The organism is Desulfurobacterium sp., assembly GCF_027028515.1.
Lineage (GTDB): Bacteria > Aquificota > Aquificia > Desulfurobacteriales > Desulfurobacteriaceae > Desulfurobacterium_A.
Map to the genome: position 1 here is coordinate 1 of NZ_JALVIW010000008.1, position 115343 is coordinate 115343.

At 38.7% G+C, this 115343-nt stretch carries 119 protein-coding genes and 2 pseudogenes (1 of these 121 running past the window's edge); 64 read left to right on the plus strand and 57 right to left on the minus strand.

All coding sequences use genetic code 11. The features are described 5' to 3' along the window. The 5 genes from MV676_RS00480 to MV676_RS00500 form a co-directional block, all read left to right on the plus strand. Positions 1-1271 (plus strand): M23 family metallopeptidase (locus MV676_RS00480; RefSeq protein WP_297444283.1); only part of this gene is annotated, 1271 nt, incomplete at its 5' end. Further along, positions 1210-2112 (plus strand): hypothetical protein, encoded by a 903-nt coding sequence (locus MV676_RS00485; RefSeq protein WP_297444285.1) that lies wholly within the window; start codon positions 1210-1212, stop codon positions 2110-2112. The genes MV676_RS00480 and MV676_RS00485, both read left to right, overlap by 62 nt. A 13-nt stretch (positions 2113-2125) precedes the next feature. After that, positions 2126-3052 carry a radical SAM protein gene (locus MV676_RS00490; protein WP_297444287.1) on the plus strand — a complete coding sequence of 309 codons (927 nt, stop codon included), beginning with the start codon at positions 2126-2128 and terminating at the stop codon, positions 3050-3052. Between the two features lie 9 nt (positions 3053-3061). Next, positions 3062-5638: a BamA/TamA family outer membrane protein gene (locus tag MV676_RS00495; protein WP_297444288.1), complete on the plus strand. Its 2577-nt coding sequence runs from the start codon at positions 3062-3064 to the stop codon at positions 5636-5638. A gap of 11 nt (positions 5639-5649) precedes the next feature. Then, positions 5650-6819: an MFS transporter gene (locus tag MV676_RS00500; protein WP_297444291.1), complete on the plus strand. Its 1170-nt coding sequence runs from the start codon at positions 5650-5652 to the stop codon at positions 6817-6819. Here MV676_RS00500 and MV676_RS00505 read toward each other — a convergent pair. The 13 genes from MV676_RS00505 to mazG form a co-directional block, all read right to left on the minus strand. Next, positions 6797-10072: a tetratricopeptide repeat protein gene (locus tag MV676_RS00505; protein WP_297444293.1), complete on the minus strand. Its 3276-nt coding sequence runs from the start codon at positions 10070-10072 to the stop codon at positions 6797-6799. The two genes, MV676_RS00500 and MV676_RS00505, sit on opposite strands and share 23 nt — an antisense overlap. Beyond that, entirely contained in the window at positions 10069-11202 is a 1134-nt protein-coding gene (locus tag MV676_RS00510; protein WP_022846534.1) for a tetratricopeptide repeat protein, read from the minus strand. The genes MV676_RS00505 and MV676_RS00510 overlap by 4 nt, the downstream gene beginning before the upstream one ends. After that, on the minus strand, positions 11099-13810 hold the full coding sequence (locus tag MV676_RS00515) for an endo alpha-1,4 polygalactosaminidase (protein WP_297444297.1): 2712 nt from the start codon (positions 13808-13810) through the stop codon (positions 11099-11101). The genes MV676_RS00510 and MV676_RS00515 overlap by 104 nt, the downstream gene beginning before the upstream one ends. Further along, on the minus strand, positions 13776-15158 hold the full coding sequence (gene pelG / locus MV676_RS00520) for an exopolysaccharide Pel transporter PelG (protein WP_297444299.1): 1383 nt from the start codon (positions 15156-15158) through the stop codon (positions 13776-13778). The genes MV676_RS00515 and pelG overlap by 35 nt, the downstream gene beginning before the upstream one ends. Further along, positions 15139-16659 (minus strand): GT4 family glycosyltransferase PelF, encoded by a 1521-nt coding sequence (pelF, locus tag MV676_RS00525; protein ID WP_297444300.1) that lies wholly within the window; start codon positions 16657-16659, stop codon positions 15139-15141. Before pelF ends, pelG begins: the two co-directional genes overlap by 20 nt. Continuing rightward, on the minus strand, positions 16656-17567 hold the full coding sequence (locus MV676_RS00530) for a hypothetical protein (RefSeq protein WP_297444302.1): 912 nt from the start codon (positions 17565-17567) through the stop codon (positions 16656-16658). Before MV676_RS00530 ends, pelF begins: the two co-directional genes overlap by 4 nt. Beyond that, positions 17561-18823 carry a PelD GGDEF domain-containing protein gene (locus MV676_RS00535; protein WP_297444304.1) on the minus strand — a complete coding sequence of 421 codons (1263 nt, stop codon included), beginning with the start codon at positions 18821-18823 and terminating at the stop codon, positions 17561-17563. Before MV676_RS00535 ends, MV676_RS00530 begins: the two co-directional genes overlap by 7 nt. 3 nt (positions 18824-18826) lie before the next feature. Next, a complete protein-coding gene (locus MV676_RS00540) occupies positions 18827-19312 on the minus strand; it encodes a hypothetical protein (protein ID WP_297444307.1) in 486 nt (161 codons plus the stop codon). A gap of 159 nt (positions 19313-19471) precedes the next feature. Further along, a complete protein-coding gene (ruvB, locus tag MV676_RS00545; protein WP_297444309.1) occupies positions 19472-20437 on the minus strand; it encodes a Holliday junction branch migration DNA helicase RuvB in 966 nt (321 codons plus the stop codon). Beyond that, on the minus strand, positions 20427-20996 hold the full coding sequence (gene ruvA, locus MV676_RS00550) for a Holliday junction branch migration protein RuvA (protein ID WP_022846542.1): 570 nt from the start codon (positions 20994-20996) through the stop codon (positions 20427-20429). The genes ruvB and ruvA overlap by 11 nt, the downstream gene beginning before the upstream one ends. Further along, the gene (mtnA, locus tag MV676_RS00555; RefSeq protein ID WP_297444312.1) at positions 20990-22060 is read right to left on the minus strand and encodes an S-methyl-5-thioribose-1-phosphate isomerase; all 1071 of its coding nucleotides are present in this window, start codon (positions 22058-22060) and stop codon (positions 20990-20992) included. The genes ruvA and mtnA overlap by 7 nt, the downstream gene beginning before the upstream one ends. Then, a complete protein-coding gene (locus MV676_RS00560) occupies positions 22057-22539 on the minus strand; it encodes a universal stress protein (RefSeq protein ID WP_022846544.1) in 483 nt (160 codons plus the stop codon). The genes mtnA and MV676_RS00560 overlap by 4 nt, the downstream gene beginning before the upstream one ends. Then, entirely contained in the window at positions 22526-23311 is a 786-nt protein-coding gene (gene mazG / locus MV676_RS00565) for a nucleoside triphosphate pyrophosphohydrolase (protein ID WP_022846545.1), read from the minus strand. The genes MV676_RS00560 and mazG overlap by 14 nt, the downstream gene beginning before the upstream one ends. 92 nt (positions 23312-23403) lie before the next feature. Between mazG and MV676_RS00570 the strand changes: the two genes are divergently transcribed. Genes MV676_RS00570 through MV676_RS00585 form a run of 4 tightly spaced genes read left to right on the plus strand, consistent with a single transcriptional unit; the run spans position 23404 to position 26744 of the window. After that, positions 23404-24123: a pyridoxine 5'-phosphate synthase gene (locus MV676_RS00570; protein WP_027719965.1), complete on the plus strand. Its 720-nt coding sequence runs from the start codon at positions 23404-23406 to the stop codon at positions 24121-24123. Continuing rightward, on the plus strand, positions 24120-24482 hold the full coding sequence (locus MV676_RS00575) for a 4'-phosphopantetheinyl transferase superfamily protein (protein ID WP_022846547.1): 363 nt from the start codon (positions 24120-24122) through the stop codon (positions 24480-24482). The genes MV676_RS00570 and MV676_RS00575 overlap by 4 nt, the downstream gene beginning before the upstream one ends. After that, positions 24475-25149 carry a 4Fe-4S dicluster domain-containing protein gene (locus MV676_RS00580; RefSeq protein ID WP_297444318.1) on the plus strand — a complete coding sequence of 225 codons (675 nt, stop codon included), beginning with the start codon at positions 24475-24477 and terminating at the stop codon, positions 25147-25149. The genes MV676_RS00575 and MV676_RS00580 overlap by 8 nt, the downstream gene beginning before the upstream one ends. Continuing rightward, entirely contained in the window at positions 25149-26744 is a 1596-nt protein-coding gene (locus tag MV676_RS00585) for an FAD-binding protein (protein ID WP_297444320.1), read from the plus strand. The genes MV676_RS00580 and MV676_RS00585 overlap by 1 nt, the downstream gene beginning before the upstream one ends. Before the next feature lie 11 nt (positions 26745-26755). Here the strand turns inward: MV676_RS00585 and gatA are convergent, their stop codons facing one another. The 4 genes from gatA to MV676_RS00605 form a co-directional block, all read right to left on the minus strand. Further along, complete coding sequence (gene gatA / locus MV676_RS00590) at positions 26756-28216, minus strand: Asp-tRNA(Asn)/Glu-tRNA(Gln) amidotransferase subunit GatA (protein WP_297444322.1); 1461 nt, start codon at positions 28214-28216, stop codon at positions 26756-26758. Positions 28217-28228: 12 nt separating this feature from the next. Then, complete coding sequence (gene gatC, locus MV676_RS00595; RefSeq protein ID WP_297444324.1) at positions 28229-28519, minus strand: Asp-tRNA(Asn)/Glu-tRNA(Gln) amidotransferase subunit GatC; 291 nt, start codon at positions 28517-28519, stop codon at positions 28229-28231. A 70-nt stretch (positions 28520-28589) separates the two neighbouring features. Further along, positions 28590-29114, minus strand: a complete 525-nt coding sequence (locus tag MV676_RS00600) for an archaemetzincin family Zn-dependent metalloprotease (protein WP_297444326.1) — start codon at positions 29112-29114, stop codon at positions 28590-28592. Beyond that, positions 29111-29431 carry a cyclic-phosphate processing receiver domain-containing protein gene (locus MV676_RS00605; RefSeq protein ID WP_027719967.1) on the minus strand — a complete coding sequence of 107 codons (321 nt, stop codon included), beginning with the start codon at positions 29429-29431 and terminating at the stop codon, positions 29111-29113. Before MV676_RS00605 ends, MV676_RS00600 begins: the two co-directional genes overlap by 4 nt. A gap of 111 nt (positions 29432-29542) precedes the next feature. Between MV676_RS00605 and MV676_RS00610 the strand changes: the two genes are divergently transcribed. Continuing rightward, the gene (locus MV676_RS00610) at positions 29543-30511 is read left to right on the plus strand and encodes a putative sulfate exporter family transporter (protein ID WP_022846554.1); all 969 of its coding nucleotides are present in this window, start codon (positions 29543-29545) and stop codon (positions 30509-30511) included. A gap of 176 nt (positions 30512-30687) precedes the next feature. Here the strand turns inward: MV676_RS00610 and selA are convergent, their stop codons facing one another. Then, on the minus strand, positions 30688-32064 hold the full coding sequence (gene selA, locus MV676_RS00615) for an L-seryl-tRNA(Sec) selenium transferase (RefSeq protein WP_297444330.1): 1377 nt from the start codon (positions 32062-32064) through the stop codon (positions 30688-30690). An 88-nt stretch (positions 32065-32152) separates the two neighbouring features. Between selA and MV676_RS00620 the strand changes: the two genes are divergently transcribed. The 4 genes and pseudogenes from MV676_RS00620 to MV676_RS00635 all read left to right on the plus strand — a co-directional run. Then, positions 32153-34033, plus strand: a complete 1881-nt coding sequence (locus MV676_RS00620) for a DUF3857 domain-containing protein (RefSeq protein ID WP_297444332.1) — start codon at positions 32153-32155, stop codon at positions 34031-34033. Continuing rightward, positions 34030-35022 (plus strand): tRNA (adenosine(37)-N6)-threonylcarbamoyltransferase complex transferase subunit TsaD, encoded by a 993-nt coding sequence (tsaD, locus tag MV676_RS00625; protein WP_022846557.1) that lies wholly within the window; start codon positions 34030-34032, stop codon positions 35020-35022. Before MV676_RS00620 ends, tsaD begins: the two co-directional genes overlap by 4 nt. Positions 35023-35026: 4 nt before the next feature. Further along, positions 35027-35203: a hypothetical protein gene (locus MV676_RS00630; protein ID WP_297444334.1), complete on the plus strand. Its 177-nt coding sequence runs from the start codon at positions 35027-35029 to the stop codon at positions 35201-35203. After that, positions 35191-35829, plus strand: a pseudogene (locus tag MV676_RS00635) (PPK2 family polyphosphate kinase); the annotation flags it as partial. The gene MV676_RS00630 and the pseudogene MV676_RS00635, both read left to right, overlap by 13 nt. Positions 35830-35831: 2 nt before the next feature. Here the strand turns inward: MV676_RS00635 and MV676_RS00640 are convergent. The 5 genes from MV676_RS00640 to MV676_RS00660 form a co-directional block, all read right to left on the minus strand. Further along, complete coding sequence (locus tag MV676_RS00640; protein ID WP_297444336.1) at positions 35832-36353, minus strand: DUF1439 domain-containing protein; 522 nt, start codon at positions 36351-36353, stop codon at positions 35832-35834. 58 nt (positions 36354-36411) lie between these two features. Next, positions 36412-36846: a PD-(D/E)XK nuclease family protein gene (locus tag MV676_RS00645; protein WP_297444338.1), complete on the minus strand. Its 435-nt coding sequence runs from the start codon at positions 36844-36846 to the stop codon at positions 36412-36414. Between the two features lie 196 nt (positions 36847-37042). Beyond that, positions 37043-39193, minus strand: a complete 2151-nt coding sequence (locus MV676_RS00650; protein WP_297444341.1) for a UvrD-helicase domain-containing protein — start codon at positions 39191-39193, stop codon at positions 37043-37045. Beyond that, positions 39159-39863: a DNA repair protein RecO gene (recO, locus tag MV676_RS00655; RefSeq protein WP_297444343.1), complete on the minus strand. Its 705-nt coding sequence runs from the start codon at positions 39861-39863 to the stop codon at positions 39159-39161. Before recO ends, MV676_RS00650 begins: the two co-directional genes overlap by 35 nt. Continuing rightward, a complete protein-coding gene (locus MV676_RS00660; protein ID WP_297444345.1) occupies positions 39845-41485 on the minus strand; it encodes an EAL domain-containing protein in 1641 nt (546 codons plus the stop codon). The genes recO and MV676_RS00660 overlap by 19 nt, the downstream gene beginning before the upstream one ends. A 192-nt stretch (positions 41486-41677) precedes the next feature. Between MV676_RS00660 and MV676_RS00665 the strand changes: the two genes are divergently transcribed. Beyond that, entirely contained in the window at positions 41678-42277 is a 600-nt protein-coding gene (locus tag MV676_RS00665; protein WP_297444348.1) for an alpha/beta hydrolase, read from the plus strand. A 40-nt stretch (positions 42278-42317) separates the two neighbouring features. Further along, positions 42318-43595, plus strand: a complete 1278-nt coding sequence (gene mtaB, locus MV676_RS00670) for a tRNA (N(6)-L-threonylcarbamoyladenosine(37)-C(2))-methylthiotransferase MtaB (RefSeq protein ID WP_297444350.1) — start codon at positions 42318-42320, stop codon at positions 43593-43595. On the opposite strand, the gene rlmN is transcribed toward mtaB, so the two are convergent. Then, complete coding sequence (rlmN, locus tag MV676_RS00675) at positions 43585-44622, minus strand: 23S rRNA (adenine(2503)-C(2))-methyltransferase RlmN (protein ID WP_297444352.1); 1038 nt, start codon at positions 44620-44622, stop codon at positions 43585-43587. The genes mtaB and rlmN overlap by 11 nt on opposite strands. Further along, positions 44609-44737: a hypothetical protein gene (locus MV676_RS00680; protein ID WP_022846566.1), complete on the minus strand. Its 129-nt coding sequence runs from the start codon at positions 44735-44737 to the stop codon at positions 44609-44611. Before MV676_RS00680 ends, rlmN begins: the two co-directional genes overlap by 14 nt. A gap of 136 nt (positions 44738-44873) precedes the next feature. On the opposite strand from MV676_RS00680, the gene MV676_RS00685 reads away from it, so the two are divergent. From MV676_RS00685 to MV676_RS00725, 9 genes are all read left to right on the plus strand, one after another. Continuing rightward, positions 44874-46055 carry an HlyD family secretion protein gene (locus MV676_RS00685; RefSeq protein WP_297444355.1) on the plus strand — a complete coding sequence of 394 codons (1182 nt, stop codon included), beginning with the start codon at positions 44874-44876 and terminating at the stop codon, positions 46053-46055. Then, positions 46052-47905 (plus strand): ATP-binding cassette domain-containing protein, encoded by a 1854-nt coding sequence (locus MV676_RS00690; RefSeq protein WP_297444357.1) that lies wholly within the window; start codon positions 46052-46054, stop codon positions 47903-47905. Before MV676_RS00685 ends, MV676_RS00690 begins: the two co-directional genes overlap by 4 nt. Continuing rightward, positions 47886-49004 (plus strand): ABC transporter permease, encoded by a 1119-nt coding sequence (locus MV676_RS00695; RefSeq protein WP_297444359.1) that lies wholly within the window; start codon positions 47886-47888, stop codon positions 49002-49004. The genes MV676_RS00690 and MV676_RS00695 overlap by 20 nt, the downstream gene beginning before the upstream one ends. Beyond that, positions 49001-50110 carry an ABC transporter permease gene (locus MV676_RS00700; protein WP_297444360.1) on the plus strand — a complete coding sequence of 370 codons (1110 nt, stop codon included), beginning with the start codon at positions 49001-49003 and terminating at the stop codon, positions 50108-50110. The genes MV676_RS00695 and MV676_RS00700 overlap by 4 nt, the downstream gene beginning before the upstream one ends. 54 nt (positions 50111-50164) lie before the next feature. Continuing rightward, on the plus strand, positions 50165-50689 hold the full coding sequence (gene ppa / locus MV676_RS00705; protein ID WP_297444362.1) for an inorganic diphosphatase: 525 nt from the start codon (positions 50165-50167) through the stop codon (positions 50687-50689). A 134-nt stretch (positions 50690-50823) separates the two neighbouring features. After that, on the plus strand, positions 50824-51537 hold the full coding sequence (gene phoU / locus MV676_RS00710; protein ID WP_297444364.1) for a phosphate signaling complex protein PhoU: 714 nt from the start codon (positions 50824-50826) through the stop codon (positions 51535-51537). After that, positions 51512-51694, plus strand: coding sequence for a hypothetical protein (locus MV676_RS00715; RefSeq protein ID WP_297444366.1), 183 nt, complete (start codon positions 51512-51514; stop codon positions 51692-51694). The genes phoU and MV676_RS00715 overlap by 26 nt, the downstream gene beginning before the upstream one ends. Before the next feature lie 5 nt (positions 51695-51699). After that, positions 51700-52509: a metal ABC transporter permease gene (locus tag MV676_RS00720; RefSeq protein WP_297444368.1), complete on the plus strand. Its 810-nt coding sequence runs from the start codon at positions 51700-51702 to the stop codon at positions 52507-52509. A gap of 5 nt (positions 52510-52514) precedes the next feature. Next, positions 52515-53048, plus strand: coding sequence for a hypothetical protein (locus MV676_RS00725; protein WP_297444370.1), 534 nt, complete (start codon positions 52515-52517; stop codon positions 53046-53048). A gap of 18 nt (positions 53049-53066) precedes the next feature. On the opposite strand, the gene hemB is transcribed toward MV676_RS00725, so the two are convergent. From hemB to MV676_RS00770, 9 genes are read right to left on the minus strand one after another with little or no spacing between them, the layout of a single operon-like run. Then, a complete protein-coding gene (gene hemB, locus MV676_RS00730) occupies positions 53067-54056 on the minus strand; it encodes a porphobilinogen synthase (RefSeq protein ID WP_022846577.1) in 990 nt (329 codons plus the stop codon). Further along, the gene (locus MV676_RS00735; protein WP_297444374.1) at positions 54053-54772 is read right to left on the minus strand and encodes a uroporphyrinogen-III synthase; all 720 of its coding nucleotides are present in this window, start codon (positions 54770-54772) and stop codon (positions 54053-54055) included. The genes hemB and MV676_RS00735 overlap by 4 nt, the downstream gene beginning before the upstream one ends. Continuing rightward, complete coding sequence (hemC, locus tag MV676_RS00740; RefSeq protein WP_343214946.1) at positions 54769-55713, minus strand: hydroxymethylbilane synthase; 945 nt, start codon at positions 55711-55713, stop codon at positions 54769-54771. The genes MV676_RS00735 and hemC overlap by 4 nt, the downstream gene beginning before the upstream one ends. 2 nt (positions 55714-55715) lie before the next feature. After that, complete coding sequence (gene hemA / locus MV676_RS00745; RefSeq protein ID WP_297444378.1) at positions 55716-56981, minus strand: glutamyl-tRNA reductase; 1266 nt, start codon at positions 56979-56981, stop codon at positions 55716-55718. Between the two features lie 15 nt (positions 56982-56996). Then, on the minus strand, positions 56997-57806 hold the full coding sequence (ccsA, locus tag MV676_RS00750) for a cytochrome c biogenesis protein CcsA (RefSeq protein ID WP_022846581.1): 810 nt from the start codon (positions 57804-57806) through the stop codon (positions 56997-56999). Next, a complete protein-coding gene (aroD, locus tag MV676_RS00755; RefSeq protein ID WP_297444381.1) occupies positions 57803-58549 on the minus strand; it encodes a type I 3-dehydroquinate dehydratase in 747 nt (248 codons plus the stop codon). The genes ccsA and aroD overlap by 4 nt, the downstream gene beginning before the upstream one ends. 4 nt (positions 58550-58553) lie before the next feature. Further along, the gene (locus MV676_RS00760) at positions 58554-58877 is read right to left on the minus strand and encodes a DUF190 domain-containing protein (protein ID WP_297444383.1); all 324 of its coding nucleotides are present in this window, start codon (positions 58875-58877) and stop codon (positions 58554-58556) included. 11 nt (positions 58878-58888) lie between these two features. Next, positions 58889-60607 carry a type IV-A pilus assembly ATPase PilB gene (gene pilB / locus MV676_RS00765; protein ID WP_297444385.1) on the minus strand — a complete coding sequence of 573 codons (1719 nt, stop codon included), beginning with the start codon at positions 60605-60607 and terminating at the stop codon, positions 58889-58891. 13 nt (positions 60608-60620) lie between these two features. Further along, positions 60621-61238, minus strand: coding sequence for a bacterio-opsin activator HTH domain-containing protein (locus MV676_RS00770; RefSeq protein WP_022846585.1), 618 nt, complete (start codon positions 61236-61238; stop codon positions 60621-60623). A gap of 149 nt (positions 61239-61387) precedes the next feature. Between MV676_RS00770 and fabF the strand changes: the two genes are divergently transcribed. Genes fabF through gatB form a run of 9 tightly spaced genes read left to right on the plus strand, consistent with a single transcriptional unit; the run spans position 61388 to position 68826 of the window. Continuing rightward, on the plus strand, positions 61388-62632 hold the full coding sequence (fabF, locus tag MV676_RS00775) for a beta-ketoacyl-ACP synthase II (protein WP_297444388.1): 1245 nt from the start codon (positions 61388-61390) through the stop codon (positions 62630-62632). Positions 62633-62636: 4 nt separating this feature from the next. Further along, complete coding sequence (gene rnc, locus MV676_RS00780; protein ID WP_297444390.1) at positions 62637-63338, plus strand: ribonuclease III; 702 nt, start codon at positions 62637-62639, stop codon at positions 63336-63338. Continuing rightward, positions 63335-63931: a Maf family protein gene (locus MV676_RS00785; RefSeq protein WP_297444392.1), complete on the plus strand. Its 597-nt coding sequence runs from the start codon at positions 63335-63337 to the stop codon at positions 63929-63931. Before rnc ends, MV676_RS00785 begins: the two co-directional genes overlap by 4 nt. Further along, positions 63928-64641 carry a hypothetical protein gene (locus MV676_RS00790; protein ID WP_297444394.1) on the plus strand — a complete coding sequence of 238 codons (714 nt, stop codon included), beginning with the start codon at positions 63928-63930 and terminating at the stop codon, positions 64639-64641. The genes MV676_RS00785 and MV676_RS00790 overlap by 4 nt, the downstream gene beginning before the upstream one ends. Next, positions 64638-65645, plus strand: a complete 1008-nt coding sequence (locus tag MV676_RS00795) for a response regulator (RefSeq protein ID WP_297444396.1) — start codon at positions 64638-64640, stop codon at positions 65643-65645. The genes MV676_RS00790 and MV676_RS00795 overlap by 4 nt, the downstream gene beginning before the upstream one ends. A gap of 4 nt (positions 65646-65649) precedes the next feature. After that, positions 65650-66132, plus strand: a complete 483-nt coding sequence (gene ispF / locus MV676_RS00800) for a 2-C-methyl-D-erythritol 2,4-cyclodiphosphate synthase (protein ID WP_022846591.1) — start codon at positions 65650-65652, stop codon at positions 66130-66132. Continuing rightward, positions 66129-66572, plus strand: a complete 444-nt coding sequence (fabZ, locus tag MV676_RS00805) for a 3-hydroxyacyl-ACP dehydratase FabZ (RefSeq protein ID WP_022846592.1) — start codon at positions 66129-66131, stop codon at positions 66570-66572. The genes ispF and fabZ overlap by 4 nt, the downstream gene beginning before the upstream one ends. Continuing rightward, a complete protein-coding gene (gene lpxA / locus MV676_RS00810; RefSeq protein ID WP_297444400.1) occupies positions 66569-67348 on the plus strand; it encodes an acyl-ACP--UDP-N-acetylglucosamine O-acyltransferase in 780 nt (259 codons plus the stop codon). Before fabZ ends, lpxA begins: the two co-directional genes overlap by 4 nt. A 17-nt stretch (positions 67349-67365) precedes the next feature. Continuing rightward, positions 67366-68826: an Asp-tRNA(Asn)/Glu-tRNA(Gln) amidotransferase subunit GatB gene (gatB, locus tag MV676_RS00815; protein WP_022846594.1), complete on the plus strand. Its 1461-nt coding sequence runs from the start codon at positions 67366-67368 to the stop codon at positions 68824-68826. Position 68827: 1 nt separating this feature from the next. On the opposite strand, the gene MV676_RS00820 is transcribed toward gatB, so the two are convergent. Beyond that, positions 68828-69322, minus strand: a complete 495-nt coding sequence (locus tag MV676_RS00820) for a tetratricopeptide repeat protein (RefSeq protein WP_022846595.1) — start codon at positions 69320-69322, stop codon at positions 68828-68830. A 58-nt stretch (positions 69323-69380) separates the two neighbouring features. On the opposite strand from MV676_RS00820, the gene mnmH reads away from it, so the two are divergent. Then, on the plus strand, positions 69381-70424 hold the full coding sequence (gene mnmH / locus MV676_RS00825; RefSeq protein ID WP_297444405.1) for a tRNA 2-selenouridine(34) synthase MnmH: 1044 nt from the start codon (positions 69381-69383) through the stop codon (positions 70422-70424). On the opposite strand, the gene ruvX is transcribed toward mnmH, so the two are convergent. Genes ruvX through MV676_RS00855 form a run of 6 tightly spaced genes read right to left on the minus strand, consistent with a single transcriptional unit; the run spans position 70387 to position 75083 of the window. Continuing rightward, complete coding sequence (gene ruvX / locus MV676_RS00830; RefSeq protein ID WP_022846597.1) at positions 70387-70827, minus strand: Holliday junction resolvase RuvX; 441 nt, start codon at positions 70825-70827, stop codon at positions 70387-70389. The two genes, mnmH and ruvX, sit on opposite strands and share 38 nt — an antisense overlap. Continuing rightward, complete coding sequence (locus MV676_RS00835; protein WP_022846598.1) at positions 70775-71566, minus strand: flagellar motor protein MotB; 792 nt, start codon at positions 71564-71566, stop codon at positions 70775-70777. Before MV676_RS00835 ends, ruvX begins: the two co-directional genes overlap by 53 nt. A 9-nt stretch (positions 71567-71575) precedes the next feature. Beyond that, positions 71576-72274, minus strand: coding sequence for a flagellar motor protein MotB (locus MV676_RS00840; RefSeq protein WP_022846599.1), 699 nt, complete (start codon positions 72272-72274; stop codon positions 71576-71578). A gap of 3 nt (positions 72275-72277) precedes the next feature. Next, positions 72278-73039 carry a motility protein A gene (locus MV676_RS00845; protein WP_297444409.1) on the minus strand — a complete coding sequence of 254 codons (762 nt, stop codon included), beginning with the start codon at positions 73037-73039 and terminating at the stop codon, positions 72278-72280. Between the two features lie 44 nt (positions 73040-73083). Continuing rightward, positions 73084-74460: an FAD-linked oxidase C-terminal domain-containing protein gene (locus MV676_RS00850; protein WP_297444412.1), complete on the minus strand. Its 1377-nt coding sequence runs from the start codon at positions 74458-74460 to the stop codon at positions 73084-73086. Beyond that, positions 74457-75083: an outer membrane lipoprotein carrier protein LolA gene (locus MV676_RS00855; protein WP_022846602.1), complete on the minus strand. Its 627-nt coding sequence runs from the start codon at positions 75081-75083 to the stop codon at positions 74457-74459. The genes MV676_RS00850 and MV676_RS00855 overlap by 4 nt, the downstream gene beginning before the upstream one ends. Positions 75084-75146: 63 nt before the next feature. On the opposite strand from MV676_RS00855, the gene rsmD reads away from it, so the two are divergent. The 5 genes from rsmD to MV676_RS00880 all read left to right on the plus strand — a co-directional run bounded on the left by rsmD (position 75147) and on the right by MV676_RS00880 (position 79972). Beyond that, positions 75147-75737 (plus strand): 16S rRNA (guanine(966)-N(2))-methyltransferase RsmD, encoded by a 591-nt coding sequence (gene rsmD / locus MV676_RS00860; RefSeq protein WP_297444414.1) that lies wholly within the window; start codon positions 75147-75149, stop codon positions 75735-75737. Continuing rightward, the gene (locus MV676_RS00865) at positions 75730-76398 is read left to right on the plus strand and encodes a 6-carboxytetrahydropterin synthase (RefSeq protein WP_022846604.1); all 669 of its coding nucleotides are present in this window, start codon (positions 75730-75732) and stop codon (positions 76396-76398) included. The genes rsmD and MV676_RS00865 overlap by 8 nt, the downstream gene beginning before the upstream one ends. A gap of 3 nt (positions 76399-76401) precedes the next feature. After that, entirely contained in the window at positions 76402-78264 is a 1863-nt protein-coding gene (locus MV676_RS00870) for a peptidase U32 family protein (protein ID WP_297444417.1), read from the plus strand. Next, positions 78242-78697, plus strand: coding sequence for a hypothetical protein (locus MV676_RS00875; protein ID WP_297444418.1), 456 nt, complete (start codon positions 78242-78244; stop codon positions 78695-78697). The genes MV676_RS00870 and MV676_RS00875 overlap by 23 nt, the downstream gene beginning before the upstream one ends. Positions 78698-78772: 75 nt before the next feature. Continuing rightward, positions 78773-79972 (plus strand): phosphoglycerate kinase, encoded by a 1200-nt coding sequence (locus tag MV676_RS00880; RefSeq protein ID WP_343214947.1) that lies wholly within the window; start codon positions 78773-78775, stop codon positions 79970-79972. A gap of 48 nt (positions 79973-80020) precedes the next feature. Here the strand turns inward: MV676_RS00880 and MV676_RS00885 are convergent, their stop codons facing one another. The 5 genes from MV676_RS00885 to murD are packed head-to-tail and all read right to left on the minus strand — an operon-like array spanning position 80021 to position 84847. After that, a complete protein-coding gene (locus tag MV676_RS00885) occupies positions 80021-80893 on the minus strand; it encodes a cytidylate kinase-like family protein (protein WP_297444422.1) in 873 nt (290 codons plus the stop codon). After that, positions 80862-81395 (minus strand): SMC-Scp complex subunit ScpB, encoded by a 534-nt coding sequence (gene scpB, locus MV676_RS00890; protein WP_022846608.1) that lies wholly within the window; start codon positions 81393-81395, stop codon positions 80862-80864. Before scpB ends, MV676_RS00885 begins: the two co-directional genes overlap by 32 nt. Continuing rightward, a complete protein-coding gene (murG, locus tag MV676_RS00895) occupies positions 81382-82467 on the minus strand; it encodes an undecaprenyldiphospho-muramoylpentapeptide beta-N-acetylglucosaminyltransferase (RefSeq protein WP_297444425.1) in 1086 nt (361 codons plus the stop codon). The genes scpB and murG overlap by 14 nt, the downstream gene beginning before the upstream one ends. Continuing rightward, a complete protein-coding gene (locus tag MV676_RS00900; RefSeq protein ID WP_297444427.1) occupies positions 82464-83618 on the minus strand; it encodes a putative peptidoglycan glycosyltransferase FtsW in 1155 nt (384 codons plus the stop codon). The genes murG and MV676_RS00900 overlap by 4 nt, the downstream gene beginning before the upstream one ends. Continuing rightward, entirely contained in the window at positions 83615-84847 is a 1233-nt protein-coding gene (gene murD / locus MV676_RS00905; protein ID WP_297444429.1) for a UDP-N-acetylmuramoyl-L-alanine--D-glutamate ligase, read from the minus strand. Before murD ends, MV676_RS00900 begins: the two co-directional genes overlap by 4 nt. 62 nt (positions 84848-84909) lie before the next feature. Between murD and MV676_RS00910 the strand changes: the two genes are divergently transcribed. The 6 genes and pseudogenes from MV676_RS00910 to sfsA all read left to right on the plus strand — a co-directional run. Then, entirely contained in the window at positions 84910-86130 is a 1221-nt protein-coding gene (locus MV676_RS00910) for a pitrilysin family protein (protein WP_297444431.1), read from the plus strand. Then, positions 86127-86579, plus strand: a complete 453-nt coding sequence (locus tag MV676_RS00915) for a phosphatidylglycerophosphatase A (protein ID WP_297444433.1) — start codon at positions 86127-86129, stop codon at positions 86577-86579. Before MV676_RS00910 ends, MV676_RS00915 begins: the two co-directional genes overlap by 4 nt. Beyond that, the gene (gene accC, locus MV676_RS00920) at positions 86572-87990 is read left to right on the plus strand and encodes an acetyl-CoA carboxylase biotin carboxylase subunit (protein ID WP_297444434.1); all 1419 of its coding nucleotides are present in this window, start codon (positions 86572-86574) and stop codon (positions 87988-87990) included. The genes MV676_RS00915 and accC overlap by 8 nt, the downstream gene beginning before the upstream one ends. Before the next feature lie 14 nt (positions 87991-88004). Then, the gene (oadA, locus tag MV676_RS00925; protein WP_022846615.1) at positions 88005-89855 is read left to right on the plus strand and encodes a sodium-extruding oxaloacetate decarboxylase subunit alpha; all 1851 of its coding nucleotides are present in this window, start codon (positions 88005-88007) and stop codon (positions 89853-89855) included. 13 nt (positions 89856-89868) lie between these two features. Continuing rightward, a complete protein-coding gene (locus tag MV676_RS00930) occupies positions 89869-90522 on the plus strand; it encodes a histidine phosphatase family protein (protein WP_297444437.1) in 654 nt (217 codons plus the stop codon). A gap of 96 nt (positions 90523-90618) precedes the next feature. Further along, a pseudogene (gene sfsA / locus MV676_RS00935) lies at positions 90619-91254 on the plus strand (DNA/RNA nuclease SfsA); the annotation flags it as partial. On the opposite strand, the gene MV676_RS00940 reads toward sfsA, so the two are convergent. Beyond that, entirely contained in the window at positions 91242-91565 is a 324-nt protein-coding gene (locus tag MV676_RS00940) for a hypothetical protein (RefSeq protein ID WP_297444439.1), read from the minus strand. The pseudogene sfsA and the gene MV676_RS00940 overlap by 13 nt on opposite strands. A 417-nt stretch (positions 91566-91982) precedes the next feature. Between MV676_RS00940 and MV676_RS00945 the strand changes: the two genes are divergently transcribed. Continuing rightward, entirely contained in the window at positions 91983-92807 is an 825-nt protein-coding gene (locus MV676_RS00945; RefSeq protein WP_297444441.1) for a tyrosine-type recombinase/integrase, read from the plus strand. Between the two features lie 117 nt (positions 92808-92924). Here MV676_RS00945 and MV676_RS00950 read toward each other — a convergent pair whose 3' ends face one another. The 5 genes from MV676_RS00950 to MV676_RS00970 all read right to left on the minus strand — a co-directional run bounded on the left by MV676_RS00950 (position 92925) and on the right by MV676_RS00970 (position 98812). Beyond that, positions 92925-95042 (minus strand): UvrD-helicase domain-containing protein, encoded by a 2118-nt coding sequence (locus tag MV676_RS00950; protein WP_297444443.1) that lies wholly within the window; start codon positions 95040-95042, stop codon positions 92925-92927. Beyond that, positions 95039-95935, minus strand: a complete 897-nt coding sequence (thrB, locus tag MV676_RS00955; protein ID WP_022846621.1) for a homoserine kinase — start codon at positions 95933-95935, stop codon at positions 95039-95041. Before thrB ends, MV676_RS00950 begins: the two co-directional genes overlap by 4 nt. A gap of 78 nt (positions 95936-96013) precedes the next feature. Further along, the gene (locus tag MV676_RS00960; protein ID WP_297444445.1) at positions 96014-96895 is read right to left on the minus strand and encodes a hypothetical protein; all 882 of its coding nucleotides are present in this window, start codon (positions 96893-96895) and stop codon (positions 96014-96016) included. Positions 96896-96937: 42 nt separating this feature from the next. Then, positions 96938-97936, minus strand: coding sequence for a response regulator (locus MV676_RS00965; protein WP_297444447.1), 999 nt, complete (start codon positions 97934-97936; stop codon positions 96938-96940). Between the two features lie 129 nt (positions 97937-98065). Continuing rightward, the gene (locus MV676_RS00970) at positions 98066-98812 is read right to left on the minus strand and encodes a GGDEF domain-containing protein (RefSeq protein ID WP_297444510.1); all 747 of its coding nucleotides are present in this window, start codon (positions 98810-98812) and stop codon (positions 98066-98068) included. A gap of 549 nt (positions 98813-99361) precedes the next feature. Here MV676_RS00970 and MV676_RS00975 point away from each other — a divergent pair. After that, positions 99362-99616 carry a DUF4911 domain-containing protein gene (locus MV676_RS00975; protein ID WP_027719978.1) on the plus strand — a complete coding sequence of 85 codons (255 nt, stop codon included), beginning with the start codon at positions 99362-99364 and terminating at the stop codon, positions 99614-99616. Positions 99617-99664: 48 nt separating this feature from the next. Here the strand turns inward: MV676_RS00975 and pstS are convergent, their stop codons facing one another. The 3 genes from pstS to MV676_RS00990 all read right to left on the minus strand — a co-directional run bounded on the left by pstS (position 99665) and on the right by MV676_RS00990 (position 102332). Further along, positions 99665-100702 (minus strand): phosphate ABC transporter substrate-binding protein PstS, encoded by a 1038-nt coding sequence (pstS, locus tag MV676_RS00980; protein WP_297444449.1) that lies wholly within the window; start codon positions 100700-100702, stop codon positions 99665-99667. Positions 100703-100768: 66 nt separating this feature from the next. Further along, positions 100769-101716 carry a HAMP domain-containing sensor histidine kinase gene (locus tag MV676_RS00985; protein ID WP_297444512.1) on the minus strand — a complete coding sequence of 316 codons (948 nt, stop codon included), beginning with the start codon at positions 101714-101716 and terminating at the stop codon, positions 100769-100771. Next, a complete protein-coding gene (locus MV676_RS00990) occupies positions 101661-102332 on the minus strand; it encodes a response regulator transcription factor (RefSeq protein ID WP_022846628.1) in 672 nt (223 codons plus the stop codon). Before MV676_RS00990 ends, MV676_RS00985 begins: the two co-directional genes overlap by 56 nt. Positions 102333-102425: 93 nt before the next feature. Here MV676_RS00990 and MV676_RS00995 point away from each other — a divergent pair, with 93 nt between their 5' ends. Genes MV676_RS00995 through MV676_RS01015 form a run of 5 tightly spaced genes read left to right on the plus strand, consistent with a single transcriptional unit; the run spans position 102426 to position 105323 of the window. Next, positions 102426-102674: a hypothetical protein gene (locus MV676_RS00995; protein WP_022846629.1), complete on the plus strand. Its 249-nt coding sequence runs from the start codon at positions 102426-102428 to the stop codon at positions 102672-102674. Between the two features lies 1 nt (position 102675). Beyond that, entirely contained in the window at positions 102676-103458 is a 783-nt protein-coding gene (locus MV676_RS01000) for an inositol monophosphatase family protein (RefSeq protein ID WP_297444452.1), read from the plus strand. Between the two features lies 1 nt (position 103459). Further along, a complete protein-coding gene (locus MV676_RS01005; protein WP_022846631.1) occupies positions 103460-104320 on the plus strand; it encodes an Mrp/NBP35 family ATP-binding protein in 861 nt (286 codons plus the stop codon). A gap of 2 nt (positions 104321-104322) precedes the next feature. Then, positions 104323-104475 (plus strand): hypothetical protein, encoded by a 153-nt coding sequence (locus tag MV676_RS01010; protein ID WP_022846632.1) that lies wholly within the window; start codon positions 104323-104325, stop codon positions 104473-104475. Beyond that, entirely contained in the window at positions 104475-105323 is an 849-nt protein-coding gene (locus MV676_RS01015; RefSeq protein ID WP_297444455.1) for a 4Fe-4S binding protein, read from the plus strand. Before MV676_RS01010 ends, MV676_RS01015 begins: the two co-directional genes overlap by 1 nt. Here the strand turns inward: MV676_RS01015 and MV676_RS01020 are convergent. Together MV676_RS01020 and MV676_RS01025 are read right to left on the minus strand one after the other, a co-directional pair. Next, positions 105277-105609, minus strand: a complete 333-nt coding sequence (locus MV676_RS01020) for a septation protein SpoVG family protein (RefSeq protein ID WP_297444457.1) — start codon at positions 105607-105609, stop codon at positions 105277-105279. The two genes, MV676_RS01015 and MV676_RS01020, sit on opposite strands and share 47 nt — an antisense overlap. An 8-nt stretch (positions 105610-105617) precedes the next feature. Further along, positions 105618-106067, minus strand: coding sequence for an antitoxin AF2212-like protein (locus tag MV676_RS01025; RefSeq protein WP_022846635.1), 450 nt, complete (start codon positions 106065-106067; stop codon positions 105618-105620). Positions 106068-106210: 143 nt separating this feature from the next. Here MV676_RS01025 and MV676_RS01030 point away from each other — a divergent pair, with 143 nt between their 5' ends. The 11 genes from MV676_RS01030 to csm5 form a co-directional block, all read left to right on the plus strand. Beyond that, entirely contained in the window at positions 106211-106789 is a 579-nt protein-coding gene (locus tag MV676_RS01030; RefSeq protein WP_297444460.1) for a flavodoxin family protein, read from the plus strand. A 39-nt stretch (positions 106790-106828) separates the two neighbouring features. After that, the gene (locus MV676_RS01035; RefSeq protein ID WP_297444462.1) at positions 106829-107269 is read left to right on the plus strand and encodes a hypothetical protein; all 441 of its coding nucleotides are present in this window, start codon (positions 106829-106831) and stop codon (positions 107267-107269) included. Continuing rightward, on the plus strand, positions 107262-107864 hold the full coding sequence (locus tag MV676_RS01040; protein ID WP_297444464.1) for a hypothetical protein: 603 nt from the start codon (positions 107262-107264) through the stop codon (positions 107862-107864). The genes MV676_RS01035 and MV676_RS01040 overlap by 8 nt, the downstream gene beginning before the upstream one ends. A 5-nt stretch (positions 107865-107869) precedes the next feature. Next, positions 107870-108664: a hypothetical protein gene (locus MV676_RS01045; protein WP_155883393.1), complete on the plus strand. Its 795-nt coding sequence runs from the start codon at positions 107870-107872 to the stop codon at positions 108662-108664. Then, complete coding sequence (locus MV676_RS01050; protein WP_297444467.1) at positions 108664-110133, plus strand: SAVED domain-containing protein; 1470 nt, start codon at positions 108664-108666, stop codon at positions 110131-110133. Before MV676_RS01045 ends, MV676_RS01050 begins: the two co-directional genes overlap by 1 nt. A 78-nt stretch (positions 110134-110211) precedes the next feature. After that, the gene (locus MV676_RS01055) at positions 110212-110598 is read left to right on the plus strand and encodes an HD domain-containing protein (protein WP_297444469.1); all 387 of its coding nucleotides are present in this window, start codon (positions 110212-110214) and stop codon (positions 110596-110598) included. A gap of 5 nt (positions 110599-110603) precedes the next feature. Next, on the plus strand, positions 110604-112676 hold the full coding sequence (gene cas10 / locus MV676_RS01060; RefSeq protein WP_297444514.1) for a type III-A CRISPR-associated protein Cas10/Csm1: 2073 nt from the start codon (positions 110604-110606) through the stop codon (positions 112674-112676). Next, complete coding sequence (gene csm2, locus MV676_RS01065) at positions 112666-113091, plus strand: type III-A CRISPR-associated protein Csm2 (RefSeq protein WP_022846643.1); 426 nt, start codon at positions 112666-112668, stop codon at positions 113089-113091. The genes cas10 and csm2 overlap by 11 nt, the downstream gene beginning before the upstream one ends. Positions 113092-113105: 14 nt before the next feature. After that, positions 113106-113798, plus strand: a complete 693-nt coding sequence (csm3, locus tag MV676_RS01070) for a type III-A CRISPR-associated RAMP protein Csm3 (protein WP_022846644.1) — start codon at positions 113106-113108, stop codon at positions 113796-113798. Position 113799: 1 nt separating this feature from the next. Continuing rightward, the gene (csm4, locus tag MV676_RS01075; RefSeq protein ID WP_297444472.1) at positions 113800-114765 is read left to right on the plus strand and encodes a type III-A CRISPR-associated RAMP protein Csm4; all 966 of its coding nucleotides are present in this window, start codon (positions 113800-113802) and stop codon (positions 114763-114765) included. Then, positions 114762-115343, plus strand: partial view of a type III-A CRISPR-associated RAMP protein Csm5 gene (gene csm5 / locus MV676_RS01080; RefSeq protein ID WP_297444485.1) — the 5' portion only. The gene runs 246 nt beyond the window's last position; 582 of the gene's 828 nt are visible here — the first part of the coding sequence; the start codon lies at positions 114762-114764; its stop codon lies off the right edge, out of view. The genes csm4 and csm5 overlap by 4 nt, the downstream gene beginning before the upstream one ends.

The window sequence follows — 115343 nt, forward strand, 5'->3', positions numbered from 1 at the left end:
TGGTTTATTCTCTTGGTCTCGTAGGATACGAGAGTCTAACAAGATTTTATCGAGGAACTCCTGAGAAAACACTTGATTACTTTCTCACCGTTGTTAAACGCTTTCCATTCTGGGGAAGGGAAATTTCCCTTCCTTTTACCGGTGAGTGGACTGTCTGGCAGTCCTTTCACGGTAAGTGGACCCACAAGGGTGCGTGGCAGTATGCGGTTGATTTTGTAATTACAGATGAAGAAGGAAAAACTTTTTCAGGTGATGGAATTTTACTTTCCGATTATTATGCTTTTCAGAAGCCTGTTCTTTCTCCCGTGAGGGGAAGAGTCGTGAAAACAGTTACCAACCTTCCTGATAATCCGCCGGGAAAAGCTGATAGAGAGAATAATCTGGGTAATTTTGTTCAGATATTAGATGAAAGGGGATTTTATGTTGTTATAGGTCATATGAAAAAAGACTCTATAAAGGTTAAACCCGGTGATTGGGTTGAAAAGGGGACTGTTTTAGGACAGTGCGGAAATTCCGGTTATTCTCCTCAACCTCACATTCATATTCACGTTCAGCTTTTACCGGATATAGGTGCTCCTACTGTTCCATTTAGTTTTGCTCCTTTTATTAAGGATGGAAAAATATTTATTGACAACGGAGTTCCGAAAGAGAATGATAGGGTTAAACCTGTTTACCCGGATAAAGGATTACATGAGAAATTAAATATGCTTATAGATATGGTTTTCATGTTTGAGATTTTAGAAAATGGTGAGAAAAAGGGCAATTTTCAGGCAGTTGTTAAAATGGCACCTGATGGTACCTTTTATTTAACAGATGGGACAGCCAGGCTCTACTTCGGAATTAATAACGGTACTTTCTATTGTTACAGTTTCGAAGGCAGCAATAAATCCTATTTAAAGTATATTTTTCTATCTTCGCCCAAAATTCCTCTCTACCTTGAAAAAGAGTTAGTGTGGAAGGATTATCTGCCTATAGAGTTGGTTGAAAAAAGGTTTATTAAAGCTGTTTTTAGATTTTTGGCGTCTTTCAATCATAACCTTTATGAAGTTAAGGGGATATATAAAGCTGTTTCGCCTTTTTCTTTCAAGGGAAAGATTGAATTTCTCAATTTTCAAGTTGATACGGAAGCAACTATACACGATGTAGTAGGTTTTGATAGGATTTACGTTGGAATGAAAAAGAGGGAAGTTGTTTTAAGGAGAGTGGATGATGAAAAGATTTTTATTAATGCTTTTAACGGCAGTGACGGGGATACTGTTAGTATTGGCTGATGCCCGGGCGGACTATTCGGCCATCTATGGAACTTATATTGATTATAATGGTGGGAGTAAAATAGGGGGACCTTCCATAACAGGTTATTACAGTACGGGTAACTTAACAAAATCGTACTCTTTTGGTTTATCTTTCACATCCATAGAATATTCGGATAACTATACATCAACTTTAGCGTTTAAAAGATATGGTATTTCGAATGTGGGGATACGTTTTCTAAATCAGATAGATGTAACAGCACTCTATTCGGTTACAAATGAGCTGCTGAAAAACCATACTTTTTCTTTTGGTGTTCATTACATAGCTACTGATGATAATTTGACAAATAACGGTTTGATTTTTTATTTCGATGGAACATATTTTAAACCTTATAACTGGAATGCAGGCATTGAAACGGCTTTTTCTTATTATCCTGAAAGTCTAAATTTGCATGTTTTGCAGGTTGTACCCCACTTGGGTAAGTATTTTTATGCTTCAGAAGCCACTTTCTATGCTGGGACAAAACTTTACTATATTACTTTGAATAAATCTGATGAACTTGGTCTTAGTGGTAGCAATTTTCTCTCTGCAGAAGTTTTCCTTCACTACTATAAAGGGAAGTTTGATGCTGGAATTTCAGCCTGGAAGGGTGAGCAAGTTTTTGCAGTCAAAAACGGGGGATTTGTTGTTTATAACCTTGCAGAGAAATATAAACAGGGGATATCTGTTGAAGCCGGCTATTACTTTGCCAAGAATTACAGGTTAGGCGCGACGATTTCTTTGAATAAGTTTGATGATCTTGAAACGGGTAATGATGTAACTCAGACTGCGGTTACGATTTCACTTGGGTATAAATGGTAAAGGAGTAATGATTATGAAATATATATTTGGTCCTGTTTTCTCAAGAAGGTTGGGCATTTCCCTTGGTGTTGATCTTGTTCCTTTTAAGGTTTGCAGTATGGATTGTGTCTATTGTGAAGTGGGAAAGACAACCCTTAAAACTTTAGAAAGGAAAGAGTACATTCCTGTTGATAAAGTGATAGAAGAACTTAAACGTTTTCTTTCTAAGAATCCGCCTGTCGATTTTGTAACATTTAGCGGGTATGGAGAACCAACACTTAATTCTGGACTTGGAAAGGTTGTGGAATTTCTAAGAGCTGAATTTCCAGAAATTCCAATTGCTGTTCTTACAAACAGTTCTCTACTTTTTAGAGATGATGTTATTGAAGAGATAAAAGGTGTTAATGTTGTTCTTCCTTCCTTTGATGCAGCTTCTAATGATGTTTTCAAGAAGATTAACCGTCCCTTTACCGACTTAACGGTTGAGATTATAAAGAAGGGCATAAGGCGGTTAAGGAAAGAAACCGATGTTGATATCTGGTTAGAGACTCTTTTTGTTAGAGGGATAAATGATTCGCCGGAAGAGATAAGTGCCGTAGGTGAATTTGTTTTTGAGATAAGTCCAGAAAGGTGGCAGATAAATACTGTGGTCAGGCCTCCTGCCTATAACATAGAAGGGCTTTCACCAGAAGAGCTGGAAAGAATAAAAGAAATAGTGGGTTATCCTGCCACGGATGTAATAGGTAGGTCTTCTGCTAAAAGGAAAAAAATGCCTGTGGAGGATATTAAAGCAGAAATTCTGGAACTGATAAAGAGAAGGCCCTGTCCTGTCGAAGAAATTGCTGATGCTCTGGGACTTCTTGAGGAAGAAGTCAGGATTGCTGTGGATTCTTTAGTAAAGGAAGGAAAGGTTAAATATGTAATGTATGGAGAGAAGAAATATTTAAAAGCGGGAAGCTGAGGAGAATTTATGAGATATTTTTTTCTCTTGATGGGTTTTGTTCTTCTCCCCTTTACAGTGCATGCGGAGATTGAAGTTATTTCAAAAGTCCCGTTTCCGGAATATTTAAAGAAAGAATTCCAGCGGCAGGCAGCAGTGGTTTGTAGAGTGGATAACTGTTCTGAAACGGTGCCTAAAGTGCTGGATATTCTTGGATTTAAGGCTAAATGGCAGAATGGAAAAATAGTGGTGGAGAAAAATTTAAGAATAAAGAATGTAATTTTTGAAAACCTTCCTCCTGAACTTTTAAAAACTTCTAAAACCATAAAAAATTTCCTTATAGGTCAGAGGTTTTCCTCCTCTTTTGTCGAAAATGCCAGGTTGCTGCTGAGATTTAAACTTGAAGATATAGGATTCAAAGACGCCAGAGTAAATGTTGCTGTAAAGACATCTCCCGCTGGCTACATTGTTGTTTTCCACATTAAAAGTGGTCTTCCTCACCAGATAGAGAAACTGGATGTAATTTGTGATAATTTTCGCATAAAAAAGTTTGTGGAATCCCGTTTAAAATCAATTATTGGGAAAAGATTACAGAGAAGTTATCTTTTTAACGAATTGAAGCGGATTGAGAATCACTTTGTATCTCTGGGATACTATAATTTTGAAATTAATACCCGTATAAAAATCTACGGTGAAGGTGGAAAAAGAAAAAGTGTTGAACTGATTATAAGAGTTAAACCGGGAAAGCAGTATAAAATTAAAATTTCAGGCAATTATCACATAGACTCAGAAAAAATATTAAAGGTTTTAACTTTTGCAAGGGACAGAGCTTTTGATGAATTTGAGCTGGAGCAGAGCAGAGAAAAAATAGTCAGTGTTTATAAAAACAGCGGCTTTCCTTACGTTAAAATTTCGGTTTTTACAAAAAATATTTCAAAAGATAAAGTTCTGGTTGTATTTCATATAACTGAAGGTCCTTATGTAAAAATAGAAAATGTAAAAATTAAAATTCTGGGAACTGTAAATAAAAAGGTTTCCAGTGGTATAGATGACATTATCTGTAAAATAAAAGGCAAACCATATTCTGAAAGTAAAATAGCAGAAATAAAAAATTCTATTTCGTATCTTTTAAAAGAAAACGGCTATTTAAACGCTGAAGTTTCGGAAAGTTTCGGTGACTCAACGCTTAAGTTAGTTATAAATCCCGGCAGAGAGTTTCTTGTTGTAAGGTTGTTGAACCTTCCTATCAAATTGAATAGAAGGCTGCCCTTTCCATATTCTCCGGAGTTTGAAGAAAAGTTGAAATCAGGCATTTCCGATTACTATAGAGATATTGGTTATCTTGACGTAAGGGTTAGAATAGATAAGAAAGAAACGGTTAAAGGAAATCGGGTTCTTCTCTCTTTGCGTGTAAACACTGACAAAGGTCGGCGCTATTACGTAGGTTTTTCCCTGTTTGCAGGTTTAAGCAGAACGAATCTTTCGTCACTTGCTACTCTCAGAGTGGTAAGGCCTGCGAGTTTTTACAGCAGAAAAAGAATAATAGAGCAGTATTCTATTCTTTCTGACACCAGAATATTTTCCATGATTGAACTGAAAGAAGTTAAGTCAGTAAGGACGGTTAATCCCGTTTTTGTTTTAAAGGAAGCACCGGTTTTGACGGTTAAAGGTTTTCTTGGTTACAGTTCGGATGCTGGCACCACTGTCAAGGGGACGGTAAGGAGCAGTTCACCTTTTGGTAAAGCATTTTCCATGTTTCTTTCTGGTGAATATAGGTCCACGGAAGGTTCTAATGTTTTTCTCAGAATTGGAAAGTCTGGTTTCTTTTCACCGAGGAACAGGGCGTATCTAAGCCTAATTCGTAAAACAGAGATTTTTGAGAGTTTTGATGTTGAACGTTATATAACGAGGTTTGAGATCAACAGAAAGCAGGGAAGGTCGCTGAAGCAAAATTATGGTGTGGAAGTTTCTAAGGAAATTGTAAACGATGTTACATCGGGAAAGACAAAGTTCTATAAAAGAACACTTTTTATTACCACCGATTATGATAGGAGAGACAGCTTTACGAATCCTGAGAGGGGATACAGATTTTATTTGAAACTTTCATATACTGGTGGCTTTTTAGGTGGTGATGCGGATTATTTTCTCTCAGAGTTAAAAATTCTGAAGCTGAAGCGTTTAAGAAGAAATCTCATTTTTGCTTTCAGGAGCGGTGCAGGTTATATAAGACCATTTTCAAAGGGTGTGCCTTTGCAGGACAGGTTTTATCTTGGTGGTGCAGAGAGCATTAGAGGTTATAAGTACGGAACAATTTCACCGGTGGATTCGCTGGGTAACTATGTTGGCGGTGATTTCTATTCTCTGGCAAGCTTTGAGTTAAGATATACTTTTTTTAAAGAGTTTCAGGTGGCACTCTTCTGTGATACCGGTGATGTTTTTCCCAGTGTTTCGGATTTTACTTTTAAGGACTGGTATTCTTCCATAGGGGCTGGTTTTAGGTACCTTACGCCTGTAGGACCTCTCAGGGTAGATTATGGATACAAATTAAAGCCTATTGAGGGACAGGGAAGAGGAAGATTCCATATCTCTTTTGGTTTTCCTTTTTAGGAGAGGGAAATATGAAACGGAAAGTTTCGAGAAACGTTATTCTTTTAGGCTTGGTTAGTCTGCTTAACGATATGAGTAGTGAAATGATAGCACCTATAATTCCCGGTTATCTTATAGATGTCTTAAAGCTGAGAGAAATAACAAGTGGAGTTGTTGTCGGCCTTATAGAGAGTCTTAGTTCGATATTGAAGGTTCTTTTTGGCTATTTGAGTGATAAGTTTCAGAATAGAAAACTTTTTGTTGGAATCGGATACAGTATTTCTACATTTTCAAAAGCCATGCTCGGATTTACTAAAAGTTGGTTTGATTTTCTGGTTTTTAAAATTTTAGACAGGGTTGGGAAGGGAATAAGAACGGCACCTCGTGATACGTTGATTGCAGAATCTACCGGTAGTAACGGTAGTGGTAAAGCTTTTGGTTTTCATCGTATGATGGATACCTTTGGTGCGGTACTTGGCCCTCTGATTGCCCTCGGTATTCTTGCGTTTCTGAAGACTGGAGGTGCCTCTTCTTACAGAACAGTTTTCTTCCTCTCTGCCGTTCCGGGTACTTTTGCAGTTATGATTATTGTTCTTTTCGTAAAAGATACGGGAAGAAAAGTAAAGAAAAAAATTGAGAGACTTGTTTCTGTTGAAAAACGGGAAATAAAATACTTTCTCGCAGTTGTGGCCGTGGGTGCTTTAGGAAGATACAGTTACGCTTTCGTTCTGTGGAAAGCCAGGAGTCTCGGGTATTCTACAATAGATAACCTGCTTTTTTACGCCCTTTTTAACCTTGTGTATGCTATTTTTTCTTATCCAGCAGGTGTTCTTGCTGACATTTTCGGGAAGAAAAAGTTAATTCTGACAGGTTTTCTCATTGGAGCGGGAGCTTCTGTTACTTTTTATGCGGCTAAAAGTATTGTTGGACTTGTTGTTGCTTTTATACTCTATGGGATTTATGTTGCAATAGACGACACGGTTCCCGTTTCTTTCATGGCAGATGTTGCCGGTGAAAAGAAAAAGGGAACGGTTATAGGTACCTATCATACTGTTTTTGGTGTTTTTGTCCTTCCCGCTTCTGTAATTGCCGGCTTTCTGTGGCAGAATTATACTATAGATGTAGCTTTCCTGTTTGCAGCATGCATGAGTTTCCTTGCTTTTTTGATGTTACTTGGTTTTAGAACCACTTCTTGTAGTTAATTTCAAATTTAAAGATTCTGTCACCGGTTGCCTGTGGATTTATAGAGTAGCTGAATCCCAGATTCAGGTTATCTTTCCCGACGAGCATGCCTCCTATACCGCCTCCTGTTGAGACTCCCCATCCGTAAACGGTATTGTAGCCCGTACTTATATTAAAGAACGGCCGCCACACTCTTACATAATTGTATTTGTTTTCGTAGCCGAACTCAAAACCAATTCCCACTTCCATGGAGCTTTCGGGGAGGGCATCTGCTGGCGGATAGTAAGTCATTTCATCAACAGCAGTGTTTGTATGGTTTTTTTCGTTGTAGAATGTTTTTAGTACATATGTTTTAAAAGTAAAATCTGGATAGCCTGCCCTTAATTTGTAAAGTATTTCTTCGTAGAGATTTGTGCCGCTTCCCAGATTTTTTCTGTCAGAAGAAAAATACTTGTTCCACTCTATGTTTGATGTTAAAGTTAAAGAGTTCATGACGGGATAAGATATGTAAATGCCGGCAGTGCTTTTATATCCTGCAGACATTAGATATACAGATTCATCAGCGGTTGTCGCTGATGAACCTTCTACTTTTACCTCAGTTCTGTGATTTAAAAGTGTTCTGTAAGTTAAAGTCAATCCGACATTTGTGCTTTTGTTTTTAATTATGTTAAAGCTTAATTTTGCACTCCCTGTTGAAAACAATTTTTCAACGTAAAGGTCTGTAGCATATCTGTTAAATAACTTTCTGTATTCGCTTTTGTTTAGAAACTTTGTGTTTGACTGATGAATGCCTGCATATACTCCGTTTCCTTTTTTTCCATATTTGAAGAAAAAGTCTGTTCTGATATCGTAAAGGTCTGAGCGGTCTTCCAGTGTTTCCGATATTACCCCGTAATTTCTGTATTGTGTATTTAAATCTCTAAGTTGTTTATATAGTTCTTCATCGTACGGATTATGTGTTAGTTTAATAAAAGCGGTGTTGAGAGCTTTTCCCGGTTTTCCTTCAAGAGTTAAAGCGGTTACTCTATCCCTTATGGGCAGTACGGGGCCGTAGTTTGAAGTTAACTTCATCATCTTGTACCGGTCGTCTTCGTAAAGTGCCAGGTTTAACTGAAGCCACTTTGAGACATCCTCTCTGTGTCTTGTTACGAGATAATCCACTTTTTCCGTTTGTCCTGATTTTAATAAGAATGAATAGTAAAGTTCTTTATACACTTTTGGCGGGAGGAACTTTTGTGATGCTTGAAGTTCTCTTTCAAACTTCCAGAGTGGTTCGTAGTACATGGCAACGCGCAGATAAGAAACCAGTTCATCCGGATTCTTAAACATTCCTTGTTTTTCTATAATCTTTTTCATTTTTTTGAAAAGGTTGAATCTTATAGCTCTGGCTTCTTCGGGCTTGCCGTATAGTTCAAGAATATCAGCTTTTGTTAAAAGCATGGAAAAGTCTGAGGGTGGAATCTTTACCGACTTTATAAGTTTAAGTGCTTCTTTACCGTTCTGAAGGTACAGGTAAGCTGCTATGAACGGATAGGGATTTAGAACGGCATACTTTTTATAATTAAAAAGGGCTTTTTCCAGATCTTTTATATCCTGGTTATCCATTAAAAAGTAAATGTACTGTTCTATGAGCTCTGTGTTTTTTCGGTTTTTAAGCTCTATCTTCATTAATGATTTTGCTTTTTTTACTTTTCCAATATTTGATAAGGCGAGAACATAAACAGATAAAGGATAATTTTCTGATAACAATCTTCTTTTTTCCGCTTCCGGAAGGGAATCGATCGTGCTTATAATAAGTTTCCATCTTTTCAGTTTACTTGCCAGGCTCAGAAAATCTATCATAAAGTCCTCTATTCCTGTTGCTTTGTAGCCTTCAAGTGCATATTTCATGGCTTTTTCAGGATTTACTGAAGCGTAAAAGAGAATTATCCGTGAATAATCAAAGTCTTTCCCCTTCCCTGTATTAACCAGAGTTTCTGACGCTCTTGCGGCGGTTTCATAGTCTCCCAGTGCCCATGCAAGGTTTCCCATTAACTGCCAGTAGTCTGTAAGGCTTTCAGGGACGGAGTCGGCATTGTTTTTTAAAACTTGCAGGGCTTTGTCAAACTTCCTGTCCGAAATAAAAATTTTTGCTTCTATCAATGCATCGTTATACGTATATTTCTTCAGAATTTTAAGTTTTTCAAGTTCTTTTAAAGCTTTTTGTTTCTCTCCATAAAACCAGTAGATAAAAGCCGCTTCTCTTATTAGTTGAGGATTGTTGCCGTAAACTTTCTCTGCAAGTTCTATTCCTTTATCAATGTTCCCCATTTTTCTGAAAAAGGCAATTAAATCTTTATAGAACAAAACTTTGTGTCCTTTTTTGATTTCTTCCTCTATTAACTTTTGTGCGGTTTCTTCATCTCCCAGCACCAGAGCTAAAGAATATGTTCTGTGGAATACTTTTTCTTCATTGAAACTGAAATATAATTTCTTGTAGGCCTGCAGCGCTACCGGCTGGTTATCAAGCCAGAGGGAAATTTTGGCAAGCCACTCCCACCAGAATTTGTGTTCTGGAAAAAGAACAGTTCCTCTTCTGGCAACCTCAAAAGCCTTTTTCAGGTTGTTGTTGCCTAAAAATATACGGAGAGAAGTTTTCAGGATTTCTTCTCTGTTATTGAGATTTGCAGTAACTGTTTTATACAACTTCTTCTCTATTTTTCTCGGTGATGTTGGAGCGAAAAAGAAATTTTTAATGCCCAGTAGGGAAAGTTTTTTGGAAAACTTTTTCAGGTCTTTAATGGATTTAGATAGCCCTATTCTTACAGTATAAAGTCCTCTGTCAGTTCTATATATAAACGCGTCTCTTTTTATACTTTCAGGAAGGTTGTTGAGATATCTGGCAGCCTTTTTATACGACTGGAAGGTTCCCAGCTGGACAGAATAGTACAGTGTATTTTTCTTTTTTTCTCCGGTAAAACCTTTCACTTTATTGGCATCTGTTGGAACTATAAAAGCACCGGAAATTCCAAATTTTTCAAGAAGGTTCTTTTCCTGCTTTAGTTTTCTTACCGTTTCAGCCACATCAAATCTAACGGTTACCTTTCCTGAATCTGTTATATAAATAAATGACTTTTTTTTAAGGCTTGTCGGGAGATTTTCAAGAAATTTTTCCGCCTGAGAGCGGCTTCTGAAAGTTCCGAGTTGCCATGAATAGGCTATGCTTCCGGCAAAAGCTACTGAAGGAAGCAAGAGACAACATGTGTACAGCCAGATTTCCTTTATTCTTCTCACCTTTTTCCCCCGTAAATTCTTACAGCTTTGTCGGCAAGTTGAAGAGATAGGTTTCGGTCGTTGAGTGCCATAGAAGTTTTTAGTAGAAAGAGTGCCATTTCAGGGTCATTTAGATAGTGCATCCCGTACTTTATTATGAGATGTTTTACCAGTTCTTTTTTCCCTGCCCATAATGCTATTTCCACCGTTTTTTTAAAGTAATATTTTTCTTTTGTTGCCTTAAATGCTTCGTAAGCATACTTGAATGCGCTGTTGTAGTCTTTTACTGCAAGAGCCATGTTGATCAAATTGTTTACATCTTTTCTGGAGAAATTGCCACTTTTAAGAAGTTGTTCTCCGTAGAAATATCCTCTATCAAAGTCGCCTGCTGCTACAGAAAGACGGAATGCTCTTCTTAGAAATTCCAATTTTTTTCTTCCGGTAGAATGGTTTATTAAAAAGTTTAGATGTTTAAATGCTTCGTCGTAATTTTTAAGTATAACGGCAAGTTTAAGTGCCTTTTTATGCCAGTTTACAGAATCTTTACCCATATTTGTCAGCTTATCTGCTGCAAGATACGCTATATCTGCGAAGCCAAATTTTAAGGATTCGGTATAGATATTCTTTACTGTTTCAGGGTCAAAGTTTGTTAAAGCTAAATATTTAAGGGTTTTCTTGATTTGCTTTTTAATTGCGTTTTTTTCGTTCGGCGCTGCCTGAGAGTACTTTTCCTCGAGAATTGCAAGTTTTATTTTCAGTAGTTCTCTTCTGGAAACCGGAATGCTTCCCATTTTCTCCAGTTCTTTTAAAAACTTCTCTGCCTCTTTAATATTTCCACTTTTTATGTCATTTTTTATGAGCACCATAATAAGCTTGGGATCTTTTTTAATTCTAAGGAGGCTTTCTATGTATACCCTTGAAAGTCCAAAGTTTAAATTTTCTTTTCCACTTAGTATGGTTTCCGTGATCTCTCCTCCTGGAAATAGGAAAGCCGCCAGCACTATAAATAAAAGAACAAAAACAAGTATTTCCGCATTTGAAAATACCCTAATTTTTGCAAGTTGCTTCAATGCTTGCAGTTTTTTCTTTGAATCGAAATCTGATAAAACTTCCTTTTTTGAAAATTTCGGGATTCCCGGAAGATTTAACATGACATCCTTCCTCTCTTATGGTAATTTCAAGTGGGACGTATCCTTTAAGAGAAATTTTATACCTTCTATTTTCTTTCTCAAAATTTGTTATTATTCCATTTGATTCTACAAGAATAAAAGGATTATTGTCAGTTCTGGAAAGCTTCAGCTCATAATTTCCAGAATTATCAAGGCTTATGTAGAGACTGTTGTTAATTTTTCTGTAGCCAACGACGCCTTTGGATTTATCGATATCAGGATAACCTTCTGATAGCGGGATTCTAATTGTTCTTAAACTCCCCGCATTTTTAAAAATCCATTTATTTTTTTGCCTAGCTATGGCACTTCCCCTGAATTCCATCACTTTTTGAGCGTAATCTGACAAATATTCTGGAATAGGTTTCTGGGAAAGAGCCCATTTATATACCTTTTCAAGTGCTTTAAGCGAAGCTATTTTCTGTCCTGAATACCAGTGATAGTAGAGGCTTATGGGCTTCAGCCTCCGCGGTTTTTCTGTTAGTTTAAATGTTTGAATTACTCTTACGTAGCCACCAAAGTTTTTCCATAGATTTGTGTAGATGTTCTCATTTTGGATAGGTGCATAGATTTGAAAATACTTTCCTTTGTTTATGCCCATAGGGGAAATAAGATAAAGAAATGGCGAATTGAAAGTAGCACTTGTATCTCCTCCATTTACATTGTAAACTCTGGCTTTGTAAGTTAATTCAATGGCTTTTTTGGGAGGCACGCAATCTCCGGTCCACAGGAAAACTTTTACCTTTTTGTTCTCAGGTGTTAAATATTTATTTATGTAATTTATTGACCAGATGATTTCTTTTTTGAGTGAAGGTTTATATCCTGGGATTGGAAGGTTGTGGCCGTATTCAGGATTTTTCTCTTCGGGGGGTAGTCCCTCAGACATCCTCAATGTGTCGTACCAGTTGAAAGGATGAGAGTAGGAGTGACTTGCTGGCTCAACATTTTCAAGAGAAAAAATGCTTCTGGCAATGTTTTTAAGTCTATCTGATAGTTCTGGATAAAGGTCGGTTATTACTCCTACTATAACGGAAGCCGTTGTGGGAACCCTGTATTTTTTAATAATTTTGTCTCTTAAAACTTCTCCTGAAAATCTAAACGGAGGAAAGTCTGCCTTTCCCTCAAAGCCGTCTCCATCTATGTGAACCGTCATTATTCTTCTTCCATTTTCGGTAGTCACATCGTAAGCCGGCAGATACCCGAAAACTTTCCGGAACAGTGAAAATGGATTTAAGACCCATAAAGTCATGTCCTGCATTGTTTTTATCAGGATGTCCTGATTTGCGTATCCTCCCCAGTTCATTAGAGCAACAGGAACGAAAATCTGCCCAATGCTGTTTCTGTATTCCACAACGGATGTTCCGTTAAACGGTTTTATCAGTATATCTGCAGGTTCGGGTTTACCTTTTATTTCAAATCCAAAATCTCCAGGGAATTTAAGCAATTTTAATCCTGCAGTTACCGGGGCCTTGTTTTCAAAAGCTTCAATGCCCAGTCTTTTTAAAAATCGGTAGTCAAAGAGGTTGTAAGGGTCCACGAGAAAAACTTTTTTCCCTGCATGAATTTCTTTTAATAGCCAGTTTTCAAATTTTTTCCTATTTTTTGGTTTAATCCCGTTCATCAACCATACAAGAATACCTCTGTAAGAGTCATCAAGTTCCGGAAGCTTCTCAGGATGGTATTTAAAAAGAACCGGTGTATATCCAAGCCATTCAAGAGGGAGCTGTGCCATTTGATGGGCAGGATTGTTGTCCACCGTTTCATCGTAAATGATGGCGATCTTTCTCGGTATGAACTGATAAACACCCGTACCTATATGCTTGAGATTTTTGTCCGTAACCCAGGGGATAAATCCCATGTTTTCTATTTGTTCAGCATCCTGTGCTGCGATTGTTTTGTTGTCGGTGTAGTCAATTACTATTACCGGAATCCCCGAGTTTTTAATTTCTGTCAGTTTTTTGAGCAGCCACCGTGTATCACTTTCCGGCATTTTGATGTAGTTGTGATTTTTGTCAAGGCCAAAGAACAGAGACTCTGCTACAACGCCATTTATGTAGTTTTTAACTTTTGGGAATATTTCAAATGGCCTGTTTAAGAGAATGATCTTTTCAGGATATAGTTTTCTTATTTTTCGGATAAATTCCGCTTCGGCTTCCTCGTAGCTTTTCCATTCTTTTTCAAGAAGCGCCAGCTGATAAGAGTCGAGCGTATCGAACATAAAACCACTGTAATTTCCTGAAAGTGCTTGTATCTTCTTAAGAATGATTTTCTGACACATTTGTTTTCTTATATCAACCACGTTGCTTTTCCATGTTCTGTTCTTTCCTATGATACATGTTCGGGGCATTGAGCTTATGCTATCTTCTCCGAGGCTAAAGTAAGCTATAAGCTTTCCGTGTTTTTTCATGTAGTATCTCTCTTTTTGAAACTGCATGTTAAAAGTTGAAGGATCAACGACTATCCAATCGTAAAGGTAGAGAATCTCCTCGGGAGGATTCGAATAAATAACAGCCACGGAAGGTTTTTCTCTTCCGTAAGCAACGTTCCATATTAAAAGACTAAATAAGCATAAAAGTCCTGTAATGAATCTCATTCAGGAACCTCCTGAGCAAAAAGATACCTACAAGAAAACTTATAATCAGTGACAGAAAAAATCCGTAACCGTAGAAAAAAGGTCCTATTGCTATACTCAGTTCTGATAGTAAAAAGTTGAAGACGGCGAAGGTAAGCGTTGTGTAAAGTGCATATATCTTGAGGTCAAAGTAAAAAAGTACAGATAGAATGGCCATTACGACAAGTTGTAAGTATGTTCCGAGGAGAAGAACGTTAAACAGGGGTAAATACAGTAGAGAAAGGTGGAAGAACCTGAAAATAACTATTTCCATCAAAAAAATGAGAATTACAGCGATTGCCTGGATTCTAAAAACTTCCTGAATAAGTGTTCTGACAGCAACGACAAGTTCGTGACCAAGTTCATATATTCTGTCTAAAGTTTCTCCTTCTCTTACAGCAGAATAATATCTGTCGTAGTGTTCAGCAAATTCACTCTCCAGCTTAAGAAAAAATATACCCATTCCTGGAGCTATTGCCAGGTAGGCAAGGAATATAGGGACGTCGTAAACTATGGATGCTCTGAACGGTCCGATTACGGATTCTCCTGTTATGTTTGAAAGCCAGAATACGAACTTATCTGCCCAGATTGCCGTATTGTAGAAAAGTCCCACAAATGCCAGAGATATGTGAATTCTGTGTCTGTTAAGAAAGTCAAATTCTATGAGTTTTTTTGAGGAATAGTGTTTGAAGATATAGCTCAGTAACATGAGGAAAGTGAGAGCTATACCGCAGAAGTAAGAAAGCATTAAACCGCTGAGTCCAAATTTTCCGAAAAGAGGAGCAGTTATTATCATCAGTCCGAAGCCTAAAACGAAAGAGAGAAGTATATATTTGTAGCTTTTAAACGATGTGAGTAAAGTGTTTATTATCCAGAAACCTGTCATAAGTGTTAGGGATAGGACAAACAGGACAACAAACCATGGCATTCGGTAGTAAATTTCTTTTAAAGATGTAAGAAGAGTGAAGGAAACGGCAAACAGAAAGCCGATTAGCATGTTTAGTAGAAGAGCTCCCATGAAATTAGGGAGAATCCTTTCTTCTTCCTTTTCAAAAAGTCGGTCTGCGACGTACCTTGTAAACAACAGTTGAAAGGCGCCAGAAAGTATAAGGCTGAAAGCAGTAATGTATGTTATAACTATCTGATACTGCCTTACTATTTCGTGTTCGGCCGTTGTTCTTTCTGCTACAATTCCTGCCACTATTATACTAATAATTGATATTATCCATGGGCCGGCACTCAGAGAAGTTGAATACGTAAATGCGAGAAAAAGTGATGTCAGCCTATTTTCTTTCAGAATTTTTTTCAGTTCAAACGCTATGCCTGCCATGAATGAAGCTCCTGTAAAGTTTGCGATAGTTATTTAAAAACATCTGATAATCGTAAAATCTCTCTACCCTCTCTATGCCGGATTTCTGGTACTTTTTCCACAGGATTTTATTGTTTAAAAGCTCCACATACGCGTCTGCCAGTTCCCCGGGGTTAGCAACATGGCAGACCTCTCCCGCTTTTCCTATCTTTAAATCTTCACTGTTTAGTCCGCCGTATATTAACTGTTTGCAGGAGCCAACATTGGTCGTTACGCAGGGCACGCCTGCAGCAAACGATTCAAGAACCACAAGAGGCATTCCTTCACTTATCGATGTGAGTGTTGTAAGCCCTATTCTGGGAAAGATGTTTTTAAGGTCTTGAAATCCAAGAAATTTAATGCTGTTTTCAAGGTTAAGGGCGTTAACAAGTTTTAAACATTCCTCATAGTAATCAGGGTCTTCGTCAGTGGGACCCACAACCCATCCCTGTGCTTCGGGCATTTTGTTAACAACTATTCTCATTGCTTTTATGAAGGTTTTTATGTCCTTTATAGGGACCACTCTTCCAATCAGACCGATTACCGGAGGCGGGTTTTGGGGTCGGGTTTTGCGTGCTTTCAGAAAGTTTTTTACCTTGACACCGTTAGGGATAACTTCTGTTTTTTCTTCCGGAGCTCCAAGGGCAATCTGAAGCTTTCTGGCATCCTCGAAAAGTGAAATAATAACATCAGCCGAATCGTAGCAGAAAGCCCCTATTCCCCGGAAAAAGCTTATCCACATTTTCTTCAGATGGTCTATTTCTCCAACTTCTTTCTGAAAGAAAAATCCTCTGTCGGAAATCCAATCGGCATTAACTATGTCTATTTTTCTTTCTCTGGTATATATTCCGTGTTCTGTCAATATAAAAGGAAGTTCTTTTTCGCTTTTTGCCATTGCAGAAAGGAAACCTGCATATCCGGTAGATGGACTGTGGATAATTTTAGCTTCAGGTATATTTTCCATAATTGAAGCCACGCGCCATACTGGGTCATGGATGTTCCTTACTGTCCAGAAATAATCAATAAAGGGTACATCTCCTGCAAGTTCAAAGTAACTGTCTGCTATAAAATTCCATGCCTCTCTGCTGTAAAGAAACTCTTCTTCTGTTACCTCTTTTATGTAAAATTTCTGGCTTTTCCAGGTTTCAGGAAGCTCTTTCTCTCCGCTTCTTCTCAACCATTTGTGGAGTTCTTTAACCTTTTCCATTTTTTCGGAATCAGAATTAAGTATTCTCGGAGGAGGTTTTTCTTTATCACTGAATATAAAGTTTGCCGAGAGGTAGGTAAGGTTTTCCGGAAGTTTGTACTTTATATCACCGTAGTCTTCTTTTCTGCTTCCCAGGAAGATTACTCCAAAGTTAAATTCAGTTAGGCCTGTTATCAAACTGTGAATCCAGGAACTCACTCCGCCTTTTACATAGGGATAGGTTCCTTCCGCAACTATAAGTATGTCAGTTTCTCTATTTTTGTCTACTATTATCATTTCTTACCTGTCCAGAAAAGCTTCATAAAGTAAATTTCGGGGTGTAGAGGTGATTCAAGTATAGAAAAAAGCTCTTCAACCTTTTTGTAGTCCTTTTCGTAAAAAGCTATCTCTGCAAGGTAAGGAACAACTTTCATTTTCATTAGTTTGTCTCCCTGACTGAAAGCTGATGAGAGGAACTTTTTTGCCTTCTCTCTTTCCTTTAGTTTTAAATAAATTTTCCCTGCAAGGAGTTCTATTTCCGGTGTCGTATAAAGTTTAAGGGAATGCTGAATATGGTTGAGAGCTTCTTTTATAATAAACGGCATTAATTCTTTATCCGCAACACGCAGGTACACCATATCCCAGTATAAAGATGCAAGTTCAAAGTGAATCATTGCCTTTTCTCTGTCGTTCTCTGTCTTTTGCAGTTTTCCTTTCAGAAAAGATATTTTGTCGTCAATCTCTTTTTCAAGTTTTGAAAGGATAGCAAAAGCGTAAAGCCGGATTTCATCGTTATCTGAAAATAAAGCTGTTTTAGCAGCTTCTACTGTTTGGGGGTTTATAAAATTTCCCATAATTAATAATGCGTGTTCATTGTTTACTCTTTTGCTTTTTATAAGCTGAGTAAGGGCTGCTTCTCCAAGTTTTCTGCTTTTTACTTTTATTTTTTCCAGTGTAATGTCTCTTATCGGTAACTTTTTTGCTTTAATGGTGGTTTCCTTCTTAAAGCGTGCTACTATCACAAAAATTACTATTGAAAACAGACATCCGGCAACGGGAATAAGCAGATTAAACATGAGTACAGTTAAAATGTTGCGGAGGTTTCTCTTGAAGTTTCGGGGCATTAAAATTACGGTTATGATGGTTGCAATTACCGATATTATGATGTGCATAAAAAGCAGGTGTCGGGGAGAAAAAGTCAGCATTCCTTTTCCTCCCGGGTTCGGTCTGTCTCTTCCTTCAGGCTTTTGTATATTTCTCTATCAACTTTAATGAATTTTTCAGTAATTTTATTTTTAATTTCACTTCCAAAACGTCTCTTAAGCTCGTTTGAAATTCTGTTTGAAAAACCTTCAGCTGAGGAAAGGGAAGAAAGAGGTAGTAAGATGTAAACCATATAGCAGTTATTTACTTTATGATAAACCAAAAAATCAACTCCCCTGATTTTGTTCTGAATAAATTGAATTATGTCTTTAAGGTTTTCTGGAATTTTATACACAACCATGTAACTGTCTATTCCGAACTTTTCATAAAGAATTTTTACGGTCTGTACTTCAACTATAAAATCAACGGGGAGATATCTGAACTCATTTACAAGATCTTTTACCATTTCTGTTTTTTCCAGTTCTGCCATAAACCAGATTAGAGCCACGTTTATTGAAAGTATGTTGTCTGCATTAAGGTATCTGAATGGCAGGTCCTTAATTAGGAAGAATGCAATAATTTCGTCATCGTTAGAGATGTCAAATACCGGAACTACCGCGAGGTAATTTGATTGTGATGATGACGATGATAAAAATACCGTTCTTTCTTCTTCTATGGCTTCCCGTATTAGAGGATCATTCATGTCAAGTTTAACAGGTTCACCTATAGAAGCAGCTAATTTGAAATTCCCTTCGGGGGTTTTACAGTATAAGGTTCCCCTTCTTACAAAAAAAGCTTCACTTATAAGGTTCATTAAGTTTCCAAAGGCCTTTTCTCTGTTGTTTATTAGTTCCTTTTTAATTTTTTCAAGGACGGTTCTTATGCTTATTGGTTTTACAAGGTAGTGTTTTTCTAATTGATCGTGAGAAAGTTTGAGCAGTATAAAGTCATTTGTCTGCTTTCTCAGTTTTGATTTGAAGTAGGTGCTTTCTTCTTCAGACAATTCAATGCGTCTTTTCCAGTAAGAGAAAAATTCACCGGCTATAAGTACAAGCAACAGTGTCCAGAGAAGAAAGGAAAGAGGAAATTGAGGATATATGAACCTGAAAACGGGGACGGCTGCAACAAGGAAAACAAGACCGCCTGTAAGGCCGTAAAAAAGCGTTATTGTAAGCTCTAAAAGTACAAAGGGGTTTACTGTTGAGTGAATGAAAAGAGGGTCTTTGGGATTAAAATAGAAGCCAACGGCCGTAAGAATTATAAATAAAAGGACTGCTTCACCGACAACAAATTTAATAGCAATATCTTTCTTTGCCATTAATTAAAACTCTCCATTTAAAAGTTCCTGGTAAAGAACACCTATTGATTTGTGTCCCCATGAGGTTCCAGAAACAGTCAGTGTTGAAGTTACATTTTCCGTTTTAAGGTTTTCAACATAAATTGTTACGCTGACGGCAGGTTCCCCATCTATTCCCGTTTTGTAGCGCCACTCGTTAACGTATCCTCCTATGGCGCAGGTGTATCCGCTTGTTTTAAGCTGTTGTTCCAGTTTTTTTATTTCTGTCGAGTTAAGATCTTCTTCTTTTAAGTCAAATGCTTTTGAAACTTTGTAACCCTTTGCTTTTAAAACACCAAAAGTAATTGAGGCGGCACTTTCACCGGCTAAAGGTGTTTCTGAGTAGTTTACAAAGGGCATGACTGCACAGGTGGTGTTTTTAGAGATAATAACGGGTGTTTTGTTTATCTCTGTCATGCATCCGGAAAGCATAAAAACAGCAAGCAGCCCCGCTAATGCAAGTTTTTTCATCTTTCCTCCTTAATATATTTAGTTGCCAATTTTTATTTATGGGTAGAATTATACTGAAAATTTTCAAATTTGCAATTAAATATCGCTAACGAATGGTTTTATTTGTTAAATAGGATTTAATCTCTTATAAGTCTTGTTTTTGATGGTAAAGCATGCTTTTTAAAAGAGAAGATTACCTGTATTTTTACCGATTATTTTAAGACCTTTTTCGGTTATTTTTCTTCCTCTGCTTGTTCTAACTATCAGTCCTAATTTAATGAGATAGGGTTCATGTATGTTTTCAAGCGTTTCTTTATCTTCATTTAGAGCAAGAGCAAGACTGTTAAGCCCTACAGGACCACCTTTGAATGTTTCAGCTATGGTTTTTAAAATCCTTCTATCCATTCTGTCAAGTCCATTTTTATCTATTCCAAGTTCTCTCAATATTATACGTATCTTTTCAATATCTATTACAGGCCATTCGTTAACAACAGAGAAATCTCTTACCCTTTTTAACATTTGATTTAATATCCTTGGCGTTCCTCTTGCACATTTTGAAAGCTCGTGAAGAGCCTCATCTGTTAGATAAATGCCTAATTTTTCAGCGTTTTTTCTTCCTATCACTGCAAGTTCCTTCTCGGTATAAAGTTCAAGTCTGCATATTAATCCAAACCGGGAACGCAGCGGTGCTGTTAGAAGGTTAAGCCGTGTCGTGGCACCGATTAGTGTAAATTTTGGTAGCATTATACTAAAACTTCTTGCTTTTAAACCTCCTCCTGATACAATATCAATTCTAAAATCTTCCATCGCTGAGTATAGTGTCTCTTCGATTTGTCTTGTGAGTCTGTGTATTTCATCTATAAAAAGTATGTCACCCTCCTGGAGAGAATTTATCAATGCTACGAGATCCCCTTTTTTTTCTATCATTGGTGCCGAAACCACTTTTATCTCTTTTGTCATTTCTCTTGCAATTATTGTTGCGAGGGTTGTTTTTCCTGTTCCGGGAGGACCGTAAAATAGTATGTGATCAAGTGTGGAGTTCCTCTTTTTTGCCGACTCAAGAGCTATACGTAGTAGCTTTTTAACCTTTTCCTGACCGGTAAACTCTTCTAATGATAAAGGCCTTAGCGGAGATCTATCCTCCAAATTTTCCTCCAGAGAGGAGTAAGGTTAGTTTTTTGACTGCCTCTTCAAAGGTTAAGTTTTCTGTATCTATTTTTGATAGAATTTTAACGATTTCTCTTCTTGAATAGCCTAAGTTTTCAAGGACTTCTATTAATTCTCTTTCTTTTTTGTTTTCTTTTGTTTTGAGTTTTGAGGCAAGTTCAAATATGAGTCTTTCCGACAATTTTTTTCCAAGTCCCGGGACGGTTGAAAGCGTTTTGATGTCTTTCGTTTCCACAATTTTGGTAAGTTCCTGCTTTGAAAAGTGAGAAAGGATGTTAAGGGCTGTGCGGGAACCTATTTTAGGTATTCGTGTTAAGAGTTCGAAAAGTTTCCTCTCTTCTTCACTTTCAAATCCGTAAATAGCAGGGGTGCCTTCTGGTGGGAATATTACTTTTGTAAAGAAAAATGCCTCTTCGCCAACCACTATTCTACTTAAGGTGGATAGGGGGACAAAGACTTTAATGCCAATGCCCCCACATTCTATAGATATACCGTCGGAGTATTTGAAGGCAACTTTCCCTTTTACAAAATCTAACATTCTTCTTCCAGTTTGAAGAATTTTTTGACTTTTGTCTCGTTCGGTGAAAGAATGACACCTCTTTCTGTAATTATTCCTGTTATATTTTCGTGGGGTGTAACGTCAAAGGCAGGGTTTTTCACCTTCGCATGTTCTGGCGCTATTCTGCAGTCACCACAGTGGCAGTAAAGCACCTCTTCAGGAGGTCTATCCTCTATGGGAATTTCACTTCCTGTTTTTATAGAAAAGTCAAATGTTGAAGAGGGTGCTGCAACATAAAAGGGAATTCCATGTTCTTTTGCAAGTACAGATAGCGTGTATGTTCCTATCTTGTTTGCAGTGTCACCGTTAAGGGCTATTCTGTCAGCACCAACTATTATGCAGGTTATTTCGTCGTTTGCTATGAACCATCCTGCCATGTTGTCCGTTATTAGATAGTAGGGTATTCCTTCTTGCTGAAGCTCCCACGCTGTCAGTCTTGCTCCCTGAAGGTAAGGTCTTGTTTCGTCAACATATACGAGAATGTCTTTTTCCATTTCATACGCCGCTTTTATTACACCAAGGGCTGTCCCATATCCAGCAGTTGCGAGAGCACCTGTATTGCAGTGGGTGAGTATGGTTTCTTTGTTTCCTAATAGTTCTGCACCGTACATTCCTATCTTTCTATTTCTGTCTATGTCCTGGGTTTCTATATTTTTCGCTTCCGTTTCAAGGGCAAGAAGGATATCATTAATATTCTGGCCGGCGTCTATGATACTTTTCATTCTTTTGAGTGCCCAGAACAGGTTAACTGCGGTAGGCCTCGTCGTTGCTAATCTGTTGATTACAAGTTCTGCCAACATCTTGAATTCATTTACATCCTTTGCTTTTTGTGAAAGTTCTTTTGCACCTAAAGTAACACCGTAAGCAGCCGTAACGCCTATCGCAGGTGCTCCTCTTACTACCATATCCTCTATAGCTTTTGCTACATCTTCGTAAGTTTTACACGTTATCCATTCTTCCATATGAGGTAATTTCCTCTGGTCAAGGAGCAAAAGAGCATCACCTTCCCACTTTAAGGGTCTTATGTCTTTTATTTTTCTCATTCCCTTTCCTCCTTTTTCACTACAAGTACCGGGCATTTGGCTTTTCTAATTACAGCTTTAGTGGTGCTTCCAATTTCAAGAATTCTTTCAAGAAGTCCCTTTCCGTGATATCCAATTACTATAAGGTTACAGTTCTTTTCTTCAGCCGTTTTTACGATTTCCTCTTTTGGGTCGCCTACGGTCATAATCGTTTCGACCTTAAATCCTGCCCTTTCAAATTCGTGCTTTAATTGCTGGAGCTTTTCCTGGTGCCTGTCTAATATCGCTTTTTCAATTTCCGGAATGTGGGCGTATATGGCAGCAACGTCAAGTGCAAATGGATCGTCAAACTGTGGTAGGCTAAACTCCATAGGATGAATTACGTGAAAGATAATAACCTTTTCGGCGTTTGCTTCTTTCAATTTTAGCACGTACTTTTTTGCCACTTCTGCAAGGTCTGAAAAGTCTGTTGGATAAAGAATTGTTTTAAATACTGACATCCCTCTCCTCCTTTTTGGTGATTTCCCACAATTTTTCCATCTCTTCAATGCTCATTTCAGAAAGAGATTTTCCCTCTTTCTCAGCCAGCTCTTCCATTTTAGAAAACCTTTTTACAAATTTTTCGTTTGTTCTGTGAAGAGCAACTGCTGGATTGACCTGGAGAAACCTTGACAAATTAACAATTGCAAAAAGTAAGTCTCCTATTTCCTCTTCTATGTGCTCTTTGTTTCCTTTTGTTATTGCTCCTTCAACTTCTCTTAGTTCTTCCTTTATTTTTTTGATTACATCTTCTGCCTTTTCCCAGTCAAATCCAACTTTTGCTGCTCTTTTTTGAAGTTTCAAAGCTCTTTCGAGGGATGGTAATGATCTTGGTATTCCATCCAGCATAGATTTGCGGTTTTTACCTTCAGCTTTTTTAAATTCATCCCAAGCTTTAAGAACGTCCTGAGCGTCTTTGATATCTTTTCTGTTACCGAATACGTGAGGATGTCGGAATATTAGCTTGCGACATATTTCATCCACAACATCGTCAATGGAAAATCTGTTTTCTTCTTTTGCAATTTGGGAATGGAAAACAACCTGTAACAGAATGTCGCCAAGTTCCTCTTTCATGTTTTCGTAATCTTTTTCTTTGACGGCGTCAATGTATTCATAAGTTTCTTCAAGAAGATACGGCAAAAGGGTTTCGTATGTTTGTTTTCTGTCCCAGGGACAGCCGTTTTTTGAGCGGAGTGTTTCCATGATTTTCACAAGGTCTTCAAATTTGTACATCTATCGCCTCCAGTTCGTAAGTTAATTATACCAGTGAAAAGTTGTAGAATTTAACTGAAACAAAATTTACTCAGGAGGAGGTTATGCCAAAGATAAGACTCGGCGTTAATATAGATCACGTCGCAACCATCAGGGAAGCCAGAAAAACGTTTGAACCAGATCCTGTTCACGCTGCGGTTATTGCAGACCTTGCAGGTGCAGACCAGATAACGCTTCATTTAAGGGAAGACAGAAGGCACATACAGGATAGGGATTTAAAGCTTATAAAGGAAGTTATCCATTCAAAGATAAATCTTGAAATGGCAGCAACAGAAGAGATGGTGGAGATTGCCCTTTCAGTAAAACCTCATCAGGTTACGCTTGTTCCGGAAAAGAGAGAGGAGATTACGACGGAGGGAGGACTTGACGTTAAAGGTCAGAAAGACCGTATAAGGGATGTTGTTAAGCGCTTGAAAGCGGCTGGCATTGTTGTGAACCTTTTTATAGACCCGGATAAGGAGCAGATAGAAGCAGCGGCAGATGTGGGTGCCGATGCTGTCGAGCTTCATACAGGTGAGTATGCCAACGCGGTTAGTGAAGGGGAAAGAGAGAAAGAGCTTAGCAGGTTAAGAACCGCAGCAAAGTACGCTAAAGAATTGGAATTGAAGGTTTATGCTGGTCACGGTTTGACTTACAAAAATGTGAAACCTGTTGCTGAAATCGAAGAGATAGAAGAGCTTAACATAGGTCATTCTATCGTTGCAAATGCAGTTTTAAAAGGCCTTTCCGATGCCGTGAAAGAGATGAAAAGGCTTATCAACGAGGTGAGATGATTGTTTCCTGTGGCGTTGATATTGTCTCAAATAAGAGGGTAGAAGATGCATTAAAAAGGTGGGGAGACAGGTTTGTCAGGAAGGTTTTCCCTGAAGGTGTTGAGTATTGTTTTCAAAAGAGGCGCGGTGAGGTTGTAGGTTGTATTGCTGCACGATTTGCTTTAAAGGAGGCAATAATAAAAGCTTTTTCTCGCATAAATGTTCCAGTACGCTTTGAGGATATTGTTGTTTCAGGTGGTGGAAAACATCTTGATGTTAAGATACCTGTAAAGGGATATCGTATCCTTTTCAGTATTTCCCACGAAAAGGATTTTTCCGTAGCTTTTGTAAATGTGATAAGAGAGGAGGCTGATGAGTAAGAAGCTTGTTTCGATATATATAGAAGGAAGGAAGATAAAAGTTCCCGAAGGTTACACGGTTATAGAGGCTTTGTGGGATACCGGACACGATATAAAAAGAGGTGTCGGATGTCTTTCAGGATTGTGTGGTGCGTGTGCCATAGCTTACCTTGAGAAGGGGAGTAAAAGGGTAAAGTTCGGTCTTGGCTGTCAGACAATTGTAAAAGAGGGAATGAATATAACAGTTATGCCTTTTTTCCCTTCACGAACGGCTACCTATAACATCTCGGAGATGGAAAAGCCGATAGAGAAGTTAAGGGAAGTCTATCCCGAACTGGATATGTGTAAAAACTGCGGTTTCTGCACCGTTGCCTGCCCGGAGTGGATAAACGTATCAAAGGTTATGAAGCTTTTGAAAGAGGGAAGTTACGAAGAGGCCACGGAAATGATGTTAGACTGTATTCTGTGCGGTCTGTGTGCCTCAAGGTGTCCTTACGGTATAGCACCTCAGTTTATATCCCTCTTTGTTCAGCGGGCTATAAGCAGAGAGATGCCGTTTCCTGAAAATCTGAAGAAGCGCTTAAAAGAGATGGAAGAGATGAAGTATGACGAAGAGTGGGGAAAGATCCTTCAGATGAGTGATGAAGAGTTTGTAGAATTCTGTAAAAGGGTGAGAGAGGAGGTTTAATGTATTCCGGAAATCTTCTTGAAAGTATAGAACTTGTTGAAAAGACGAGAGAAAGCAGGGAAAAGCAGCAGTTGCCTCTTTTATGTGATGAGGAAAAAAGTCAGTTGCTATCTTCGTTTCATCCTGATTACAGGCTTTCAGGGTTTAGAACTTTGAGGGTCGGTGTTAACAAGGGTGATAGGACGGTTCATGAGATTGCTGATCTGCTTGAGGCTTTCAGCAGCTTTGATTATAGAGAAGTTAATCTTGAGAGTCCCGACATTGAGACGGACGTCCTTGTTCTCGGCGGAGGCGGTGCAGGAATAACTGCTGCACTCTTTGCCCATTCGGCAGGTGCAAAAGTTATCCTTGCCACAAAGTTGAGGCTCGGTAATTCCAACACGATAATGGCCCTCGGCGGAATGCAGGCAAGCGTTTCAGAGGATGATTCGCCGATTAGGCACTTTGCCGATACTATGGTTGCCGGTAAGTTTCAGGGGAGAAGAGAATTAGTTAAAGCGATGGTTGATGACGGTCCTTTAATTGTAAAGTGGCTTCTTGAGCTTGGAGTTAACTTTGACAGGGATGAAAAGGGAAATCTTCTTACAAAAAGGGCAGGTGGTTCAACGGCGCCACGTATTCTTTCCATAGGGGATTATACAGGACTTAACATAATAAAGATTTTGAAAGATGAAATAAGGAACAGGCCAGATATAGAGATTTTAGAGTTTGCACCGGCTGTTGAATTAACGACTAACGAATTTGGTGAGTGTAACGGTGCAATACTGTTTGATCTTGAAAGGAAGCGGTTTGTTCTTGTTAAAGCTAAGTCTGTAATTCTCGCGACGGGGGGTTCCGGTCGGCTTCACATTCAGGGATTTCAGACTTCAAACAACTTTGGCGCGACAGGCGATGCGATAGTTTTAGCCTACAGGGCGGGTGCAAAACTTGAAGGGCTTGATTCATTCCAGTATCACCCGACGGGAATAGTTTATCCTGACCACATGGTAGGGGTTCTTGTTACAGAAGCTATTAGAAGTCTCGGTGCTCACCTTGTTAACGCTAAGGGAGAAAGATTCATTAATGAGCTTGAGACAAGGGATGTTGTTGCTGCTGCTATGATAAAGGAATGTGAAGAGGGAAGGGGCGTAGAAACACCTTCAGGGAGAATCGGTGTCTGGCTTGATACACCGGTTATAGAGGAAAAACACGGCAAGGGATTTTTAAAAAAGAAATTTCCGGCCCTTTTCAGAATGTTTATGAGAGTTAAGATAAACATTGAAAAACAGCTACTTCTTGTCTATCCGACGCTCCACTACCAGAACGGTGGTATCCTTATAGACGAAAAGGGTGAAACTACCGTTAAAAATCTTTTTGTTGCGGGTGAAGCTGCAGGTGGTATTCACGGGAAGAACCGTTTAATGGGTAACTCTCTCCTTGATATTTTTGTATTTGGAAGAAGGGCCGGACTTGCAGCAGCAAGGCGTAAATATAGCGAACCCGGAAGACAGACACTTTCCCACCTTGAGAGATACTATCAGGAATTAAAGAGTTTAAGGATAACAACAGTCGCAAAAACGCCAAGGATATTTCAGGAATATATCGTCGGGGATTAATCCCCGACGAATTAAAGTTGCGGCAGGTTGTTTATGTTAAGTGCTTTCTCAAGTTTGTATCCGACGGCGTAAAGGGTCTCTTCATCAAAAGCTTTTCCTATAAGTTGAACACCTACAGGAAGGCCTTTACTGTCAAATCCGCACGGCATTGAAAGTCCCGGAAGTCCTGCAAGGTTCAGGGCTATTGTGAATATGTCGGAAAGGTACATTTTGATAGGATCGCCCACCTTTTCGCCTATTTTAAACGCTGTTGTTGGTGAAACAGGGGTAACGATAAAGTTCACCTTTTCAAACGCTTTCTGGAAGTCCTGATATATAAGCGTTCTGACCTTTTGTGCTTTCAGGTAGTAGGCGTCATAATATCCCGCACTGAGAGTGTAGGTTCCTATCATTATCCTTCTTTTAACTTCATTACCGAAACCTTCAGCACGGGTTTTACAATACATATCAACAAGGTCAGTGTAATTTTCTGCTCTGTAAGTGTATCTAACGCCGTCAAATCTACCTAAGTTTGATGAAGCTTCTGCCGGTGCTATTATGTAGTAGGTTTCAACTGCGTAAGAGGTGTGGGGAAGGGATATTTCTTCTATTTCAACACCGAGGCTTTCAAGGTGCTTTACCGCTTCCATTATCCTTTCTTTCACTTCAGGTTCGATACCTTCTATGAAATATTCCCTCGGCAGTCCGGCTTTTAAACCTTTAATGTCATTGTCTAAAGCTTTTGTGTAGTCTGGAACGGGAAGCTTTGCGCTGGTTGCGTCTTTCGCATCTATTCCTGCTATTAGGGATAAGAGGAAAGCATTATCTTCCACGTTCTTTGTTATCGGACCGATCTGGTCAAGTGAAGATGCAAACGCTGTAAGGCCGTACCTTGATACTCTTCCATAGGTGGGTTTCATGCCAACGACACCGCAGAGAGAACAGGGTTGCCTTATGGAACCACCTGTGTCAGAACCAAGTGATGCTATTGCTGAACGGGCAGCTACAGCAGCGGCGGAACCACCAGAAGAACCACCGGGCACCCTCTCTAAATCCCAGGGGTTGTGGGTTACGCCAAAGTAGGATGTTTCTGTTGATGAACCCATTGCAAATTCGTCAAGGTTATTCTTACCTGTGAATATTGCCCCTTTTTCCCTTAATTTTTTGATAACAGTGGCGTCATAGGGGGCAACAAAGTCTTTCAGCATCTTTGAAGCACAGGTCATTTTTTGACCTTCTACATTTATATTATCTTTGATCGATAGTGGAATACCGAAAAGGTCTGGAATTTCGTCTTCAGAAAGTTTCACTAACTCTTCATCCTTTTTCTTTGCTTCTTCGAGAGCTTTCTCGTTAATGGTTATGTAAGCGTTGAGTTTCTCTTCGGTAGCTTCTATTCTTTTGAGGAGTTCTTCCGTTAGTTCTGAAGGTTTAATTTCTTTTTTTGCTATTAAATTTGATAACTCTTTCAAGGATCTATTTATCAGCTCCATTCTTCTCCTCCGTTATTTCTTAACGACTTTTGGAACAATGAAATGCTTTCCGTCTGTTTCAGGGGCATTCATAAACGTTTTTTCGTAAGAGAAACTGATACCAGAAATGTCCTCTCTTAAAACATTTTCTGCTGGAATGATCTGGAATTTTGGATCTATGCTTTCTGTATCAAGTTCGTTGAGTTTTTCAACAAACGTTAAGATATCACTGAGCTGTTCCTGAAACATTTCAACCTCTTCTTCCGTTAGTGATAAACGGGAGAGAAGGGCTATATGTCTTACCTCTTCCTTTGACAGTCTCATCTATCCTTACCCTCCTTTTTTACTAACAGATGTTATTATACATCTAAAAAGCGTTGGTTGCATTTATATTTCATATTGCAGAGTTAACAACATTCTGGCATTTTGGACAGAAGAGATAACTTTTGCGATCAACATCTATTATTGAGTTTGAAAAGCTCATGACGCACTGTCTGTTGGGGCAGTGGGGAAGTCCTAAAAGGTGTCCAATTTCGTGGACAGCCTCTTTTAATGTTCGAAGCTTAAAGAGTTCTTTATCTTCTGGTAAGTTGTAAAAGCTGTTCTTGAGTCGGGCTATAGATATTATAGCCCTTCCTGAAAAAGGTTCTGCTATTCCAAAGACAAAGTTAAGTTCATCTGCAAAAAGATCTTTTTCTGTTATTCCTAAGACGACACCACAGTTTCTGCCATCAGGGAAGGGAAGAGACTTTACGGCCAGTTCTGCATTAAATTGCCGGCGATATATGTCAAAGGAATATTCAGGTATCTGGAAGAATGTTTTTATCCTGGCTTTTCCAAATATCTCCGATAGTTTTTCTTCAAGGTAGTTAAGTAACTCCTTATCAATTTCCTCTTCCGGAACGATGCAGACGTTCATCGCTGACTCCTTAAAAAAGCCATTATTCCTGCGGCTATCTCTTCCATCTTTCTTCTTTTTTCCATATTGGAAGAGTGGCATTCTATTTTTAGATTTCTGTTAAGATGCAACTTCCCTGTAAAAACTTCTTCTTCAAGCCACTTTAAAAAGTCTATCCCGTTACCACCGTCAACACTGTTCATGCCCATGTCGTAATCTAAGTCTAAGACTTCTATTTTTTCTCCATATTTTTTGACAAATGATTTTAGCTGATTGACTGTTCTTATAAGTTTAAAACCTTTTGGGGGAAATCTTATGTCATCGAGGTAAAGTTTCATGTTTCCTCCTGCATGCCTCTTTTTTCCTTTCAAAAAGTTTAGCAGTTGTCTCTTGACTTTTCGAGCTGTAAAGCACATATTACCACCTCCAAGTGGTGCAGGAGGTAAAAGATGAGAGAGATTTTGAAAGGACTACTCGCGTGTGTTGCTGTTGCCATAGTTTCTCTAATATTGGGAAAGCTTTTTCCGTCCCTTGGTGCTGATACGTTTGCAATACTTATCGGTATAGTGGTTGGAAATACGCTTGTGAAAGACAAGTCTTTTCAGCCGGGTATCAAGTTTTCTGAGCAGAAAATACTTGCCCTTGCAATAGCCCTGCTTGGTGTGGGATTGAACCTTCACGCCTTGATAGATATAGGCCTTAAAGGTGCCGTTATGATAGTGATTCTTGTTGCTTTTGTCATTACGGTAAATTACCTGATAGGGAGGCTACTTGGTTTTTCAAGAAACTTTTCTCTTTTAATGGGTACCGGTAATGCTGTTTGTGGTTCGTCTGCCATAGCTGCTGTTGCTCCTGTAATAAAGGCACATGAGGATGAGGTTGGTATCCCCGTGGCTGTTGTTAATCTTATGGGTACCATACTGATGTTCCTCCTCCCTGTTCTCGCAGTGAAAGTGTTTCACTATGATGTTATAAAGAGCGGTGCCCTTATTGGTGGTGGACTGCAGTCTGTTGGACAGGTTGTTGTTGCTGGAACTTTTCTAAGCATAGATGCTGCAAGGTTTGCCATACTTTTTAAAATGGTAAGGATTTTAATGATAGGTGTTCTTGTTGTGCTTTTTTCTTACATCTTTGGAAAAGGGGAAAATTCTAACGCTAAAAAGTTTCCTGTACCTGTGTTTATAATTGGTTTCTTTGCTCTCAGTATTCTTGCATCTTCTGGTTATCTTCCTCGATGGGCTATTGAGTACATTAAAATTGCCGGTGAATATCTGCTTGTTGTAGCAATTACGGCTATTGGTATGAGGGTGAAGTTTTCAGAATTGCTGAAAGAAGGACCAAAAGCCTTGCTTTTTGGAGCGGCTACTTCCATGCTTCAAGTAGCATTTCTCGTGATACTTATTCATATTTTTCTTTGATAGTGTTAAGAACGGTGGTTCAGTTTTGAAGTTTGTATCAAAATTTACAAAAAGTTGTGATTTGATCTTGACAAAGGCTAATTGGGAACTATTATTAATAGTGACAACCCCCTATCCCCCTCCCTCCTCCCCGAGATGAAAGGGCCGCCGCTCAGGCGGCCTTCCTTTTTTGTTCGTTATCCAACTAATATTTTAGCACCCGTTAAGATTGCCTCAGAGAGTGTTCTTATTTCCTCGTCTTTTACAGTTCTCATATCAAGCAGAAGTTTTCCCTTTTTAAGTCTTCCTATTACGGGTGGCTTTCCGCGTCTGAGTAGTTCATAGAAGGCCTCTTCGTTCCTGTCCTTAATGGAAATTTCTACAACGAACGTTGGGAGTGTCTCAAGTGGAAGTGCCCCTCCACCGATTTCTGCTTCTTCCTCGTTGATGGATAGAGAGAAGTTTTCCGGGAGCTTTCCATCTAAGTAGCTGTACAGTTTTTCTGCCCGCCTCTTTATTGATTCAGGTGATTCTGAGATCATCTTCCATACCGGTATTTTTTCGTACTCTTCGTTTTTGTATAGCTTTAACGTTGCTTCAAGGACAGATAGAGTCATCTTGTCTATCCTTAAGGCTCTGTTGAGGGGGTGTTTTTTTACTTTTTCAATGAATTCTTTCTTACCTATAATAATGCCAGCCTGAGCAGAGCCAAGAAGTTTGTCGCCACTGAAAGAGACAATATCAACGCCGCTTTTTACAACGTCCTGAACGGTCGGTTCATATGAGAGTCCAAAACGCCTTACGTCTATAAAACTTCCACTTCCAAGGTCTTCATATACAGGGATTCCGTGTTTTTTCCCTATCTCTACCAGCTCTTTAGATGTTACGCTTTCTGTGAATCCTAAAATTCTATAGTTGCTTGTGTGAACCTTTAAAAGGAGCCCTGTGTTTTCAGATATTGCTTCTTCGTAATCTTTAAGGTGTGTTTTGTTTGTTGTTCCCACCTCTTTCAATGTTGCACCGCTCTGTTTCATCACATCTGGAATGCGGAAGGAACCTCCTATCTCTATCAACTCTCCCCTTGAAACAACAACCTCTTTTCCAGAGGCCAGTGCAGACAGCACAAGTAAAACAGCAGCTGCGTTGTTGTTTACTACACAAACGTCTTCTGCACCTGTTAATTCTTTCAAAAGGTCTTTAACGTTTTGATACCTGATGCCTCTCTTTCCCGTTTCAAGGTTAAGTTCAAGGTTTGAATATCCAGTTATTATCTCTTTCAGGTGTTCAGCTACCTCTTCACCTATAGGTGCTCTTCCTAAGTTCGTGTGAATTATGACGCCTGTGGCGTTTATAACCTTGCGCAGGTTAAACGTTTCCAGCCGCTCAAGTTCTTCAAGGATAAATTTTCTGATAGTCTCTTCTGTCACTTCAGATATAAGGTTTTGTAAGATTGCTCTCCGTAAGTTATCGAGCCCTTTTCTTACGGCGTCCTTAATCTTTTTGTTGTTACTGTTGGAGAACTGCTTAAGCACTCTATCTACAGAAGGTATCTTTCTCAATAGCTCTTTTCCCATTTTTCGCTTCTCCGTAGGTTTTGTTAAATTATACCTTGTGTTATATTAGCTTCCGAGGAATTATCCTGTTTTGTCTGGAGGAGTGATTATGAGGCTTCTGTTTATTCTGTTCTTTTTTGTTTCCTCTGTTACTGCGTCTGCCGCAACCACGATGTACAGTGCAAAAATTCTATATGATAGAGTAACGGTTAAATTCTATCCTGATGGCAGAAAAAAGTGGATAGAGGAAAGTGCTGTAAAAATTCTCAATAGACAGGGTGTAAGTAAATTTGGGGAAGTAACGATTCCCTTTTCGACAGAGCATCAGAAATTGAAAATTCTCTATGCATACACAGAACTTCCAGACGGAAAAAAGGTGAAACCTTCCAAAGACGCTTTTAACATTGTTTATCCGCCATTTCAATCTTTTGCACCTATCTATTCCGATCTAAAGTATCAGACAATATCCATGCCTGCAGTTAAACCGGGAGCAGTTATAAAGTATGCCTTTGAGCTTGATACGGTTAAACCTTACATGGAGGGGGAGTTCTGGACAGAGGATTTCTTGCAAACGGTTTATCCTGCTGATGAAGTTTTTTTTAAGGTTTATATTCCTGCTGGTAAAGAGGTGAAATGCAGGAAGTATAATCTCCATTCAAAATTTTCAGTAACCCGAGAAGGAAACTATTCTGTCTATTCTTTAGATTTAAAAGATGTGCCTCCCATTCAGAAAGAGCCATCAATGCCACCAATTGAGGAGTTTTTAAAGAAAGTTGCCTTTACGTCTATAAAATCCTGGAATAAGGTTGCAGAGTGGTATTCCGGGCTTGCGCTTAACGCCACAATCCCTGATGATTTTGTTAAAAAGGTTACATTAGGGATAGTTAAAGATAAAAATAATACGGAAGAAAAAATAAGGGCAATTTATAATTTTGTTTCGCAAAACATAAGATATGTCGGACTTGAGTTTGGTATTAACGGTTATAAACCTCATACTGCATCTTCTATTTTGAAAAATAGATACGGTGATTGTAAAGATCACGCTACGCTTCTCATCGCCATGCTCAGGGTTATTGGCGTAAAAGGATATCCCGTTTTGATTCCAACGTCAGATATTGCCAATATGGATATTTCTATGCCTATGCCGACGGCGTTTAATCACGAAATTGCTGCTATTAGATGGCACGGTAAATGGTTGTTTCTTGACACTACCAGTGATAACGTTCCCTTTGGTGAGCTTCCCGTTATGGATCAGGGGAGAAAGGTATTAATAGTAGATCTTGAAAATGGGAAAGCAATTCTTTCGGAAACACCTATTTTTCCGTCATCTTCAAATGTTGAAGGTTTTTCGGGTAACTTTAAAATGGATGAAAATGGTGCTCTACAGGGAAATATGAAATTTTACTATTCAGGTGTTTATGCCCATAGGGAAAGGGCGGTTTTGCTTTCCATGGAAAATCAAAGGCAAATAGAAAGATTTTTAGAAAATAACGCTGTTTCCGTTATTCCCGGATTTGATGTAGATAATTACACTATTTCAGATTACAAAGATATTAACAGGAAGAAGATTTACTATTCTGTTAATGGTAAGGCGTCTATTTTTGCAACGAAAACGAAACATTTGATGCTTTTTCATGTTCCGGCTCCCTGTTATTTAAAACTTATTGGTCTTGTGGCACCTAAAAAGAGGAAATATCCTTACGTTATAGGTTATAAGATGATGAAGCGTTCTTCTGTAAGTATTGCCATTCCGTCGGGCTACACTCTTTTTTTCTTACCCGAGAACTTCAACTATTCTTCTGATATAGGTTCAATATCTGTTTGGTGGAGTAGTAAAGAAAATGGTAAAATAAGGTTTAATATGGAAATGGTACTTAAAAAAGATAAAATTTCACCAGAGGATTATAAAGAATTGAAGAAACTTTTTAATCTCACGGTGAAGACGCTACAGAATCAAGTAATAATTCTCGGGAAGGAAAGTAAAAGATGAAAGTGGTGGGAATAGATACATCGTGTGATGATACGGCTGTTGCTGTTTATGATGCTGAAGAAAACAGAATCCTGTCGAATGTTGTTTCATCTCAGTATGAAGCTCACAGGGTTTACGGTGGCGTTGTTCCTGAAATTGCCGCCAGGGAACATCTTAAAAACATAGACATTATTTTTAACGAAGCTCTTGAGAGAGCAGGAATAGGTGTTGCAGATATAGATCTTGTTGCTGTAACTTATACCCCTGGACTTTTACCCGCTCTACTTGTTGGCTTGACGTTTGGAAAAGGTGTAGCCTTCGCGGAGTATATTCCTTTTAAAGGTGTTCATCACATAGAGGCACACATGTTTTCCCCTTTTATAGAGAAAGAGCCTGAATTTCCATTTTTGTCTCTTGTTGTAAGTGGTGGACATACAATGATCTCTCTCGTTCGTTCCCTTGGGAACTACAAACTTTTAGGGAAAACGCTTGATGATGCTATTGGAGAGGCCTTTGACAAGGTTGCAAAGATGCTTGGATTAGGATATCCAGGAGGACCTGTTATAGATAAGATTTTTCAGAATTACAGGGAAAGTTATCTTGTCCTTCCCAGGCCTCAGGCACGGGGCGTTAATATGAGTTTTAGCGGTTTAAAGACGGCTGTAAGGCGGTTGATAGAGGGGGGGTATTCAAAGGAGATGATAGCTGCTTCTTTTCAGAAGACTGCTATAGATTACGTCATTGGAAAGTTGAGAAAGGCGGTTAGAGAGACAGGAATAAGAAGGATATCCGTTTCAGGAGGTGTTTCTGCAAACAGTTATTTAAGAAAAAGGTTAAAAGAGCTTGAATATAGCGAGAGAGTTAAAGTTTTTTTGCCGGAAATGCAGTTTACTTCGGATAACGGTGCGATGATAGCGTATGTTGGATACTTGAGATTTAGGAAAGCAGAAGGTATAGGGGATCCTTTTACACTTAACGCCTATCCATCTCTTCCAATAACAGGGGTTTGATTTTATGTTTGAGCGGTACATCGTAACACCGGACAGGCCTTTTGATTTAAATGGTATTGATTCAGGTTTTACAGAAGGTTTTAAGAGTAAAAAAGAAGTTGAAGAAGAGTTTCAGAAACTAAAAAAAGGCTCTGTGAGCTTCAGGATGTTCTCTATGCGGAAGGGAAGCGAAAGATTTTGATTGTTTTGCAGGGCATGGATACCGCTGGTAAGGACGGGACGATAAAGCATGTTTTTAAAGAGGTTCACCTTCAGGGAATAAAGGTCGTAAGCTTTAAGAAACCTACTGAAGAAGAGCTTTCTCACGATTTCCTCTGGCGCGTTCATAAGCACACTCCAGGGAAGGGTGAAATTGTAATATTTAACCGAAGCCACTATGAAGATGTTTTGATTGTGAGGATTCATCACCTTGTTCCTGAAAAGCTTTGGATGAAGCGGTATGAGCATATAAGAAATTTTGAAAAGATGCTGTTTGATGAAGGAACAACGATTTTAAAGTTTTACCTTCACATAAGCAAAGAAGAGCAGAAAAAGAGGTTACTTGAGAGGCTTAATAACCCTAAAAAGAGATGGAAACTTCACGCTGAAGATGTGAAAGAGAGAAGGCACTGGGATGAGTACATTAAGGCTTACAATGATGCCATTTTTGAGACGAGTACTATATACGCGCCGTGGTTTATTATTCCTTCGGACAAAAAGTGGTTTAGGAACTACCTTGTTGCTAGGATAATAGTTAAAAAGCTTGAATCCCTCAACATGAAGTATCCAGAACCAGAAAAGGGTATAAAAAACCTTAAAATAGAATAACTTTAGAGCCCTATTTTTATAAGCAAGGCATTCCCCGATATTTCAATGGATTTGACCTGCTTTCTGTACCTGAGATTAACCCTGTATATGGGTATCTTTCTAAAAGTAGATTGGATAACATCATTTATAATATTTTTTAGGGTCGGCATTTTATTTGATATTACCATTTTGCCGTTTATTGAAAGTTCTTCTATTGATGGTTCTACCAGATAAATTTTTCCTGTTGTAGGTTCGTACTTTACATTACCAGATATGTAAGCACTACCGGATATAGATAAAAATGGAGGCATTTTTACCTTAACGGTTATGCCGGTATAAATTTTTCCGTTTTCTATGTTTACCATTGGTTCTTCCAGTCTAACAACGAAAGAATCGGTTTCCCTTGTTATAGGAAAGCTCTTTCTGAGCTGAGTCTCTATTTTTTCTGGAGTAACTTTAATCGTGTAACCAAGTTTTGGCATTTCCGGGATACATGAAAATAGAGAAAAGAAGCTAAAAATAATAAATAAAGCAAACTTTTTCACGATTTTACCCATAACAGATTATATTTTAATTATATCAATTTTTGAGAAATCATAGATTCTACTCCACCTCAATTATTCTTTTTTCATCAACGTAGAGCAACTTCATTGAAGAAACTTTCTTTCCTGCCGCTTCGAGGATCTTTTTGTAAAAATATAACTGTTCTCTGTAGTGCTGAAAGAGGGATTCTTTAAAGAAACCGGTTTTTATATCCCAGATTTCAATGCCGTTTTCAGTTTCTAAGAGTATGTCTATCCTTCCTGAATAGAACGTATAGTCTGCGTAGTGTTTAACGTCAACTTCTGCTTTACCGTTTTGTAGTTGAGGGAACTTTTCGTTGAGGAAGTCGTAAATCGCTTCAAGTTTTTCTTTTAAAGATAGCGGCGGTTTTATGAGGTGTGAAATGGCAAAGTTTATCGCTTTTTCTTTTGGTGCTTTTTTTACTAAGGCTTCACACAGCAGGTGTACGACCGTTCCGTATTCGGCCGGTGACATGCCTTCAGGTGCGGCGCTTTTTGTTTCTGTTTCTTCTGCGGACAGGATCTCTGTATTGTTACTACTCGGATATATGACTTTTACCGTTTTGACTTCCCTTTCAGGGATTACGGAAAATAGAGGCTCTTCTTCAGGCAGCTTTTCCGGCTCAGGCGGTCCTGTTATTTTATATTTTTCAACGATAGGAATTAAATGGTCAAGGTTTTTCCCGTAGGGAAACTGTCTGTTCCTTTTTTTTCAACTTTATACCTAAAATAAGTCTCTCCACAGCTCGCGTCATTGAAACATAGACCAGGTTTTTTGACTCCAGTTCGTCAAGATATTCATCAACTTTTTTTAGCATGAAGAAAAATGGGCTTGCTTCAAATTCGTCTTTCGGGGTAATTTTTCCCTTTTTTTCATAGAAGAGTTTTATCCCAAAACCGGTACTTGTAAAGCGGAATGTATGATTTGAAGGGGGTCTTTTCCATGGAAGGAGAATAACGTCGTCAAATTGGAGACCTTTTGAACCGTGTATTGTCATTAAGAAGTAACCACTTTCTCCTTCTTGTGAAATATTAATATTGTTATTCCTTGAATTTTTGAGCTCTTCTACAAAATCAACCATAGAATCAAAGGGAACAGCATTTTCCATCTCAAAGTTTGCTATCTCTTTGATGAGTTCAAGAACACTAAAATAAGATTCTCTGTCAAGAACAGAAAGCATGTCTATAAAACCTGTGGTTTCAAGGAGCCTGTTTATTAAAATAGCGTGCAGTTCTTTATCCTTCTGATTTCTCACTTCTTCCACTTTGTTGAGCAGTTCTTTTATGTGTATGTCCTTTTCTCCGCAGCCTATAGTGCCGTCTTTTATGAAGGATAGAGCCTCATAGTGGTTTAGTCCACAGAATCTTGAGGATAAGAAGAAGAAAGATTTTAAGTCTTCCCTGTCTTTCAGCCATTTTAGAAGGTGAAGAACTTCTTCTATACCTGTTGTTGAGAAGGGATTTGAGCCTATGACGGAAAATACTATACCTTTCTCTCTTAAAATCTTTTCAAAAACGGCAAGGCTGCTTCGACTTCTTCCTATTACGGCGATTTTCTTTTTCCTTGAGCGATCTATAGTTAATCTTAAGACCTTTTCTGCAAACTCTTCGTCTTTTTCAAACTCTACAGCTAAAATTTCACCACCTTGGATCTTACCTTCAAAAGGGTAAAAAGAGAGTTCTACTCCCAATTTTTTCTCACTTTTGTTGTAGATGCTGTCAAAAACATCGTTGAAAAACAGCAACAGGTTTTTCCCTGAACGGAAGTTTTCGGTTAGAAAGCATCGATTTTTAACATATTTTGAAGCTTCGTTCCATATTGATACATCGGCGGAACGGAAACGGTATATTGACTGTTTTGGATCGCCAACAATGAAGATGGTTGGCGGCGAGGTGGTTTCCTTTAAAAGTTTTAAAATTTTCCATTGGAAGGGATCTGTATCCTGAAATTCATCGACGATTATGTACTTGAAAAGAGAGGCAACTTCTTCTCTGGCGTTATCATTTTCTACAAGCATTTTGTATGTTAACTCTAAAAGGTCGTTGTAGCCGACTTTTTTCTTCTCTTTCTTGATATGTTCATATGCCTGATAGCATCTTATCAGGATAGAAAGGACATCTTCAACAAGATTTTTTTCAATCTTATATTTTTGGGATATCTCTTTCGTTATTGGAAAGTCCCCAGTTTGTAGTTTAAAGAAAAGTTTCTCTACCCTTTTAAACATGCTTTCTGCAGAGAAATTTTCCTGAAAAACTGCATATCGAGTTCTATGTTTTATCGTTTCTTTGATGAAATTTATTAGTGTGTTAAGACCGGCTATATAATCTGAGGATATCCTTTTTATAATTTTTCTTAAAAACTCTGGATCTGTTTCAACTATTATAGAAAATATCGATTCTTCTAATAGATTTTCAGCTTCTATTTCTGTCAACATTTCACAGTCTATATCAAAGTAACCATAGCGGAATCCAAAACGTTTGAGGATGTCGTAACAAAAAGCATGAATTGTGCTTATTGGGGCAGAAGGCAGAAATAGTATTGCCTGTTTAAATTGCTTTTTTCCTTTTTTTACCTCTTCGTAGATTCTATTTTTTACTCTTTCCTTAAGTTCACCTGCTGCAGCTTCTGTAAATGTTATAAGAACTATCTCATCAACCTTGTATCCAGCCTCTATAAGAGAAATCACTTTTTCAACGATAAGTCGTGTTTTCCCCGTCCCGGCGTTAGCTTCAACTATTGTGTCACCCTTAGCAGAGAGAGCTTCAATCTTGTCTTTAGACAGCATTTTACATACCATTCCTGTAAGAAAGGTGTTTTTCAAAGGTATTTTTTATCCTCTTTATATTACCAATTTTACACGATGAAACAGAATAAAATGAAGTTTTTAAAAGAAGTTGTGCCTCTTTTGTTAATTTTCTGTTCCATGGAATAGAAGTGTTTTTGATGCACTCTTCGCATACGACCCCACCATTTTCTATTGAAAATCCCCTTATGTTTTTAGAATTGCAGATTACACATTTGTCAAGAACTGGAAAAAGTCCTTCAAAGTATGTGAGTTTTATTAAAAACATTGTCAGAGCCAACAGAAAGTTCTTTTTTATATTCATGTAGAAGCTTATAAGATTAAATATTCTTTTATCAGGGACACTTCCTGTGAAATTGATAACATACTTTGCAATGGCATTCAGGTATTTATATCTTGGCAGGTTTTCTGGAAAGTTGTGTTTTAAAAGTTTTGCATCGATGATTTCTATTTTTTCCCCTGTTATTTTTAGAGTAAATTGAGATATTGAGAAAGATTCTGTGCTCAAAGGAAAGTTTTTAAGTTCAACTTTTGTCAATGCATTGATTTTTCCCATTTTTTCTGTGTAAATTGACAGGTGAAGCAACCTGTCAGACAGTTTCTCTTTTCTAAGAACAATACCGCTAGTTTTCATCATAGTGTAGATTATAGGGAAATTTTTCTGAAAAGCTACCTGTCTGGCGGGCAACTTCCGCCGAATTTATTTACTATATCCTCTATCTTATCTATGGGAACAGGTTTTGAAAAGAAGTAACCCTGTCCGTTATCTATGTTTAATTCTTCTAAGATTTTAACAATTTCTCTATTTTCCACATATTCTGCAATGGTTTTCAGTCGAAAAACTTTTGCCATGAAAGATATGAGGGAAACAATTCTGGATAAATTTTCGTCATAAGCTATGTTTTTAACGAGAGAGCCATCGATTTTTATAGCTGAAACCATTCCTCTTTTGACAAGTTCAGACACAAGTTTAAACGAAGAATATCCACTTCCGAAATCATCTATGGCAATCAGAAAATTAAATTCGCGGGAAGCCATTTCTAAAATTTTAAAATTTTCAAATAGAACCTGCTCGGTTATTTCGATATTTACTTTTACATTTGATTCAGCCAGAAGATTTATTGTTTTCCGTAATTCGTTTCGGTAGAGTGCAGAACCTAAAGCCCTGTGAGACACATTTATGTAAACGGGGTATCTAAACTTTCCGAGTATTTCTCTATATTCTCTGAGCTTATCAAGAACTTTAAGATCACATTCAACGCTCAGATTGTTTTCGTACAGTTCATTTACAAAGTATCCCGCTGGAATAATTTTCCCTCCGTCTCTCACTCTCATAAGGGCTTCGAAATGTTCAAGCTTCCCTGATAGCAGGTTTACTATCGGCTGGAAAAATATGTCTATTTTATTTTCATGGAGACTTTTTACAATTAATTTAAGTTTTTGGCGCTTTTTGATGATAATTTTTTCGATACCGCTGATACTATTGAGAGCAACTTTCTTTTCGTTTGTGAAAGATAGTCTGTTTTTCATAAGAAGTAGAACTGATATTAGATCAGAGACGGTGCTGAATTCTTCCTTCTTTAGAAATACTGAAATCAATATTGTGCTTATTGGGATTTTATCCTCCAGCATTTCTATCTCAAAATCGGTAAGCATATTTAGAATTTTCTTTTCAATTTTTCTTATTTCTTCTTTGGCAAAGCCGTTTTTGAATACTGTTACTATGTTGCCATCAGATATTGCAAAGGATTCGGCGCCAAATATGCTGAGAAATTTTTTAATTTTTGATTCCAGCCTTCCTGAGATAATGATAGCTGTTTCTATACCGTATATTTTGACTATTTCGTCAAAATTAGATATTGAAATAAGGGTAATAAAAGTTCTATCACTCTTTGCCACTTCACCAATTAAAGAGGAGGCGAATTCTTTTATGCTTTTTATTTTTTCTCTTCCGAACTCTTTTATTATTTCAGTAACTTCTGTGAAGATTTCAACTATGAATCCATTTTCCCTGAAACATTCTATGAGGTAATCTCTATCTTTGTCATGCACTTTTATCGTTCTGAGGACCGTACAGGAATCTCTGTGCTCTTTCATTAGAAGTTTTACAGGACATATTAATCTTTTTTCCTCGAAGCAGGAATGATTTGAGCCAAATATCAGATTGTAGCAGTGTTTTGCTTTTTTGAGTTGGTTCTTATTGAATAATGATTTTAGGGCAGAATTGCAGTAGGCTATCTCTCCATCATTTTTTAGTATTAATACGGGCTTTTTTAATTTTTCCCACACAGAGAAAAGGCCTTTTTCCATTTTCCCCTCGGTCATTAAGTTTTAGTTTATTATACAAAAGATGATAAAAGAAATTATATTTTTAATAATCGTATTTGCTGTGGTTTTATACTGGTATTGTCATAAAAGAACACTAATTTTCAAATAGAGCGATGTTTTTGAAATTAATGGTTTATGTATAATTTGTTGAATTTCAACGTTAAGGAGACAAAAATGGTTTATACCGTTCATGGATGGTCGTTTGACGGGAACATCTGGTTAAATACACCTTTTTCGAACGGCATTCATTTCGAACTTCCAGGACATGGAGATTCAGATTTTGAAATTACTGACATCTTTGAACTGGCTAAAATTTTAGGTGAACGGATGCATAAAGGTTCTATTTTGGTTGGATGGTCAATAGGTGCTTCCATTGCTACGCTGATAGCTGCCTTTTTTCCAGGAAAAATAGAAAGGTTAATTCTCTATTCACCAACTCCGTTATTTTGCGGTCTCTCTCAACCACAGGTTGTCTGTGTACGGTTTCTAAAACGTTTAAGAAGAGATTTCGAAGGTACTGTTAACTGGTTCAGAAAAGAGTGTGGTTTTAAGGGTGATTATCCGTTGCCTGAAAGGGAAAAAGCAGTCGCCGTGCTTGAAAGTTATATGAAGGCAGATCTGAGGGCAATTCTTCCTGATTTATCTGTTAAAACGGAGATAGTTGTAGGTTTGAAAGATGAGATAACGAAACCTGAAGGTGCTTTTAGCTTTTTTTCTCTTCTTCCTTCATCTAATCTTGAAATTCATCCATTAAAACCTCACTTTTTCTTTTAAAGTATAAATTTTTTTTTGAAACTTTTGCACTGGAGCAGAAATGAAAAAAGTTGCTTTTTACACGTTAGGTTGTAAGATGAACTTTCACGAAACCGCTTTTATGGAGGAAGCTTTCAGAAAGGCAGGCTATACGATTGTTTCCTTTAATGATGTTGCTGATATCTATGTGATAAATACCTGCACCGTTACCGTATCTGCCGATGCGAAGTCGAGGAAGGCTATTAGAAAGGCTAAGAATAGAAATCCTGAAGCAACGGTAGTCGTTACCGGTTGTTACAGTGAAGTTTATCCGGAAGCTGTTGCCAAGATGAGGGAGGTTGACATAGTTACGGGAAATGTTGAGAAATTTAACTTAATTGGCATAGTTGAAAGAGGTGAAAAGGGTGTTTTTGTAAGGGGTGTATGGAACGTTAATAAATTTCAACCATTAATGAACCTTGATTACGGTAGGAAAAGCCGTGCTTTTCTCAAGATTCAGCAGGGTTGTGAATCGTTCTGTTCTTACTGCATAATTCCTAAAGCCCGTGGAAGGATGCTCAGTGAAAGACCTGAAAAAGTCATTGATCACGTGAAGATGCTAACAGATGCTGGATATTCAGAGATAGTTTTGACAGGTACGCATCTTGGAGCTTACGGGAGAGAGCTTGGCGATGTAACGCTTGCTGATCTTCTCGAAAAGCTTGTCCAGATTCCCGGTGACTTCTGGATAAGGTTGAGTTCTATAGAACCTCAGGAATTTTCGGATAAGCTTTTGGAGGTTCTTACAGGTAGCGACAAGGTGGCTCCTCACTTTCACATTCCACTTCAGAGTGGAAGTGACAGGATTTTAGAGAAAATGGGTAGAAAGTACACGACTTCTTACTACGGAGCGTTGATTGAGAAGTTAGTTAATCTTAAAAGGGATGTCTGTATTGGAACGGATGTTATGGTCGGTTTTCCAGGTGAAACAGAAGAAGACTTCCAGAATATGAAAAAGTTTATAGAAGACCTACCTTTTGGGTATCTTCACGTTTTTTCTTACTCGCCAAGGGAGGGAACGAAGGCAGCTCTTATGAAGAATGATGTTTCACCAGTTGAGAAAAAGAGGCGATCAAAGGAGCTTATAGCTTTAAGTGAAGAGAAAAGTTTGCAGTTTCGCAAAAGTTTTGTAGGAAAAAAGTTAAGGGCCGTTTCTCTAAACAGGTCTGATAAAAATGTTGTTCTTACGGGGAATTACATTCAGATAGAGGTTGACAGAAGGCCATTTTCTAAGTTTGTTGATGTGGTGCTTGAAGATGTTGGAAGAAAAAGAGAGGATAACATTGGCGTTATTGCGTAACCTTTTTTTCTTTTCCTCTTAACATTCCGCATGCGGCTGATATATCCTGACCTCTTGAATCTCTTATAAATGTGGCGATTCCTCTGTCCCACAGTACTTTCTGAAAGGCTTCAATCTTTTCCCTTGGTGGTGTTTTAAATGGTGAGCCCGGGTACGGGTTGAAAGGAATGAGGTTTATCTTGACGGGGATTCCTCTAACAAGGTTTGCAAGCCTTTCAGCATCTTTTAAAGAGTCGTTTACACCTTCAAGCATCAGGTATTCGATCATTATTCTTCTAACGTTATCGGCAGGATACTTCCTCAGTTCTTTCATTATCTCTTTTGTAGAATACTTCTTGTTCAACGGTATTAGGTTTTCTCTTGTCTTTTCGTCTGTTGCATGGAGGGAGAGGGCAAGTTTAACTTTTGGAAGCTCTTTTGCCATTTTTCTTATTCCCGGAATAATTCCGCAGGTTGAAACGGTTATTTTTCTCGTTGAAAGGCCAACCATTCTGTCGTCTGTGAGTATTTGAATACTCTTTCTCACATTTTCAAAGTTAAGTAGCGGTTCCCCCATTCCCATGAAAACCACGTTAGATATGCGGTTTTCTATCCCGATGTCTCTTTGAACAGAAATATACTGATCGACAATTTCTGAAGCGGTAAGATTCCTTGTGAAACCATCCTTTGCGGTGAAGCAGAACTTACATCCTATTGGACAGCCCACCTGTGTGGATACACATATAGTATTCCAGTCTCTCTCAGGAATGAAAACCGTTTCAATGCGGTTGCCGTCTTTTAATTCAAAAAGGTATTTTATCGTTCCATCCTTTGAAACTTCTTTGTTGACAATTTTAAGGTTGTAAATTTCTGCCTTTTCTTTTAGAAGCTCTCTTCCTTCTTTTGATATATCAGTCATTTCGTCAAATGAGGTTGCGAGCTTTTTGTAAAGCCACCTTGCTATTTGAGATGCTCTATACTTTTTAAATTCAATTGAAAGGACAAACTCTTGAAGTTCAGGGAAGGTAAGGGATTTAATGTCGGTCACTCTCTTTCTCCCTGTATTCCTGGTGTATTTTGTATGTTTTGTAAAGTCCCCAGGCGGTGGATGTGAAGAGAGCAAAGCCTATAATAACGGTAAGACCAAGGCTTATCCAGGCCATTTAAGACTCCTGATTTCGTTTAAACAGGAATGTATTCCGGCTTAAAAGTAGTGTCAACCTTGTTGAGAAGTTGACTTTGGAAGCTTTTATTTTTTATACTTAACGAATAGTGAATCACGGTTCAATGGAGAGGGATATGAAATTGAAAAGATTTGTGCCGTTTCTGATTTTGATGGTTGTTTTTACAGTGTCATGTTCTCCTTTTCAGAAGGCAGAAAAGAATGTTTACGTTAGCGGTAGGATAGAAGGAGATGAGATAGACGTTGGAACAAAAGTACCCGGAAGGGTGGCAAGGGTTTTTGTTCATGAAGGTGATGATGTTGAGAAGGGTGAGACGCTTGCGGTTCTTGATTCTAAAGCTGTTCTTGCAAAGGTTGCCCAGGCTGAGGCTGCTCTAAAAGCTGCAGAAAAGGCAGCTCAGGCAAAAGAGGAAGAGGTAAAGGTTTACAAAAAACGTCTTAACGCCCTTATCGATAAGAGGAAATCTCTGAAAAAACAGTTGGATTTCCAGCTTAAAATAGCCCGGGAAAAGAAAGATATTGCAGTCAGAGATGTTTCTTTAGCTGAAGAGGCGTTGAAGAAGGCTAAGGCTGTTTATGAGAGGGCTAAAGCTGATTATGAAAGGTTCAAAAAACTCTATGAGAAGAAAATAATTCCCCGTTCTGGGTTTGATAAGGCTGAGATGGCTTTTAAGGTTTCTATGGCAGATTTTGAGAGTGCAAAAGAAAACCTTGCAAAGGCTGAAAAGGCTGTAAAGATAGCTCAAGCCGGTATTGAAATTGTGAAGAGCAAGTATAACGATATCTCTTCTCTTGAAAATGAGATTAAAGCACTTGAAGCTACTGTGAGAGCGAAGGAAAAGGAATATCTTGCCTTTCTTGATAGGGTGAATCAGGCAGAAGCAGTTGTTGAGGAGGCAAAAGCCCACCTATCTGATACTGTGATAAAAGCGCCTGTTAATGGAACTGTCACTGTAAAGTACGTTAACGTTGGTGAAGTTGTTCCTGCAGGATTTCGTCTTTTTTCAATAGTCAACATGGATGAACTTTACCTTAAAGGTTTTATTCCCGAAAAACAGGTTGGACTTATACACCTGAAACAGCCAGCTTATGTTGAGGTTGATGCTTACCCGAACAGAAAGTTTCCTGCGTATGTAAGTTACGTTGCGCAGAAAGCGGAATTCACACCTAAAGAGGTCCAGACAAAAGAAGAAAGGGTAAAGGAAGTGTTTGGTGTTAAGCTTAAACTGAAGTCAAATCCAGGCCATGTTCTAAAGCCCGGTATGCCTGCTGACGGATACATAGAGATTGAACGATGAATGTTGTTGAAGTTAAGGATTTAAAGAAGACCTACAATAAGGGAAAGACTTTAGCTGTTGATGGTATCTCTTTCACAGTTAGAAAACAGGATATTTACATATTTGTTGGTCCTGACGGTGCCGGCAAATCTTCAACGCTGAAAGTTATTGCCGGTGTTCTTGAGTATGATGAAGGTGAAGTCAGGCTGTTTGGCAGGGATATAAAAAGGGAAAGTGTTGTTGAAAGGTTAAAAGATAAAATAGCTTTTATGCCTCAAGGCTTAGGATTAAACCTTTACCACACTCTATCTGTTGAGGAAAACATAGACTTTTTTGCTGACCTTCACGATATTCCAGAAGATGTCAGGGAAAAGCGAAAGGAGCTTCTCTTAAAGACGACAGGACTTTTACCATTTAAAGATAGGGAAGCTGGAAAGCTGTCAGGTGGTATGATGCAGAAACTTGGAATCTGTTGCAGCCTTATTCACACGCCGGAAATTATCATCCTTGATGAACCAACAACCGGTGTTGACCCTGTCTCAAGACGGGAACTGTGGAAACTTATCTACAACTTTGTGAAAAACGAGGGGATAACCGCCGTAATTTCCACGTCTTACCTTGATGAGGCAGAAAGGAGCACTGTTCTTTCCATAATGAAAAGCGGAAAGATTATTGCCACTGCCACGCCGGAGGCATTGTTTGAAGAGCGGTTGACCGTTTTTGAGGCTGAAGGGAAGGAAGTTGAGAAGGCTTATGAAGTTGCCTGGAAGTTTTACAAGGTTCCGCGACTTAAAGGAAACGTTTTAAGGTTCGTTGCTGAAAGAGACCCTGTGGAGTTGGAGGGGCTGGATGTTACGGTAAAGCAGGTTGAACCGAGTGTTGAAGATGTTTTCCTTTTGAAAACAGGCCTTAAAAGGGTTAGTCTTAAACCGTTTTTTTCAGTTGATTTTCCCGTTCCGGAAGATGCTATAGTTGTTGAAAATGTAGTTAAAAAGTTCGGTAGTTTTACGGCTGTTGATAACGTCTCTTTTACGGTAAAAAGGGGTGAAATATTTGGATTGTTAGGACCTAATGGAGCAGGAAAAACGACGCTTATAAAAGTCATGACGGGGCTTTACAATCCCACTTCTGGTGTCTGTGAAATAGCCGGAATGAAGGGAGAGAGGATAAAATCGGTGATAGGATATATGTCTCAGAAATTTTCCCTTTATGCCGATTTAACCGTTTATGAGAACCTCTTTTTGTGGGGGAAGATATACAATCTTTCAACGGATGTTTTGAAAAAGAGAATAGAAGAGTCTCTTTTTCTTGTAGGACTTGAAAAGTACAGGGATACGATTGTGGAAGATCTTCCTTTGGGAATAAAGCAACGTTTGGCACTCATGTGTGCGGTGATTCATGGCCCTGCAGTTCTCTTTCTTGATGAACCAACATCAGGTGTAGATCCGGCAGAGAGAGATGCCTTCTGGCAAATAATACGCTTCCTTGCCAGAGAGATAGGCGTTACGATAATAGTTACAACTCACTATATGGATGAAGCTGAGTATTGTGACAGGATTCTTCTCATGAACAGAGGAAAAACGATTGCCTTTGGCACGCCTTCGGAACTTAAAAAGGAGACGCTTAAGAAGGTAGGGAAGCTTTACGAGATAAGGACGGAAAATCCTTTCATTGACGTTGATAAGCTGGTGAGCAGTGGTTTTAACGCAGTCCTTTATGGAAGAAGGATTCGGATATATTCCAGAGTATCTATATCTGCTGGAGACTTAGAGCGTGCCGGTGTTAAAGTTTTGCATATAAAAGAGGCGCCGATTTCAATGGAAGATGTGTTTGTCTATGCTGTGAGGAAGCATGAATCTGAGAAAAGTTAAAACAATTGTTGTTAAAGAATTTAAAGAGATGATAAAAGATAAAATAGGGGCACTTGTTATTTTTGTTGTGCCCATTTCGATGATGTTGATTTTCGGTTACGGAATGAGGCTTGATGTTGACAAGATTCCTTTTGTAGTTGTTGATTATGACCACTCTCAGTTGAGCAGAGAGCTTGTTTATAAACTTTCAGCCACGAAAGAGTACTTTCATTTTATCGGTGAAGTGAGTTCGGAGAAAGAGATAGACAGGTTAATACTTAACAACAGGGCGCGGTTCGGGATTGTTATTCCTCCGGATTTTGAGAAAGATATAAAAAGTGGCAAGAATAAAAAGGTTTTCATCATTGTTGATGGTACGTTTCCCTACAGGGGTGAAATGGCAAAAAGTTATGTCGTTGCCGTTATTAACCAGATGAACCTTGATAGAATATCAAAACTTACAGGTGCTGCCCTTCCTCTAAAACTGAAAATTCGCTACTGGTTTAATGAAAATTTGAAGCAGGAATATCTGATGGCTTCCGGGACAATGGCAGTTATTCTATTTATGTCACCTGCCGTTATGGCTTCCCTCCTTATAGCAAAGGAGAAAGAGAAGGGTTCAATCTACAACATTTATACCTCTTCAATAACGAAAGTGGAATTTCTGTTGGGAAAGCAGCTTTATACGGTGATAGTTTCCTCTGTAAACTTTTTAATAATCTTTCTCATGACACTTCTTGTTTTTAAGGTTCCTTTTAAAGGGAATCTTTTATTTTTTGTTTTAGCATCCGTTCTCTTCATGTTTGTTTCAACTGCTTTTGGCCTTTTACTTTCTACGTTTTTAAACACCCAGGTTTCTGCTTTTGTAGGTTCTATAATACTCACTGTCGTCCCTTCTATTCTGTACTCTGGTTATCTAACACCAATAAGTGCAATGAACAAGAACGGTCTTTTTATGGTTCATATTATTCCTACTTATTATTACATGAAAATTTTAAAGTCGTGTTTTTTCAAAAATGCAGGAATTGTTCCTCTTCTTCCGCACGTTGCAGCGCTTGCTGGATTTTACATTCTTTTCTTTGCGCTTAATGTTAAGTTTTTCAGTAAGAGGGAAAAATGAAAGAATTTTTTGGCAGATTTTCAACGCTTATCTATAAAGAACTTCTTCAGTTTGTTAGGAGTAAAGGGCTTGTTATCTTTGCGATTTATGCTTTTACACTTGATATCTACTTTGCTGCTACCGGTATAAGTCTTACTCTAAGGAATGCAAAATTTTTTGTTCAGGATTACGATATGACGCCTGTCTCAAGAGAGTACGTTTACAGGTTTCATAAACCTTATTTCAACTTTCAGGGATACGTGCTTGGTGACAGGCAACTTGAAGATAAACTGTTAGAAGATAAAGCAATTGCAGTTATTAAAATTCCTGACCATTTTGAGAGGGACTTTAAAGAGGGAAAGGCGGAGATAGGAATGATAATCAATGGTGCTGAGATAGTTGCAAGTTATCTTTTTTCAGCGTATGCAGCACAGATTACCTACAACTTTATACTTGACCATTTCCCATTTAGGAAAGGATTGGGCCTTATAGAGCCAGATTCAAGGCTCTACTTTAATCAGAATGCTTCAAGTAAAGACTTTATGGGAATCTCTGAGCTTTTGACAGTTGTTACGCTCTTTCTGCTTATCCTTCCATCTTCAGCAATAATAAGAGAGAAGGAGCGGGGTAACATAGAAATGCTCATAGTTTCGCCTGTTCACAACTACACTTTCATGCTTGCAAAAGTTGTTGCTATGTCAGTAGTTATTCTTTTGTGCACTATAGCTTCTATACTTTTCATGGTTGAAGGTGTACTTGGTGTCGTTGTAAAAGGAAATCTATTTGATTTTGCAATATTTACTCTCGTTTTTGTCTTTGCCGCTTCTGGACTTTCCATGTTTATAGCGGCAATTTCCGAAAATATGCTCCAGGTTTCCCAGCTATCTATATTGATTCTTGTACCTATTCTGTACCTTTCAGGTTCCTGGACGCCAATAGAGGCTATGCCAAAAGTTCTTCAATATCTTGCGTATCTATCGCCTTTAAAGTATTATATAGATGGCGCTTTTGGAATTTTGATAAAAGGTCTTCCTTTAACTGCGGTAATTTCTGATCTTGTAGGTCTTCTTGTTCTTGGTTCTATTGTCTTTTTCGCGGGGAGTTACTTTCTATCAAGGAAAGTTTAGGAATATGGCTTTCTATAGTGTAAAATTCTACAAAACAACTTCAGGAGGCAGAAGATGGATGTGAAAAAAATCCCACCTGGCAAGAATGTTCCAGAAGATATCTATGCGGTAATTGAGATTCCCCAGGGTTCAAACATTAAGTATGAGGTTGACAAGGAAAGTGGTACAGTTTTTGTTGACAGGTTCCTTTTCACCCCAATGTTTTATCCTGCAAATTACGGATTTGTTCCCAACACGCTTGCAGACGATGGTGATCCGATAGATGTTTTAGTTATATCAAGAGCACCAGTTGTTCCAGGAAGTGTTATAAGATGTAGGCCTATCGGCGTTTTAATAATGGAAGATGAGAGCGGTCAGGATGAAAAAATACTTGCCGTTCCTGTAGATAAGTTAGATCTTAAGTATAAAGCTGTAAAAGAAATAACAGATCTTCCAGAGGCTGTTCTAAATGAAATTAAGCACTTCTTTGAACACTACAAAGATCTTGAACCTGGAAAGTGGGTAAAACTGAAAGAGTACAAAGGTTCTGAGGAGGCCAAAGCACTTATTATTAAAGCTGTTGAAAACTATAAAGGTTAAATTTCCGATACGGGGAAGATGCCAGGCGTCTTCCCTTTCTCTTTCTTTTTCCCTTCCAAATTTTAAAAAAATTCATAATTTATATCTTATACTTACTCCTGTTGATAAAATAAAAGCAGGGAGGATCTATCCTTATGGTGAACAGATACGTTGAAGAGCTTGATGAACTAAAAAGGGATTTTATTGAAATTTCAGATATGGCGAGAAGGATTATTTCTGAAGCCATGGAAGCTTTGATAGAAAGGGATGCAGAGAAAGCTCGTTCAACTTATGAGTACGATAAACTGATTGATCTTAAAGAGCTTGAAATTGAAGAAAAGTGTGTGAGAATTTTTGCCCTTTATCAGCCTGAAGCTTCTGACTTAAGGTTTGTTGTTTCAATATTGAAAAGTATTGGTGATCTTGAAAGGGTAGGTGATCTTGCAAGAGACATATGTGAGATAGCAATTTATCTTTCCGAGTATCCACCTATAAAGCCGTACGTTGACCTTCCAAGAATGGCAATAATAGTTAAGGAGATGCTTAAAGATGCCATCCTGTCTATTTTGAAAGGCGATATAGAGATGGCTAAAGAGGTTATTGAAAAGGATGATATAGTTGATAGTTTTTATGCAAGGATTACAGACGAACTTATAGAAATTGTTGAGAGCGATCCGAAGACTGCTCATATAGCGCTAAGGCTTATTCTTGTTACCCGTTCTTTAGAAAGGGTTGGTGACCATGCTACAAACATTGCTGAGTATGCTGTTTACATGAAGACGGGAGAAATAATCAAACATCAGAAGGCTTTAAAATGGCTTAAAGAACAAGAGGAGAAAGAAAATGACGGAGGCAAAGGGTATAGCTGAGTCCAACAGAATCATAGCTAATTCTCTGTCGAAAGCTTACCTTCAGTGGTATTATTTACAGACGATTAAAAGCCTTGCAAACGGTCCCAATAATACATTTATAATAACGCCGTACGATAAAAACCTTGTTCCTCTTTTGAACCTTAACAAAAAATGATAAGTGTGGAGAATCCGTTAGAGTTTTTTAGATACGGGGTTTTCATTAAAGCTCTAATAGGTTCCGTTCTTTCCGGTTTTCTCTGTTCTCTTGTTGGAGTTTATGTTTTTTTGCGAAATATGTCTTTCATAGGTGCAGGTCTTGCCCATATAGCATTTGCCGGAATAGCTTTTGGCCTTCTTATCGGTAATTTTCCTCTACTGTGGGGATTTATATTCGCATTTATGGCTTCTTCTGCAATTTGGTTTTTAAGCTATAAAGGGCGATTGACATTTGATGCTACAATAGGGGTTCTCTTTGCAACAAGCATGGGACTTGCCGTTCTCTTTTTAGGCATTTCTGGAAAATATAGGTCTGAAGCCCTTTCATACCTATTTGGAAGTCCGCTGATGGTGGAAAGTTCCGATGTCTGGATACTTGCTTTGACGGCAATTGTTATAACTGTTTTAACGGTTCTATTTTATAAAGAACTCTATTTGACGGTGTTTAGTGAAGAAATAGCTAAAGCTTCCGGTGTTCCTGTTGAAGTTATTACTTTTGCTGCTACCAGTTTTATAACTATTGCTGTTGTTGGAGCCATGAAGGCAGTCGGTGCCCTTTTAGTTTTTTCCCTTCTCGTGATGCCTCCTGCGGCTGCTTATGAAATAGTTAACAGTTTTAAAGAAATGATAGTTCTTTCAGTTGTTTTTGGTTTATTTTCGGCGTTTTCAGGGATGTTTTTTTCTCTTATGTTTAATGTTCCTTCCGGTTCTACAATTACTCTTGTCTCTTTCGCGATATTTCTGTTATCATATATAAAAAGAAGGAGGTTCTAAATTTTATGAACAAAAAAGTTAAAGTTCTTGTTGCGGGACCTTTTGATTCAGGAAAAACTACATTTATAAAAACTGCGAATAGGGAGTGTTACGATGGTGTGGAAGTTCCCAATTTTGATCCTGTTGAAATAAAAGAATTATCTGGAACGACAACCGTTGGGCTTGATATATCTCATATAAATCTTAATGGAATTGATTTTATTCTTGTGGGCCTTCCGGGGCAAAAGCGGTTTTCCTTTTTATGGGACACTCTCGGAAACGATTATGATGCCATTTTAATTCTACACTCTGCTGAGCTTCCTCTTTCAGAAACAGAGTTTTATGTGAGCTTTTTTTCTAAAACCCCTTCCTGGAGGAGAGCAAAAAAGTTAATAATTCTTACAAAAAGGGATTTAAATCCAGGATTTGATGCAGTTAAGCTTTCTGAATTTGGCTTACCTGTTCTTTCCTGTGATCCGCGAAATAAAGAGGATGTTTACAATGTTCTAATGTTCCTTTACAATACAATTAGATATTCCTTAAATAAGGGAAAGAAGTAGGGGGATATCCCCCTAAAATTAAATCCACTTTGCAACGTCTTTTGCGAAGTAGGTAAGGATAATATCGGCACCTGCTCTTTTCATTGATAAAAGTGTTTCAAGAACAACCCTTTTTTCATCTATCCAGCCGTTTGCGGCAGCCGCTTTTATCATTGAATATTCGCCGCTAACGTTGTACGCTGCAGTTGGATACTTAAAATTCTCCTTCACAGCTCTGATAACGTCCATGTATGATAGTGCTGGTTTAACCATAACAATGTCAGCACCTTCTTCAATGTCGAGGGCTACTTCCCTTAAAGCTTCATTTATGTTGGCAGGATCCATCTGGTAACTTCTTCTATCCCCGAAGGATGGAGCAGATTCGGCAGCATCTCTGAAAGGTCCGTAGTATGCAGAAGCGTACTTTGCCGCGTACGACATTATCGGTATGTCTGTGAATCCAGCTTCGTCAAGTCCTTCTCTTATTGCTTTTATCATTCCATCCATCATGCCTGATGGAGCTACCATGTCAGCACCGGCCTTGGCGTGGGATACCACCTGCTTTTTGAGAAGCTCAAGGGTTTTATCGTTGTCAACGTCACAGACATTTCCATTGCACTTAAGGTATCCACAGTGACCGTGAGATGTGTACTCACAGAAACAGACGTCGGTAATTACGTACATATCGGGAACAGCTTCTTTAATAGCTCTTATGGAACGTTGAATTATTCCGTTGTCTGAAAAGCTATCGGAACCAAATTCATCTTTATGTTCGGGGATGCCAAACAGAATAATCGCTGGAATACCTAATTCTTTTACCTCTTTTACCTCTTCCACAACTTTATCAATTGAGTATCTAAACTGTCCAGGCATTGACTTGATTTCTTCCTTTATGCCTTCACCTTCAACGATAAATAGGGGATAGATAAGGTCGTCAACGCTTAAATGAGTTTCTCTTACCATTCTTCTGATATTTTCATTCTTTCTTAGCCTTCTTAACCTCAGCTGAGGAAATTTTCCCGTTATCATTTTTTCCCTCCATATTCTATTATCGTGTTGATTATACCGTTTAATGTGTATTCTTCCGGTATTTTCCAGACTTTAAAGTTAGCCTTTTCTATGGCATTAGCTGTTACATGTCCTATGGGAATGATTTTAGATCTTGAAAGGGCTTTTTCTCCTTTGTCTTCTGAAAGTTTTAGAAAACTTTTAAATGTTGAGGGGCTGGTAAATGTGAATATATCAATTCCTTTTTCAATCTCTCTAATGAGATCTTCCTTAACTTCTTCGTTCACTATGGTTTCGTATGCGATAATTTCTTTAACTTCATTTCCTGTCTGTTTCAAAAATTCAGAGAAAACCTTTCTGGCCACTTTTGGTTTTATCAGTAAAAATTTCTTCCCTTTTATTTCCATTGTCTTTACCAGTTCTACAAGTCCTTCACCACTAAAGGTTTGAGGAACTAATGGTTCTATTCCTTCACTTTTAAGAAGTTTTGCGGTCGATTTTCCAACTGCTATTACACGAGCAGTTTTCAGATAATCTATTGGAATTTTTGAAAGAAAATGTTTAACACCGTTTTTGCTTGAAAAAACTACAAAGTCAGGCTGGAAATTTTCTATTTCTTCAACCGAAAATGGAAGTGGGACGGTTTTGATAAGAGGGATAGCTATCGCAACTATCCCTTCATCATTAAGTTTGTCAATTTGTTCAGACGAAAGTTTTGAGGGAAAGAAAACCCTCATTTTTCTTCCTCTTTAAGACTCTCTAATATCTCTTTCCCGCCGCGGCTTAAAAGTCGCCGGGCTATGGCTCTTCCTGTCTCTTCGGGCTTTTCCTTTGGGAAAAGTCCTTCCTCTTTAAGGAATGTAGTACCGTCAAGGCTTGCGATGAATGCTCTTACATATATCCCATCTTCTTTTACTTCTGCGTAGCATCCCATGGGAACCTGGCAACCACCTTCAACCATTTTAAGAAATGACCGTTCAATGGCTGCAGCAAGTTCACTTTTTTCGTCGTTAATGACGTCTCTTATGATTTTTTCAATTTCAGGGTCGTTTTCTCTTCCCTCTATTCCTAAAATACCCTGAGAGACGGAAGGAATCATTACGTCAGGTGAAAGGATTTCGTCTATTTCATTATCAAATCCCAACCTTTTAACGCCGGCAGCAGCAAGTATTATAGCGTCGTACTGCCCTTCTTTAAGTTTTCTTATCCTTGTATCTACGTTTCCGCGGAGGTCTTCTATCTGAAGATCAGGTCTTAAACGTTTAAGTTGAGCCTTTCTCCTTAAGGAGCTTGTTCCAACCTTTGCACCTTCAGGTAGTGTTTTGAACGTGAATCTACCGTTTGATAAGAAAGCGTCTCTTGGATCTTCTCTGTGAGAAAATGCTATTAATTTTAAACCTTCTGGAAGTACGCTTGGAACGTCTTTTAAACTGTGAACAGCTATATCAACTTCACCTTTCAACATCGCATCTTCTATTTCTTTCGTAAAAAGCCCTTTGTCACCAATCTTCGCAAGGGGTGCGTCAAGAATTTTATCCCCTTTTGTCACAATTTTTACAAGTTCGACTTCTATCTCTGGATATTTCTTCTGTACCTGTGCTTTTACCCACTCCGATTGCCACAAGGCAAGCTTGCTCTTTCTCGTTCCTATCCTGATTTTCAATTGGTTCCTCCGCAAATTTACTCTTTTGTAAGACCGAATATCTCTCTAAATACTTTTATATAGGTTTTTTCGTCGGGTGCTTTTTGTCTGAATGTTGTTATAGGAGTGTGTAGCAGTTTGTTTATTATTATCTGTGTTAGATAATCTACCTGTTCTTTCTGCTCTTCAGTAAGGTTCATCTTAGGTAATCTCTTTTCCAGTTCTTCTTTTCTTATCTTTTCTGCCTTTTGTTTAAGTTCCGCTATAAGTGGGGCAACTTCGTGTTCCTTAAGCCAATGGACAAATCGGTGGACACATCCTTCTATTATCTCTTCTGCTTCTTTTGCGGCCCTTTTTCTCTCTTCAAGGTTTGCTTCAACAACTTCTTTTAAATTGTCTATGTCAAAGAGATAGACATTTTCAATTCTGTCTATTGCTGGATCTATATCTCTTGGAACTGCAATGTCTATCAGGAATAGCGGTTTTCCACTTCGTCTGTTTTTCACTTTTTCTATCATCTCTTTGGTAATTACGTAACCGGGTGCGCCAGTTGAACTTATTACAATGTCAGATGCTGTAAGGACGGATTCTATATCTTCAAGTTTAAAAGCTTTTCCACCAAACTCTTCTGCTAATTTTTCTGCTTTTTCAAGTGTTCTGTTGACGACAAATACCTTGTTTACACCAGTAGTTATTAGATGTTTAACGGCAAGCTCTGCCATTTCACCTGCACCAATTATGGCGACGTTTTTATCTGAGAGGTATCCGAATATCTTTTTGGCAAGTTCAACGGCAGCGAAGCTTATAGATACGGCATTCCTTGCTATACCTGTTTCTGTTCTAACCTTCTTTGAAACTTTAAGAGCAGTTTCACAGAATCTATTAATAACGACACCAGCTGTTCCCATTTCTCTTGCTTTTGCGAAAGCATCTTTGAACTGTCCGATGATTTGGGGTTCGCCTATCACCATTGAGTCCAGACTTGAGGCCACTCTGAAGCCGTGCCTTACTGCTTCTTCCTGACTTTTGAAGTAGAGAAATTTGTTAAGTTCGTCTTCTGTTAATCCACTCAACTTTGAGAGAAACGTTTTTACAGAAACAAACGGGTTGTCATTCCTTGAAACAAAGTAAAACTCTACTCTGTTGCACGTAGATAAAATCATACATTCATCAACAGGTGGAAGAGAGTTTAATTCAAGAATTGCACCTTCAAGTTTTTCGTCTTTGAGGGCAAACTTTTCTCTTATTTCTACCGGTGCTGTTTTGTGGTTTATACCGGTTACGCATATTTTCAGGTCACCCATTTAATAACCCCATAGTCAAAAAGAGTGAACTCCTTTAAATAGCAAATTAATACCGATAAAGTCTATCACAATAAGAATTGTTCCTGCAATGGAAAGGTAGCATAGCTTCTTTCCGTGCCATTTCCCACTTATGTAAAGGTGAAGTATTGCCGCATAGATGAACCATGTTATTAGTGTAGCTACCTGTTTGGGATGCCAGCTCCAGTAAGTTCCGAATAGTTTCTGAGACCAGATTGCACCTGTAAACATAGAGAGTGTTATAAACGTGAATCCGAAACTTATGCTTTTGTAGATTATGTTTTCAAGAAGTCTTAGTGACGGGACTTTGTGGTAAAAGACCGAAAACTTTTTCTTTTTCAGCTGGTATTCAAGTATAAGATAAAGTATTGAAACTATTGTTGAAAATAGGAAAGCAGCATATCCCAAGAAGGCGCTTACTATGTGGACTGTTCCAACTGTGCCAAGAGGGAAAACATTTTTGGGAATTCCCTTTGAAAAGAGAGAAACACCCATAAAAAGAGTTGCCCACGGCGTCAGAAATATTCCTGATACGTGTAAACGGTACTTTGTAGAAAAGTAGAGAAAAATCGAAATTACAGATATTGCAAGGAGGGCAAAGGCCCCTTTTGGGGTAAACAGAACACTGCTTCCTTTTTCTATTATAAGAAGGATAATAAATAATCCATTCGTTAAAAAACCTATTCTGCTTGCGTAAAGTCCTACTATCGCAACTTTATCTTTTCTCGTTGTGAGGAAGAGGAAGTAGTGAAATGTCGATAGCAGATAGAGTATAAGGGTTGTTAGTCCTACGCTCTGTATGTTCATAGTCCCGGGTCCGCTTTCAGTTTTTCCTTCCTGTAATCAGGATAAAATTCCAGAAGTAATTTTACCAGTTTTTCAGCCTCTATCTGTCCCGGTGCTACAGGTTTCCCAAAAAACGTGTAAGTTAAGAGAGAGCCAAAATAGAACCCATCAACTCTTGAGATAGCACCTTTGTCACCCATAAGCATAAAAATTTTCGGGATGTCTAAAGATTTCATTGTGCATAACGTATCTGCCACATCCTTTAAAGTGTTTGCTTTAAAAGCACACTTTACGATATCTCCACCAATTTCTTTTGCTTTTTCTACAATCTGCTTTATTTCCCGTGTTTGGGGGGTTTTTTCAAAGTCGTGGTATGAGATAATAATTTTTTTGCGGAGACCTTTGACAAATGTTATTACTCTTTTAATAATCATTTCTGCCCGTAGCTCTACATCTACCGCTACTACAATGGGATGTTCTGCCACTTCCTTTATTATTCCGAGTCTTTCCTCTTCAGTTCCCGAAAACTTTCCATCTTCCCATACCGGCCTAACGGTGGCAACTGCATAAAAACCAAAGTCACCTATTGTGTCAAGAAATTTCTTTATGCTTGCCCTATCTATGCTTTTTATTAAATCTATGCGGGCTTCTATCAGGTCTATCTTGAGTTCCCGCGCTTTGAAAAGCTTTTCCTCTGTATTTTTATCATCTGTTGCAAGTATGACTCTGGGAATTTTTCCAAGCTCAACAGTCCCAAGTAGCATTTCTTTACCTGTGCCTGTAAATTTTCACTTCAACATCCTGAACTGTTACCAGCCCTTCTTCAAGGAAAGTATCTATAAATGATATGAAGTCTTCTATTTTTTTCTCTTCATCGATTATCTCTATGATTAGGGGAAGGTTAAAAGATAGGGCAAGCACGCTAATTGTATGTATTTCAGAATGAGAGCCAATGCCAGCTGCAGCTTTAATAACGGTTGCACCGGCCAGACCTCTCTCTTTTACGGATTTCAGAATATATTTCCATAGAGGTTCACCGTTGTATTTATCTTCACTATCTATAAATATTCTGAGTAATTTCTCTTTCTTCATCCGATACCTCCTTAATACTCTCTTGTAACACGAAGAACCTCTTCAGGTGTTGTGTCGCCTTTTGCGATTTTTATTCTACCAATATCTCTCAACGTTCTCATTCCCTCAAGGATAGCAATCTGACGGATATCGTCGCTGGTTTTCCCTTTCAATATGGCGTCTCTGACTTTATGGGACATTTCAAGAACTTCGTAAAATCCAACTCTTCCCTTATAACCAGTACCGTTACAGTAGTCACAACCTTTCCCTCTGTATGTTTTTATCGTAGCTGCTTCTTCTTTTGAAAAACCTACTTCCATTAAGACTTCAATAGGATATTTGTAGGGTTCTTTGCATTTAGGGCAAATTCTCCTTGCAAGCCTCTGGGCTATTACAAGAAGGACTGATGATGAAACCAGGAACGGTTCTATTCCCATATCTAACAATCTTGTCACAGTGCTTGGTGCATCGTTTGTGTGAAGTGTTGAAAGTACAAGGTGACCGGTAAGAGCTGATTCAATGGCTATCTGAGCTGTCTCTTTGTCTCTTATCTCACCAACCATGATAATGTCAGGGTCCTGTCTTAGAAACGCTCTCAGTACTCTCGCAAAATCAAGCCCTATTTCGTGTTTTATCTGAACCTGATTGATTCCGTAAAGGTTATATTCTACCGGGTCTTCAGCTGTCATTATGTTAACTTCTGGTGTGTTAACCGTTAGAAGGGAGGAATATAGCGTTGTTGTTTTACCGGAGCCTGTAGGTCCGGTAACAAGAACCATACCGTAAGGTGCTTTAATTGCCTTCATGAGGAGTTTATATTCTCTTTCCTCAAGCCCCAATTTTGACAGGTCAAGTTGAAGGTTTCCTTTGTCGAGAATCCTGAGAACAATTTTCTCACCGAATACCGTTGGAAGAGTTGAAACCCTGAAATCTATTTTTCTGCCTTTATACTTAACTGACATTCTGCCGTCTTGTGGAAGTCTTTTTTCGGCAATATCAAGATTGCTTAAGACTTTAAAACGTGCTGATACGGCATCTTTAATTTCCGGGGAATACTTTCCTACAACGTGCAGGACTCCGTCAATCCTGTATCTTATTCTTAGTTCCTTCTCAAACGGTTCAATATGAATATCACTGGCACCTCTTTTGAGAGCTTCAAGGACTATAGCGTTAACGAGCTTAACAATGGGTGCTTGAGTTGCAAGTTGTTTCAGGTTGTCAAGAGAAACAACATTTTCTTTGACAGGTGTTTCTTCTAAATCTTCTATTTCTGCTGATTCCTTTTCTGTTAAAAGTTCCTGGCGCAGTTTTGAGAAGAAATCCTCCTCTATCTTTCCATAGACTTCTTCAAGTTTATGTTTAATTCTAAAGGGTAAGGCCACGTAAGGTTCTATTTTGAAGCCTGTTGAGAATCTTAATCGTTCTATTGTCTGCAGGTCGGATGGATCTGCCATAGCAAGCTTTAGGTTTGGACCTATTCTACCGATGGGAAGGAGCATGTTTTTTTCGGCAGTACTCTGGGGAATTATCTTTACAATATCCTCATCTAAACTAATTTCTCTTAAGTCAACAGATGGAACACCGTAAACCTGAGATAAGATTTGGAGGAGAGTTTCCTCCTTTATGAGGTTGTTCTTTATAAGGCCTTCAAAAAAATCCTCATTTGTTTTCTTTATCTTTTCGAGTTTTTCTAAGGGGATCCCAAGCTCAACAAGCTTTTTTTCTATCTGGCGCAGGATTGCTTTATCCATATCCAAAGACTCCTTAATCCTTAGTAGCAGCCTCTTTTAATTTGTGTAATAAATCAGCAGGACTTCTAACAGGCAATTCTATCACATCAATCAGGTCTTCGGCATAGCTGTCTTTTATTTTAATACCTTTCAGTTTTTCTTTTAGAACCTGTCTATCCTCTATAGGGAATGACAATCCCTTTATTACTGTTAAAACTTCTACAGGCCAGACGACGCCAAAAAGTTGGGAAAGATAAGTTTTGCATACAGAGACAACAAAAGGCACGTTGTCTCTTCCCTCTTTAACTTCTCTATAAGCTAATTTTGCAAGGCCTCCAGCTGTATGGACTTTGATATCTTTGCTTTCTAACTCGCCTTCCAGCTTTTTAAGAACCAGATCTGGATCTGCAGAAAGCATATTCCTGACTGTCTGTTTTGTTATTCCTATAAATTCGGCTATTTCATCTTCTGTTTTCATTCCCTCTTCTTTTAGTACAACTGCGTAACACGCCTCCATCAGGCTGGGGACCCATGTGAGATTTCTGTATTCAAATAATTTCTTGGGTCCTCCGATAATTTCCAGTGCTTTGAGGAATACGCGGAGGGCAAGTGTGTCATAATCCTTCTCTTGAGGTTTTATTTCTAATACCATCTTCCACCTCCCGTCAGGTTTGAGAAATTTTTTCTACTGATTTAAAATTATGGTCGCTCTCAGGAAGTTGCGTAATTTATCTCCACTTTTATTTTATATAATTTCGTAGAAGCCTTTGTTAAATCAATCATAGTTTTAGGAGATAGGATATGAAGAGGAGAGTTGTCGTTACAGGTGTAGGCGTGGTATCACCTGCTGGAAGTGATGTTGATACATTCTGGAGCAATCTTACAGCGGGAAAGTCCTGTATAACAAAGATTACGAAGTTTGATGCTTCTGATTTTCCCGTTCAGATTGCTGGTGAGGTTAAGGATTTTGATCCCCTTAAGTACTTTGATAAGAAAGATGTGAGAAAGACTGATGAGTTTATCCAGTATGCAGTTGCAGCCTCTGTTCAGGCTATAGAGATGTCAAAACTTGACCTTGATTCAATTGATCTTGAAAGGGCAGGTGTTCTCATAGGTTCAGGTATAGGTGGAATCGGGACAATAGAAAAACAGCACGAAATTTTAATGAAAAAGGGACCAAAAAGAATCTCACCGTTTTTTGTTCCTATGGAAATTATAAATATGGCTTCAGGATTTGTTTCTATAAGATTTGGTTTCAAAGGTCCTAACATTTCAGTTGTAACCGCGTGCGCAACGGGAACTCATGCTATTGGTGAAGCTTTCAGGACAATTCAGTATGGCGATGCTGACATTATGATTGCAGGTGGTACAGAAAGTGCTATAACACCTTTAAGTGTTGCTGGGTTTGCAGCTGCAAGAGCTCTTTCAACGAGAAACGATGAGCCAGAAAAAGCAAGCCGTCCCTTTGATAAAAACAGAGACGGTTTTGTAATGGGTGAAGGTTGCGGAATTCTCATATTAGAAGAATATGAGCATGCAATTAAAAGGGGAGCACCTATCCTTGCGGAAGTTGCAGGTTATGGGACGAGTGGCGATGCTTACCACATAACAGCTCCTGCCCCTAATGGTGAAGGTGCCGCAAGAGCTATTAGGAATGCAATTAACGATGCAGGTATTAAACCTGAAGACATTGATTATATCAATGCTCATGGAACATCTACGAAATTTAATGACATGTATGAGACGATGGCCATAAAGTCTGTCTTTGGTGATTACGCGTATAAGGTTAAGATAAGCAGTATTAAATCCATGATAGGGCATCTCCTTGGAGCTGCCGGCGGTGTTGAGTGTGTTGCCTCAGTTCTTACATTAAAAACGGGGATTATCCCGCCGACGATAAATTACGAAGAACCTGATCCGGAATGTGATCTTTACTACGTACCAAATAAGGCTGAGAAGGCAGATGTAAAGTATGTTCTCAAAAGCAACTTTGGTTTTGGCGGCACAAATGCATGTCTTGTAATAAAGAAATATGAGGAAGGATAGAACGTTGAGTTTTTTCCTTGAAAAGGTAAAACAGCTTGAAGAGAGAATAGGATATCACTTTAAAAACAGGGAGCTCCTTATGCGGGCTCTCACACATACTTCTTACGCTTTTGAGAAAAAAGATGAAATTGAAAATTACGAGGTTCTTGAATTTTTGGGCGATTCGGTTATTGGTCTTATAGTTAGTGAAAAGTTAATTGAAAGATTTCCTAAAAAAAGTGAGGGTGAACTTTCGCAGATAAGAGCTTTTCTGGTTAGCGAGCCTTCTCTTGCAAAACTTGCAAGGACAGTTAATCTGGGTTCTTTTATTCTTTTAGGAAGGGGTGAACTTAAGTCCGGTGGTAAGGAAAAGGAGTCTATTCTCTGCGACGTTTTTGAATCGCTCTTTGGTGCTATTTACCTTGATTCAAACTTTGAAACTGCTAAAACTGTCTTTTGCAATGTTTTCTTAAGCAAAATGTGGGAAATATTAGAAAACACGAAAACCTACAAAGATTATAAAAGTTATCTTCAGGAAATTACACAGAGGGATTTTAAAACAATTCCGGAATACAGGGTTGTGAAAGAAGAAGGGCCTGAGCATTCCAAAGAATTTACCGTTGAATGTATAGTAAATGAGATAAAAACGGTTTCTAAGGGGAAATCTAAAAAAGAGGCAGAACAGTCGGCTGCTGAAAAAATGCTCGAGAAGTTGGGGATTTTATGAGGGAGTATAACCGTTTTCTTCTTCTATCTTCCTCACCAAGGAGAAGGCAGATTCTTTCGATGGTAGGGATTCCTTTCAGGGTTTACTCGTCGTTTAATATTCGTGAAAACTTGACAGGTGCTCCTGAAGTAACAGCGGTAGAAAATGCTGTTTTGAAAGTTATGGCTGGAAGCTCTTTGCAGAAGAGTGACGAAATAGCTTTAGCTGCAGATACAATCGTTGTTATCGACGGTGAGATATTAGGAAAACCTTCAAACAGAATCGAGGCTGCGGAGTTCTTAAGTTTACTTTCTGGTAGAAAACACAGCGTTATTACAGGATTTGCTTTGAAACTGCCTGAGGGAGATCTAATTAAGGGTTTTGAAAAAACAGAGGTTGTTTTTAAACCTCTTACCGGAGAAGAGATAGATTGGTATATTGAAACTGGCGAGCCGGATGATAAGGCTGGCGCTTATGGGATTCAAGGGTATGGGGCGATTTTTATAAAAAAGATAAATGGGGATTTCTTCAATGTAATGGGCTTACCTATTGCTAAAATTTATGATATTCTATTAAACATCGGTATAGATATTAAAAAGATGGTGGGTAGATGATTATGGATGCAGGAATAATGACAACGCTTGTGGCAGGGGTATTCGGTGCATTAGGTATGGTTATAGGATTTGTTATAGGTAGAATGTCATCTTCGAAGCCGGTTCAGGATTACACGCCCATTTTAAGAGGGCTGGAATCTACCGTGAAATCTTTGCAGGACGAGGTAGTGGATTTAACAAAGAAGATATCTCTGTCCACAGAGGAAATTTTGGAAAAGTATAAAGAACAAATAGAAGCGATAATTAGTCAGTTAGAGGATCTTAAAACACATATTGGTGCATCAGGAATATCTATTAAGAGTGCTGAAACTATTGATTCCGTTATTAATCAGTTGAAAGAATCTCTCAATGCGTCTTTACCTTCAGTAAATCTTGATGATCAGGTAATAATGAAAATAAAAGATAAAATAGACATAATAAGAGCAGAAGTAGAGTCTATTAAACTTTCCATGGAAGAAGCCAAGAAAAAAGAAGAAAAAACGGCAGTGCCGTTTATAGATACCGATAAAATCAAAGAAGCTATAAACATGGCAAGAGAGATAAACGAAGAGGCAGTTAAAGGCGATCTCATAAGCCTTATGTATGCTTTTAAAGAGGACGATAAAAAAGATCTTCTCAAGAGTATAGATGAAATAGCTCTTAATTCAAAGCAACTGGTTTTAATTCTTGAAGACCTCATTAAATCGGTAAAAGAGAGGAAAACAAAATGAAGGTTCTCTACGCAGATGCTAAAAAGACGTGGCATACGCTTATGGAAAAGGTTCTGGCACCAAGAGGTGTTGAGTTAATTCATGCTGAAACCTTAAAAGAAGTTTTAAATAAAGTAAATACAGAAAAGCCAGAAGTGGCAATAATAAATGTTGCTCTTAAAAATGGTAAGGCTTATGATGTAATTCCAGATATTCTATCGGCCGGTATTCCTGTAGTTTTTATAGGTCTTAAAAGTGAGGGTTTTGACGAAGAAAAAGCAAAGGAAATGGGCGTTAAGTTTGTGCTTCCCAAGCCTTTCACAGTTGACGATTTATTTAGACTTGTCAATGAAGCAAGGCTTGAAAAACCAAAGATGGAAGTGAAAGCTGAAAAGTCAGAGATAGCTCTTACCGGCGGTAAGAAGGAGCATCCGGAAGAAATAGAGATAACGCCAGCTGAAGAGGTAATGGAGATACAGCCAGTTGAGAAAAATGTTCTTCATATAGGTGGTGAAGAAACGGAACTTGGGTCTATAACGTTAGAGCCTGAATCTTCAGAAGAGACTATAGCTATTCAGCCAATAGAGAGTGATATATCTCTTGAAGAAAAAGGGGAAAAAACACCTGTTTTAGAAGAAGAACCTTCTGAAAAAGAAAAACTTGCTCAGGCATTTGGTGTTTCTAAATTTAAAGAACCTGAGAAAGTACCTCAAGAAGTGGAAAAAGAAATGGAAGAGAAAACTGCAGAGGAGGTTCAAAAGTCGGTTGAAGAGGAACATTCAGAAACTTCGCTTGTAGAAAAGGTAGAACTGCAGCAACCTGTTGTTTCTGAAGCGGGAGTTTCGCCTGCTGAAAAGATAAACATTGAAGACCTGAAAAAACAGTTAAAAGAAGAATTAGCGGAAGAATTCAAAAAAGAGGCAGAAGAAATCATAAAATCTATTGCTTGGGAAGTTATTCCCGATATGGCAGAGAAGGTTATAAGAGAAGAGATAGAAAAATTCATAAGAAGCAGGTTAGTGTAACCTCATGTTAAGAATAGGTATAGGTTACGATGTTCACAAATTAGTTGAGGGAAGGCCTCTCATAATAGGTGGCGTAGAAATTCCTCACGAGAAGGGTTTATTAGGCCATTCGGATGCAGACGTTCTTCTCCATGCAATCTGTGATGCACTTCTTGGTGCAGCAGCCCTTGGTGATATCGGTAAGTTGTTTCCCGATACAGATGAAAGTTACAAGGACATAAGTAGCCTTATTCTACTTCAGGAAACGGTTAAAGAACTTTTTTCAAGAGGTTATAGAGTCGTTAATATAGATTCTGTTGTTATCGCTCAAAAGCCAAAGTTGGCACCTTACATTAATGATATGAGAGAAAAGATAGCCTCAGCTGTCGAAGTTCCTGTGAATTGTGTTTCGGTTAAGGCCACAACCACTGAAAAACTTGGTTTTGAAGGGAGAGAAGAAGGAATAGCCGCTCAGGCCGTAGTTCTTATAGAAGGAGGTGAAGGTTGAGTCAAGAACTTGATATTTTTCAGATTGCGGAAATACTTCCTCACAGATATCCTTTTTTACTTGTGGATAAAATTATTGAGTTTGAGCCGAAGAAGAAAATTGTCGGTATAAAAAACGTTACCATTAACGAGCCATTTTTTGTGGGTCACTTTCCGGGGCATCCAATAATGCCGGGTGTTCTTATTATCGAGGCAATGGCTCAGGTTGGTGGTATTCTCATGCTTAAATCGTTTGAAATGAAAGCAGGTGAAGTTGTTATCTACTTTATGGGTGTGGATAAGGCGAGATTCCGGAGGCCGGTTAGACCTGGAGACCAGTTGAGGCTTGTTCTTGAACCTATAATATTGAAGCCGAGCGTTTCAAAGATGAAAGGAATTGCTTATGTTGATGACAGGGTTGCGGCAGAAGCTGAAATTATGGCATCGGTGGTGAAAAAATGAGCGTAAAAATACATGAACTTGCAGTTGTTGAAAAAGGTGCAGAACTTGATGAAGATGTTGTGATAGGTCCATTTTCTTACATTGGCAGGGAAGTAAAGATAGGAAAAGGAACAGTTGTAAAACAGGGAGCTGTTATTGAGGGTAAAACGACAATAGGTGAGAATTGTACTATCTACTCTGCCACAATAGGTGTTCCGCCGCAGGATTTAAAGTATAAAGGAGAACCTTCTGAGGTTGTGATTGGTAATAGAACAGTTATCAGGGAGTATGTAACCATTCATAGAGGAACAGAAGGTGGTGGAATGGTTACTGAAGTCGGTGACGATTGCCTTATAATGGCCTATTCCCATATTGCTCACGATTGTAAACTTGGAAATCACGTTATCCTTGCCAATGTTGCTACACTTGCAGGCCATGTGAAAGTAGATGATTACGCCATAATTGGTGGAATGACCGGCGTTCATCAGTTCGTGAGAATCGGTAAACATGTAATGATAGGTGGTGCTTCAGCGCTTGGAAGGGACGTTCCACCTTTTACTGTTGCAATTGGGAATAGAGCAAAGCTTGAAGGAATAAACATTATAGGTCTCAAGAGACGGGGTTTTAAAAGGGAAACTATAAGAGCGCTGACAACGGCCTTTGAAATGCTCTTTAAAACAGACGAACCTTTAAAAGTTGCTATAGAAAAGGTGAGAGAAGAATTTGGCGATATTCCTGAAATAGAAGAGATGTTAAGGTTTATGGAATCAAGTAAAAGAGGTATATGTACAGCCTGAGTCTAAGGAGAGGTGCTATGGAGTTTGAAGCGGTAATAGGACTTGAGGTTCATGCTCAACTTTTAACGGAGACAAAAATTTTCTGTTCATGTAAAAACAGGTTTGGTGATCCGCCAAATACAAATGTTTGCCCGGTCTGCCTCGGGATGCCAGGTTCACTGCCTGTGCTAAATAAAAAAGCTGTTGAATTTGCGGTGAAAGCTGCGTTAGCACTCAACTGTAAGATTAATGGTTATTCAGTTTTTGCACGGAAGCACTACTTCTATCCAGACCTGCCAAAAGCCTATCAGATTACACAGTATGAGCTTCCTTTTGCCGAGCACGGCTGGATAGAGATAGAGAGACCTGACGGGGCGAAGAAAAAGATACGCATTCGCAGAATACACATGGAAGAAGATGCAGGCAAAACCATTCACGGTGAGGGCTTTGATCAGAATTCTTACGTTGATTTAAATAGGGCAGGTACGCCACTTATAGAAATAGTAAGTGAGCCGGATATATCAACACCTGAAGAGGCAAGACTTTACATGCAGAAGTTAAGAGACATTTTGGTATGGATAGGTGTTAATGACGGAAACCTTGAAGAAGGCTCTTTAAGGTGTGACGCTAATGTTTCTATACGTCCTAAAGGGAGCGACAGGCTTGGTACAAGGACGGAGATAAAAAACGTTAACTCCTTTAGATTTATCCAAAAAGCTCTTGAGTATGAGATTGAGAGACAGATTGCCCTTGTTAAAAGTGGTGGTGAAGTTGTTCAGGAAACAAGACTTTACGACTCACAAAAGGGAATTACAAAGACAATGAGAACAAAGGAAGAGGCGGAGGATTACAGATACTTCCCGGAACCAGACCTTCCCCCTCTCATAATAGATTCTCAATGGCTTGATTCAATCAAATCTTCCCTTCCGGAACTTCCTGATGAGACAAAAGAGAGATTCGTTTCAGAATTCGGGATAACCTCTTACGACGCTTCCATTCTTACGAGAGAAAGGGCGCTTGCTGAATTTTTTGAAAAGGCGGCTAACTCTTACAACGGAGAAGCAAAGAAAGTAGCAAACATAATTATTTCTGACTTTTTGGGTGTTTTAAACGAGGAAAAGATCGATATATCCGGTACATCTGTTAAGCCTGAACACATTGCAGAACTTTTATCTCTTGTTGACAAAGGAACGATTTCTCTCAGGGTTGCCAAAGAAGATGTTCTTCCTGAGATGGTTAGAACCGGTAAGCAGCCGTCTAAAATTGTGGAAGAAAAGGGGCTTGTCCAGATTTCAGATGAAGGTGCTTTAAAGCAGATAATCGTTGAAGTTTTGAATAAGAACGAAAAGGCAGTTAAACAGTATAAAGAGGGCGATGATAAGAAAAAGACAAAAGCTGTTAAGTTTCTTATTGGTCAGGTTATGAGAGAAACCAGAGGTAAGGCGAATCCTAAGCTTCTTAATGAGCTTATTCCTGAGGTTCTTGATGAATTGGAATAGTTTAGTTTGGCCCTTCTTTAAGGAGGGTCTTTTTCAGTTCTTCTGCCTCTTTTGAAAGTGAAGGGATGGGAGAGAGGTCGATTACTATGTCTAAAAAATCGGCTGCTTCCTTTAGAAATTTACGGTTTTCAACTGCATATTTGCAGAAATCGAGAAGAGATTGAAATGCCTCGTAGTCAAGACCTCTTTTGACAAGTGCATGAAATAGAATCCTGTACAGCGCAGGATGTTTGACGTAATAAGTGACTTTTTTAAGGTATCCTATAACCGTATCGTAGAAGCCTTCTTCAAGCAAGGTTTGTGAGGTTTCTATGGCTGTATCGATTGCCCTGTTAACGTTACCTAAATTGTAGTAGATATCAAAGAGTAACATCTTAAGCTGTTTGTTATAGGGTTCCTGTTTTAATACTTCCGTTAGCTTTTTGAGAGCTTCCGGATATTTCTCCTCTAAGATAAGTTGCATTATCTCTAATTTTGGATCAGACCTTGAAACCATACCCTTTCCACATATTTTAAGATGTAAAAATTGTACAGGATTATTTGAGAGAGAGAAAGTGAGTACGGTCAAAGAAATTGACATTGAACAGGCAGTAGACAGGGGATTCACCTTTGTTGATGTTAGAACACCGGAAGAATTTGAAGAGTTCCACATTCCCCGTGCTTATAACGTGCCACTTTTTACATCTGAAGAGAAGAGAATCGTTTCTGAAGTTTACAGGGAAAAAGGTGAAAAAGAGGCGAGGCTCAAAGCTGTTGAAATTGTATCACCAAAGATTCCTTCCATTGTCTCTTCCATAGCAGAGATTAAAAAAAGACATGAGAATATTGTGATCTACTGCTGGAGAGGTGGGCTTAGGAGCCTTGCAGTGGCAACATTTTGTAACCTTGCAGGTGTATTTGTCTTCAGATTAAAAGGTGGATACAGGGCTTTTAGACAGTTTATTCTTAGAGATATGGAGAAAGTTCTTGAGAATAAAAGGCTCTACGTTATTTACGGTCCTACCGGTTGTGCTAAAACCTGCGTTTTGAGAAATCTTATAAGACAGGGATTTCCAGCAATTGACCTTGAGGGGCTTGCCGGTCATAGAGGTTCCGTTTTTGGAAATATAGGTCTTAAACAGCCTTCTCAAAAGATGTTTGATGCTCTTCTTTGGGCGAAACTCAGGAAGTTGAAGGATGAAAAGTTTATTATCGTTGAAGGTGAAAGCAAGAGAATAGGGAGACTTTTTGTTCCTGAGCCATTCTGGCGAAAGATGGAAACGGGTATAAAAGTGATGGTTGAGCTTCCCCTTTCAGTTAGAGTTGAATATTCCATGAAAGATTACTGTGTTGGAAAGTATCCACCGGAAGTTTATCTAAAGCCTTTAGGAAAGATAAAGAAATACCTTTCGCCAGAAGTATATAAAAAAATAGAAACGGCCATTTTAAAGGGAAAATACAGGGAAGCTGTGGAGCTTCTTATGGTGTATTATTACGATAAGCTTTACAAACGTTCAATGCCAGAAAGCTGCGATATTAAAGTGGCAGCTGGTTCGGTAAAAGAGCTTGAAGATAAAGTTGTCAATCTTTTGCTGTATCAAGGTACTCTTGAAGAATAACTGCTGCAGCAACATCATCTTTTTCTTTTCGATTTTTAAGCGTTTCAATGTTTTCTGCCGTTACGGTTGAGAGGGATTCGTCATGGAACACGATTTCCACATCAATATCAGTTTTTTTCAGATAGCTGGAAAGTTTCTCGGTAAATTTTTCTATCTTTTCTGCTATTTTAGTTTTTTCACCGGTAGCTGAAAGTGGAAGACCAACGACAATTGTTGATATTCCCAACTTCCGTATGAGCTCTTCTATTTCTTTGAACGTTTCAAGATTTGTTTTCCTGAATATAATTTTTTCTGGTTTTGCAATCACTCCGGAAAGACTTACCGCTACACCTATCTTTTTAAATCCCACATCAAGGGCCAGATACCGCCTCGTTCCTTGCTTTTCCTTCTTTCGCTGTCCCATTTGTGATTACACCTTCTTTCCTGTATTTTAACCTTTGATATTCTTCTTGTATCTGTTTTTCGATCTCTTTCCTTTCTTTGGCAACCTGTATGTAGATTTCAACACGTCTGTTACGTGCTCTTAAGATGGGATTGTTCCACACGTAAAGAGGGCGGGTATTTCCATATCCAACTGCAGTCAGGCGATCAGGGGAGATTCCCTTTGATATGAGATATCTTACCACCGTTGTGGCTCTTCTTAAAGAGAGGTCCCAGGCATCTTTTATTCCTGGAATCTTCTTTTCTGGAGCATTAATGTCTGTGAATCCCTCAACGCGGATAGTGTAATTTCCACCAAGCTTCTTAATGGTCTCAGCTATCTGGTCAAGTGTTTTTTTCGCCTGTGGAGTAAGTTCTATGGAATCTTTTTTAAAGAGAATTCTATTGAAAAGTCTCAACATTACGTACTGTTTTGTGACGACTATCTGGTAACCTGATATCGGCAGGAGTCTGGCTAAAATGCGACCAAACTTCCTCGCAAGATCTTTTGTGTAGAGCTTGATAGGTTTGACTACTGAGAATTTCCTGAAGTATTTTGCTCTCTCTCCCTGGAAGTAAGATAAAAACTTGGCTGCTTTTGAAACGTCAAGGCTACTCATAGAGTAAAGGAGAATAAAGAACGTAAGCAGCAGTGACATGAGGTCACTGAAGCTTGTAAGCCACGCTGGAAAGCTTTTACATTCCTCTTTCTTCTTTCTCACCTTTACTCCCTATTGAGGCAGTTCAACGGCTATCTCTATTCGTCTATTTTTTTCTCTGCCCTGGGGCGTGTTGTTAGGTGCTATTGGATGGGTAGGTCCGTAGCCTGCGGCAGAGAGCAGTTTTGGATCGTAACCGCATTTTATGAAGAGTCGTAACACGGCAGTAGCTCTTGCAGCTGAAAGTTCCCAGTTTGAAGGATACAGTTTGGTTCTTATGGGAACGTTGTCCGTGTATCCTTCTATCCTTAACGGAAGTTCAACTGCTTTAAGTTTTTCACACATCTCCTTTATTATCGGGAGAGCACTCTTGTAAGGTTTAGCACTTCCCGGGGGAAATAGTTTTTCCGTGTTAATCCTTATTTTTATTTCTGTCCCATACTTTGCAACACTTGCTTTTATTCCTTTCTTTTGCAGCAATTTGTGAATTTCCGCTATCTGTTTTTCAATTTCTTCTCTCGTTCTCATTTTAGGGTACATTTTTGGAAAATTTACCCCTATCTTTCTTCCTCCAGGGATGCCGCCTTCTTGAAAGATAACTTCTCCGCCAAAGGCAGAGGTAAGTCCTTTTATAACCTGTTTAAACTTTTCAAGTGATATCGTACTCATAGAGTAAAGTAGAATAAAAAATGTGAGAAGTAATGACATGAGATCACCGAAACTTGTAAGCCACGCTGGAAAGCTTTTACATTCCTGCTTTTTCTTTCTCAAAGGTTACTCCTCTTTGAGTTCAACGCCAAAGAGTCCGCTGAGCTTTTGTTTGAGGATGTTTGGGTTAGAGCCTTTCTCAATAGCCTGAGCAGTCATAAGGTAGGCTTCTTTAAATGTCATTGTAAGGTCTCTGTAGTACTTCAATTTTTTAGTCGTCGGGATGCAGAGAACGTTTGCCAGGACAGCACCGTAAAGGGTTGTAATCATAGCAACGGCCATACCGGGACCAAGAGCCGATGGATCATTCAGGTTTTGAAGCATCTGAATAAGTCCAATAAGCGTTCCAATCATACCGAATGCTGGAAAAAGATCACCGAGTGTTTCCCAGACGGCGGCTTCTGTTGAAAGTTTCTGCTCAATTTGAGCCATTGCCGCTTCCGCGTTGCTTTCAATCTCCGATATGTCGAGTCCATCTATCAGCATACGCATAACATTACCTAAAAAGGGGTCTCTGGCGTAAAAATCGTCAATGCTCGATTCAAGTGCCAGAATTCCCTCCTTCCGTGCTCTCTTTGCTATTTCTACCAGAAAGTCAATTGTTTCAAGGGGATCCGGCATACCTGGATTGATCGTTTTCAAGAAAGCTTTTAACCCTCCTATGTATTCTGCCATCGGGAAACCGGCCATTGCAGCTGAAAAGCCGCCCCCAACTGTAATAAGAAGAGATGGAATGTTGATGAAAGCGCCTGCACTTCCACCGATGAATATTGTGATAGCAATCAACAGGAAAGCCGCAACAAGACCTATCAGCGTTGCTATGTCCATAAGAACACCCCGTTCTTTATTAATAGTTATAAATATTTATCGGTTTAAACGTCAAAAATTTTACCTGGATTAAGAATGTTGTTGGGATCAAGAGCCTTTTTAACAGCTATCATCTTTTCTATTGCTTCACCTACTTCAAGAGGCAAGAACTCTTTTTTCATGAAACCTATCCCGTGTTCTCCGGAAACAGAACCTCCAAGTTCTATTGTAAATCTGAATAAGTCTCTTACCGCACTTTCAACTTTTTCTGCTTCCTGAGGTTCAAACATAAAGTTGACATGTATGTTTCCATCACCGGCGTGTCCGAAGTTTACCACCATTAGATCGTACTTGTCTGCTATTTTGTAAGTACCTTTTATTAACTCGGGTATTTTACTTCTCTGGACGACAACATCTTCATTTATTTTCTTTGGTTTTAATTGAACGATTGCAGGTGAAAGTTCTCTCCGCGCTCTCCATATTTCTTCTCTCTCCTTTGCTGAAGTGGCCTTCTTTATTGTTTTTGCTCCTGCTTTTCTGCACACTTCTAAAGCTCTATCTATGAGCATATCAACAATTTCTCTGTATCCGTCTACTTCAATGATAAGAAGACCGCCGGCATCTGTAGGAAGTCCAAGTTTCGCATAGTTCTCTACGGCCACGATAGAATTTCTATCTAAAAACTCTAAGGCGGTAGGAATCACTTTTGCTTTAAACATATCTGCGACTGCTTGAGCTGCCTCTTCGACATTATCAAAAATTGCCATTGCTGTTCTCACATCTTCTGGAGCAGGGATCAGTTTCAAGTAGGCTTTTGTGATGACGGCAAGTGTACCTTCGCTTCCAATTATCAAATCTTTAAGGTTGTAGCCTGCTACACTTTTAACTGTTTTGGCACCAAGTGTTGTTATTGTTCCGTCTGGAAATACTGCTTCAAGCTGAAGGACATAATCCTTTGTTACGCCGTATTTAACGCATCGAGGTCCGCCAGCATTTTCCGCAATATTGCCACCAATTGTCGAATATTTATAACTTGAGGGATCCGGCGGATAAAAAAGCCCCAATTTTTCTACTTCCTGCTGGAGTGAGTAGGTCACGACACCCGATTCTGTCAGGACGCCTAAGTTGTCTTCATCTATATCAATGATTCTGTTCATTTTCTCTGTTGTCAGAACTATACCGCCATTTTCCGGTGCAGCGCCGCCTGTTAATCCTGAACCGGCACCTCTTGGATAAACCGGTATTAGCTCTTCATTTGCAAAAGTGAGTATTTTTGAAACGTCTTCCGGAGTTTCTGGAAACACCACTACATCTGGAACACCTCTTCCACCGGTTGGTGTTGCATCGTAGGAATAACTTATGCAAAAGTCCATGGAGTCTTTAACTTTTTCACTTCCTATTAGAGACTTAAGATGTTTTGTTATGTAATCCTTCCTCTTCATCTATCCTCCTTAAAATGGCATCTGTCCAGCTTGAAGATGGTATCGGGGAGTTTAACATTTTCCTTCCAGCTCTCTATGATGTAGGTAATATCGCTTCCATCGTCATTTAAAACCTGGAAGGATAACGGAACAGTTTTGTCCTCTTCGAAAACTACTATAATTTGCCTGTAACTTACGTTGTCCTTTAGTGGAACAAGCTCGAAAGCAACTTTATTCTTTAACTTAGCGTCGGATACTATTCTGAAATAGTTGCCAAACTTTTGAGGTGATTCGAGAATCCTGATAATGGGAAGGTAATCAATCCCTTCTTTTAAGGAACTTTTTAAGAGCTTTTTTTCTTCTGGAATGCACGTAAAGACAACTTTACCGTCAGAGACGATTTCCATTTTTGAGTTTTTTGTGTATACCCATTTGAATTTTGACGGTCTTTTGTAATATATTGTGCCTTCGTAGATATCTTTCTCTTTCAAATCCGGATCCAGTCTTGTTATCTGAACAAAAGAGATTTCAAGCGTACGAATCCTTTTTAAACCTTCAATAAATGAGATAAGGTTGTTTTCTGCCTCTGCATTTGTGATTACAAGGAGTACCAAAGCAACCATGAAATATAATAACTTTCTCATCTATCATTCCTCCATGCATATGCCGTATAATTATACTTGACTAACAGTTACGGAGCTAAATATATGAGAATTATCGGCGGAAAGTATAAGGGAAGGCGTCTTTATTCGATGCCTAAAAGAAAGGACACCAGGCTTTTACGACCCACAACAGATAGAGTGAAGGAGTCTGTTTTTTCTATTCTCGATGAGTACCTTGAGGGGACAAGGTTTTTAGACCTATTTGCCGGGACTGGTAATGTTGGTATAGAAGCTATTAGTAGAGGTGTAAGGGAGGTTGTTTTTGTTGAGTCTGACAAAAGATTTTGTGAGCTTATAAAGAAAAACTTGAAGAGCCTGGGTATTTCGCCTGATAAGTACAGGATTATATGTGACGATTTTGTAAAAGCCCTGAAAAAACTGGGTAGAGGCGGTGCTAAGTTTGACTTTATCTACGCTGATCCACCTTACGAAAAAGGTTACTACACAAAAATTGTGAATTTAGTAAAAAATCTCAATCTTCTTGATGAAAATGGTCTTTTAATGCTGGAAGAACCGAAGAAAAATCCTTTTCTGCCGGAAGGTAGTCGATGGATTGTTGAGAGGCGCCATTACGGGACAACAACGCTGACATTTTTAAACTTTTCCCAGCCGGAAGCGGAGGATAGCAATGTTTGAAATCTCTAAAAGTTTTACTTTTTCAGCTGCTCATTCCGTATTTTCTCAGCAATTAAATCCGAAGTGGACAAAAAACACATATCCAAAATGTCGTCGCCTTCCTGGCCACGGTCATAACTACAAACTCACTGTATATCTTGCTTCAGATACTCTTGACAGGTCTCAGATGGTTACTGATTTTGGTCATCTTTCATGGTTCAAACGGTTTCTTGACAGGTGTTTTGATCACAAACTTATTTTAAGCTCTCAGGACGCAGGTAGTATCATGTTTCTTGAAAAACTTGGCATTCTTGAAGATGGGAAAATCGTCCTGCCAGAGATTGAAAAGATGAAACCGTCACTAAAGTTTTACGGTGTAAACAGAAACTTTACTTTTGTCTCTGGAGAAATAGACGTTGAATCTGTTCCTCTTGATAATTTCCACTACCTTACGTTTGACAGCTTCTCCTGTCCAGCTTTCTCTGAAAAGAGTGTGGTTGAGATTGATTTTTACCAGAGACTCCTTGACGGTATTGCCATATTTAGTGAATCGCCAACTTCGGAAAACATGGCTAAATTCTTTTTCAAGTTTATCAACGAAAGTATTAAACCTATGGGTATTGTCTGCAGTAGAGTAACAATACAGGAAACAGAAACGTCTTCGGCTTCTTACACGGAATAAGTAATGGAACTGTTGCTGCCGGCGGGTAGTTTAGCACACACTTTTGCTGCCTTTGATTATGGTGGCGATGCCTGTTACCTGGGTATAGGAAACTTAAATGCGAGGGCTGGGGCTTCCAATTTTACGGTAGAAGATTATCGAAAGGCACTTGCTTTTGCAAGAAGCAGAGAAAAAAAGCTATATATAACCTTTAACACACTATTAAAAAACTGCGAGCTGGAAACCGTCTTTAAAACGCTTGATAGCATATATGATCTTTTACCAGATGGTGTTATCGTTCAGGACATCGGTCTTGCCTCTATGATAAAAAGGGAATTTCCCAAAGTTCCTCTAATAGCGAGCACCCAGATGGGTTTTCACAATGTGAGTGGCGTTAAATTTGCCGAGGATTTTGGATTTAAAAGGGTTATTCTTTCAAGAGAGCTTACTTTAAAAGAGATAGAAATTATCCGTAAATCTTCCACTATTGAGCTGGAAGTTTTTATCCACGGTGCTATCTGCTTTTCCTTTTCCGGGTACTGCTTCGCCTCTTCGTTTATAGGCGGAAATTCTGGAAACAGAGGACGGTGTTCTCAGGTATGTCGTATGCTTTTTAGAGGTGACATCAACGGTTTCATATTTAACCTGAAAGATCTTGCAGGCTTTGATTTTGTTAAAAAGCTTTATGAGATCGGAATCGATAGTTTGAAAGTAGAAGGAAGGCTAAAAGATGAGCTTTACGTTGCAGTTAACGCTTCTGTTTATAGAAAATTTATAGATGAAGCGGTCGGAAAGGTAAAGCTGAAAGAATCTGAGAAAGAGGAATTTAAAAAACTTTCTGCCATCGTTTTTTCAAGAAAACGCTGGAGCGGCTATTTTCCTTCAGACCATCCCGAGAACTGTATTGATCCTTCTTTCCCGGGAAATTACGGCCTATTTATTGGAAGAGTGGTGGAATCTAAAGGTAACCGTATAACTGTTGACAGGTTATCCTTTCCTCTGAATAGACACGACGGCATCTTGATTTTTGAGGAAAATGAACCTGTCCCTGTGAAAGTTTTAAATGTAAGGGGAAAGGAGATTACGATTTCTACAAAAAGAAAATTTAAAAAGGGAAGTTCTGTCTATCTTGTCCATTCTGTTAAAGTCCAGAACCGTTTTCCCGTTAGGAATTATAATGTTTCACCTCTAAAACCGACAGTTTGCCTTTCGATAGAGCTTAATTCAGAAACCATCACGGTAGATGTATTTAATCCGGTCAGGGAGGTGAAAAAACGTTACGTTTTTCCTGTTCAAACTGAGCCGCCGCAGAAAAATCCCATTACTGTTGATGATGTAACCGGTGAGTTTAAAAAGAGCGGTAATTTTTCCTTTGCAGTGTCTGTCGAAAATGTAAAAATTGACGGAAGTTTTTTTATAAGGCGGAGCGAACTTTCAAGTATTAGAAAGAAGATTTTTTCAATTGTGGAGGAGGAGCTTTTCCCTAAAAAAGAGTATAGGTTGCCCGCCTTTACTCATCTAAAAAGGAGAAAACCTTCAGCCGTATTTGCCGTTGATGAAACAAACGCTGCGGAATTTTTGAAGTTTGCCGCTTCAATTGGAAAACCTTTTGTTGTGTTCTTGAAGACCACAAACTTTAATCTTTTCAGAGATTTTATGGCAAATAGAATTTCTGTTGGCGTTGCAATGCCTATGATCCTTAAAACTTACGAAGAAGAGAGCTTTTATTCTTTCGTTAAACGGGCAGTTAAAGCTGGAATTAAAAACTTTTTGGTATCCCACTGTTACGGTTTAAAGATGGTGGAGAAATTTAAAGATATCAATCTGTTTGCCGATTTTACACTCTATACTTTAAACAGGGAAAGTGCTAATTTTCTTAATTCTTAAAAAGAAAATGGACTACCTGACAATAAGTGTTGAGGATGAATTGGAAAATATTATTTCACTTTCAGATTGTGTTGATGTTATTACCATCTATCAGGATACACCTTTATTTCAGTCGCAGGTTTGTCTCTATAAAGTCTTTGCCACCTGTCCAGGGGTGAATATGGTTCCTTTTCATATGTGTTTACAAAATTACAGAATAACCAAAATAACCGGAAGGTTTAAAGACAACTTTGAGATCCATTTTGAAAATTGCAGGACAGTTCTTCTGTGGAATAAACCCTTAAATTTAAATAAAATACGCAGAAAAATCCCCTCTTTTATTCCAAGATTTGACTTTGTTTACAAAAAATATTCCTTTGAGGATATGGAAAAAATATTCTCTGGAAAGGTTTTCTCAGGCCATACGGGTAATGTTTTAAGGGGTCTTGCCTGAAAAAATTACGAATAATCTAATATAATTCGGTAAGCATCTTTCTTAGGAGGAGAGAGAATGACAGTTTGTAAGAGCATGTTTAACAAAATGTGTTTGAAAGACATTCCCCCTTCTGAACTTAAGGGAAAAAAAGTTTTTGTGAGGGTTGATTTTAACGTCCCAATAGACAATGGTGTGATAATGAACGACAAGCGAATCAGGGCTGCTCTTCCAACTATCAACTATCTCATTGACCATGGGGCTAAGATTATTCTCTGCTCTCATCTTGACAGGCCAAAAGGGAGAGACCCACGATACACACTTAAACCTGTTGCCGAAAGATTGGCAAGATTACTGGAAAGGTCTGTAAAATTCATTCCTGACTGTGTGGGTGAAGAGGTTGAAGATGCGGTGAACAGCCTTTCAGATGGCGAAGTGGCGCTTTTAGAAAATGTAAGATTTTATCCTGAAGAGACTAAAAACGATGAAGCATTTGCAAAAAGGTTAGCTAAGCTTGCAGACATATATGTTAATGACGCGTTTGGAACGGCTCACAGAAAGCATGCTTCAACTTACGGGATAACAAAATTTGTGAAGGTTGCCGTTGCAGGTTTTCTCCTCCACAAAGAAATTGAATATCTTCAAAAGGTTCTTGAAAATCCTGACAGACCGTTTGTTCTCATTATTGGTGGTTCTAAGGTTTCAAGTAAACTTCAGGTAATTGAGAATCTTCTGAAAGTTGTTGATAAGATGCTTATCGGCGGTGGTATGGCTTACACTTTTTTAAAGGCAGCCGGTTACGAAGTTGGAAAGTCACTTGTTGAAGACGACTTTATAGAAACGGCAAAAGAGATAATGAAAAAAGCTGACAACAACAGCGTAAAACTCTATATACCTGTTGACAGTATGAACGCAAAGGAGTTTAAAGAGAATACCGAAGTTAAACTGACAACCTTTAAAGAAATTCCTGAAGATATGATGGGACTTGATATAGGGCCTGCAACAACTAAACTTTTTGAAGAAGCCATGGCAGATGCAAAGACTATCGTCTGGAACGGCCCTATGGGTGTTTTCGAAATGGAAAAGTTCAGGTTTGGAACAATGGAGATAGGAAAGCTGGTTGCATCTAAAAAAGAAGCTCTAACAATCGTTGGTGGTGGCGACAGCGTTGCAGCACTTGAGCTTCTGGGACTTGAACACTCTGTTGATCATGCCTCAACAGGTGGTGGTGCATTTCTTGAGTTTCTTGCAGGAAAAGAACTTCCTGGCGTAATAGCTCTTTCTAATAGAAATTAAAAAAGGGGGCCGGAAGCCCCCTATCCAAGTAGTTAAAGTAATTATAGATTAGTCGTTTGCAATTTTTTTCACAAGTTCATAAGCTACTTTTGCAGCAGTTGCAGGACTCAGTTTTGCAGAGTTGAATTTGGTGTGGAAAAGATCTATTTTCCTGATATCAACTCCAGCAATATCCTTATAGAATTTCAGCTCCCTTTCATCAATCTGTTCAACCCTTTTCGCAGCTTCTTCTATAGATATGCCAAGTCTTTCAGCGCACAGCTTTGCTCTGTAATCCATGGGTGCTTCTATTTTAATATGAACAGTGTTTGGATATTCTGCTAAAATAGCGCAGGCACCATGGCCGACAAGTATGACATTGTTTGAGAAGGCCATATTCATTACAACTTTTACAAGCATTTCTTTAAACGCTTCAAAGGTAACTTCTCTCTCTTCCTCGCTTTTACCTTTTAATATTGAAAAATCAAGAAACTTTTTGCTGAACCGAAGAAAATCTACAAGTGAAAGTTTGGCTGCAAGGTAGTTAAAATCATCAAGTTCTTCAAGTTTGTCGGTTGGAAGATTTAGCCTTTTTGCGGTCTGGATAAGTATCTCTTTATAGAGAACATCGTATCCACAAAGTTTTGCTAACTCCTTTGCAAACTCAAGACCTTTAGAACCGTACTCGAAGGTAACCGTAACAACACCCATCTTTCCCTCCAGGATATTTTTAACTCTGTTTATTTCACCCTCAATAAGTTTATCTCTAAGTATATTAATTATCTCAAAAAAGTCTGATTCTCTCAAGCTTTCAGGGAGTTTTTCAGCAAATGCTGGAAGTTTTTCTTCTATAAATAAGAGAGCTTTTTCGTCAATCTCCTCGGCAATCTCCTCGTCTTCGTAAAAGATTTCAACTGCTTCTTCTATCCATTCCCTCTTCAAATATCTCCTCCAATTCCACAGACGGTAGTTCATCTATACTGTTGAGACCGAAATGGACAAGAAAATCCTTTGTTGTTCCATACAGTTTTGGTCTTCCTGGAGCTTTTTTGCGTCCAATGACCTGGATAAGCCGCTTCTCAAGGAGACTCTTTATAGCTCCATCTGCCGTTCTACCACGGATTGTTTCTATCTCTTTTTTAGTAACAGGTTGTTTATAGGCAACTATAGCAAGAACTTCAAGGAGGTGTTTGGATAGTTTTATTGGTCTATCTTCGACAAATTTTTTGACATAAGTTGAAATTTCCGGTGCAGTATAAAACTTATAACCACCGCCTATCTCTTTAAGGATGATGCCACCGTTTGAGTACTTTGCTTTCAGTGTTTTAAGAGCTTCCTCCAATTTTTCTATGTCAATTTCAAGCTTCTGAGCAATCTCCTCAATACTTACCGGCTCTTCAGAAACAAATATAACAGCTTCAAGTATCTTCTCAACTTCCTGCATTTTCCATCTCTCTCACCACTTTCAAGGTTGCATCGGGAATAGCAAATGATTTCATAACAGAAGAAAAAGAATCTCTCAGAGTTCCATCAGTGTAAAGTTTTTTTAAAAGATTTGCAAGCTTTTTACTGTCTATTTCGTTCTGTCTTACCAGAAAACATCCCTTCCTGTCAGCTATAGGTTTTGCATTGAAGTATTGATGGTCATCCACGGCAAAAGGATAAGGTACAAAGATTGACGGAATGCCGAAGTAAGAAAGTTCAGAAATGGCAAGGGCGCCACTTCTTGAAACTGCGACATTGGCACTCTTATAAAGAAGCCATGGTTTTTCGGTAAACGGTGTGACTAAAGCTTTCACGCCCAGGTTTTTGTACCTCTCCACTAATCCTTTCTCCTTTCCTTCACCGGATATGTGGACTATCTGAATTTTGCTTATCAAGTCTTTAAGCAGTGCAACTGCTGCAGGTGCAATTTGGTTTAAGAACTGTGCTCCCTGACTTCCACCAAAAATTAAAATAGTGAATTTGTCCCTATCAAGTTTCAGGATATTTCTTGCGAGCTCTTTTGAAAGTTTACATTCTCTTATCTCTTTTCTCAGAGGATTACCTGTGAGAACCCCGTCAGGAAAAAACCGGCGGCAGTATTCGTTTGCTATCAGGATTTTGCTTGCAAATTTACTTAAAAGCTTATTGGTTTTACCGGGTATGGAATTTTGTTCGTGAATTATAAGAGGTGTATCTGTTAATCTTGCTGCAAAACCTGCAGGGAGTGAAACGTAACCACCAAAAATAAGAACCCTATCTGGTTTAAACCGGTTGATGATAGAGATTACCTTGAGTGTTGAGGCGATTAAAGAAAAACTTCCTTTAAGCATTTTTAAAGGAGTCTTTCCTCTTACGCCAGAAACGTTAATAAAGATTTTCTCGCAGGGGATTAGATCAGATTTCCTGTATTCTATGCCTTTTTCTGTTCCTATGTACAGAACCTCATTACCAGTTTTAACAAATTCTTCTATAACGGCAACTGCTGGAAAAAAGTGTCCTCCGGTGCCTCCTCCCGCTATGACAATTTTCATTTGTAATTTCCCTGTTCTATTTTTTCAAAACTTACTCGGCTCTTCTCAGGAAGAGAACGGGCAATACTCATCAGAAGTCCTACGGCTATGTACATTGAAATAAGAGATGTTCCACCTTGACTGACAAAGGGGAGAGTGATTCCTGTTGTAGGTACAACACCTATGTTAACCCCAATGTGAACGAGTGCTTCAAGGAATATGTAAAGTGTTAATCCCAGGGAAAGGAATTTTCCCAATTTATCATCTGTTTTGTCTGCAATCATCAAACCAACAACGAGTATCGCGAAAAAGAGGAGAAGAACAATAACAGCCATTATGAATCCACCCTCTTCTCCGATGTGAGCATAAATGAAATCGCTAAAGGCTAAAGGTAGAAAGGCAAGTTTTTGCTGTCCCTGACCAATACCAACGCCGGTTATACCGCCTTTTGCAAACGACACAAGTGACTGAACAAGCTGGTAACTGTCGTTTTTTCCCGGTGCTTTGTAGAAAGCGAATGGATCAAAGAGCATTCTAATCCTTGCTATACGGTAAGGTGCAGTTATTACGGCAAGGACAAACATAAGTGTTCCTATAGCAAGTGGGGTAAATATGTATGTAAGACGAAAGCCGGTTATAAATATCATTGCAAAGATGGATATGAAAACGATCATGGCAGAACCGAGATCCTTTTCTGCAAGGATTAGAAAGATTGGAAAAAACACAAAGAACATAAAGCCAGCAAATACCGATATATTGTTTTCTATTTCGTACCATTTTCTTTCAAGATAGCCTGCAACAAATATAATGAGTGTAACTTTTGCAAACTCAGCCGGTTGGAGAGATACTCCGCCAATTTTTATCCAGCTTCTGGCACCGTTCACCTCTTTACCCAGGATAAGGACAGAAATGAGAATAAAAACGGTAAGTCCGTAAACGAACCAGAGCCATCTTTTATTTTTTAGCTTTTTATAATCAAAAAATCTGTAAGTTCCATAACATGCAAACAGACTCAGGAAAAACGTTATTAATTGTTTGATGAACAGATAATACGGAGGTTTACCGCTTACTGTGCAGAAGTAAGAGCTTCCAGTGTATATAAAAATCAGACCTATTACCGTAAGTATTATTGCAACTGCAAAAATAACCTTTCCAAGAGCATCAGACTTCATTTCAATTCCTCGACAATTTGTTTAAAAATTTTACCTCTCTCTTCAAAGTTTTTAAACATGTCAAAACTTGAACAACCTGGAGAGAATAGAACAGTATCACCTTCTTCAGCCGCTCTATATGCAGAAATTACCGCTTCTTCTAAAGTCGCTTTAAACTCTGATTCTGCAACTTCAGAGAAGAGTTCTTTTAACCGCTTCCCCGTTTCCCCTATAAAGAATGCTTTTTTGACACGTTCTTTCACTATAGGTCTAATTGGTGAAAAGTCAATTCCTTTGTCTTTTCCACCCGCTATCAGTATAACCTTATCAAAGCTGAGCAACGCTTTTTCAAGAGAATCCACATTTGTGGACTTGGAATCGTTAATAAATGTCACGCCGTTTAAAATTTTCACAAATTCGAGCCGATGTTCAAGACCTTTAAAATCTTTTATGGCTTCAAGAAATTTTGATTCATCTATACCAAAAACTCTCAAAGCTAAAAGCGCAGCCATGATGTTCTGAATATTATGGTAACCTTTTACAGGAAGCTCAGAAATAGTAACAGAAAAGCCATCTAAAAATATTTTTCCATCTTTAAAAAAAGCGTCAGCTTTACTTTTCATGCTAAAAGATAGGACATTTTTTCTGTTTAAAAGTGGTTTGAGCGAATTATCGTCAGCGTTAAGGATAATCTTGTCTTTTGTATGTTCTATCAGTTTTAACTTTGCTTTTACGTACTCCTTGAAATCTCTATACCTGTTTAAATGGTCAGGCGTAATATTTAGAATCACGGAGACATTACTCTTAAAATCCTTAAGGTCTTCTATCTGGTAGCTTGAAAGCTCTATGACGGATACCGAGTCTTCTTCCGTTTCACATGCAAAATCGGAAACAGGAATTCCGTAATTTCCACCTATAAAGACTTTTCCTTTCCATAATTTTTTAAGAGCATGATATATAAGGGCCGTCGTTGTGCTCTTTCCGTTTGTTCCAGTAACCGCTATGACTTTTCCCCTCAAATATCTTCCTGCAATTTCTACTTCCCCCAGTACATTGACACCTTTCTCTTTAAAGAACTTAATTAGCGGATGGTAAGGAGGAACGCCCGGTGACTTGACGACAAATGCAGGATTTTCAGGAACAAAAGTTTCACCCTTGTCATCGTAATAGAAAACGGAGTATCCTTTCTTTTCAAGAAGCTTTCCTGCCGATAAACCACTCTTACCCTTTCCCATGATAAGAACGTCCATTTTTAGACCTCGTATGCAATAGTTTATAATTGCTCTCAAGAACTTAAATTTATGGAGTCAGGATGATTGTTGAAAGGCTTGAGAACGGCATAAATGTTGTTTTGAAAGATAGAAAGGATGTCTCTTCCGTTTCCGTTCAGTTCTGGCTCAAAACTGGTGCCCTCTGGGAAAACGAAAAGAACAGAGGTATTGCTCATTTCCTTGAACACATGGTATTTAACGGAACAAAAAACTATCCTGCTGGCACCATAGAAAAGATAGTGGAAAACAACGGCGGTGAAATAAACGCTGCCACTTCTTACGACTATACCTACTACTATGTAACCATTCCCGAAAAACATGTTTTTACAGCGGTGAAACTGTTAAAGGATATAGTGTTTTACCCTCTGCTTCTTCCTGAGATGGTTGAAAAAGAAAAACCGATAGTCCTTGAAGAGATAGCCCGCTCTGAGAATGATCCAAGACAGGTTTTCTGGAGAAACTTTTACCAAAAGATATTCCAGGAGGTAAATTATCGCTATCCCATATTGGGTTTTAGAAATACTGTTTCCTCTTTTACTGCGGAAAATGTCAGAGAATTCCACAGAGACCACTATCACGGCGGCAATCTTACAGTGGTAATTTCAGGAAACATCAATGAGAAGGAATTGTTACACTTTTTAAAGGAAGAGCTTTCCCCGCTACCTTCAAAAAATCCTGATATCCCCCCTTCTGTTGATGAGCCTGAGCTTATACCGAGAAACGAGATAATGAAACATCCAGCTGTTGCCAACACCCATGTTCTTATCGGATGGAAGATTCCCGGCCTTTCACAGAACGTTAATACTGCAGTTTTAAGTGTTCTTGAATCTTATCTGTCATACGGCAGGAGTTCTGTCCTATATCAGGAAGTGATAGAAAAGGGAACAGCTTATGCAGCAATGGGTTTAAAGGATCTTTTCCTGTCATCAGGGCTCTTTTATATCTACGGAATAACAGAGCCTTCGAAAGCGGGGCTCTTTAAAGAGAAGATTTTTGAAATCATCAGGTCATCGGTAGATGAAACAGCTTTTGAACTTGCCAAGAAAAAGGTGCTGAAAACGGAAATCTTTAAAAAGGAAAGTGTTGAATCCGAGGCTGAAGAGCTCGGATACTCGGTAACGCTTTTTGGCAATTTAGATTACTACCAAAAACTGATAGAAAGCATCAAAAAACTCACTCTTGAGGAATTTGTGAAAGGAACGGAATTTTTAAAAAATAAACATCTTCAAATGTTACTTCTTCCAGAGGGAGGCAATAAGTGAAAAAGTTCTGGGAATTTATAGCTACAGGTTTTTACAGTGGAAAACTGCCAAAGATGCCGGGAACGTGGGGTTCAATCACGGCGGCAATTCTCCTCTACTTTTTCTGGCCAGAAAGTATTGTTTATCAGTTGGCTATAATCGCTGTAACGTTTGTCTTAAGCACAATCTCCTCCCAATCTCTATCTGAACAGCTGGGAGATAAGGACCCGGATAGCGTTGTGATAGATGAGATAGTTGGAATGGAAATTGCTATGCTTGGTATAAAAACAACGCTCCCGGCAGTGGTAGCGGCGTTGGTAATCTTTAGAATTATTGATATAATGAAGCCACCACCTATTAAACTATTCGAAAAGTTGCCAGGTGGTTTTGGCATAACGGTTGACGATATGTTTGCCGGCTTATACTCCAACATCCTTCTAAGGTTACTGGTCTGGAGGCACTATGTTTAAAAAGATTTTAATAGCCAACAGGAGTGAAGTAGCTACAAGAGTAATCCGTGCATGTAAAGAGCTTGGAATCAAAACGGTTGCAATTTATTCTGAGGCTGATGTTAATTCTCTCCACGTTAAAAAGGCAGATGAAGCTTACATGATTCACGGTGATCCTGTTAAGGCTTATCTAAACTACTATAAGATTGTTGATATAGCTCGTCGTGCGGGAGCAGATGCGATTCATCCAGGATACGGTTTCCTATCCGAAAGACCCGATTTTGCCGAATACTGCAGAAAAAGAGGCGTTGAATTTATAGGTCCTTCTGTAGAACATCTTAAAATGTTTGGCAGCAAGCTTGAAGCTAAAAGAGTTATGAAAGAGCTTGGTGTTCCTGTTGCTGAAGGAAGCGACGGTGCTATAAGCGACATAGAAGAAGCGAAAGAACTTGCCAAAAAGATAGGCTATCCCGTTATGATAAAAGCCTCTCACGGTGGCGGTGGTAGAGGACTCAGAGTTGCAAGGAACGAAGAGGAACTTATAAACCAGTTTAAAACTGCCGTCGCAGAAGCTGAAGCAGCTTTTGGAAAAGGTGAAGTTTTCATAGAGAAGTATATAGAAGAGCCAAGGCACATAGAGATTCAGATAATTGCTGACAAAAACGGTAATGTCGTTCACCTTGGTGAGAGAGATTGTTCCATGCAGAGGCGCCACCAGAAGGTGCTTGAAATTGCGCCTTCTCCTGTTCTTACTAAGAGGCAGAGGGAAAAACTCGGACAGATCTGTGTAAAGGTAGCGAAAGAGATAGGGTACTATGGCGTTGGAACATGGGAATTCTTGATGGATAAATATGGAAAGTTCTACTTTATGGAAGTGAATCCAAGGCTTCAGGTTGAACATACCATTACAGAAGCTGTTACAGGTATAGACATCGTTCAAGAGCAGATAAGAATTGCAGCCGGCATGAACCTCTCTTTCTCTCAGAAGAGTGTAAATATATACGGATTTGCAATGCAGTTTAGAATTAACGCAGAAGATGTTACCAGGGACTTCGTTCCGTCTCCCGGAACAGTTACCGCTTATTATTCACCAGGTGGTATAGGCGTAAGGATTGATGGTGTCGTTTACAAGGGGTACAGGATTCCGCCTTACTACGATTCAATGATTGCAAAGCTGATTGTTTGGGGAAGAAACTGGGACGAAGTTATCAGACGTTCAAGAAGAGCCCTTGACGAATTTGTGATCAGAGGTGTGCCGACAACCATTCCATTCTTTAAGAAAATCCTGAATGACCCGGAATTTATTCACGGAAAGTTTGATACTTCTTTCATAGATAGAAAGATAAAAGAGTTTACCTTTATCAAAGAGCCTGATCCTGAAATACTCGCTCTGGCTCTTTCTGCCGCAATTGCGGCACACCACGGACTTTAATCGGGAGGATTGACATGGGAAAGAAACTCCAGTTTACAGATGTTACATTGAGGGATGCCCATCAGTCTCTCTTTGCCACAAGGATGAAAACAAAGGACATGATAGATATAGCACCTGTCATTGATAAAGCGGGGTTCTGGTCTGTTGAAATGTGGGGTGGTGCCACGTTTGACGCCTGTCTGAGGTTTTTAAGAGAAGATCCCTGGGAGAGGTTAAAAATTCTCAGGAAGCTCATGCCCAACTCAAAACTTCAGATGCTCTTAAGGGGACAGAACCTTGTGGGTTACAGGCACTATCCTGACGATGTTGTTAAAGCTTTTGTAAGAAAAGCTGCCGAAAACGGAATAGATGTCTTCAGGGTTTTTGACGCCCTTAATGACCTTAGAAATGTTGAAGTTGCAGTGGAAACAGCAAAAGAGTGCGGGAAAATAGTGGAAGGGGCAATATCCTACACTATAAGTCCCGTTCACACAGAAGACCTCTACGTTGAGCTTGCCCTTCAGTACAAGGATATGGGTGTTGATATTATTACGATAAAGGACATGGCAAGCCTCCTTTCACCGGAAAAAGCTTACTCTCTTGTAAAAGCAATTAAAGAAGAAACAGGTCTTCCCGTTCACATTCATACTCACTGCACGAGCGGTATGGCTGAGATGACACAGCTTAAAGCTGCTGAGGCAGGAGCAGACCTGTTTGACGTTGCCATTTCACCAATGGCTTCAGATACTTCACACCCTGCTGCTGAAACAATGGCTTACGTTCTCAAAGAGTTTGGGTATGAGATAGACCTTGATAAAGAAGCACTTTCAAAAATGGCAAAGCACTTCAAAGAAGTTAGAAAGCATTACCAGAAGTACGACATGAACTTTAAAGGTGTTGATGCCGGAGTTCTCGAACATCAGATCCCCGGTGGAATGATGTCAAACCTTGTTAACCAGCTGAAAGAGCAGGGGGCCCTTGATAGGCTCGATGAAGTCTTAAAGGAAATTCCAAGAGTTAGAGAAGACCTTGGTTATCCACCTCTTGTTACGCCCACAAGCCAGATAGTTGGAACTCAGGCTGTTCTTAACGTTCTTGCCGGTGAAAGATACAAGATGATTACACAAGAAACAAAAAATTATGTTAAAGGGCTTTACGGTAAGCCGCCTGCCCCGATAAAGGAGGAAATCATAAAGAAGATTCTTGGCGGCGAGCAGCCAATTACCTGCAGACCTGCAGACCTTCTTGAGCCTGAGTTAGAACAGAGAAGGAAAGAAATTGAAGGACTTGCAAGGTCTGAAGAGGATGTCCTCTCCTACTGTCTCTTTCCACAGGTTGCAAAAGAGTTCTTTGAGTGGAGAGAAAAGGTTGAAAAAGGTGAAATACCCGCAATATCTGAGGAAGACCTTGCCGATACGCTTGAGGAAGAAAATCTCTGTCCTCAGCCGCTTGCTCCAACAGAGTTTATCATTAACGTTCACGGAGAGAGCTACCACGTAAAAATCGCAGGTGTGGGACACAAAGCAGAAGGTAAGAAACCTTACTTTATCAAAATAGATGGACGACTTGAGGAAGTTGTTGTTGAACCGCTTGTTGAAGTTGTTCCAACTGCAGGTGAAGTTGAAATCAGCGGCGGACTTACAAGTAGTTCTAAACGTCCAAAGGCAACGAAAGAAGGCGACGTCACATCACCAATGCCTGCAAAAGTTGTTGAGATAAAAGTTAAAGAAGGTGACCGGGTTAATGAAGGTGACGTGGTCGCCATAGTTGAAGCCATGAAGATGCAGAACGAAGTTCACGCACCTATAAGTGGAACCGTTAAAGCTATTTATGTAAAACCCGGTGATCAGGTTAACCCTGACGAAGCAATAATGACAATAGAGTAAGCAGGAGAGAAGTATGCCGAAGATAATACTTGTCAGACACGGAAAAACTATCTGGAACGCAGAAGGAAGATATCAGGGGAAAATGGACATTCCCCTTAACGAAGAGGGCAAAGAGCAGGCAAGAAGGGCAGGCAATGCCCTTAAAGGTTTTCCTGTTAAAGCCGTTTTTTCAAGTCCGTTAAAGAGGTGTTACGACACAGCAGCAGAAATAGCAAAGCACCACAACCTTCAGGTTCAAACGGAAGAGGGTTTTAAGGAAATAGACCACGGTGAGTGGGAAGGTCTTCTGGCAAGTGATGTTGAGAAAAAATATCCCGAGCTTTTAAAACTGTGGCGTGAAAGACCAGCTGAAGTAAGAATGCCAGGTGAAGGTGGAGAAACGCTTCAGGATGTTTACGATAGAGCGGTTAAAGCTTTTGAAAAGGTTGTATCCCAATTTAAGGACGAGGACATTATTGTTATAGTGGGCCACGACGCCACAAACAAGGTAATAATGTGTCATGTTCTTCAGACAGATCTTAATAAGTTCTGGGCATTTAAACAGGCAAACTGCGGGATAACGGTACTTGAGTACGATCCTAAAACTAAAAGAGTTATCGTTCACGTGGCAAACGCTACCGGCCATCTTGGTAAAGATATAGACTTTGAAGTTCAGAAATCACTCTAAGGGGGAAACTTCTCCCCCTATTTTCAGGATAGCTGCAGTGAAAGTTCTCTTTGATCTATCTAAAAGATTCGGAGACCTTAAAGAGGCTACTTTTTAAGCAGGAAAAACCGTTTTGTAGGAGAATGTCTTTTAGACGGTAAAAGGATTACGTGTCACATCGCTGATACAGGTAGATTAAGAGAAATACTTACAGAGGGAAGAAAAATCCTTATATCTTTAAACCCATCCCATCTTAAGACCGATTCAAAATTAATAGCGGCAGAGATGGAGGAAGGTTTTGTTCTACTTAACACGTCTGTTCATTCTGAGATAGCAGAAAAAGCAATAAGACAGGGTATCCTTGGGTTTATCCCCGAAGATGTCAAAAAGGAAGTGAGAATCGGGAAAAGCCGTGTTGATTTTTTAATCAATGGCAATCACTACGTTGAACTTAAAGGCTGTAACCTCAGGATAGGTGATGTCTGTCTTTTTCCTGACGCACCGACAGAAAGAGGCAGAAGGCATTTAGAGGAACTTATAAGCCTTAAAGAGAAAGGTTATCAGGCTTCTATTCTTATAATGGTTTTGAGAAAGGCTAACCTTTTCAGGCCAAATCACGAGACAGACCCGAAATTTGCAGAAACTTTTTACAGGGCTCTTGAAAGAGGCGTTGAATTCAAAGCTTTCAGAGTCAAGCTTAAGGATAAGAAAGTTGTCTTAGATGGTGATGTAAAACTGACTCAGGAACTTTGAAGCTGCAAATGAGAACATGAGAAAACTTCGGGATAGTACCACCAGTACCTGCGGGAAGGTTTGGGAAACTGCATCTCTCTCAGTCTTCCAAAATTAACATCAGAAGATGCTTTAACAAGTTTGCCCTTCAAAATTTTATCAAGCTGTTTAAGGCTTTTTCTCAGGTGAAAGGGTACTCTTTTCGTTCGTCTGAGCTGTTTTTCAATTTCACTGCGAACATCAAGAACCATGCTCCACTGAAGAAGATTTCTCTCGTCAAGTCCTTCAAGATAAAGTTCATAGAAGAAAAGCAGATTTTCAAGCTTCCTCATTTTTTTTTCTCCTTTATCTCTTTGTGAACATTATCGGCAAAACGGAAACGTTTTTTAAGGCGGGAAATTTAATTGTTAACCATAAATATTTAAAGTTAATTAAATATACCCGTAAAAGGGGCTGAAAGAGAAATAGCCATCCATTTGCCCGATATCGCGATTTTTCTTTACAGACGCAGGTCAGGACTATAAGTTTCAAAATAGAGGAAATGGATAAGCGGTAATTTTATTAACCGTTTATTTTTATGGTTAATGTTTGAGAGGGGAACAGGGTGTTGCTCACACCATCTATCCTGCCCTTCCATTTTATCTGTTCTTCCGTCCGGAAAAGACTATAGAAAATTGACATTTGTTATAGTCAGTGGTAAAATTCAACTATAGAGGAAAAACCTTGATAATCAATGACTTGGGGATATTATGAGGTTTTCTCAGGCAGTTGAGCTGTTTCTCAACTTTAAATCAAAGGAATTAGCCGAAAGAACCATCAAGGAGTACAGGAAAGATCTATCTCTTTTTAAAGAGCTGATAGGTGACAAAGATGTAGAAGAGATAAAAACGTCTGACATCATGATTTTCAGGGGTAGTCTAAACTGCAGTCCTTCTCTCATAAACAGACGTCTTTCCGCTCTCAACTCATTTTTTAACTTTTTAGTTGACATGGAAATTATAAAGAGCAATCCTGTTAAAAAGTCCCTCAGGATAAGGAAAGTAAAGCAGAAAGTCCCGGAAGCCCTCTCTTATGAGGAGGTAGAAAAGGTTCTTCAGGCAGCTAAAGAGAGATGCTACAGAGATTACCTGATGATGAAGACAATTCTTTTCTGCGGTCTTCGTATCTCAGAACTTCTCTCTATAGAGAAAAAGGACATTGTTACTGTAAAAGGGCGAAAAGTGTTGAGAGTTGTTGGAAAGGGCGGTAAAGAGAGGTTTATCCCACTGCCGGTAGATTTTGCACGGGAACTTGAAACCTACATGAACTCTTTAGACGGCGAAAAACTGTTTCCTCTAACCTATCAGGGAGCAAAGTACATCTTTAACAGGATAGCCGAATGTACGGGAGTAAAACTACATCCCCATAAGTTAAGGCATACCTTCGCCACAATTTTAGTTGATAGGGGTGTTGATATAAGGGTAATTCAGGCATTTTTAGGCCACGCATCGCCAAACACAACTGCAAGGTACGCTAAAGTTCGTGATGATGTTATGTTTAAGGTTGCCGACGAAGTTTTTAGCAACGTTAGTTAACTATTGATATTTATGGTTAATATTTTCTTTTTCAAGATGAAAAGAGTGTAGTCAGAAAAAGGAAAATAAATTTTCGGAAGAGTCTAACCTTGAGAACTGAAAAGCAAATGTGAATTTCTATGCCAGAATTTTTAGAAACTTCATGACAATCGTCTTTTCACCGTAGTTGGCAAAGAAGGCTGTCACCTTTGCATTGTCACCAATCCCTTCAACTCTCCTTACAACACCTTTACCAAACTTTTTATGGAAAACAATTTTCGGTTTTTTGTTCTTTTTAACAGAAGAGATGCTTTCTGTTGATGCAGTTTTTGAAGGTCTCTCTTTCCTTACCACCTTTTTAATTAAATGGGGCGGTATCTCTTCAAGAAATCTTGAAGGTTCACTTTCTCTATAACTGCCAAAGAAACGCCTGCTCTTTGCCCTTGTTAGAATAAGAAGCTTTTTAGCCCTGGTGATGGCAACGTAAAACAGACGCCGCTCCTCTTCTATCTGCTCCGCGCTTTCAAGGGAACGAACGTGGGGAAATAGTCCTTCTTCAAGTCCCGTTATGAAAACTACGGGAAATTCTAAACCTTTAGAGGCGTGAACAGTCATCAACGTTACCTTTTCCGCCTCTTCCATCTCATCCTGATCGGAGGAAAGTGTAATCGTGTTTAAGAACTCTAAAAAGAGCTCTTCACCTTTAAGGCCTGTCCTTTCTGCGAACTCTTCTATTGTGTTTCCGAGCTCTCTTATATTCTCGAGTCTTGATTCCCAATCTTCCCTGTACTCTTTCCTTAAATAGTCTTCATACCTTGCCGCTACAGTTATGAATCTGACAAGCTCGTAAGGTCTTAAACTGTTTACCTTTTCTCTTCCCTCTTCTATTATGTGAATTAGCTCCCTTATACCTTCTTTCTGCCTTGTCGGAGCGGTTTCGAGCATCGCTTTAAGGGCTTCAAGATTGCTTTTGCCTTCGTCCAGAAGTTTTTTTATCTTCTCTTCCGCAGCTGCCCCAAGACCCCTTTTGGGCGTGTTAAGAATTCTAAATATGGAAAGTCTGTCTTCATCAAAAAGAATAATCCTTAAATACGCAATGATATCTTTTATCTCTTTTCTCTCGTAAAACTTCAATCCACCGACTATCTGATAGTTTATCCCTGATCTTCTAAGTGCATCTTCAACGCTCCTTGATTGGGCGTTTGTCCTGTAAAAGATTGCTATGTCAGAAGGTTTCGTACCTGTATCTATAAGTTTCTTAACCGTTCTGCCAACAAAGTAAGCCTCTTCCTGATCATTAAACCCTACAAACAGTCTTATGGGCTCACCATCTTCGTTGTCTGTAAAGAGCTTCTTTCCTTTCCTTATCTTGTTGTGTTCTATAACGGCATTTGCGGCAGAAAGGATTACTCCAGAGCATCTGTAGTTTTTCTCAAGTTTTATAACTTTAGCACCGGGGAAATCCTTTTCAAAGTTTAAGATGTTGTTTATATTTGCCCCCCGCCAGGTGTATATACATTGATCCTCGTCACCGACAACGCAAACGTTTCCCTTATCTATCGTTAAAGCCTTTGTTATTTCGTACTGAATACCGTTCGTATCCTGGTACTCATCAATTAGAACATACTGGAAAAATTCAATGTAACGCTTCCTTATGTCGTCGTGTTCGGTAAGCAGTTTTTTTGCATAGAGCAACAGATCGTCAAAGTCAAAAGCGTTCATTTCCTTTAACTTTCGGTTATAGGTTTCCACTATTTCCGAGAACCGGTCGTAACCTCTAAATTCCATCGCTTCGGGAGGAAAAAGGCCAATTTTTACGTTGCTTATCATTGAACCGATGGCTGCAGGATTATAAAGATCCGTATCTAAGTTCATCTCTTTTAAAATGGTTTTAAGAAGATTTCTCTTGTCGTCTGAATCAATAATCAAAAAGTTTGGCTTAAAACCGATTCTTACACTGTGAGATTTTAAAAGTCTAACGCAAAAAGCGTGAAACGTCGCAACAGAAACGCCGGCTTTACCTTTAAGGAGCTGTTCTACACGTTCTTTCATTTCCCTTGCCGCTTTGTTTGTAAAGGTAACGGCAAGTATCCTTTCAGGTTCATAACCAAACTTTTCTATCATGTAAGCTATCTTGTAGGTTATGACCCTTGTCTTTCCAGAACCCGCTCCTGCAAGTATTAACAGGGGAGAATCAAAATAGGTTACCGCCTCTCTCTGCTGTTCGTTTAGATCTTTTAGCAGTTTTTCTATCATTTGACGTCTTCTATCCTTGCACCTTCTTTGTCAACTTCAAGGACAAGGTATCTGGCGTCAATGCCGAGACTTTCAAACACATCACACATGGCTTTTCCAATGTTGTCAAAGTTACTGTCAGCAAGTGCACCTATACAGCTGCCGGCACCGGAAAGGTAAACCGCATAAGCTCCCTCTTTGTACCCCTGAGACAAAACTTCCCAGAAACCGGGGATGAGGTCGCACCGGTAAGGTTGATGAATTCTGTCTTTAACCGCTTCTTTTAAAAGAGAAAAGTCTTTCTTCTGAAGTGCACCCATGAGAAGGGCAACTCTTTGAACGTTAAATATTACATCTTCTCTGGTGTATGTTTCGGGGAGGACGGAGCGGGAATCCTCCGTTGATAAGAATAGTTCAGGAACGACTATTATGACTTTAAGCTCTTCCGGAAAATCAAGTTTTACATAGGACAGATCCCCGTTAGTTGCCGCAACAACAAATCCGCCCGTGTAAGCAGGCAGAACGTTATCCGGATGGGGTTCAAACTTAAAAGCAACATCTATTACTTCAGGAAGGGAAAGTTTCTTTCCTGCTATTTTTTCAGCGGCAAGAATACCACCGACGATAGCCGTTGCGGAACTTCCCATTCCGCGGCCAAGGGGTATTCTGTTTACCTGCTTTACCTTGACAGGTTGATTTAAGCCGAGGTATTCCATCGTACTTTTAAAGGCTCTCAAAAACAGATTTTTCTCGTTTTCTGGAAGCTCACCTTTACCTTCGCCTTCAACTTCTACAGAGTATGCATCAGCAGTTTCTACAATAAAGTCGTTATAGATTGTAAGAGCAAGGCCAAGAGCGTCAAATCCTGCACCGAGATTGCTCGTTGAAGCGGGAACAGAAACCTTAAATTTCATCACTCCTCCACCGTTTAGCTTGAGATAAGATAATAGCTTTGAAACAGAAAAAAATCAAGCTTCTGAGTGAACTAAAGTTCAGTGCACGTTTTCCACTTTGAGATTTAAACGCTGCAGAATGTTGTCAACAGAATCCTCTGCAATGATCTCAGCAATAGTTACAGGCTTTTCAGGATTTACGGTTATCTTTAACGTTCCCGGATCTAAAATAAAGTCAACAAACGCTTTTGCCAGCATTTCAGAAACAGGATCGCCGTTAAGCTCGTTTTTTATCTGCTTAATTAACGCAGCTTTTACCTGATCCTGAGAAATGTGTCTTTCAGCAGCAATAAGGGTTATCACCCTATTAAAAAGTCTTTCATCAGAGTAAGAGATCTCTCCGTTATAAATTGAAATTTCACCCCATCCGCCTAAAAGAAAGTAAAGCACTTCCTCTTCTCTTACCGGCCTGACATTTCCGAAATTGAATTTTAAGGACAGAGTGCCAATATCTTTCAGGTGATATGTTAAATCGGAAATCGTCAGTTTTCTTTTCTCCATATCATATCTGTAAGAGCTTGAAAAATCTGCACTCATTCTATCACCATATCCAAGAGCTTTCAGAATGAGTCTATCTTCCTCAGGAAGTGAGTTTACATAGAAAGTAATTCCCTTGACTTTTACTAAAGCAAAGAGAGGAAAATCATGCTCTCTATCAAAATCTGAAATTACAACTCTGTTTATCGTTACAGGATATCTTGAACCAGCGTACAGCACTTTTATTCCGCTGATGGTAAGTTGATTTCTGAGCAGAGAATAGTCAACACTTCTGTAGCTTACGTCTGCGTAAGGCTTAATTTCTTCAATTTTTTTATCTATCTTTTCTGATACCTTTTTGTTAATATAAATTTTGGCACCGAAAAATGATATTACTAAGAGCACTATAATGGTGAAAACGCCGTAAATAACTTTTTTAGACATGCTCTGTTCCTTCCAATCGTTTTTAAAAGCATACACTAAATGTTATTCGAAAATTTTTAAAAACTTATTCTTTAGTTCCTGTGGCGTAATAGGTTTTGCTATATATTCGTCAAAAAGGTCCCTATGTTTTTCATAATCTTCAGGATACATCGTAAGAGCGATGACTTTAGTTTCTGGAAAATGCTTTTTTATAAATGCAGCAACTTCCGTCCCAAGACCGTCACCAAGGTGTATATCTGTAATAACGATGTCAAACCGTTTTTCTTTCAAAACAGAAAGGGCATCGTACAGTGATTTTGCTTCGTCTATTTCTTCAAAACAAAAATCCTTCAGCTCTTTTGCAATCAACCTGAACGTTTCCCTGACAACAAGTCTTGTGAACAGGACATCTTCCACGATAAGTATGGAAAGTTTCCGGCTGCCGCATTCTGGTTTTAAGCAGTTTTTAGCTTCGTAGAGAATTTTCTCAAGTGCATGTTTTGAATCTTCCCGTTCAAAACCGACAACAACCATCGTTCCATCTTTCAACTTAAATCCGTAAAGATAAAGTCCGTCATCGCCAAGATAGTAAAACTGCTTCTCTTCAAGAGTGAATCCCTCTATAAAAGCTTCTAAAACCTCTTCATCAACGCTTTTTCCCTTTCTTACTATTTCTAAAACGGGCCTTCCTTCTACATCAATTATCTTTGCAAATATAAAATCCTTTCTTCCAAAGATTTGAGAAACCAGTAAACGGAAAAAGTCTATCGTGTCTGCCGATAAGATCAATTCATCGATAGTTGTTTTCTCCTCTTTCTCACTTTTTTCTTTTGTTGAAGAAGCAGAGAGCAACTTATGAATTATTTCTGCGTGCTGTTTCTTAACAACCTCGTTGGGTTGCTCTTCTCCGGTAAGCTTTCTCTCTATTCTCTTAAGAACCTTGCCATTTCTGAATATCAGTGTCACAACTTCCTGAGAAGTTTTGTAATATTCAGTTTGTATATGAAATTCAGTATTGCCCAATCTTAAATTATCATTCCTTGAAAGCAGGCCACTGTCCATTCATCCCTCCATATTCAATCACAATAATGATAAAAATTATACTCAAAACATGCAAGTTTGCGGATAATTTTTTATTTAATTTACCTGCCTGGTGGTTTATTTGCTTAATGCGGTGGTTATTAAGAAACCTCAATCAAATATCAGGCCAGAATCTTCTTCCTCCACATACACTTTAACACTATTTTTGCCGGATTTTTTTGCCTCATAAAGGGCCTTATCTGCCAGTTTAAGTGCCCTATCTATTGAATCATTGAGATCTATCTCGCTCACTCCAAAACTGGCTGTTATTTTTACACCGTTAAAATCATGAGAGGCAATTATTTTTCTTAATTTTTCAGCAACGAAGTAGGCTTCTCTTTTTGATAAATGGGGGCATATAACAACAAATTCCTCTCCACCCCACCTTACAAGCTTATCGCATCTACGGATATTGATCATTATCAGAGCTGCCATCTTTTTTAAAACTTCATCACCTTTAGCGTGGCCGTAGGTGTCGTTAACCTTTTTAAAATCGTCAATATCAATCATAATCAAAGATATAGGAAACTGATACCTTTTAGCTCTTGCAATTTCCTCCTTGATAAATTCCATAAATGCCCGCCGATTATACGCCTGGGTTAGAGAGTCTTTCATAGAAGATTCCTTAAGCATTTCAAAAGTATCATCAATGATTTTTATCAGAATAAAGGCTCCGAGAGAAATAATGGATATGAAGCCAATGAGGTTTAAAGTGTAATATAAAAGCGTACTGACCGGATGATGGTGATACTTTAAAATAAGAATGAAAATTCCTGATAAAAACGCTGCAATGGCACCCACAGCATCAGCATAAGGGAGAATTAAAAAGGCGAGTCCTGGGACAACTGCAAACCACATGTACAAAAAGTGTTCTCCTTGAACAACTATTCCGAAACAAAGTAGAGAAACTGAAAGAATAAGAGTAACGGCAGATAAAAAATAACAGCCCATCGAGTAGATAATTTTTGCAAGTATTGACAGAAAAAAAACTGAATACTCCAAACTTAAACATCAGGGGCTTTCCAAACAGGTAGGCGGGAAAAATTACAATTACCGGAACAAGAAGCGGAGTAAGGTTCAGGACCGTGTTCAGAAAACGCTTTCTGTGTGGACATCTTTCGTAAAGTCTATTTCTGCTTTCATATCTACCTGAAAGAGGTATGAAATCCCAATTACACATGCTAACCTTCTACTTTTTATCGTATACAGCTATTTGGCACCTTACTAAATTTATTATAATCCGCAACATCCAAGTTGTCAAAAAACTATTCAAAATTATTGATTAAGTAATTGGTTGTAAATTATAATTATATACAAGCATAAGCAAAACAAGAATTGCAGCATAGGCGAAATGCCTTTAAGAAATTCTGAAATTAAGAATATGGTACAATTAGCGTGGAGGAAAAATTGCTGAAAAAAGGAGTGAATTTAATCTGCAAAGTTTCAGTGAAAGACATTGCATTTGTTAACGCAATTTTTGAGTGGTATCACGAGGTGGGAACAGTCAGGACACGAGACAACAAAAAAGGAATTATAGAGATCTGGCTGGCGCCGGACTTTGTTGATGAAGGTATGAAGGCCATTGAATACCTTAAAAGTGGTGGATTTGTTGAGAAACTTGAAGTTATAGGTGAGGCAGGAGACAGCTGGCACAGGGAATAGAAAAGCCCGCCTAAGGCGGAGCCATCCGGAGAGAAACATGAGAAGGAATCACTTAAAAACAACCGTTTTCCAGTATTTTCTGATCATATTCTTAACAGATTCCGGAAGCGGAACATAACCAAGTTTTTCAGCAGATTTATCGCCGTGCTTGAATGCCCAGTTAAAGAATTCAGTAACTTCTTTATTTTTTATCTTTTTCTCTCTTGGAAGGAGAATCATTGTTGCAACTGTCAAAGGCCAGCTGTTTTTACCTTCTGCGAGAAGAAGATTTCCTTCGGTATAGAAGTGAGTTCCTAAAGACCATTTAGCATGGGCTGCGGCTGCTTTAAATGTTTCATCGCAGGGCTCAACCCAGTTTCCCTCTTTTGTCTGGAGAACAGCCGCAGAAAGTCTGTTCTGCTTTTTGTAAGCATATTCAACATATCCTATTGCACCAGGAATCTGCTTTACGTAGTTTGTTACACCTGCATTTCCTTTTGCACCTATACCGGTAGGCCATCTTACAACTTTACCGTACCCTATTCTGGACTTCCATGCAGGTGATATTCCGGAAAGCCAGTACGTAAAGTTCCATGTAGTTCCTGAACCTTCTGATCTGTGAATAACTGTTATAGGCATGTGAGGAAGATTTACATCCCGATTATCCTTCTTGATTTCAGGATTGTCCCAGTATCTCACTTTACCCATAAAAATGTCGGCAACCGCCCTGTTTGAAAGCTTAAGCTTTCTATCGCCTACACCAGGAAGGTTGTAAACAACAACTATTGAGCCAATAACCGCCGGAAACTGGTAAAGCCTTCTCCTGTCAAGCTCAGATGGTTTAAGCATCTTGTCGCTACCGCCAAAATCAACGACTCTATCGGTTACCTGCTTGATACCACCGCCGGAACCAATTCCCTGGTAGTTTACTCTATTCCCTGTTGCCTTTTTAAAATCCTTTGCCCACTTAACATAGACAGGATATGGAAATGTAGCACCCGCTCCGTTGATTGTCCATGCTTTAGCTGAAGATGAGGCTCCTAAAACCGTTCCTGCCGTTACTGCAACTGTCAGAGCCGCAACTGTAACTTTCTTCATCTTTCTCATCCTTTTTCCTCCCGAAAATTTTCAAGGTTGCTGATTAAAATATCTCACAAAAATGTTAATTTTTCGTTAAGAATTTGCAGGTATCCTGATAAAAAAAGTTGTACCTTTTCCCGCTGACGAGTCAAATTCTATTTCCCATCCGTGGTGTTTAACTATCGTCTTAACGAGAGAAAGACCTATTCCGAGTCCCGGACTCTCTTTCGCCTTTACAAATTTCTCAAAAATAAAAGGTTTAAGGTTTTCTGGAATGCCCCTTCCGGTATCATAAACTTCTATCACAATACTATCCTCTAATCTGTATCCCTTTACACCGACTTTACCATTTTCTGTAAATTTTACTGCATTGTCCAGAAGGTTTATGAGAAGCTGCTGAAAAAGTATCTTTTCGGCACTTATCTTTAAGTCAGGTTCAACGCTGACGCTAAAATTTATTCCTTTGGCTGCCATTTTATCTTTAAACTGGTGTCCTATCTCTTCAACAACATCACCAACATCTATTTCTACAAACTCACCTTCCTGGCCTTTCATAAGAAGGCTTATAGAGTTAACAATGTTCATTATTCTGTCTATTTGAGATGTCATTTTCCCGATAATCTCAGATTCTGCTTCAAGGGATAAAAGCTCTGCATAGCCTTTTATAACCGTAAGGGGCGTTTTAAGCTCGTGAGAGATTGTTGAAATTATTCTTTTCTTAAATTCCTCTATGCAGGTTTGACTTGTAATATCCTCAATCTCTAACATATAGACATCTTCCAGAGGTTTAGCCTTTATTTTAAGAATTCTTCCGCCCTCTTCGAATTCAGCTTCTGCCTTTTTTCCCTTCATTAACTTTTCGTACATTTTTATGACTGCAAGATAAGGAAATCTATCCCATATCTTATCTGAACTTCCAATTACTGTTCCCGTACTGTCCATGAAAAGTATGGAAGAGGATTCTCTATTTATTACCGACAGGGTTTCAAGGTTCAAATTTATAACCGACTCCCCAGACTGTTTTGATTTTGTACCCTTCATTGCCAAGTTTCTCTCTCAAGTTTTTTATGTGAACGTCTATTGCTCTAATAGAACCTCTGCTTCCAAGCTTCATTGACAGTTCATCTTTTCTTATAGCTTTACCGCTGTTTTCTACCAGTATTCTAAAAATCATAAATTCTGTTTTTGTAAGATATACCTTCCTGCCGTTAATTTCTACGGTTCTAAAGTCATCAAGGAATTGAATACTGCTATGGACGGTTTTCGGCGGCACTGAAATTTCTCCGTGTCGTCGCAGGAGAGCTCTAACCCGTGCAAGCAACTCTTTTATGCTGAAAGGCTTCGTAAGATAGTCATCTGCTCCGCTGTCAAGCCCTTTAACCTTGTCATCCTCACCTGAGAGGGCTGTCAGCAGAAGGACAGGCACATCAATTTTTCTATCTCTTAATAACCTGCAGGCATCTCTGCCTTCCATTCCCGGAAGCATAACATCAAGAATTATTAGATCGTAAGCCTGCCGATACTCGATAATGTTGTTAAGTAGCTTTTCAGAGGTATCAAAAACCCTTACCTTATAGCCTTCGCGGGAAAGAGCAAGTTTGAGGATATTCGCTATTTCCATGTCATCTTCAACAACCGCAATTTTTATCTCTTTCATTTCTGCCTCTTCAGTATTAATTTTATTCACACAAGCAGTTGTTTATATTTTATTAACATTTCCCTTAACAGACTCTTAACAGAGAGGAAGCGTATGATACCGGAAGAGTTTGAAGCTGCCGTTGAGAAAGTCCTTTCAAGTTCTGGATTTGATTTAAAGGTTGTTTTCACGGAGCTTGACAAGTGGGACGAGGCAGTTTTCCTCACGCTTGCTCTTATAAACGAAAAAGAAAAAGATTTCGTAACAATACAGGAATCTTTTAAGGTAGAATACCTCCTTGAAAACGGGAATGTCATCAGTATTGCATTTAGACCAACACCCATGGACATGTTAGAGGAGTAATATGGAAATTATCGACGTGGCACTAAGAGCGGCAGAGAGAGCTTCAGAGATACTTTTAGGTTACCAGGGGCGTCTTGAGAAAGAAGAGATAGCCTTTAAATCAAAAAACGATTATGTGACAAAAGCTGACAGAGAAGCTGAAGAAAAGATAATAGAAACGATAAAAACCTATTTTCCAGATCATTCTATTGTAGCAGAGGAGAGCGGTACGTCAGGGAACAGCGATTACACATGGTACATTGACCCTCTTGATGGAACGAAGAATTTTATACACGGACTACCTATGTTTTCCGTCTCTATAGGTGTTGCTTTTAAAGGTGAAATGATAGCCGGAGTTGTCTCAATTCCAAAATTAAATGAGGTTTTCTCGGCTGAAAAGGGAAGCGGTGCTTTTTGCAACGGTGAAAAGATAAAAGTAAGCGATAGACCTTTCAATGAAGGGTTGATAGCTACCGGTTTTCCCTTTAAAGGAAAAGAGATGTTAGACGATTATCTCGTCTGTTTTAAAGAGGTCTTCTTTTCTGTTTCTGGCGTAAGGAGGTGCGGTTCTGCAGCAATAGATCTTGCCTACACGGCAAAGGGGATTTTCGACGGATTCTGGGAGCTCTCTTTAAAAGCCTGGGATATCGCTGCAGGCGTTCTTCTCATAGAGGAAGCAGGCGGCACCGTTTCCGATTTTAAAGGAGGTAGAGACTTTTTAAGGACGGGAAATATCATAGGAGCTTCCCAAAGCAGCTACAAACATCTATTTTCAATAGTGAACAAATATTTAGGAGGTTTTTAGAATGGATGAGAAATGCAGCAGCTGCAGTCTAAAGGATAAATGTTCAACAGTGAAAGATCCTATCGATCAAAAGCTTATCTGTAACATGTCAAAGATTAAACATAAAATAGCGGTTTTAAGTGGTAAAGGTGGTGTAGGAAAAACCACTGTTGCCACAAACCTCGCCGCTTCTCTTGCTAAAAAAGGCTTTAAAGTCGGACTGTTAGACGCAGACATTCACGGACCTAACGTTGCGAAAATGCTCGGCGGTGAAGGTGCAAAACTTCACGTTAATCCGGAAACGGAGCTTATAGAGCCTTACACGCCCGACGAAATGCCAAATCTTAAAGTGGCAAGCATGGCTTTTCTGCTTCAGGATTCAAGTCAGCCGGTCGTATGGAGAGGACCCCTAAAACATCAGGCAATAAAGCAGTTTCTTGCAGAGATGGATTGGGGCGAGCTTGATTATCTCATCATTGATCTTCCTCCTGGAACCGGTGATGAAGCTTTAAGTATTGCGCAGCTCATAAAACCTCTTGACGGCTTTGTGATTGTAACCACACCACAGGAAGTAGCGTTGCTTGATACTAAAAAGTCCGTAAATTTTGCAAAGATGTTAAAGGTGCCTGTCTTAGGTCTAATTGAAAACATGAGCGGACTCATATGTCCTCACTGCGGTAAGGAGATTGAAATATTTAAGTCTGGCGGTGGAAGAAAAGCAGCAGAAGAACTTGACATAGAATTTCTGGGGAAAATCCCTCTTGAGCCTAAAGTTGTAGAGACAGGTGATGCAGGAAAACCGATAGTAATAGCTGACCCTGAATCTGTATCTGCAAAGGCTTTTGAATCCATAGCTGATAAAATTATTGAAAAGGTAAGCTGAAGATGAAAGTTAAGATTGACAGAAAAACGGGAGCGGCTCTGCTGCTCCTTATCATTTTTTTATCTTTTGTTTTCATAGGTCTGTCCCGGAAGGAGTGGCTTTATGTATATAAAAACGGAAGGCTTTTATGCCTTTCCTGTATAGGGATTGAATAATGAAGGTACCCTTTTTTAAAAACAGAAGATTTTATCAGTCAATTACCGCAATAATTTCAAATCTTGCTGTATGGAACTTTTTTAGCGGAAAACTTTATACCGGCATTTTGAAAGCCATTCCTTTTCCGTCAATGAACTGTTACGCATGCCCCGCTTCCGTCTTTTCATGCCCAATAGGAACACTCTCTCACTTAATGGTAATGGCAAAATTCCCGTTTTACACCCTCGGTATTTTAGGTTCCGTTTCTCTACCCTTCGGAAGATGGATATGCGGCTGGATATGTCCGTTTGGTCTTCTGCAGGACATGCTTTACAAGATTCCAACACCAAAAGTAAGAATGCCTAAAAAGTTAGAACTGATTAAGTTTGCTATGCTCCTTTTCCCTGTCCTGATACTTCCTTACTTTTTAAAGAAACACCTTTTCTGCATGATGTGTCCGGTTGGAACGCTTGAGGCAGGACTCTACTGGGTGGGATTTCATCCTGAGATAAGGAGACTTGCCGGAATGCTTTTTTCTTTTAAAGTTGCCGTCATGATACTCATTGTGGGAGGAGCGATTTTTACAAAGAGGCCTTTCTGCAGGTTCTTCTGCCCGTTAGGTGCTCTTTTTTCACTCTTTAACAAAGTATCACCTATAAGGTTTACACACGACGCATCCCTGTGTACAAGGTGCAACCACTGTCAGGATGTATGCCCCGTTGACCATAAAATTTATGAAGATCCGAACAGCACCTCCTGCATAAGGTGTTTAAACTGCATAAGAGACTGCAAAGCCCTTGATATAGAGTATCCTTCTATCTTTAAAATTCCTCAAGGTAGGAATCATAACGAGAAATCTCCTTCTTAAACTTGTCCAGAATCTTACGCCTTATGTGCAGATAGAGATTTTTATCAATTGTCTCAACTACTGGAACAAACTCTCCCGATTTTGACTTTCTTGTCGGCATCTGTATAAAAAAACCCTTGTTTGACTCTATAATTTTTATGTCTTTTATTTTGAGAATACCGTTTATAACTACTTCTGCAACGGCCTTTACATTTCCTCCTATTCCGCTTGTATCAAATGGATATATGCGAACATCAGTAACTTCCATGTCCATTACAGGGAGTCTTTCAACAGCCTTTTTGTCCAAGATTCCTCCTACAAAAGGGAAATTCCGTCCTGTATGAGACGGAAAATTTCTCTATCAAACTCCTGCCATCTCTGAAGTCTCTTACGAGAAATTACCTGTATAGGGAAAAATATGCCTGTCGTTTGATACACGTGATATCCCGCTTCCATTAAAGTTTTTAAAAACGCGGTTTCATTACCTTCAAGTATAACAATAACTTCCCGTTCCCCTTCTCTATCTATCAGTTTCAGCTCTTCTGGAATTACAATTTCTTTTATCCTTTCAACAAGTCCATTAAGGGCTCTTTTCCAGTTTTCATCGCCTGAAACCTCGTTCCACCATGGAGGCTTTTCCTCAAAAGAAGGAACTTCGCAAAAAACAACGACTGCCTCCGTTCCTTCACTTATCTCTACATCTTCTACCGGTACGAACACGCCGTTTTTATAAACCACCTGTGCCGTTTTGAACTTCCCTTTCATGGTTGCATTCTCCAGATGTTAGCCTTACAACTAAATTTTGAGAGAAAAGCCTCACTTTTCAAGCTAAAAGGGAAAATCATGGGTTTTCTTTCTAAATCCGCATTGTTTGATAGAATAATACAACAACTAACACGGAGGTTGCAATGAAAGTACTGGCAATTAACGGCTCTCACAGAAAAGGCTCGACTTTAGAACTGCTTAAGATAGCTCTCGATGAAATAGACTCCAGTACAGAAAAAGAAATTGTATCCCTGTCGGACTACGAAATCGGTTACTGTAAGCTCTGCGGCGCCTGCAAGAAAAACGGCGGAACATGCGTTCTAAAAGATGGTTTCCAGGAATTAGCGGAAAAAATGACTGCAGCTGATATTATCGTTGTAGGTTCCCCCGTTTACTTTGGTTCAATAACCGGAAAATTGAAATCTCTGTTTGACCGTTCAAGAGCATTAAGGGTAAGCTGGTCTCTTAAAAACAAGTTCTGTGGTGCTCTGGCAGTTGGAGCAACTATTCACGGCGGGCAGGAACATACTATTCAGGCAATTCACAGCTGGGCTCTCATTCACGGCATGCTTGTATTTGGTGACACATCACCAACAGCCCATTTTGGCTGCGCAGCAGTGGCGAGTCAGAAGGACGGCAAGTTTGAGTTCAACAAAGGCGGCATTGAAACGGCAAAAAGCCTCGGAAGGCATATAAACGAGATAGCCGAAATGTTAAAGTAGTCCAACTTAATTAAAACTGCATTTACGCTGGTTCGAACAATGAAAAAACGATTGATGGAAATATACAGGGAACTTTTCAAAGAAGATTACGTGGAAAAAAGCATGGAAAGATGTAAAAATTCCAGATGTTTGTGGCTTGTTGTTGACATTTCATCCGTTTCAAGTATTGTTTCTGCCGATTTGGGAATAAGAAGACAGCGGGAAAAAAGACCGATAATAACATCCAAAAAGGTGAAATCAAACTACATCTGTACGTTTCTCACAACAAAAAGCAGACATTACGGTTATGACCTTGAACCTGTCAGAGTGGATTTACAAAAATGTAATAAACTTTGTGATGAATTTCACTTCATCAAACAGAGTTACAAATTCATCTATATAGATTTCAGGAGAAATACACGCAGGAAAGTTTTTAAAATTCCAGAATACTTTGTAAAAGACGAAAATCTGCTTAAATTCTGCGGAGTATGCGGTGAGTAACTTTCTGTCACCAGAAATCATCGACAAGATAACTTCCGTTTTAATCAAGAAGTTAACGGAAAAAGAAAAGCAAATTATACTTAAGCAGTATGGTGAATGCAGCTTTCAGGTTATAAGGGCTGAAGTTTCTTACATCCTTACGGAGAAAAAGGAAATTATTGAGCAAAGAAAGGAAGTAAATTTCAGTTTCCTGTACACTATAGTACGCAACTACTTTCAGGATAAATTTTTAAAGGGTAGAATCCAGCACATTTTAAAAGAAAAGTCTCTTCCCGAATTTTCAGGGAAAAGTATAAGCCGCTCAGTCATAGCATTCCTTTTTGCAGAAGAGATGGTAGAAATAGTAGCTAACCATCTCTCAAGCAAGGAACTTGAAACACTATGTTGGATGATGTTCAACAAAAAGTATCCCTCTGAGGAAAATCCATTCTTATCAGCCCTATCCAGAGAGGCCAAATATAAAAGGTGGAATAGGCTAAAGCCAAAACTGAATTCTCTCTTTAAGGAATATGGATCTTTAAACGAAGAAGAATTTGTGCTTTTCTGTGAACTCTACATGTCAAAAATCTGTAAGAAATTTCGTTTAAAAGGGTAGAAGGTATGGCTACATTGAATGAATTATTGAAGGACTACATTGAAATTAATGGAGAAGTAAAGGTGATGTTTGAGCATAGAAAAAACGTGACAGAAGTTCAAATAGGCGATGTTTTAGAGTTTACAACAAATAAAAATCCTATACTTGTCTGTGTATTAGATAGTGCTTTTCCCTGCGAAACCGTTCTCATGTCCTACCTCTGGGAAATGGCAACTTCCAGCGACCTGATAGTCAACTTTGAACATCCTTTAAGGGACAAATGGATTTTGCAAGGTGATATGGTTCTTTACATAACAGAAAACTTGCTTGGCTCGGCAAAACTTGTCGGAAGAATTGACAAAAAAGATGTTGAAATTATAAAGCGCTATTTAGAAGACGAAACTTTTTACCTTCCGAAAGATAGATGCGGAATAGGGGATAAGCTGGCCGTTAAACGGGAATTCAAATTATTTGAAGCCAAAAGGAGCAGGGAATTTCTCTTCAACCTTATAAGAGAAATAGAAGAAAAGGAGAAAACGCTCTTTTACGTATCGGGTAAAACGTTAGAAATGCTGCCAGCAGTAGCCGGAAGAGAGAAAGAGGCCGTAGCGATGGAAGATTTTATTGTTTTCAATCACGAAAATAAACTCAGAGTGAAGGTAATAAATAGCAGTATTATAAACAAACCGGCACTAATAAAGGTACTTAACATGGAACTTTACGTTGATAAACTGCCGGAGGAATTTATCATAGAGTTTGAAAGGCCTGTAATGAGTAACATTGAGTACATTGCCAAAACAATTTCCATAGAAGGTCGATAATGGGCTGGTTTGGAAAATTAATGACAAAAGAAATAGAATTAACTACAGAAGAGACAAATAAACTAATCAGAAGCGGTGAGGTTGACGAGGAAGACCTTCCCTTTCTTTTAAAGGCTGTTAAAGAAAAAAGTCTTCCCTGGTCAACAGCTTTTGAAACTTTCTATGCTATTAAAAACTTCAAGCACTTTAAACGACCTAAACTATTTAAAAACTTATTTGGACTTTCAGAACAGGAAATTTCTGATCTCTTTTCAAAAGAAGTAGTAAAAGTTAAATTCCCTGTTGTAAAGTATGGAAAGGGTAAAATAATAACGGCACACTTGGTACCTCTTCAGAACTCCGTTTTAAACTTTTCGAAAGTAGATGATGAACTGCTAAGTGTAATTAAAAGAGCAACGGGAAAAGGATTTGCTGTTACATTTGATTCTTCTTTTAGTCAGGACTCGTTTATGCTTGCTGTCGTAGCGGGGCTACTTGCAGAAGATAAACACTTTCTTTCTCATCTCAGTTTCACCGGAAGTGTTGATTGTTACAGAAATATTCTTTCTGTGGGTCTTATCGGCGAAAAAAAGAAGATAAGTGAAGAGCAAAATCTAAAACTTATAACTGCTGAAGACGTCAAATATCTCAAACAATTGAAGTGCTATCTCAAACGAAGTATTCCTGTACCTTTCCCGCTAATGGTCGGAAAACACAAAGAAGCCGTAAAAATTTTCTTTAGAAATTTTGAGAAAGAAACTAAATTAAATTGTGATGCCGTGTCGAAGTTTTCCGGTATTTCCCTTTCCGATATGGGTGTAGTTAAAGGGAATTCCCTGGAAAACTCCCTCGAAGCCTTCCACAAACTTTTAGAAGAGGAATTTTCCAGTAAACTTTTAAAAGTTACAGGGAGAAGAGAAGATGCAGTATTTCATATTACAGGTGTTGTCTCATCACTGATGTACGGAGCCGGTATAATTTTCGGGGTAAGAAAAAAAGCTGTCCTCTATCATTATCAGGACGGTGAATATCATCCGATACTCGCCATAAGTAGAGAACTCAAAGAAATAAAACGCAGTAGAAACTGGATTAAAACAAGCCAGATAGAAAAAGGAAGCAATAAAGAAGCCGCAATTACTCTTCACATAGCAAGCCATAATCCTCTCGGTTCCACCAGGGCTTTTGTAAAAAATTATCTAAAAAATGCATCCCATTTTTATATTACACTAAAGGAGAACACCGGTAATGTACCTTTAAATCGGGAAATATGGAAAACCGTTGTTTCAGAAATCTATTCTGAACTAAATAGACTGCGAAGCGAGTATATGGTCGAGAGATTCCATATATTCTTGAGCATTCCATGTCCGATGGCTTTTGCTCTCGGAGCATGTGCCGGAAAGTTTATACCGGCAACCATATACAACTATATTCCAGAAAAGAACAGTTATTCTGCCGTAATAGAAACAGATAAGTCAAAAAATATTTTTTAATCTGCGTCCACTAAATTAAAAAAATTTCGTTATATAATATACGAAGGGTGGTTTTAAAAAGAAACAAAAGGGGATAGCATGGAAAAAGAATTTGAAATCGTTGCCACAGCAGCTCTCCTTCACGATATAGGCAAGTTTTATAGAAGAGCTGAAGGTAAAAGAGACTCTCATCAAGTTATGTCCGAGAAGGCAGTTTTAGGAAAACTTTCCGCTGGCCTGAAAAAATTCTTCAGGGATAATGAAATTAAGGAAATAGCCTTACTTGTGAGAAATCATCATTACGGAAGAGAAAAACTGGATAATGTTGAACTAACAAGCTCTCTTCAGGCTTTGATAGATGGTGATAGGCACAGCGCCGGACTTGATAGGCATAACATAGAAGAAAAATATGATGAGAAGCAGGTTACAGAAAGACCCCCCTTATTTGTATATTTGAAGAGATTGCTTATAACAAAAAGCGAATAAATGATATCTCTGAGCTTCTTTCAAGTGATGTTTATGTTTACAAATTTAAAAAGCTTTCTCCGGAGAGTGCTTTTCCCGAAAAGCAGATATTACGAAGATGCGAGAAACGCAGATTACCGGCAACTTTGGAAAAATTTGTTGACGAGTTCAACTCAATAGAAAAAACTGCAAATTTCAACCTATTTTATGAAGCGATGAAATCCGCTATTATCAGATACACGTGGTGTATTCCTTCAAATACCTATGCACCGAGGGGATTCTCCATACCTGACGTTCCTTTATGCGATCATTTGACCTCTTCTGCCGCAATAGCTGTTGCTTCTTACCGCTGGCGCCAGAGTTATTCCGAAAAAAGGCCAAAATATATTCTACTCTCCGGTGATTTTTCAGGAATACAGAACTTCATATTTTCAAGGTACGGAGAATCAAAAAAGTATGCGGCAAAAATTTTAAGGGCCAAATCCCTGCTTGTCAGTTTTGCCCTTGAAACCATAATTACCCGGATAGCAGAAGAGTTTGAAGTAAACAGAGCTTCTCTTCTTTTAAATGCAGGTGGAAAATTTATGATGATTTTACCCGATATTGATGCAGAATCCAGAATTAGAAATATTAAACATCAGCTTGAAGAGGCACTTATAAAAAATCACTATGGACTTCTTTCAATTAATCTTGCCTATGTTAAATTAGAACCGGAAGATTTTGAAAAGGGAAAATTCCTTGAAAAATTAAAGGAATTACATATTGAAGAAGGAAAGCAGAAATTCAAATCCTTTTCCATCAAAAACACGGAACAGTTTGCCGTTAAAAATTACATTCAATCTCTCATGGGTAAGTCCCCATGTTCAATATGCGGAATCCGCCCTACCGGCAAAAATAAAGAAATATGCAGTTTATGTGATTATTTAAAGAACCTCGGAGAAAAGTTACCAAAAGCAAAAGCAATAAAAGTTACACCGAATCATGAACTCTTCCCCCTTCCAGACATAAAAGCTTACACGGATACAAATAATCTGATTTCTGAATATAGAAGTGCACCGGATGATACTCTCATTTTTTCCATAGGTGAGTCAGTACCGGGAATTCCAGCTAAAAATGTGAATGTCCATCTACCGGTCAATAAGCCCGGCGCAAATTTATCTGAAATAATAAAAGAAGAAATTATTAAAAGATGCGAGGAAAATCCAGATATACCGACAGTTAAAACTTTCTGCCAGTTGGGTATTGAATCCCTAATTTCAGATGAAAAAGGATTAAAAGGAAAACCCTTCATCGGTGTTCTTAAAGCAGATGTTGACAATTTAGGTTTTATTTTTATGAAAGGTTTTGTCGGAATAGAAGGTTCTGAAGATAAAAGCAGGGAAAGTTTATACTCCGTTTCCCGCGTTTTATATCTCAGCAGAATGATAGATTACTTTTTCTCTGTTGTTCTCACCAGCAAATTTGAATTGAAGGATAAAGGATTCCACAACATCTATACCGTATTTGCGGGCGGTGATGACCTGTTCCTGATAGGACCGTGGGAAACAATGTTTAAATTTTCTGAAGAGATGGAAAAAGAATTCAAACGGTATGTTGCCTACAACCCCGATATTACATTTTCTTCCGGTATTTTTGTTACAAAACCGGACGTTCCCGTATATTTCCTTGCTGAAGGAGCAGAAGGTGAGCTTGAAAAATCGAAGAAAAAGAAGAATCGCATCACTGCTTTCGGAAGGACGGTAACCTACGACGAATTTAAAGAGCTTCTCCGGATAGCTGGAGAACTTGAAAGAGAAATGGATAAGAACAACGTTTCAACCGCCCTTGCGTACAAACTTATAAAACTTTCCGACATGGCAAATTCCATACCCGAGGACGGAAAGAATGCTTTGTGGAAGGCGTATCTGAGTTACCTTATAAGCAGGAACTACGGAAAAGAAAATCATAAAAACGACGAAGAGCACATCACTTCGTTCCTGAGAAAGTGGATTAACTACATAGAAATTTACTCTGAAAACATCAGCAGAAAAGAAAAAGACAACAAACTTTATATAGCATTAGTTAAAGCCCTTTACAGGAGGAGAAGATATGGAAACTAAACACCATCCCGATCTGGAAATTATCACAAAAATGTTTAGAGAATACCTTTCCGCAGACCGGAAAAAGCAAGCAAAAGTGTTAAAAGATACAGCAGAAAAAGTGGCAAAATTGTTTGCAGAAGATAAAACGTCAAAACACCAAATTCGCAAGCACTACCATAGACTATTGGATATAAAAGAAAGAATAAAAACGAAAAATACGGATGACATTAAGGAATTCTATCCAGAAATAGCAATGACCGCAGCTTATGCAACATATGACAGAAGCAGAAATAATATTGGAAATGCCTTTGAAAGATTTTTAAAAGAACTAACTAATGAAGCAATCAACAGCAATAAAGATAACTTTCTCAAGCTCATGACTCTTTTTGAAGCAGTTGTAGGTTATGCAAATATGTATGTTAAGAAAAATTAAAACTGGAGGAGAAGATGGAAAGATTAAAAGAAATAGTCACGATTGAAGGAACTGTTAAACTTGTCACGGGTCTTCATATAGGAGCGGGAAATGATGAGATAAAAATAGGCGGAATAGACAATCCTGTAGTTAGGAATCCTATTACCAATGAACCTTATATTCCGGGTTCTTCCATAAAGGGAAAAATGAGATTTCTTCTTGAGTGGTACCTTGGAAAAGTAGATATGCAGGGAGGCAAGCCTTTTTCAAACTTTGATGGAAGTAAAGAAGCAGAAGTTATTTTGAAAATTTTTGGTGTTTCCGGTTCTGAAGAAAACAGGATAGGCCCTGCGAGAGCGTCTTTTTATGATTTGTTTTTAACAAAAGAAAGCAGGAAGCTTTTAGAAGAAAGAGTCGGTGCATTAATGACAGAAGATAAAGCTGAAGTGATGGTTAACAGAATAAAAGGAACCGGAGAAAATCCAAGGCATACGGAAAGGATTCCTGCAGGTGCAGAATTTAAATTTAAGCTTGTTTACAAAATTTTTGACGAAGAAGATGAAAAACTGTTTGAATATCTACTTAAAGGTTTGAAACTTCTTGAAATAGACGGAATCGGTGGAAGTGTATCAAGAGGTTATGGAAAGATTAAATTTGAGAAACTTAAAAAGAAAACCTTAATAGGCAAAGGAGAAGAAGATATAGACCTTGAGAAAGTGGAGCTTTAAAATGGAAGCAATAAAAATAGTTATAGAACCATTAACACCATTTTATACACCACTACAGAGCAATACACTCTTACAGAGCGATACACTTTTTGGAGAATTCTGCTGGCATTACAGATTTTTATATGGTAGAGAAAAGCTTGAGAACCTGATTAATAACTATGACACGGAACCTGTCATGGTTTTCTCCAACGGCTTTCCCGAAGGATATCTGCCGTTTCCTGTTATACCTTTCAGAAACCTGCCAGTAGCTGAGAAAAAAGACATTGGCATATACAAAATTCTCAAGAAGTTTAAAAAGCAACCCTTTATAGAGAAAAAGCTCTGGAGGGAACTGATAGAATCAGGAAAAGAAATAACCGCTGAAATTCTCTTTGAAAACTTTACCAGGAAATCAAATGAAAAAGAAGCTCTACCGTCTTACAGAAAAGCCAAACAGATGCACGTTACAATCGACCGTAGGTTCGGAAGTCACCTTGAAGGCCATCTGTTCGATAAGGAATACCTGTTTTTCAACAAAGGTTCGAAGATTGAAATCTACTGTAAGTTTAATTCAAAACGGATAACTCTGGAAGAAGTAGAACAAACATTTCATTTTATGGGTTTGAACGGATTTGGTGGAGAAAAAACAACCGGTAAAGGAAAATTTGAAATTGTGTCTATTGATGAATCTGACCTTCCGGAAACAGCAAATCCAAACGGATTTATCTCTCTTTCAACCGGAATGGTTAAGGAAGGCGAAATAGAAGACTACTATGCAAGATTTTTCACCAAGTTCCCCAAACATGGACCTGAAGTTTGCCCCGAGGGAATAAACATATTCAAGAACCCTGTAATTCTCACGAAAGAAGGGTCTGTATTTAAATGCAAAGAAAGAAAAGAGGTTTACGGTAGAATTTATAAGATTTCTCAGAATGATAGCTATATCCACTGTGCAAAAATACTTCCACTGTTTGTGAGGTTGCAATGAAAAGCTATAAGTTAAAATTAACTGTTGAAACACCAACTCATATAGGAACTGGAAATACGTATTACGATCTTGAATACACGGTAAAAAACAAAAAATTTTATGTAATTAATAAGGCTAAATTTTTTAAACGCCTTGAAAAACTCGGGAAAATTGACTTATTTACAAAAATAGCAGCAAAGGGAGATGAATCGTCTATAATTGAAATAAGAAAACTTGTCCATAACAATTTCAATCCGGAAGACAGTTTGGCTAATTTTGAAATTGATAAAGATGCCCTATCAGATCTTGAAAAAAAATTATTCAGATTTGCAAACATAGAAAGGCATAGAAGCGGCAAAATAATGGGGATTTTAAACCGGATGAAAATAAGAAAAACTTACAAGAATCCCTTATCTTTTAAACCTATGATTCCGGGAAGCAGTATAAAAGGTGCAATAAGGACAGCACTTATTAGCTATTTAATATCTAAAGATGAGATACTATTAAAAAAGCTAAGCACTATTTGGGCAAAATACAGCAGAAATCCCAAGAAAGCCATTAACAACATGAATAATGAATTAATATCTCTGGCACTGCGC

Coding starts and splice junctions, on each gene's coding strand:
- mtaB (WP_297444350.1), top strand. CDS start 42,318: ATGAAAAAAGTTGCTTTTTACACGTTAGGTTGTAAGATGAACTTTCAC.
- MV676_RS00700 (WP_297444360.1), top strand. CDS start 49,001: ATGAAAGAATTTTTTGGCAGATTTTCAACGCTTATCTATAAAGAACTT.
- rsmD (WP_297444414.1), top strand. CDS start 75,147: ATGAGAATTATCGGCGGAAAGTATAAGGGAAGGCGTCTTTATTCGATG.
- MV676_RS01010 (WP_022846632.1), top strand. CDS start 104,323: ATGAAAGTTAAGATTGACAGAAAAACGGGAGCGGCTCTGCTGCTCCTT.
- MV676_RS00725 (WP_297444370.1), top strand. CDS start 52,515: ATGAACAAAAAAGTTAAAGTTCTTGTTGCGGGACCTTTTGATTCAGGA.
- ruvA (WP_022846542.1), bottom strand. CDS start 20,996: ATGTTAGATTTTGTAAAAGGGAAAGTTGCCTTCAAATACTCCGACGGT.
- MV676_RS00950 (WP_297444443.1), bottom strand. CDS start 95,042: ATGATAGAAAAACTGCTAAAAGATCTAAACGAACAGCAGAGAGAGGCG.
- mtnA (WP_297444312.1), bottom strand. CDS start 22,060: ATGAGAAAAATAAAAGACATAAGACCCTTAAAGTGGGAAGGTGATGCT.
- MV676_RS00560 (WP_022846544.1), bottom strand. CDS start 22,539: ATGTCAGTATTTAAAACAATTCTTTATCCAACAGACTTTTCAGACCTT.
- MV676_RS00770 (WP_022846585.1), bottom strand. CDS start 61,238: ATGGTATTAGAAATAAAACCTCAAGAGAAGGATTATGACACACTTGCC.
- ppa (WP_297444362.1), top strand. CDS start 50,165: ATGGATGTGAAAAAAATCCCACCTGGCAAGAATGTTCCAGAAGATATC.
- phoU (WP_297444364.1), top strand. CDS start 50,824: ATGGTGAACAGATACGTTGAAGAGCTTGATGAACTAAAAAGGGATTTT.
- MV676_RS01045 (WP_155883393.1), top strand. CDS start 107,870: ATGGCTACATTGAATGAATTATTGAAGGACTACATTGAAATTAATGGA.
- MV676_RS00600 (WP_297444326.1), bottom strand. CDS start 29,114: ATGAACGTCTGCATCGTTCCGGAAGAGGAAATTGATAAGGAGTTACTT.
- MV676_RS01055 (WP_297444469.1), top strand. CDS start 110,212: ATGGAAAAAGAATTTGAAATCGTTGCCACAGCAGCTCTCCTTCACGAT.
- MV676_RS01015 (WP_297444455.1), top strand. CDS start 104,475: ATGAAGGTACCCTTTTTTAAAAACAGAAGATTTTATCAGTCAATTACC.
- MV676_RS01005 (WP_022846631.1), top strand. CDS start 103,460: ATGGATGAGAAATGCAGCAGCTGCAGTCTAAAGGATAAATGTTCAACA.
- MV676_RS00605 (WP_027719967.1), bottom strand. CDS start 29,431: ATGAAACTTTACCTCGATGACATAAGATTTCCCCCAAAAGGTTTTAAA.
- MV676_RS00790 (WP_297444394.1), top strand. CDS start 63,928: ATGATTATGGATGCAGGAATAATGACAACGCTTGTGGCAGGGGTATTC.
- MV676_RS00850 (WP_297444412.1), bottom strand. CDS start 74,460: ATGAAGAGGAAGGATTACATAACAAAACATCTTAAGTCTCTAATAGGA.
- MV676_RS00620 (WP_297444332.1), top strand. CDS start 32,153: ATGAGGCTTCTGTTTATTCTGTTCTTTTTTGTTTCCTCTGTTACTGCG.
- MV676_RS00690 (WP_297444357.1), top strand. CDS start 46,052: ATGAATGTTGTTGAAGTTAAGGATTTAAAGAAGACCTACAATAAGGGA.
- thrB (WP_022846621.1), bottom strand. CDS start 95,935: ATGAAATTTAAGGTTTCTGTTCCCGCTTCAACGAGCAATCTCGGTGCA.
- hemB (WP_022846577.1), bottom strand. CDS start 54,056: ATGATAACGGGAAAATTTCCTCAGCTGAGGTTAAGAAGGCTAAGAAAG.
- MV676_RS00930 (WP_297444437.1), top strand. CDS start 89,869: ATGCCGAAGATAATACTTGTCAGACACGGAAAAACTATCTGGAACGCA.
- ccsA (WP_022846581.1), bottom strand. CDS start 57,806: ATGAACATACAGAGCGTAGGACTAACAACCCTTATACTCTATCTGCTA.
- hemA (WP_297444378.1), bottom strand. CDS start 56,981: ATGGGTGACCTGAAAATATGCGTAACCGGTATAAACCACAAAACAGCA.
- MV676_RS00880 (WP_343214947.1), top strand. CDS start 78,773: ATGTTTAACAAAATGTGTTTGAAAGACATTCCCCCTTCTGAACTTAAG.
- MV676_RS00845 (WP_297444409.1), bottom strand. CDS start 73,039: ATGGACATAGCAACGCTGATAGGTCTTGTTGCGGCTTTCCTGTTGATT.
- lpxA (WP_297444400.1), top strand. CDS start 66,569: ATGAGCGTAAAAATACATGAACTTGCAGTTGTTGAAAAAGGTGCAGAA.
- MV676_RS00715 (WP_297444366.1), top strand. CDS start 51,512: ATGACGGAGGCAAAGGGTATAGCTGAGTCCAACAGAATCATAGCTAAT.
- ispF (WP_022846591.1), top strand. CDS start 65,650: ATGTTAAGAATAGGTATAGGTTACGATGTTCACAAATTAGTTGAGGGA.
- ruvX (WP_022846597.1), bottom strand. CDS start 70,827: ATGGGACAGCGAAAGAAGGAAAAGCAAGGAACGAGGCGGTATCTGGCC.
- MV676_RS00495 (WP_297444288.1), top strand. CDS start 3,062: ATGAGATATTTTTTTCTCTTGATGGGTTTTGTTCTTCTCCCCTTTACA.
- csm2 (WP_022846643.1), top strand. CDS start 112,666: ATGGAAACTAAACACCATCCCGATCTGGAAATTATCACAAAAATGTTT.
- MV676_RS00580 (WP_297444318.1), top strand. CDS start 24,475: ATGAGTAAGAAGCTTGTTTCGATATATATAGAAGGAAGGAAGATAAAA.
- MV676_RS00970 (WP_297444510.1), bottom strand. CDS start 98,812: ATGTGGTTTGCAGTTGTCCCAGGACTCGCCTTTTTAATTCTCCCTTAT.
- mazG (WP_022846545.1), bottom strand. CDS start 23,311: ATGTACAAATTTGAAGACCTTGTGAAAATCATGGAAACACTCCGCTCA.
- MV676_RS00910 (WP_297444431.1), top strand. CDS start 84,910: ATGATTGTTGAAAGGCTTGAGAACGGCATAAATGTTGTTTTGAAAGAT.
- MV676_RS00820 (WP_022846595.1), bottom strand. CDS start 69,322: ATGGTTTCAAGGTCTGATCCAAAATTAGAGATAATGCAACTTATCTTA.
- MV676_RS00695 (WP_297444359.1), top strand. CDS start 47,886: ATGAATCTGAGAAAAGTTAAAACAATTGTTGTTAAAGAATTTAAAGAG.
- murD (WP_297444429.1), bottom strand. CDS start 84,847: ATGGACGTTCTTATCATGGGAAAGGGTAAGAGTGGTTTATCGGCAGGA.
- pstS (WP_297444449.1), bottom strand. CDS start 100,702: ATGAGAAAGATGAAGAAAGTTACAGTTGCGGCTCTGACAGTTGCAGTA.
- MV676_RS00760 (WP_297444383.1), bottom strand. CDS start 58,877: ATGAAGAAAGAGAAATTACTCAGAATATTTATAGATAGTGAAGATAAA.
- MV676_RS00515 (WP_297444297.1), bottom strand. CDS start 13,810: ATGAGATTCATTACAGGACTTTTATGCTTATTTAGTCTTTTAATATGG.
- selA (WP_297444330.1), bottom strand. CDS start 32,064: ATGGGAAAAGAGCTATTGAGAAAGATACCTTCTGTAGATAGAGTGCTT.
- MV676_RS00900 (WP_297444427.1), bottom strand. CDS start 83,618: ATGAAGTCTGATGCTCTTGGAAAGGTTATTTTTGCAGTTGCAATAATA.
- MV676_RS00490 (WP_297444287.1), top strand. CDS start 2,126: ATGAAATATATATTTGGTCCTGTTTTCTCAAGAAGGTTGGGCATTTCC.
- gatB (WP_022846594.1), top strand. CDS start 67,366: ATGGAGTTTGAAGCGGTAATAGGACTTGAGGTTCATGCTCAACTTTTA.
- oadA (WP_022846615.1), top strand. CDS start 88,005: ATGGGAAAGAAACTCCAGTTTACAGATGTTACATTGAGGGATGCCCAT.
- MV676_RS00985 (WP_297444512.1), bottom strand. CDS start 101,716: ATGAAGGGTACAAAATCAAAACAGTCTGGGGAGTCGGTTATAAATTTG.
- MV676_RS00990 (WP_022846628.1), bottom strand. CDS start 102,332: ATGAAAGAGATAAAAATTGCGGTTGTTGAAGATGACATGGAAATAGCG.
- MV676_RS00995 (WP_022846629.1), top strand. CDS start 102,426: ATGATACCGGAAGAGTTTGAAGCTGCCGTTGAGAAAGTCCTTTCAAGT.
- MV676_RS00940 (WP_297444439.1), bottom strand. CDS start 91,565: ATGAGGAAGCTTGAAAATCTGCTTTTCTTCTATGAACTTTATCTTGAA.
- MV676_RS00510 (WP_022846534.1), bottom strand. CDS start 11,202: ATGTTAAATCTTCCGGGAATCCCGAAATTTTCAAAAAAGGAAGTTTTA.
- MV676_RS00785 (WP_297444392.1), top strand. CDS start 63,335: ATGAGGGAGTATAACCGTTTTCTTCTTCTATCTTCCTCACCAAGGAGA.
- fabF (WP_297444388.1), top strand. CDS start 61,388: ATGAAGAGGAGAGTTGTCGTTACAGGTGTAGGCGTGGTATCACCTGCT.
- MV676_RS00665 (WP_297444348.1), top strand. CDS start 41,678: ATGGTTTATACCGTTCATGGATGGTCGTTTGACGGGAACATCTGGTTA.
- MV676_RS00870 (WP_297444417.1), top strand. CDS start 76,402: ATGGAACTGTTGCTGCCGGCGGGTAGTTTAGCACACACTTTTGCTGCC.
- tsaD (WP_022846557.1), top strand. CDS start 34,030: ATGAAAGTGGTGGGAATAGATACATCGTGTGATGATACGGCTGTTGCT.
- MV676_RS00530 (WP_297444302.1), bottom strand. CDS start 17,567: ATGCTGACTTTTTCTCCCCGACACCTGCTTTTTATGCACATCATAATA.
- accC (WP_297444434.1), top strand. CDS start 86,572: ATGTTTAAAAAGATTTTAATAGCCAACAGGAGTGAAGTAGCTACAAGA.
- MV676_RS00945 (WP_297444441.1), top strand. CDS start 91,983: ATGAGGTTTTCTCAGGCAGTTGAGCTGTTTCTCAACTTTAAATCAAAG.
- MV676_RS00585 (WP_297444320.1), top strand. CDS start 25,149: ATGTATTCCGGAAATCTTCTTGAAAGTATAGAACTTGTTGAAAAGACG.
- pelF (WP_297444300.1), bottom strand. CDS start 16,659: ATGATAATAGTAGACAAAAATAGAGAAACTGACATACTTATAGTTGCG.
- scpB (WP_022846608.1), bottom strand. CDS start 81,395: ATGCAGGAAGTTGAGAAGATACTTGAAGCTGTTATATTTGTTTCTGAA.
- MV676_RS00630 (WP_297444334.1), top strand. CDS start 35,027: ATGTTTGAGCGGTACATCGTAACACCGGACAGGCCTTTTGATTTAAAT.
- MV676_RS00540 (WP_297444307.1), bottom strand. CDS start 19,312: ATGAAAAAACTTGCATTAGCGGGGCTGCTTGCTGTTTTTATGCTTTCC.
- MV676_RS00735 (WP_297444374.1), bottom strand. CDS start 54,772: ATGAGGGTTTTCTTTCCCTCAAAACTTTCGTCTGAACAAATTGACAAA.
- MV676_RS00855 (WP_022846602.1), bottom strand. CDS start 75,083: ATGAGAAAGTTATTATATTTCATGGTTGCTTTGGTACTCCTTGTAATC.
- MV676_RS00685 (WP_297444355.1), top strand. CDS start 44,874: ATGAAATTGAAAAGATTTGTGCCGTTTCTGATTTTGATGGTTGTTTTT.
- MV676_RS00535 (WP_297444304.1), bottom strand. CDS start 18,823: ATGGCAAAGAAAGATATTGCTATTAAATTTGTTGTCGGTGAAGCAGTC.
- MV676_RS00645 (WP_297444338.1), bottom strand. CDS start 36,846: ATGTCACCGGCCGAATACGGAACGGTCGTACACCTGCTGTGTGAAGCC.
- MV676_RS00795 (WP_297444396.1), top strand. CDS start 64,638: ATGAAGGTTCTCTACGCAGATGCTAAAAAGACGTGGCATACGCTTATG.
- csm3 (WP_022846644.1), top strand. CDS start 113,106: ATGGAAAGATTAAAAGAAATAGTCACGATTGAAGGAACTGTTAAACTT.
- MV676_RS00960 (WP_297444445.1), bottom strand. CDS start 96,895: ATGTCTAAAAAAGTTATTTACGGCGTTTTCACCATTATAGTGCTCTTA.
- MV676_RS00660 (WP_297444345.1), bottom strand. CDS start 41,485: ATGGAAAAAGGCCTTTTCTCTGTGTGGGAAAAATTAAAAAAGCCCGTA.
- MV676_RS01000 (WP_297444452.1), top strand. CDS start 102,676: ATGGAAATTATCGACGTGGCACTAAGAGCGGCAGAGAGAGCTTCAGAG.
- MV676_RS00680 (WP_022846566.1), bottom strand. CDS start 44,737: ATGGCCTGGATAAGCCTTGGTCTTACCGTTATTATAGGCTTTGCTCTC.
- MV676_RS00575 (WP_022846547.1), top strand. CDS start 24,120: ATGATTGTTTCCTGTGGCGTTGATATTGTCTCAAATAAGAGGGTAGAA.
- MV676_RS00965 (WP_297444447.1), bottom strand. CDS start 97,936: ATGGACAGTGGCCTGCTTTCAAGGAATGATAATTTAAGATTGGGCAAT.
- MV676_RS00865 (WP_022846604.1), top strand. CDS start 75,730: ATGTTTGAAATCTCTAAAAGTTTTACTTTTTCAGCTGCTCATTCCGTA.
- MV676_RS00500 (WP_297444291.1), top strand. CDS start 5,650: ATGAAACGGAAAGTTTCGAGAAACGTTATTCTTTTAGGCTTGGTTAGT.
- MV676_RS01025 (WP_022846635.1), bottom strand. CDS start 106,067: ATGAAAGGGAAGTTCAAAACGGCACAGGTGGTTTATAAAAACGGCGTG.
- pelG (WP_297444299.1), bottom strand. CDS start 15,158: ATGGCAGGCATAGCGTTTGAACTGAAAAAAATTCTGAAAGAAAATAGG.
- MV676_RS01030 (WP_297444460.1), top strand. CDS start 106,211: ATGAAAGTACTGGCAATTAACGGCTCTCACAGAAAAGGCTCGACTTTA.
- csm4 (WP_297444472.1), top strand. CDS start 113,800: ATGGAAGCAATAAAAATAGTTATAGAACCATTAACACCATTTTATACA.
- aroD (WP_297444381.1), bottom strand. CDS start 58,549: ATGCTACTTGGGACTGTTGAGCTTGGAAAAATTCCCAGAGTCATACTT.
- MV676_RS00610 (WP_022846554.1), top strand. CDS start 29,543: ATGAGAGAGATTTTGAAAGGACTACTCGCGTGTGTTGCTGTTGCCATA.
- gatA (WP_297444322.1), bottom strand. CDS start 28,216: ATGGAGCTGATAAATAGATCCTTGAAAGAGTTATCAAATTTAATAGCA.
- pilB (WP_297444385.1), bottom strand. CDS start 60,607: ATGGATAAAGCAATCCTGCGCCAGATAGAAAAAAAGCTTGTTGAGCTT.
- MV676_RS00485 (WP_297444285.1), top strand. CDS start 1,210: ATGAAAAGATTTTTATTAATGCTTTTAACGGCAGTGACGGGGATACTG.
- MV676_RS01050 (WP_297444467.1), top strand. CDS start 108,664: ATGGGCTGGTTTGGAAAATTAATGACAAAAGAAATAGAATTAACTACA.
- gatC (WP_297444324.1), bottom strand. CDS start 28,519: ATGAGACTGTCAAAGGAAGAGGTAAGACATATAGCCCTTCTCTCCCGT.
- MV676_RS01035 (WP_297444462.1), top strand. CDS start 106,829: ATGAAAAAACGATTGATGGAAATATACAGGGAACTTTTCAAAGAAGAT.
- murG (WP_297444425.1), bottom strand. CDS start 82,467: ATGAAAATTGTCATAGCGGGAGGAGGCACCGGAGGACACTTTTTTCCA.